This is a genomic window from Verticiella sediminum (assembly GCF_007558815.1).
Classification (GTDB): domain Bacteria; phylum Pseudomonadota; class Gammaproteobacteria; order Burkholderiales; family Burkholderiaceae_B; genus Verticiella; species Verticiella sediminum.
On the sequence record NZ_VLTJ01000020.1, the window covers coordinates 1 to 112221 of the forward strand.

The window sequence follows — 112221 nt, forward strand, 5'->3', positions numbered from 1 at the left end:
GTACTTTCCGTTGAACTGCGTCTCACGCGACACGCGGTCGATTTCGTCCAGGCGCTCGGTGATTTCGTTCTGGATGGATTGCAGATCGGTGTCGGAGTTCGAACCGTTGGCGGCCTGCACGCTCAGTTCGCGGATGCGCTGCAGGTTGGCGTTGATTTCGTTCAGCGAGCCTTCGGTCGTCTGGGCGATCGAGATGCCGTCGTTGGCGTTGCGGGTGGCTTGGGTCAGGCCCTTGACGTTGGCGGTGAAGCGGTTGGCAATCGCCTGACCCGCCGCGTCGTCCTTGGCGCTGTTGATGCGCATGCCCGAGGACAGGCGCTCGATGGCAGTGCCCAACTGCGACTGGGACTTGTTGAGATTGTTCTGCGCGACGAGCGACAGGTAGTTGGTGCTGATGACAGCCATGTAGTGCTCCGTATTTGGATAGGCTTCGCGATTCGGGAGGCCCCTGCCCCCCGCAACGGACTTCCCGCCCGTCGTCTGAGCGGTAAAGGCTCGTTGCAGCTCTTAACGGCGCCCTCAAGGGAAGCTTTAGGGTGTTTTTCTTCAGGGAAGCATCTACCGAGAGTTCGTTGGTTCGACGATCGAGCCGCTCACTCTCTCGTGGGCACGCCGCGGGTTTTCGCCTTGCCTCGTCGCCCCCCTAAAGTTCCACCCCCACCCGCCGTTACCCTTACGACTCTTTGCTGTAAACCACGATTTTTCTGGAGCATTCGATGGCGTCTGTCGGCGGAACCCTGGGCTTGAGCGGCTTGCCGCTCACCGAGCTGCTGGACAATCTGCGCAAGGCGGAAGAGGCGCCGCTGACGGCGCTGGCGAACCGCAAGACGATCGCGGAGGCGCGCATCTCGGCCTACGGGATGATCAGCAGCGCCTTGTCGACGCTGCAGACGGCAGCCAAGGATCTGGGCAAGGGCACGGTGTTCGGCACGATGAAGGCCACGTCGAGCGATACGGCGGCGCTGTCGGCCAAGGTGCCGGCCGGCGAAGGGGCGGTGGCGGGCAAGTACACGATCGCCATCGAGAAGCTCGCGGCCAACCAGAGCCTGGCGAGCGCCGGGCAGGCCAGCCGCCAGGACCCCATCGGCTCGGGCGGCACGATCACCTTCACGCTGGGCGACGGGTCGACCAAGACGGTGACGCTGGCCGATGGCGACACCTCGCTCGAAGCGCTGCGCACGGCGATCAACAAGGCCACGGTGGGCGAAGGCGAGGACGAGAAGCGGCTGGGTATCACGGCGACGCTGCTGAACAACGGCGACGCCGGCAACCCGCACCAGTTGGTGCTCTCGACAGACGACACGGGAACGGCGGCACGGATCACCAAGATCGAAGTGAGCGGCAACGCGGAGTTGGCGCAGATGCTGGATTTCGACGAGGGTGCCGCGACGCCCGGCGAAACGGCGATGCGCCAGGTCGCCGCGGCCCAGGATGCCGCGCTCACCATCAACGGGATCGCCGTCACCAGCGGCAAGAACACACTGGAAGACGCCATCGAAGGCGTCACCCTCAACCTGCTCGCGCCGACCACCGAGGGTGCGCCGCTCACGCTCACGATCGCGCAGGACAATACGGCCGGCAGCACGGCGGTCCAGAGTTTCGTCACCACCTACAACTCGCTGCAGTCGGTGATCCGCCAGTTGACGTCCTACGATGCGCAAACCCAGACCTCGAGCGCGCTCACGGGCGACCGGGTGGCGCGCTCGGTTCAGTCGCAACTGCGCAATGTGCTGGGCGAGGCCATCGAGAATGGCGGGTTCGCGACGCTGGCGCAGATCGGGATCACGACGAACATCACCACGGGCGCGCTGGACATCGACACGACCAAACTCAACCAGATGCTGGCCGAGGATCCTGCCAAGGTGGCGGCGCTCTTCACCGGAGAGAACGGGCTGTCGGCCAAGCTGGATGCCACCATCAAGACGATGCTCGGCACCGACGGGCTGATCGCGAACGCGCAGGAAGGGCTCAAGTCGACCGTCGAGGACATCGGCAAGCAGTACACGCGCATGGAAACGCGCATTGACGACACGATGGCGCGTTATCAAGCGCAGTTCGTCGCGCTGGAAAAGCTCATGTCGCAGATGAACACCACCAGCAGCTACCTGACGCAGCAGCTCGACATGCTGGCCGCGACGGCGAAGAACAGCAGGTAAGCACCCGCCGCGCTGAAACGCGAGGTGTGCCCGGGGAAGAGCCCTTTTTTTGCGGGTTATCCCCGAGTGGGCAAGGGGTAGACTGCCCAAGGATGCAGTACCGCGTGCGCCGAGAGACCGCGCCGCGTGACGATGAGGCCAGGCCGCAACAGCGGCGGGCAACGGTGGTGCGGCTTTGCCCGCGCCCACAGGAACGAGCACGACGATCATGAACGCGCCTTTGTATTCCCGAGGAGGAGCCCGCTCCTATGCCCAGGTGGGCCTGGAGACCGGCGTCAACGCCGCTACGCCGGAAAAGCTCATCACGATGCTGTTCGACGGCGCCCATGTGGCGATCGCGCGGGCGCGCCATGCACTGGAGCAGAAAGACGTGCCGGCGCGGGGCGCGGCGATCGGCAAGGCCGTCGGCATAGTCTCGGACGGGCTGAAGGCGGTGCTGGACCGCGAACGCGGCGGCGAGGTCGCGGCCAATCTGTACGCGCTGTACGACTACATCGAGCGCTGCCTGCTGACGGCCAATCTGCGCGGTGATCGGGCCAAGCTGGACGAGGCCGACCGCCTGCTGGGCGGCATCGCCAGCGCCTGGAAGGAAATGGCGGCGGCAAACGCGCCGGCAAGCTCGACGGCCGCTGCGCCGGCCGGCCCGGGGCAGACTACGCCGACGATCCGGGTCGCATCATGAACACAGAACGCATCGACGACATGTTCCGCCTGTATGCGCAGGCCTCCGACGTCAGCGAGCGGATGCTGGCAAGCGCGCACGAGTCCGACTGGGACGAGGTGCTGCGCCTGGGCGGCCAATACCAGAGCCTTGTCGACGGTATCCGCGCCCTGGGCGACATGGCCGCGCTCGACGATGCGCAGCGTGCGCGCAAGTATGCGCTGCTGCTGCGTCTCATCGAGAACGACGCGCAGATCCGCGATCTCGCCGTGCCCAGCCTGCAGCGCTTGGGCGCCCTCATCAATACGCTGCGTCACCAGCACGTCCTCGGCAAGGCCTATGGTCAAGGCGAGGCCGTGCTGCGGTGAGCGTCAGCGGCCCCTCCCCGCTCGGCACGCTGCTCGCCACCCGGCTGGACGCGGTTCTGGGCACGACACTGGCGCAGCACCCGGTGCTGCTCCAAGGCGTGCGCGGCCATGCGGTCACTCAGGCGACGTCCGCACTGCACCCGCAGGATTCGGTGATCCGGCGCGGCGCAGGCGAGGTGGCGGAGGCCGGCGGCCGATCGCGCTCGCGCGCGGGAGAGGCCGACGCCGCCTTGCGTTCAGGCCGCGACGCGGGCCGCGGCGGCCCTGCGCAAACCGGGCCGGCGCCATCGGCGCGCGCCACGCTCAGTGAGCCTGCGCGCCTGATCCTGGCCCTGCTGGTGAGCCGCCCGCCCATACCGTCAGGTACACGCCCGGCGCTGCCGCTGTGGCCGGGCGCACAGGATGCTTCGGCCACGCGGTTCACGGCCCGCGGCGGCGCCGGCACGCAACCCGGCAGCCAACCCGGCACGCCGGGCGTCGGGTCAAGCCGGGCCCCAGCCGGCACGCCGCTACCCGGCCGGCCGACGGCCCCGGCACCCGGGCAGGCCGCGAACACCGGCGCGCGGGCGCAGCCGTCATCCACGGGTACGCCCATGACCGACCGCACGGGTCAACCCGGCGCCGGCGCCGAAGCGCGCCTCGCGGCAGCCGCGCGCACTGCCGCCACCGGCCAGCCCACGTCCGGCGCCCAGGGCGGCGACGCTGCCGGCCGCGCTGCCGCCTCTTCGTTGACTGCCTCGGCGACGATCGGCGCGTCCAATCCGATGTCCCAGGCGCTTGCGGCCACGCTGGCGCGCGCAGTCGCGAGCAGCGGTGTCTTCTACGAATCGCACTTGGCCAGGCTGGCTTTCGGGCAGATGGGCCTGGACAGTATCTTGCGCGAACCGCAAGCACGGCTTCCGAATCCGCCCACCCCGCCCGCGGCCGCGCCCCACGCTCAGCCCGCCCAGCAAGGCGGCGCCCACAGCCTGAGCCAATGGCTGGGCAGCCCGATGGGCGCTGGTGCCGATGCGCCGGTTGCCGCAGCCCCGCGCAACGAACCCGCGCTGCCGGTGCCCGGCATCCATCCCGAGGCTGCCCCACTGGTGCGGCAGCAGTTGGAAACCCTGGCCAACGGCCAGTTCGCCTGGCAGGGCGAAGCATGGCCGGGCACGCCGATGGATTGGGAGGTCGGCGAGGAACCCCGCCAGCCGGACGACGACGGAACACCGGCCTGGGCGACGCGCTTGCGTTTGCACCTCCCGCATCTGGGGGAAATCGAGGTCAGAATGCGCTTGTCAGGTAACCAAGTGTTGCTTAGACTGGGTGCCGCTGACAGTTCGGCAACCCTGCAGGCTGCGAGCAGCGACCTGCGCGAAAGGATGCTGGAAGCGGGGCTGATCGTGAGCGACCTGGCGTTCGCGTCCCTGGACAAGACGGCGGGGGCATCATGAAGGCCGCGATGGGCCCGTTGCTCCCCGCTGGCCGTGGGTCGCTCGGGTCGCTCGGGTCGCTCGGGTCGCGCGGGGTACGCCGGTGAGCGGCGGGGGGCCCACGTCCGGTCCCGGGCGCCAACCGGAGGCGACGCCGGCCGAGCCCTCGCCGCATCGCCGCCACGCCGTGGCGCTGCGCTACGGCGAGGACGATATGGCGCCCCGGGTGGTGGCCAAGGGTTACGGCGTGCTGGCGGAGACCATCCTGCGCACGGCCCGCGAACACGGGCTGTACGTCCATGAATCGGCAGAGCTGGTCGGCTTGCTCATGCAAGTCGACCTGGACAGCCGCATCCCGCCCGCGCTCTACCAGGCGATCGCTGAACTGCTGGCATGGCTTTACCAGTTGGAAACGAACGGCGGCACACCCCGCCCTCCCTGACTCCTGAACCGACTGAACGAGCGAGCGCGTATGCCCTTCGACCCCGAGTACCTTCTCAGCAATCCCGTCGATATCGGTTCCGCGCTCAGGGAGCTCACCCGCAGCACCGACAGGCTGATGATGACCGCGGCGCCCGAGCCGATCGCGGTGACGGTCTGCTCGGTGCAGGTGCGCACGCGCACCTTCCGTTTCCATCCCTACGCCCCGAAGGAACTCGGGCGCCTGCTCGCGCTCCCGGCATTCAGCTTCGAGGGTTCCGCCTTCGGCGCCCAGATCGCGTTCGAAGCCGGCCCCGCCACGCTCGTCCATCCCGACGAGGACGAGGGCCTGAATGTGCCCGTGCTCGAGTGCGCGTTTCCGGCACAGTTCTACCGGATGCAGCGGCGCCAGCACGTTCGGGTAATGGCGCGCCCGGGTAGCCACGCCGTTTGGCGCTGCGCCAACGGCGGCGAAGTCAAGCTGCGCATCTTCGACGTGTCGCTGGGCGGCGTCGGGCTGCGCAGCCGCCTGGGCCCGGAGGAGCTGCCGCGCGTCGGCACCCGGCTGGAAGGGCTGCAACTGGATTTCCAGGACGGTGGCAGCGTGGTTGCCGACCTGCTGGTCGTTGGCGTGTACGAGGCGACCGAGCACGATTTCACCCACGGCCAGATACGCTACCTGCACATGGGCTGTGCCTTCGCTCAGGAAGACCGCCAGCGCGAGCGCTTCCTGGAGCGCCTGGTGCGCCAACTGGAGACGCGCAACGTCGATTGAGCGAGCGGCAACGGCTCGCAAAAGGCAGCGTTCCTGCCGCAGACGGCTCAGGCAGATTGACGCCCGGGCAAGGGCGACCACGCAGAAGACACCGGCGCTGCAACGGCTTCGCCCCCGCCGGCCCGCCCTTCGGCTGCGCCGGCCGCGGCCGAGTTTCCGTGCGGTGCCGCGATCGGCCCCTGCTCGTCCTGCGCCAGTCCCGGCCCGCGGGCCAGCATCGCCGCCGTGGCTGTGTTGTCGGGCAGCTCGGCCACCGCGTCATCGCCGAGGGTCGGCATGATCTGGTCTTCGTCGAGCGGCTTGCCGAGCAGCCAGCCCTGCACGCTCTGGCAGCGCAGATCCTGCAGCACGCGGAGCTGGGCTTCGGTCTCGACGCCCTCGGCCACCACGTTGTGGCCCAGTTCGTGGCAGAGCTTGATGATGGCGCTGGTGATGGACCGGGCGGCATGGTCGTGCTCGAGATCGCTGATGAACGAGCGGTCGATCTTGATGGTATCGCAGGGCATGTGCTCCAGGTAGCGCAGGCTGGAGTAGCCGGTACCGAAGTCGTCGATGGCGACCTTCAGGCCGAGGCTGCGCAGCTCGCTCAGCCGGGCCATGACCTGGCTCGCGGTGTCGATCATCACGCCTTCGGTCACCTCGAGCTGCAGCCGCTCGGCGGCGAGGCGGGAGAAGCGCAGCGCATCGCGCACGTGATTGATGAGCCGGGCCTGGCGCAGTTGCACCGGCGAGACGTTCACCGACACGCTCCACTCGCGCGGCCAGCGCACGGCGGCCGCGCAGGCAGTGCTCAGCACCCATTGCCCGAGGGGGACGATGGCGCCGCTCGATTCGGCGACGGGGATGAACTGCGCCGGCGAGACCATGCCGCGCGTCGGATGCTTCCAGCGCAGCAGCGCCTCGAAGCCGGTGACGGCGCGCGTGCGCGTATCGAAGATGGGTTGGTACTGCAGGAAGAACTGCCGCTCGGGCGCCTGCAGCGCCGCACGCAGGTCGAGCGCGAGCTGGTCGTTCCCGGCCGAGTCGGCGGTGGCGAAGTAGTGCCACAGATTCTTCTGGCTGCGCGCGCCCTGCAGCCTGGCCTCGGCGCGCAGCATGCGGATCATGAGATAGGAGAACGCCGGCACCACGGCCACCAGCAGCAGGCCGGCCAGGATGAGTTCGGAGTACGGCATGCGCGTCATCCGGGACCCGATGGCATACCAACTGAACCAGACCATCAGCACGCCCAGGCCGTGCGCCAGGCTCCACCAGGCCAGGGTGTTGTTGCCGCGCTTCTGCAGCCACCAGCCCATGAGCATCACCCCGCCGACGGCCTCCATGAGCAGCAGCACCACGAACAGCAGCGTGAAGAAGTCGAACATGGGCGAGGCCGTCGGTACGGTATGGCGGGGCCGTGGGCACGCTAGGGCGGGATCAGCGTGCGGACTGCGCCGCGCGGGCGGCGTTGCCGAGCATGAACACCGCCGACGAACGATCCAGATAGCGGCTGCGATCGCGCAGGCTGGCCGAGGCGACGGACACTTCCTCGACCAGGGCGGCGTTCTGCTGCGTGACCTGGTCCATCTGGAAGATCGCGCTCTTGACCTGATGGATGCCGCTGGCCTGCTCCTGCGCGGAGGCGGCGACTTCGCCGATCAGGCCGGCAACGCGCTCGATCGCGCCGGTGACCTCCTGCATGGTGTCGCCCGCGCGCTGCACCAGCCCGGCGCCGGCGTCGACTTCGGTGACCGAGCTTTCGATGAGCTGCTTGATCTCGCGCGCGGCCTGCGCGCTCTTTTGCGCGAGGCTGCGCACCTCGCCCGCGACCACGGCGAAGCCCCTGCCCTGTTCGCCGGCCCGCGCGGCCTCGACGGCGGCGTTGAGGGCCAGGATGTTGGTCTGGAAGGCAATGCCGTCGATCACGGAAATGATCTCGGTGATCTTGCGCGAACTGGTGGAAATCGCACCCATGCGCTGGACGGCCTGCTGCACCACGTCGCGCCCCTGGGCGGCTTTGGCCGACGCCTGGTGGGCGAACTGGCTCGCCTGGTTGGCGTGGTCGGCGCTGCGCTCGACGCTGCCGGCGAACTGCTCCATGCTGGCCGCGGTTTCTTCGAGCGCGGCGGCCTGCTGGTGCGTGCGCGAGGACAGCTCGGCATTGCCGCGGGCGATGCGATCGGCATCGCGGCTTACCTCCAGCACGCTCGAGCGCATGTCGCCGGCAACGCCGAGCAGGCATTTGCGCACAGTCTCGAGCGCCTGCTCGAGTTGGCCGAACGCCGTATCGCCGCCCTCGGCGGACACGATCAGATTGCCCGCGCTGAGTTGGCGCGCATAGGCCAGCACCTGCCGGGCAGGCTGGGCGCTGCTGTTGCGCAAGCCGATGGCCAGCGCGAGCACCCACAGGCCGCCCAGCGCCCCCAGCCCCGCCATGCCGGTATGCCACCAGCCGGGTACGCTGGCGGCCTGGCCGCCGTAGATCGCCATGGCGAGCACGCCGGCGATGGTGGCCAGCGACACGCCGGCGAACAGGCCCAGGCGCGCACCGAGCGAACGCGCGCGCCAGAAGGCCAGGCGGCGCGCCAGCGCGCGCACGCCGTTGGGCTCGAGCCGGCCCTGGACCAGCCGATGGCTGCGCAGTTCGCCCGCGTTCATGCGCGCGTACAAAGCCTGGGCCTGCTCGATCGCCTGGCGCTCGGGCTTGACGCGCACCGAACCGTAGCCCAGCACCTCGCCGTCGGCGATGATCGGCGAGACGGTCGCGAGCACCCAGTAGTAGCGTCCGTCCTTGCGACGGTTCTTGACCATCCCGACCCAGGTCTCGCCTGTCTTGAGCGTCTCCCAGAGATCGCCGAAGGCCGCGGGCGGCATGTCGGGATGGCGCACGATGTTGTGCGGCGCGCCGAGCAGTTCGTCGTGGGAGAAACCGCTCACGTCGACGAACGCCGGATTGGCGAAGACGATGCGGCCTTGCAGGTCGGTGCGGGAAATCAGGTACTGGTCGTCGCCGACGACGTATTCGCTGTCGATGACGGGTTGGTTGTTGCGCATGGAACCACCTCGGAGCGGCGGGGAATTGTTGTTGTCGTTGTCGTAGGGCGCCGGCGCGCCATGGCCGGCGAAGGCCGCGGGCAAGCAGCAGCCGGCTTCAGACCGGCATGCTGGAGATTTCCTGGTAGGCGGAGACCAGGCGGTTGCGCACCTGGAGGGTGGTCTGGAAGGCGATGCCCGCCTTCTGCATGTCGATCATGACGTCGCTCAACGCGACGCCGGGCTCGCCGAGTTCGAAGGCCTGGGCCTTGGCGTAGGCGGCTTCCTGCGCCTGGCTCACGCGGGCGAGCGAACGTTGCAGCTCATCGGCGAAGCTCGCGGGCGCCGTGGCCTGGCGCGCCGGCGCGCGCGAGCCTGCTGCCTCGGCCAGTTGATGCATCTGCTGGATGACCGAGCCGATCTTGTCCATGAAACCCTCTCTCCTTTCTAGGTGGAGGGATACTAGCCGACACCGAACGTGAGCATACGTGACAAAAGCCCATCAAAACCCGGGCTATTCCGCGCATGCCGCAACGACGCCGGCGGCCATAATCTCGCCGCAAGCTCGATCCAGTGCGTCCTTGGAAGCGCACTGGCCGTTTCGCTCACAACGACAACCGGCCGCATGCCCGATTCGCCCCGCAGCCCCGGCTGCACTGCAACCTTCCTACCGTTGACATGGCTTCCTTGCCGATGAACGCCGGCAGTACGCTCGAGCCGCTGCTCGCGCGGCTGCGCGCGGCGCCGCGCTTTGCGCTGATCGGCATCGCCGCGCTCGTGGTGGCGCTGCTCGTCGCCCTCGCGCTATGGAGCCGATCGCCCGACTACCGCGTGCTGTTCGCCGACCTGTCCGAGCGCGACGGCGGCGCCATCGTCGCAGCCCTCGGCCAGATGAACGTACCCTATCGCTTCGCCGACGGCAGCGCGGCGATCATGGTGCCGGCCGAGCGCGTGCACGAGACCCGGCTCGCGCTGGCCTCCCAGGGGCTGCCGCGCGGCGGCTCGGTGGGCTTCGAGCTGCTCGACCAGGGCAAGTTCGGCGCCAGCCAGTTCACCGAGCAGGTGAATTTTCAGCGTGCGCTCGAGGGCGAGCTTGCGCGCTCCATCGAATCCATCAACGCAGTCGAAAGCGCGCGTGTGCATCTGGCGCTGCCGCGCCAGTCGATGTTCCTGCGCGAACGCCAGCCGCCCACCGCCTCGGTCATGCTGCAGCTCTATCCGGGGCGCACGCTCGACGAATCACAGGTGGCGGCGATCGGCCACTTGGTGAGCGCCAGCGTGCCCGAGCTCAGCGTGTCCAACATCTCGGTGGTGGACCAGTTCGGCCGCCTGCTGTCGCTGCCGGGCAGCGACGGACGCGGCGCCGGCACCGCCGAGTTCCGCCGCGTGCGCGACATCGAACAGAGCTACGTCCAGCGCATCGAGAGCATCCTGACCCCGATCCTGGGCCCGGGCAACGCGCGCGCCCAGGTCACAGCCGAGGTCGACTTCTCGCGCCGCGAAGAGACCGTCGAGGTCTACCGCCCCAACCAGGAGCCGGGCCAGGCCGCCATCCGCAGCCAGCAGACCAGCGAATCGGTGCAGTACGGCAACGCCATGCCGCAAGGCATCCCCGGCGCGCTCACGAACCAGCCGCCGGCCAACCCCGCCGCACCGATCACCAATCCGCAACAGGCGCCGGACGGGCAAGACCCGGCGGGTGCGCAGCCCGGCACAGACAACGCAGCGGGCAACCCGGCCGCTGCCGCCGCGGCAACCCAGCCCGCCATCCCGGGCGACGAGCGCCGCGAAGGCACGACCAACTACGAACTCGACCGCACCATCACCCACCTGCAGCATGCCACCGGCAAGGTGGCCCGCCTGTCCGTGGCGGTGGTCGTCAATCACGTCCCCGATGCAGAAGGCAACCCGCAGCCCATGCCTGCGGAGCGCCTGGACGAACTGCGCGAGCTGGTGCGCCAGGCCATGGGGTACTCGGATGTGCGCGGCGACACGCTCAACCTGATGCAGAGCGCCTTCCTCGGCCCGATCGAGCAGCCCCTGCCCTGGTGGCGCGAGCCGCTCTACCTGGACCTTGCCAAGACGGTCGGCGGCTGGCTGCTCTTCCTGGTCATCGCGCTGTGGCTGTGGCTGGGCGTCGCCCGTCCGGCGATCCGCCGCCAGGCCGCGAGCAACGAGGCCAAGGCCGCCGCGGCCGCGGCCGTCGAGACGCAGCAGAACGACGAAGTCGACGACATGATCGCCGCCGCAACCAAGGCCCGCCAGCAGAGCCGCTACCAGGAGAACCTGGAGACAGCGCGCGAACTCGCCATGAAGGACCCGCGCGCCGTCGCCGCCGTGCTGCGCAGTTGGATGGAGAAGTGATGAGCGCTACCGCCCGGCCGCCCGAAGGTAGCGCGATGCCTCCCACGGGGAGGATGTCGCGCAGCGACAGGAGGGCTCTTTCCAACGCTACCGCCCGGCCGCCCGAAGGTAGCGCGATGCCTCCCATGGGGAGGATGTCGCGCAGCGACAGGAGGGCTCTTTCCAACGCTACCGCCCGGCCGCCCGAAGGTAGCGCGATGCCTCCCACGGGGAGGATGTCGCGCAGCGACAGGAGGATATGCCCGTGAACCAGGACGCTCTGAACCGCAGCGCCATCCTCATGATGACGCTGGGCGAGGACGCCGCGGCCGAGGTGTTCAAGCATCTCTCGGCGCGCGAGGTGCAGCAGATCGGCTCGGCCATGGCCAGCCTCAAGCAGGTCAGCCGCGAGGAAGTCAGCCAGGTACTGGAAGATTTCCGCCAGGAAGCCGACCAGTTCATGGCCGTGACGCTGGGCTCGGACGAGTACATCCGTTCAGTCCTGACCAAGGCGCTGGGCACCGATCGCGCCGCCGGCCTGATCGAGGACATCCTCGAAGCCAACAACTCGGCGAGCGGGGTCGACGCCCTCAACTGGCTGGAACCCGGCATCGTGGCCGAGCTGGTGCGCGACGAGCATCCGCAGATCATCGCCACCATCCTGGTCCACCTGGAGCGCGACCGCGCCGCCGAGGTGCTGACCATGCTCGACGAGCGCCTGTGCAACGACGTGGTCATGCGCATCGCCACCTTCGGCGGCGTGCAGCCCGCGGCGCTGCAGGAACTCACCGAGGTGCTCAACGAGGTGTTCTCGGGCCAGGGCGCCAAGCGCAGCCGCATGGGCGGCGTGCGCACCGCCGCCGAGATCATCAACATGATGAACACCTCGCAGGAAGAGGCCGTGATCGGGTCGCTGCGCGAGCGCGACACCGACCTCGCGCAGAAGATCATCGACGAGATGTTCGTCTTCGAGAACCTGGCCGACGTGGAAGACCGCGGGATCCAGTTGCTGCTCAAGGAAATCGACAACGACGCGCTGATCGTCGCCTTGAAGGGCGCGCCCGAGCCGCTGCGCGAGAAGTTCCTGCGCAACATGTCCAACCGTGCGGCGCAGATGCTGCGCGAGGATCTGGAAGGCATGGGGCCGGTGCGGCTCTCGCAAGTCGAGGGCGAGCAGAAGAAGATCCTGCAGGCCGCGCGCCGCCTGGCCGAGACGGGCCAGATCACGCTGTCTCAGCGCGGCGACGACGCCTATGTCTGAACGTACCGCCAACCTGCCGGTCGCCCGCATCCCGCGCGAGCGCGTGCGGGAATGGCGCCGCTGGCAGACCACCGATCTTGCCGTACCGCAGGCGCCGCGCGCCACGCCCGAGCAGCTCGCGGCCGAGCGCGCACGCCGCGAGGCCGCGCGCCGCGAAAGCGAACTCGACGCCCTGCGCGAGGCCGCGCGCCAGGCCGGCCACGCCGACGGCCATGCCCAGGGTCTGGCGCAAGGGCTCGCCGAGGGCCGTGCGCAGGGCCAGGCCGAAGGCCGCACCACCGCCCTGGCCGCCGTGCGCGAGGAAGAGCAGGCCCGGATGGCCGAGCGGGTCGCCGCGCTCGACACCTTGCTGACGAACTGCGAGCGGGACATCGCCCGCCTTGCCGCCGACACCGCGCCGGCGCTGACCCAGCTCGCGCTGGCCGTCGCCCGGCGCATCGTGGCCGAGGAGCTGCGCGTACGCCCCGAGGCCATCCTGAGCGTGGTCGAGGCCGCACTCCAGGATGCCCCCGCCGACACGCGGGTGCGCATCCACGTCCACCCGGACGACGCCGCGATCCTGCACGCACACATGCAGTCCCGGCTGGACGAGCATGGCTGGCGCGCGGTTCCGGATTCCGCGGTGACGCGCGGCGGCTGCCGTCTGCTCACCAGCTACGGCGAAATCGACGCCAGCTTGCAGACCCGCTGGTCGCACATCGCCGCCGATCTGGGCAGCACCGCGCCATGGACCGCGAGCTGAACCCCCCCGAGGCTGGCGCGGGCAACCGGCTCGCCCAGGGCTGGCTCGCCACGCTGCCCCGCCTGCATGCGAAGCTCGCGCACTGCCCCGTCAGCACGCCCTCGGGCCGCGTCACCCGGGCCACCGGGCTGGTCATCGAGGCCACCGGGCTGCGCCTGCCGGTGGGCGCGGCCTGCCGCATCGAGATCCAGGGCAGCGAGCAGGCGGCCAGCGCCGAGGTGGTGGGCTTCGACGGCCATACCCTCTACCTGATGCCGCAACAGGACACCTCGGGCCTGCGCCCGGGCGCACGCGTGTCTGCCGAGCCGGCCCCGTGCGAACCGGACGACCCGGCCGGCGGACAGGGCCGCCGCCTGCCCGTGGGCGAGGCCCTGCTCGGACGTGTCCTGGACGGCGCCGGCAATCCGCTGGACGGTCTGGGCCCGCTCGTGGGCGCGGAGTATGCCGGCCTGGTCACGCCGCCCGTGAACCCGCTCTCGCGCGCGCCCATCGCCGACGTGCTGGACGTGGGCGTGCGCGCCATCAACGGCCTGCTCACCGTGGGCCGCGGCCAGCGCATGGGGCTATTCGCCGGTTCGGGCGTGGGCAAGAGCATGCTGCTCGGCATGATGGCGCGATACACGCGCGCCGAGGTCATCGTGGTCGGTCTGATCGGCGAACGCGGCCGCGAGGTCAAGGACTTCATCGAGAACATCCTCGGCCCGAGCGGGCTCGCGCGCGCAGTGGTCGTCGCCGCGCCGGCCGATGTGTCGCCGCTGCTGCGCCTGCAGGGCGCGGCCTACGCCACGCGCCTCGCGGAATACTTCCGCGACCAGGGCCGCGACGTGCTGCTCATCATGGATTCGCTCACGCGCTACGCCATGGCGCAGCGCGAGATCGCGCTCGCCATCGGCGAGCCGCCCGCCACCAAGGGCTATCCGCCGTCGGTCTTCGCCAAGCTGCCCATGCTGGTCGAGCGCGCCGGCAACGGCAAGGCGCGCGCGGACGGCCGGTTCGGCTCGATCACCGCCTTCTACACCGTGCTGACCGAAGGCGACGACCAGCAAGACCCGATCGCCGACTCGGCGCGCGCCATTCTCGACGGCCACATCGTGCTTTCGCGCAGCCTGGCCGAGTCCGGCCACTATCCGGCCATCGACATCGAAGCCTCGATCTCGCGCGCGCTCACCGCGCTGATCGAGCCGGCGCAGTTCCAGCAGGTCAGCCGCTTCAAGCAGGCCTTGTCGCGCTATCAGCGCAACCGCGATCTGATCGCGGTCGGCGCCTATGCGGCCGGCAACGATCCGCAGTTGGACGAGGCCATCGCGCTGTACCCGCGGCTCGCCGACTACCTGCAGCAGGACCTCGGCCAGAACGTGGGCTACCCCGAAGCCGTCGCCCACCTGGGCACGCTCTTTCCCAAGATGAAGCATGGCTAAGCCACAACCGCTGGACACCCTGGTCGAACTCGCCACCGAGAAGGTGGATACGGCTGCCCGCGAACTCGGCCTGCTGCAGGGCCGCCGGCAGGAGGCCGAGCGCCAGTTGCGCATGCTCGAGCAATATCTCGCCGACTACCGCACCCGTCTGCAGCAGTCGATCCAGCAGGGGCTCTCGGCCGCGGCCTGGCAGAACTACCAGCGCTTCATCGTCACGCTCGAGGCGGCCATCGGCGAACAGCAGGGCGTGCTCGCGCATGCCGAGGCCCAGCTCGACGATGGCCGGCGCAACTGGCAGCAGCACAAGACCCGCCTGAACGCCTACGACACGCTGCTCGAACGCCGCGAGCAGGCGATCGTCATCCAGACCGGACGCCGGGAACAGCGTGCGACGGATGAAGTCTCGGCTCGCCTCGCGCGCCGGCAGCACATGGAGAAACGCACATGAACATTGCCCACGCCATGGCCCAGCCGGCGGCGCCGGCCGAAGCCGGCACCCCGGCCGAAGCGAAGAGCGGCGACGGCGACGCCTTCGGGCGCCTGCTGCGCGAACAGCGCGGGGCGCAGGCCACCGACAGCAAAGAGGCGGCCCCGGACGCACCCGCGCCGCGCGCCGCCGACGCCGACGTCAGCACCGGCACCGAGAGCACGGACACCGCTGCCGACACGGCAGCACAGGACAGCGACGTTACAGCCACGGCTCACGCCCAGGCGAACGCCGACGCCGCCGAGACGACCGGCGTGCAAGCCTGGATCGCGCTGGCAGCGCGCGCCGCCAGCGACGCCCAGGCGATCGCTGCCGCCCCGCCCTCGTCGGCGCTGGCCGACCAGGTGCGCTCGCTGACGGAACTGAGCCGGGCCTGGTCGATGCGGGGCCTGGCGATTCCGGCACAGCCGGCGGGCCGCGTCGACGGCGGTGCGGCGCACGCCCCGCTCATGCGTGACGCCGAAGCGGCCGGACAAGACATCGCACCGTTTGTGCAGACAAGTACCTGGCGCGCCGCCGGCCAGGCCCGGCCAGGCAGCGAGGCGCCGCCCGCCCCGGCTGCGCGCCGGAGCGCCGACACGACGGCAGCGCCGAACGCGCGCGTCCTTGCCGACCCGGCCGTTCGGCAAGCGGCTGCTGCGCCGCTCGCCAACGCGCCGGCCGGCCGTGCGCCCGCCGCGGGCGCGGCCGTCGCCGCACGCACGGCGCAGCGCACGCCCAACGACGTCGTGCAAGCGGCGCAATCGGGCGCCGCCGACGCGGATGCGCGTGCCACCGTCGCCACCGTCAATGTGCAGGGCAACGGCGCTGCCGCAACCGCCGCCGATGCGCCGGCGCCAGCCGCGCCCCAGGCCGCCTCGGCGTCGCCGGCCGGGATCGCCGGCCTGGCGCCGCCCGTCGCGGCGCCGGCCGCGGCGCGCGCCGATGCTGCGCTGCCTGGCGCCGTCGTCCAGACGACCCTGCCCGCGCCGGTGGGCAGCGCCCAGTTCGCGCCCGCGCTCGGCCAGCAGCTCGTCACGCTCGGCAGCGCCGGCAATGGCGTGCGCCACGCCGAGATGCGGCTCGACCCACCCGAGCTGGGGCCGCTGCGCGTGAGCCTGAGCCTGCAGGGAGACCAGGCGAGCGCCGTCTTCCTGGCGACCCACCCTGCCACGCGCCAGGCCATCGAGGCTGCGCTGCCGCAACTACAGCAGCAGCTCGCCGATGCCGGCATCCAGCTCGGCCAGAGCAGCGTGGGCGACCAGCAGGCCTTCGAGCAGCACGCCCGCCAGGCGCAGGGCGGCACAGGGCCCGACGGCGACACCGACGCGGGCGCAAGCGCCGAGCCGACGGCAACATCGGCCATGGCCGCGCCGCGCGGCCTGGTCGACACCTTTGCCTGAGCGCGCACCGCACGCATGCCGCGGCAATACCGCGAGGTAATGGCAATTCCCCCTGCTGTTCGGGCGGTTTGCCCTCGCGCGCCGCGCCGATAATGCCCACCATCAACGCGTGTATCCGCCGCAGGCGATGCACGCTCAGCACAGTTCGCCTTCGACAATGCCGACACGTTTCACGAACCCGTTTCGCGTCCCCGCTGGCCGACGCGGCGAGCGCCCGGGCCGCCAGCAGGGCAGCCTGGGGCGCCCGTTGCTGGCGCTCGCCGCACTCGCCGTCCTCGGCGCCTCGGCCAGCGCCATCACCTATTTCGTGACCACGCCGCGCACCGCCACCGCCGTTCAAGCGCCGGCCATGGCGGCCATCCCGCTGTTCTATCTGCTCGACCCCTTCACCGTCACGCTCACCCGCGACCACAGCGAGCGCCTGCTGCACGTAGGGCTGACGCTGGAGCTGGCCGACGAGGCCAGCCGCAAGCGCCTGGCCGACTACATGCCGGTGGTCCGCAGCCAGGTCCTGCTGCTCCTGGGCGAGCAGGATGCCGACGCGGTGCAGACGGCCGCGGGCAAGCGCCAGCTCGCCGCCGACGTGCGCACCACGATCAATGCCATCTTCGAAGGCCGCGGCGGCCCCACCGTCAACAACGTGCTCTTCAACGCCTTCGTGGTGCAATAGGCATGGCGACCTACGAGGCGATGCTCTCCCAGCAGGAAGTCGATGCCCTGCTGGCCAACGTCAATGGCGACGAAGGGGCCGGTGCAGGCCAGGCCGAGCGCGAAGGCGACATCCGCCCGTACGATCTGACCTCGCCGGAGCGCATCGTGCGCCGGCGCATGCATGCGCTCGAAGCCATCAACGAGCACTTCGCGCGCAACATGCGCGCAGCCCTGCTGAACTTCATGCGGCGCAGCGCCGACATCACCGTCGGCACCATCAAGGTCCAGAAGTACTCCGACTTCGAGCGCAACCTGCCGGTGCCGAGCAACCTGAACTTGGTGAACATGAAGCCGCTGCGCGGCACGGCGCTGTTCACGTTCGACCCGAACCTGGTGTTCCTGATCATCGACAGCCTGTTCGGCGGCGACGGCCGCTACCACACGCGGGTCGAGGGGCGCGATTTCACGGTCACCGAGCAGCGCATCATCCGCCGTGTGTTGAACCTCACGCTGGACTGCTACGGCAAGGCCTGGAACCCCGTCTATCCGGTCGGCTTCGAGTACCTGCGCGCGGAGATGCACACCAAGTTCGCGAGCGTGACCGGGCCCAACGAAGTGGTCGTGACCACGACGTTTCGCATCGAGTTCGGCGCCACCGGCGGCGAACTCAACATCTGCCTGCCGTATTCGATGATCGAGCCCGTGCGCGACCTGCTCACGCGGCCGCTGCAGCAAAGCTCGCTGGAGGCCGTCGACCAGCGCTGGTCGCAACTGCTGACCGACCAGGTGCGCGGCGCGGATGTGGAACTGGTCGCCGAGTTCACGTGCATCGACACCACCATCGCCGAGTTGCTGAAGCTGCGCGCGGGCGATGTCCTGCCGATCGAGTTGCCGCAACACGTCACCGCGCGCGCCGACGGCGTGCCCGTGATGCAGTGCACCTACGGCGCCTCGCGGGGGCACTATGCCTTGCGCGTCCAGACGCTGGACGGGAACGAGCCCGCCGCGCCCTCTTTCCAGAAACCCGAGCAAGCCAAGCATGACTGACCCGAACAACGACAAGGACGTAGCCGCGTCCAACAGCGCCGAGGACGATTGGGCGAGCGCGCTGGCCGAGCAGACGGCAGCCACGCAGGCGGCGCAGGCGGTATTCCAGCCGCTCGAGCGCACGCCCGCACCCGAGCCCGCGGGCGGCGGCGGCCCGGACATCGACCGCATCATGGACGTGCCGGTGCAGCTCACGGTCGAGCTGGGACGCACGCGCCTGACCATCAAGAACCTGCTGCAGCTACAGCAGGGCAGCGTGGTCGAACTCGACGGCTTGGCCGGCGAACCCATGGACATCTACGTCAACGGCTATCTGATCGCGCAGGGCGAAGTCGTGGTGGTCGAAGAAAGATACGGCATCCGCCTGACCGACATCATCACGCCTTCCGAACGCATCAGCCGCCTCAACCGTCGCTGACTTCCACAGCCCGGGCGCTCCGCCCCGCGTCCCACGCCATGATGTTCTCCCCTTACTTGCGCCGCGCCACGGTGCTGGCCGTCCTCGCCGCCCCGGGGCATGCGGCCGCAGCAGCAGCGACGGCCGCGCCCGATGTCGGCCTGGACCTCACGCGCGCGCTGTTCGCACTGGCCATCGTGCTCGTGCTGCTCTTCGCCTGCGCCTGGGTGGCGCGGCGCAGCGGCTTCGCGCGCCGCGTGAGCAGCGGCATGCCGGTCAAGGTCGTGGGCAGCATGAGCGTGGGCCCGCGCGAGCGCATCCTGATGCTCCAGGTCGACGACACCTGGCTGGTGGTCGGCGTCACGTCGGGCGGCATGCAGACCCTGCACACCTTGCCGGCGCGCCCGGACGCCGTGGCCGAGGCCGGCGCGGCCGACTGGCGCGGCCAGTTGACCCAGGCCATGCGCCGGCGCGGCAGTGCCGCGCGCGGTACGCCGCCCGCCCCGCAGGACACGCCGTGACCCTGCCGCGCTGGGCGCGCCGCGCACCGTTCATCCTGCTGGCGGCATGGGCCCTGGTCCATGGCGCGGCCCACGCGCAGGGCCTGCCTGCGCTGACCGCGCAACCCACGGCGGACGGTGGCCAGATCTATTCGCTGAGCGTGCAGACGCTGCTGCTGCTCACCCTGCTCACCTTCCTGCCGGCCGCGCTGCTGATGATGACCGGGTTCACCCGCATCATCATCGTCCTCGGCCTGCTGCGCAACGCCATGGGCACGGGCGCCTCGCCGCCCAACCAGGTGCTGGTCGGCCTCGCCTTCTTCCTGACGCTGTTCACCATGGGCCCGGTGTTCGACAACGTCTACGAAAACGCCTACCGGCCGCTGGCGGACGGCGACATCTCGTTCGAACAGGCGCTGCAGCAGGGTTCGGTGCCGTTCCGCGAGTTCATGATCCACCAGACGCGCGAGAACGACCTGCGCCTGTTCGCCGACCTGGCGGGCGTGGACGACATGCAGGGGCCGGAGGACGTGCCCTTCCGCATCCTGGTGCCGGCCTTCGTCACCAGCGAGCTGAAGACCGCCTTCCAGATCGGGTTCACCATCTTCATTCCCTTTCTCATCATCGACCTGGTGGTGGCGAGCACGCTGATGGCGCTGGGCATGATGATGGTGCCGCCCGTGACCATCTCGCTGCCGTTCAAGCTCATGCTGTTCGTGCTCGCCGACGGCTGGGCGCTGCTGCTGGGCTCGCTCGCGCGCAGCTTCTACACCTAGGGCCGCGCGCCGGAGACACGCCACGATGACCGCCGAAACCGTGATGTCCATGAGCTATCAGGCCATGAAGATCGCACTCGCCATGGCCGGCCCCGCCTTGCTCGTGATGCTGGCGGTGGGCCTGATCATCAGTATTTTCCAGGCCGCCACCCAGATCAACGAAATGACGCTGTCGTTCATTCCCAAGATCCTGTCCATGGTGCTGGTCCTGGCGCTGACCGGGCCCTGGCTGATCGGCCTGATGGTGGACTACATCCGCCAGTTGTTCGGCTCGATCCCCACCCTGATCGGCTGAGGCCGCGGCGCCCGGCATGATCACGTTCACGCTGGAACAGTGGTATGCCTGGATCAATGGGCTTTTCTGGCCGCTCGCGCGCATCCTGGCGCTCTTCATGGTCGCCCCGCTATTCAGCGAGAACAGTGTGCCGACGCGCGCCCGCCTGGGCCTGGGCATCCTGCTCGGCATCGCCATCGCACCCATGGCGGGCCCGCTGCCGGACGTGCCGCCGGCGTCATGGGCCGGGCTCTGGATACTCGCGCAGCAGATCCTGATCGGCCTGGCGCTCGGCCTGTGCCTGCGCATGGCGCTGGCCGTCGTGCAGACCGCCGGCGAGTTCGTCGGTCTGCAGATGGGGCTGTCCTTCGCCACCTTCTTCGAGCCGGGCACCAATGCCCAGACCTCGGTGCTGTCGCGGCTCTTCTACTGGATCGCCCTGCTGGTCTTCATCGCGCTCGACGGGCACTTGCTGCTGCTGGCCGCGCTGGTGCACACCTTCGAGGTGCTGCCGATCGCCGACGCGCGCCTCGGCGCGGGCGGCCCGGGCGCCTTGATCGACTGGAGCGCCCAGGTCATGACGCTGGGCCTGGTGCTCTCGCTGCCCCTGGTCACGGCCCTGCTCACCATGAACCTCTCGATGGGCATCCTGAACCGCACGGCGCCCCAGCTCTCGGTGTTTGCGGTGGGCTTTCCGCTGTCCCTGCTCGCCGGCCTGGTCATGCTGACGATCGTGCTGCCGCAGACCACGCCGTTCCTGGAACGGCTCTTCGCCGATGCCTACATGGCGTTCGAGCGCATCGTGCTGGGGTTCAGGCCTTGAGGCCGGCGCGGGCTGGCTGGCATGGTGGACACACTCACAAGGCAAGCACCTCGCATCCACCCCGCTCGCGCCCTCGGGTCAACCCCGCTGGAACAGGCTCAGGCCCTGTACCTTCAGATACGCGAGCTGCGCGGCTTCGAGCGCCACGCGCTGCTGCTCGAGCTGCATGCTGGCTGCGCGGTAGTCGACGTCCTCGAGCTTGGAGAGCTGCGACGCATAATTGAGCGTGCGGCTGTCGCCTTCGTTGTCGAGCGCGTCCAGTTCGTTCATGCGGGCGCCGCCCGCGGCGCGCACGGTGAGCACGTTGTCCATGTGGAGCTGGATCTTGCGGTTCGCCGTGGCCAGTGCGTTGCCGAGCCGAGCCGAGAGCTCGGGCGTGCTCTTGCCCTCCTCCAGCGCGCCGATGAGGTCGTCCAGCGTGTTGAAAAGATCGAAGCCGTTCTCGGGGGACAGGTCGCCCAGGCGGTCGAACACGATCTCGTCGCCCGCGACCGGCGTACCCGACAGGGTCACGCGCACGCCGTCGAACTCGAGCATGGCGCCCGGCTCATAGGGCTGGTCGATCAGCTCGCTCCCCGCGGCGTCATGGATCTGCACGCGCATCCCGAGGTCCTCGCCCAGTGCGAAGCTCACCCGATACTGGTCCGAGCCGCCCGCGCCATTGCCGGCGAACTCGACCCTGCCGAAGCTCACGCTGCCTTCGAACTGATCGCCCATGCTGGCGACATAGCCCTGGGTGCCCGGCGAGACGCGGCCGAACACCTTCTGCGCGGTGTCGGCGCTGGACATCACGCGCGTCTGCGTGACCTGGATATTGCGCGAGCCGGCCGGCGCCGGGCTGGCGAGCGCGCCGTGCTCATCGTAAGGCGCCAGGTCGCCCCGGTCGCCGGAGAAGAGGTACTGGCCGCTACCGTCGGTGGCATTGGCCAGCCCGAGCAGGCTTTCGCGGGTCTCGCGCAGCGTATCGGCGAGCGAGCGCAGCTCCGCATCGGAATAGGCGCCGTTGCCGGCTTCGACGATGCGGGTGTAGACGCCCTGCAGCATGGTGGTGACCTCCTGCAGGGTCTGCTCCTGCGCATTCAGGTTCTGCGCGGCGACGGCGCGGTTCTCGGCAAAGCGGGTATTCATGCTGGCGACTTGGGCGACGTTCACCGACTGGGCCGCGGCGAGCGGATCGTCGGCGGGTGTGAGCACCCGCTTGCCGGAGGCGAGCTGCTGCATCGCATGCAGCATCTTCGACTCCTGCTCGACCATGGTGCGCAGACCGATTTGCTGGGACAATAGTGTGCTGACTCTCATTGGGACATTCCTCAGGTACGCAGACCCAACAGGGTATCGAACAGGTTGGTGGCGACCTCGATCAGGCGCGCGCTCGCGTTGTAGTGCTGCACGTAGTAGTCGAGGTTGATGTATTCCTCGTTGAGGTTGACGCCGGAGACGGCCTGCTGCGCCGCGAAGGCCTGCAGCGTGAGCGTGTCCTGCGCCTTGGCGGCGGTCTGCACGGACTGCGCCTTCACGCCCACGTTGTTGACCAACTGCGAATAGGCGCCGGTCACGCTCATGGTGCCGCCGGCGAGGACGTTCTCGTTCTGCAGACGGGCGAGCGCCAGCGCATTCTCGCCGTTGGCCGAGCCGCCATCCGGGCCGGCCGCGGCGATCTGGTCCGGGGTCTCGACGGCGACACCGATGTCGCGCGCGGCCTGCCGCGTGGGCTGGATCAGCCAGCCATTGTCGCCGGACAGGTCGTCCGCATCGGGCAACTCGACCTCGAGGCCGTCGAAGCTCAGCGTATTCCCGTTCGTCTGAGCGTCGACCGCAGCGCCGCCGGGATGGCGGGTGACGCGGAATTCGCCGCTCGCTGCGTCGAACTTGACCTGGTAGTCGTTCAAGGTGAGCGCCGATGCGTCGGTGTAGCTCACGGCCAGGGTGGTCAAGGGATCGGCGTTCGCCGCATTGGAGAATACGACCGGGCTGCCGAGCGAGAAGAAGTCGCCGCCCGGGTTGCCGGCGCTGTCCAGGCCCTGCGCGTGCTGCGCGTTGACCGCCATGGCCAGCCCGAGCGTCATGCGGCCCAGTTCGTTCTGGGTCACGTCGAGCGCTTCGCGGCGAAACTGCAGCAGCCCGCCCAGCGACCCGCCGTCGACGATGCCGTCCGACAGCTCCACCGTGGCGCCGCCGGCCGTCGTATAGGCAAGCACGGTGCGGGTGGGGTCGGCCGCCGAGGCCACGGCCTGCAGCGGGAAGACTTCGTTGCCGCCCAGCAGCACCTGCCCGTTGCCGATCGACAGATTGATCGAATCGCCCTCGTTGACCACCGTGACCCTCACGAGCCCGTTCAGTTCGGAAACCAGTTGGTCGCGCTGGTCGAGCAGGTCGTTGGGCGTGTGATCGCGCCCGTTGGTGGCGTAGGCTTCGGTGATGCGCTGGTTCAGCTCGCCGATGCGCTCGGCGTAGCTGTTGATTTGCCGGGTGGTGGTGGCCAACTGCTCGTTCACGCTGCGCTGCTGCTCGTTGAGGAACTGCTGCGCGCTGTTGATCTGCGTGGCCAGGCTGTTGGCGCGGCCGATCAGCTCCTGCCGGCTGGCCGGATCCGCCGGCGTCGAGGCGACCGCATTCAGGCCCTCGAAGAACCTGCTCAGCGCCGGTGAGATGCCTACCGTGCGGTCGGCGAGCAGGTTGTTGACGTGATCGAGCTGGTTGGCGTAGGTGGAGAGCGCAGCGCCCACGGTAGCCGACGCGTTGACCTGGTTGGTGAGAAAGCTGTCGTGGATGCGGCGCACCGTGTCCACCTGCACGCCGCGGCCGGTGTAGCCCATGTGCGTCCCCTGCCCGCCCGAGGTGGAGATCAGGACCTGCTGACGGCTGTAGCCGACGGTGTTGGCGTTGGCGATGTTGTGGCCGGTGGTGTTCAGGCCCGCCTGCGCCGCATTCAGGCCCGCGCGGCCCAGGTTGAAAAGGTTGCTCATGCACTCGCTTCCGGTTCGCACCGCGTGATGTCGGCACGTCTATGCTGTTTACGGCAGAAACGCCGGCGGATTTAGGGTGGATCGACGCGCCTGTGCGCAACGGCGCGTACCGTGGACGCTGCGCGGGTAAGACGCGGCGCGCCCGGCCAGTCGGGCGCCGCAACACCGCCTGCGCGCAGACGCCGGGCACACGCCCTGGCTCAGGCGGGCATCTGCCGCATCAGGCCGATCAGCTTGTCGGCATAGGCCGGGTCGGTTGCATACCCGGCCGCCTGCACCCGGCGCGCCGCCTCGAACTCGTTGCGCGCTTCGCGCACGCCGCGATAGCGCTCGGATTCGGTGAGCAGCCTGGCGTAGTCGGTCAGGGCTTCCTCGTACGAGCCATAGGCGCGGAACGGCTGGCGCACTTTGCGCGGCACGCCGTCCACGTATTCGGTGGTCATGACGTTGGCGACCTCGCCCTTCCAGCCGCCGGTGGCCTTGATGCCGAACAGGTTGTGGCTGGTGCCGCCGTCGGGCAGCCGGATCTCGCGCTGGCCCCAGCCGGACTCCAGCGCGGCCTGGGCCAGAATCAGGCGCGCCGGCAGCCCGCTGCGCTGGGCGACCTGGCGCGCGGCATCACCGAGCTTGTCGACGAAGGCCGCGACGTGCGCGGGCACGCTGGCGATAGCTCTGGCCCCGCTCGCGGCGAACTCTGCGCCGGTGCGCACCGCATCGAGCACGCGACGCGCCGCGCCGAGCGGCGCGCTGCTCGCGCCGCCCGTGGCGTGGACGCGGTCGGGCGCGGCCAGCGGCGAGAACGCCGCGACGGGCGCCGCATCGGCGCCGCCCTGGCGCTGCATCTGCCGCAGCAGGGCCTTGGCGATCCCGATGCCGGGACTGGCCAGGTGCGTCGCCATCTGCTCGTCGAGCATGCTCTGCATCATGCGCGTCTGCTCGCTGTCGAAGAGGCCGTCCTTGGGCGTGGCCTCGCGCATGCGCTGCATGGCCATTTGCAGGAACAAGGCCTCGAACTGGGTCGCGACTTCCGCGGCGGCAGCATTGGGTGTTTCGCGCGCGCGCCGGCGCATGCCTTCCAGCGACGAGACATCGAAGACGAAACCCGCGGAGCTGGCCGTCATGATCAGATGATCTCCAGTTCGGCGCGCAGCGAACCCGCCGTCTGCATGGCCTGCAGAATGGCCAGCAGGTCCTGGGGCGTGGCGCCCAGCGCATTGAGCGCGTTGACCACCTCGGCGAGCGAGGTGCTGGTGCGCATGCGCTGCAGCGAGCCGCCCTCCTGGCGCACCTCGATGTCGGTGGTGGGCACGACCACGGTCTGGCCGCCGCCGAACGGCGTGGTCGGCTGGCTCACCGCCGCGCCGCGGCTGATCACCACCGAGAGGTTGCCGTGGGCCACGGCCACTTCGTCGATGGTGACGTTGCGGTTCATGACCACCGAACCCGTGCGCGCATTGATGACCACCTTGGCGCCGACCGGCGCCTGCCGCACCGGCAGGTTCTCCAACTGCGACAGGAAGGCCACGCGTGCCCCCGGGTCCTGCGGCGTGCGCACCTGCACCAGGCGGCCGTCGACGGCGCTCGCCGTGCCGTTGCCGAAGCGGGTGTTCACCGCATCCACGACGTTCTGGGTGGTCCCGAAATCCGCGGTGTTGACCTCCAGGTGCACGTAGCCGCCAGGCGCGATCTCGGTCGGCACCGAACGCTCGACGACGGCGCCATTGCTGATGCGGCCGCCGCCCAACTGGTTGATCTGCACGCTGCTGCCGCCCGCCTGGGCGCCCGCGCCGCCCACCACCAGGTTGCCCTGCGCGATGGCGTACACCTGGCCGTCGGCGCCCTTGAGCGGCGTCATGAGCAAGGTACCCCCGCGCAGGCTCTTGGCGTTGCCCATGGACGACACCACGACGTCCAGCGCCTGCCCGGGCCGGGCGAAGGCCGGCAGGGAGGCGGTCACCATCACCGCGGCGACGTTCTTCAACTGCATGTTGGTGCCGGGCGGCACGGTGACGCCGAGCTGCGACAGCATGTTGGTGATGCTCTGCGCGGTGAAGGGTGTCTGGCGGGTCTGGTCGCCGCTGCCGTCCAGGCCGACGACCAGGCCATAGCCGACCAGCGGATTGCTGCGCACGCCCTGAAAGCTCGCCACGTCCTTCAGGCGCTCCGACGGCCCCTGCTGGGCCCGGACGGGCGCGACGGCGAGCGTTGCGCCCAGGAGCAGCGCCAGCACGCCGCGCAGGCAGTGGTGGATGATGCGTGCGGTCATAGCGGCGAGACCACCAGGAAGAAGCGCTGCAGCCAGCCCATGCTCTGGACCTCGTCCATCACGCCCTTGCTGCGGTATTCGATGCGCGCGTCGGCCACCTGGGTGGAGGAGACGGTGTTGTTGCCGAGGATCGATCGCGGATCGACCACGCCGGAGAACCGCACGAACTCGCTGCCGCGGTTGATCGCGATCTGCTTCTCGCCCGCCACCTGCAGGTTGCCGTTGGGCAGCACGCCGATCACCGTGGTGGTGATGGTGCCGCTGAACGTATTGTTGGCATTGGTGCTGCCCGTGCCGGTGGCCGTGTTGGCGCCGCTGAACTCGGCGTCCTGGCCGACCAGGCCGCCGCCGAGCACGCGCGGCACGGTGTCGAAACCCAGCCCCACCGAGCCGCTGCGCGCGGTATTGGTCGACACGTTCTTGGCCGCGTTGGTCCGCTCGTTGAGCACCACCGTCACGATGTCGCCGACGTTGCGCGGCCGGCGATCCTCGAACAGCGGAAAGCTGCCGTAGGCCACGGGCTGGTAGATCGAGCCGTTGGGCACGGCCAGGGCCAGCTCGCGCGCGGGCGGCGGCGCACTCATCGGGCCGAGCACGATGGGCTCCGGAGGCACGATCGCGCAACCGCCCAGCACGGCCAGGCCCAGGGCGATGGCGGCACGCGCGGCGCGCAGGAAACGGGCGTTCATGATGACGGACTCGGCTTGCGCGCTCAGAGCTGGGCCAGGCGCGAGAGCATCTGGTCGGAGGTCTGCACAGCCTTGCTGTTGATCTCGTAGGCGCGCTGGGTCTGGATCATGTTGACGAGCTCCTCGGCCACGTTGACGTTGGAGGTCTCGACCCATTCCTGCATGATCAGGCCGGCGCCGTCCATGCCCGGCGCGAGCAGGTTCGCCGGGCCCGATGCGTCGGTCTCGAGGTAGAGGTTCTCGCCCATGCTCTGCAGGCCGGTCGGGTTGGCGAAAGTGGCGAGCTGCAGTTGGCCGACCTGCACCGAGGTGCCGGCCGCACCGGGCAGCGTCACCGACACCGTGCCGTCGCGGCCGATGGTCATGGTGAGCGCGTTGTCCGGGATGTTGATGGCGGGCTGCACGATATAGCCGCCGGAAGTGACCAGTTGGCCGTCCTGATCGGTGGCGAAGGCGCCGCTGCGCGTATAGGCCAGCGTGCCGTCGGGCAGCTCGACCTGGAAGAAGCCTGCGCCGTTGATCGCCACGTCGCGGCTGTTGCCCGTGTTCTCCAGGCCGCCCTGCAGATGGATGCGTTCGGTGGCGACCGTGCGCACCCCGGTGCCGAGCTGCAGGCCGGTGGGCAGCGTGTTGACGTCGGTGGCGTTGGCGCCCGGCTGGCGCAACGTCTGGTACATGAGGTCCTCGAACACGGCGCGCGAGCGTTTGAAACCGTTGGTGCTGACGTTCGCGAGGTTGTTCGCGATAACGTCCATCTTGGTCTGCTGGGCGTCGAGGCCGGTCTTGGCGATCCAGAGCGAACGGATCATGGCGATTCTCCTGAGGGCGGGCGCTGGGCCCGTGGCCGGCCTTAGCCGGCCGAAAGCAGGCGGTTGGCACGCTCGGCGTTGGTATCCGCGTGCTGCACCACCTTCATCTGCATCTCGAAACGGCGGCCGTTGTCGATCATCGACACCATGGCCTCGATGGGGCTGACGTTGCTGCCTTCGACAGCCCCGCTCACCACCCGCACCAGCGGGTCCGCCGGCACCGGCTGGCCGAGCGGCTGTCCCTGCACGCGGAAATAGCCGTCGCCGCCGCGCACCAGGCTGGCGGGATTGGGATCGGACAGCTTCAACTGGCCGAGGCCGATCAGGCCGACAGGGTCGTCGCCCGCGCCCAGTGCCGTGAGCGTGCCGTCCGTGCCGATCGTGAGGCTGGCGCCTTCCGGCACGACGACCGGCTGATTGTCCACGGACAGGAGCTGGCGCCCGTCGGCCGTCTGCAGGGTGCCGTCCGCACCGATCTGCAGGCCGCCCGCCCGCGTCAGGCCTTCGCTGCCGTCAGGCATCAGCGCCGACAGCCAGCCGCTGCCCTGGATCGCGATGTCGAGCGCGCGTCCGGTCACTTCCATGGGCCCCGGCGTGAAGTCCGCGCCCGGCGTGGCCGCCACCGTGCCCACCCGGGTGGCCAGGCCTGCGCCGATGATGGGCACTGCGCGGTACTGCGTGAGCTGGGCGCGAAAGCCCGGGCTCGACGCGTTCGCCAGGTTGTTGCTGACCGTCGCCTGGTGTTCCAGGGTGCGGGCGGCCCCGCCGCCCGCGGTGAAAACGATGCGGTCCATGGCTTAGCGCATGGCCATCAGCGTCTGCATGATCTGGTCCTGCGTCTTGATGGTCTGCGCGTTGGCCTGGTAGGTGCGCTGCGCGATGATCATGTTGACGAGTTCCTGGCTCATGTCGACGTTGGAGGCCTCCACCGCCTGGCCCTTGATGGTGGCCAGGCCGTTGGTGCCCGGCTGGCCCAGGATGGCCTGGCCCGATTCCGGCGATTCGCTCCAGGCGTTGCCGCCCACCGCCTTGAGCCCCGTGACGTTGTTGAAGTTGGCAAGCACCAGGGTGCCGATGTTCTGCGTCTGGCCGTTGGTGTAGCTCGCGATGACTTCGCCGCCGGCGCCCACCGCGATGCTCGCGAACTCGCCCGAGGCGTAGCCGTTCTGTGTGAAGTTCTGCGTGAAGGCCGAGCCGAACTGCGAGCTGCCGGCGTAGGCTATCTGGATGGCGAGCGGGTCCGCCGGCGCGTCGGCCGTGCCGGGCTGCGCGAAGTTGACGGTATACGCGGTCTGCGAGCCCGGCACCAGCGTTCCGCTGGACGTGAAGCGCAGTTCGGCGAAGTCGGCATTGCCGTCGCCGACCGTCATCGCGTCGTCGTCGAGCATGTATCGCACTTCCCAGATGCTCTCGCCGTTGTCGGCGCCGCGCTTGATGTAGTACTGCGTCAGGGTGTGCCGGTTGCCGAGCGAATCGTAGACCGTCATCGGCACCGAGTTGGTGAAGGTGCTCGGATCGTTCGCATCGAACGGATACACGGCGCCGTCGATGGCCGGCTCGCGCGAGTCCAGGTTGCGCTCGAAGTTCATGGCGGTGGTGGCCTGCGGCGCGATATTGCCCGCGGGCACGATGAGCTGCACCGGGTCCTGCCCCACGCCGCTGATCAGGGTGCCGTCCTCGTTGAGCACGTCGGCGGGGTAACCCGTCAGGCGCATGCCCTGCGCGTTGACGATGTAGTTGTCCTTGTCCTTGGTGAACTGGCCGTTGCGCGAATAGACGATTTCGCCGTTGGTGTTGATCAGGCGAAAGAAACCGTTGTTGCCGTCGATCGCCATGTCGTACTGGTTGCCGGTGATCTCCAGGTTGCCGGTGGTGAAGCGCTGCTGGATCGAGCTCACCTGCACGCCCAGGCCGATGCGCGACGAGGCGTAGATGTCGGCGAAGTTGATGCTGCCCGACTTGTAGCCGACAGTGCTGGCGTTGGCGATGTTGTTGCCGATGACGTCCAGGTTCTGCGAAGCGGCGTTCAGGCCGCTCAATGCTTGTCCGAAGCCCACGGTGGTTCTCCCTTGATCTACAGAACTTTGCGGATATCGAAAAGACCGACGGTTCCCGCGAGGCCGAGGTCGAGCTTGAGGCCGTCGGCGGCGTATGCCACGCTGCCGACCTTGCCGTAGGTGAGCGTGCCCACCGTCACCGCGTTGCCGCTGGCATCGGTGCCCGAGACCACGGCGCGATAGGCGCCGTCCGGCACGTCGGCGCCCACCGAATCCTTGCCGTCCCATTCGACGTTGTAGACCCCGACGGCCTGCGCACCGAGTTCGAACTTGCGCACCACGTTGCCGGCGTTGTCCACGATGCTGACGGTGACGTCCGCGGTCGGGCTGATGACGTCGATGCCGAACGGCGTCGACACCCCGTTGCCGACCGAGATCTTCTCGCCGGGCACGAGCACCTCGCGGCCGACCAGCGCGGTCGCCTGCAGCGACTGCGAGATGTCGATCTGCCCGGAGACGGCGAGCAGGGTGTTGTTGAGCTGGGTGATGCCGTTGACCGTGCTCAACTGCGCGAGCTGCGACGTGACTTCGGCGTTGTCCATGGGGTTGAGCGGGTCCTGGTTCTTGAGCTGCGTGATGAGCAGCGTGAGAAAGCGGTCCTGGATCTCGTTCGATAGCGAATTGGCGCCGGCGCCGCTCTGGGCGAGCGCGGCAGCGGTGGAATTCTGGCTGCTGGATACGGTGGTCATGGCGGATTCACTGGCCGATGGTCAGGGTCTTCTGCATCAGTGCCTTGGCCGTGTTGAGCACTTCGACGTTGGCCTGATAGGAGCGCGAGGCGGCGATCATGTTGACGGTCTCGTCGACCACGTTGACGTTGGGCATGGCCACGTAGCCGTCGGCGTTGGCCAGCGGGTTGCGCGGGTCGAACACCATGCGCAGCGGCGACGGGTCCTGCACCACCTGCGCCACCTCGACGCCGCCGATCTCCCGGCCGTACGCCTGGCCCGCGTAGGGCGTGGTGCGAAACACCACCTGGCGCGCCCGGTAGGGCTGGCCATCGGGGCCGACCGCGCTGTCGGCGTTGGCCAGGTTGCTGGCCGAGACGTTCATGCGCTGCGACTGAGCGGTCATGGCCGAGCCCGCGACCTGGAAGATGCTCATGAGGGACATAGCTTGCTCCGGGGTTACTGCTGCACGGCGGCCAGCATGGACTTGATGCGCGAGGACACCAGCGTGGCCGTGCTCTGGTAGCGCAGGGTGTTGTCGGCGAAGGCGACGCGTTCGGCGTCCATGTCGACCGTGTTGCCGTCCAGCGAAGGCTGCAGCGGCTGGCGATACAGCAACTGCGCACCCGCACTGCCCTGGGCCGCGGCCGGGATGTGTGCTGCCGAGGTCAGGCTGAGCCTGACCTCGGGCAGGCGCGGGACGCTGCCCGTGCCCACGGCCTCGCGCAGCGCGCTCGAGAAGTCGAAATCGCGGGCCTTGTAGCCGGGCGTATCGGCATTGGCGATATTCGCCGACAGCACTTCCTGGCGCTGGGCGCGCAGGGCAATGGCTTGCTGATAGAAGCGAAACGCGTTGTCGAGTCGATCGACCATCGGAAAACTCCCGGCGCCGGCGCGGACACCGTCTGAACGGCGCGCCGCGACGGCGACGCGCGGGCAGCCCGACCGGCGGACGAGCTTTTCCCAGGGCTGCATCTTAGGGGCTCGCGCAAGCCGGCAAAGGAACGAACAAAGCCGCGTTCCCCGCTCAATTCGGGATTTGGCTCGATGGGTCCGGTTCCTACAATGCGGTCATAGCCCGCCCTGCCCCCGCCCCGACCATGCTCCGCACAGCCACCCCGCGCCGCCCGCTCCCGGCCGCTGCCGCCCTCGTCCTGGCAATGGCATCGGCGCCGGCCGCGGCCACGCCCGCCGACACCATCGCCGCAGCGGTGACCGACTACCTCGTTGCGCAAGCCGCCCATCTTCCCGGCGTGCCGCAGGTGCGCGTGGAGGCGGGTAGCGCCGCGCGCCACCCGGCATGCGACGCGCCCGAGGCCTTCCTGCCGCCCGGGACGCGGCTGCGCGCGCGCATGTCGGTGGGCGTGCGCTGCGCCGCGCCGAATGTCTGGACGGCGTACGTGCAGGCCCAGCTCAGCGTGCCCGGCGACGCCTGGGTGGCCGCGCGCCCCATCGACGCGGGCCAGCCCATCACCGCCGAGGACCTCGCGCCGCGCGCCGGCGACCTGCTCGCGCTGCCGGCGACCGCGATCCTGCATCCCGAACAGGCGATCGGCGCAGTCGCCACGCGGCGCATCGCCGCTGGCCGCGAGCTGCGCACCGATGCGCTGCGCAGCGCCGACGCCGTGCTGCGCGGGCAGACCGTGCGTCTGGTCGTGCACGGGGCCGGCTTCACCGCCACCGGCGAAGGCCAGACGCTCGCCGCCGCGGGCCCCGGCATGCCGGTGCAGGTGCGCACCGCCTCCGGCCAGCTCGTGAACGGCATCGTGCGCGATGCGGGCACGGTCGAAGTCCCGCTCTGAAGGTGCCGCTCTGAACCACGCAACTGCCCCTAAAGTTGGCCCGGCGACGGCCGTTAAAGCTCGTGTAACATCGGGCGATGCCGTTCGCGCATGGCCCGCGTGCTGGAGAATGTGTTGAAGATCGCCCCCGTTTCCGCTCCCGCCGCCGAGGCGCCGGACGCCGCCAATACGCTGCGGCGCAAGCCGGCTGCCGCAGATACCGCGGCAGCCGGCGCCACCGTCGCCCTGAGCGCCACCTCGACCGCCCTGGCTCAGGCCGACGGCGACATCGACATGGCGCGCGTCGAAACCATCCGCCAGGCCATCCGCGCCGGCGAACTCACGATCGATCCGGCGCGCATCGCCGACGGGCTGATCGAGAGCGTGCGCGAACTGATCCGCTGAAATGTCTACTGCCCTGAACCACTGCATGGAGCGCGAGCTGGCCGTGCTGCGCGACTTCACCGCCCTGCTCGAAGAAGAGACCGCGGCGCTGTCGACCCGCGCCGAACCCGACGTCCTCGCCCAGCTCGCCGAACGCAAGATGTTCGCGCGCGACGCGCTGGCCAACCTGGCCGCCGAACGCGATGCCGTGCTGGCCGCCATCGGGCTGCCCATCGGGCATGCCGGAACGCAGCAGGCCGCCGACGCGGATGCCGAACTGTATGTGTGCTGGCAGGATCTGCTGGCGGCCGCCGGCCAGGCCCGCGCGCTCAACGAACGCAACGGCATGCTCGTGCGGGCACATCTGCGCAACGCGCAACAAGCCGTGCGCGCCATCCGGGTCGCCACCGGCGCCGATCTCTACGGCGCCGATGGCCGCCAACCCTCCGCCGCCGCCCTCGGCCCTAGGCTGTATTGACCCCTTTCAATCGGCGGCGGGGCAATCCGCCGCCGGCCTGCGCGCCTGGGCTGCGTGCTTCAGGCTGCCTGGAGCCCGTAGGTCTTGCGGTACATCTCCTGCAAATGCTCGCCGACGGTGCACGGCGCATAGCGCGGCGCAGTGCCTTCGGGCACGCTGCCGGGCACGGCTTCGACGCGGGCCATGTAGTCCGGGGTATAGAAGAAGGGGATCGAATAGCGCGGTGCCCCGCCCGATCGCGTGTTGCGCACCCGGTGCGGGTTGGAGTGGTAGCGCCCGTTGGTCCAGCGCGGGATCATGTCGCCCAGGTTGATGACCAGCGAGCCTTCGATGGGTGTGGCCTCGACCCAGGAACCGTCGGGCATCTGTACCTCCAGCCCGCCCCAGGCATCCTGCGCGAGCAGCGTGACGGCGCCCCAGTCGGTGTGCGCGCCGGCACCGAAGGTGCGCTCATCGGCGTCGGCCGGGTGCGCGGGATAGCGGATCATGCGCAGCGTCACCATCGGGTTGCCGTGGGTATGGTCGAAGTAGTCTTCCGGCAGATCCAGCGACAGCGCCATCAACTGCATCAGGCGCTGCGCCAGCGCGCACATCGCTTCGGTGTAGGCCAGACTCTGGCCGCGGACCCAGGGCAGCCCGGCGGGCCACTGGTTCGCGCCATAGGAGTAGTAGCCGCGCTGCACGTACGGGTGCTCGGGCGGGTACTCGATACCGCAATAGAAGCTCTCTTTCACATCGGGTCGCGCATTCGCGTCGAGCGTCTGGCTGCCGATGCATTCATATCCGCGCGCGGCCTTGGAGTGCTTGAGCGCGATGGCCTCCTTGTCGGCCTCCGGCAGGTTGAGCACGGCTTCGGCGACCTCGAATTGCCGCGCGAGCAGCTCCGCGTCGAGGCCGTGATGGATCACGTAGAAGAAGCCCGTGGCCTCGCCGGCCGCACGGATCTGGCGGGCGACCTCGGCGTTGCGCGCGCCGCCCGGCCGGAGCGCATCGGTCAGGTCGATGACGGGAATGGTCATGATTGCGTCCTTTGAATGCGTCTCAGCCTCCGCCCGGCCGCCCGAAGGAGGCTGAAGCCCCCTCGGGGGGCAGCGAACGCAGTGAGCGTGGGGGGGCGTTTCATCTCAACCCCGCAGCATGCGCGCTTCCAGCGGCGGCAGGAAAGCGTCGTTCCAGATGTCGGCCACTCCGAGCCCGGCCTGCAATCCGAAGGCGTCGACCGTCTCGTCGATGGTGGCCTGTACGCGCTCGGGCGTGGCGGCTCCCCAGCCGTGGGCGGCAGTGGCCTGCGTCTGCATGGTGCCGGTGGTGATGAGTTGCAGCCGCTCGGTTTCCAGCGCCTCATTGGCCAGCGGCTCCTTGCGCTTGACCGCTGCGCCGCCAGCGATCGGGTCCGCAATGACGTCGAGCCAGCCACGGGTGGAGGCGGCGATGAAGGCTTTCATGGCGTCGGCCCGGGCCATGGCGGCGGGATTGGCGATGATGCCGTTGCCATAGGACTGCATGCCGTAGTCCGAGTAGCGGTAGACCTGTAGGGTATCCAGGTCGACCCCGCGCGCCTTGAGGTTGAGCAGGCCGGTGAAGTAGAAATAGGCGGCGGCGTCGAAGTCGCCCCGCGCGAAACGCGTATCCCCGGCGCCCGGCTCCATGTTCTCCCAGACCACCCCGCTCGGATCGAAGCCCTGGGCCTTGGCGAACACCGGAAACAGCTTGCGCGAGGCATTGAACGGCTGGCCCAGGATGCGCTTGCCGGCGAAATCGGCCGGGCTGGCGATCGGGCCGCCCTTGCGCACGATCAGTGCATTGGGATTGAGGTCGTACTGCATGGCCACGGCCCGCAGGCCGGCTTCCGGATGCTGGACATTGAATTCGATCATCGAGGCCAGGTCGGCCGAAGCGGCGTCGTAGGCGCCGCCGGCCACCAGGCTGATGGCGGCCGTGGAGCCGTTGCCCGAGTCGATCGTCACATCCAGGCCCGCCTCGTCGTAGTAGCCGCGCTGCTGCGCCAGAAAGTAGCCGGCGCCAGAAGCCTCGAACCTCCAGCCGAGATTGAACTTGAATGGGGTCTTCTTCTGGGCGCGCGCAATGCCGAACGGATAGAGTCCGAACACGGCGGATGCACCCGCAGCTTGCAGGAGATGACGGCGTTTCATGAGGCGGTCCTTGTGAAGGCGGGAGGCAGGGCCGAGCAGGCAATGGGGTGTTGCGAGCGGTGCGCCGTGCAGGCGCCGCGGCAGAGTGGCGGGTCTTGCTTCATCGATGGCTCCCGGCGAATCGCGACAGGTCGCGACGGATCAGATCCGCTCGTCACTGATCGACAAGCGAACTGGGGCATCGAGCAATTTCCGGGCGGCGGGCAGAGAACCCAGTACCGCTGAACGCTTCTACTCTTGCCGAACCTTCATGCAACGACTGTGCCAAACGGCGAGGTGGGCTTGGCGGCTTCGAGAACGCGCAACCCTGGCCCCCCCAGGGGCCTCGTCGCACCCCGCGATGGTGCGGCGGCGGCTGAAAATGGTGCACGGCACGCTCGGACAGGAAGCGTCGCCGGTCCGCGCGCAGGCCGGCCTTTGCACCCGTCGATCAGCCACGCAACAGACTGTCGGCCAGGGCCGCACCAGGGTCCGGTTCGCCATCCAGCGCCAGCGGCACATGCCCGGCGAAGCCCGGCGCCATGCCGAGATAGCGCGAGGAGACGTGAGCGATCCGTGCATGGATCGCCAGGGCCTGGGCCGCGTTGGCGGCCGCGCGCACGCCCACCCGTACCCGCACCGGGCTCTCGGCGCCCAGCGCCTTGAGGCTGGCGTAGACCCAGGCCAGTGTCTGGGCAGGCTCCTGGCGTGCGTGCACCACGATCACGACCTCCCCGGCCGCCGTGACCAGGCCGGGCGCGGCTTGCCAGGATTCCGCCTGCGCCGAGGCCAACAGCAGATCCGGCGGCACGGCACAGGCGCGGCACACGGTCTCGGCCACATCCTCGCCGGGCTCGCGGGCGAGCTGCCACGACACGGGATTCGCGGCCGGCGCATGCAGATAGGCGCGCGAGCGGCCCGCACGCACGAGTGCTGCCGCAAGACCGCGTCGCGCCAAGGCCCCCGCCAGGGCCACCGCCACCACGCCGGAATCCCGGCCCGGCTCCAGCACGGCGACGTGGCGCAGCCGCGTGCCAGCCATGAGACGACGCAGGCCCTCCGCCTGATCGGGCTGCATGAGATGCCCCCCCTGGCTCAGAGCGTGGCGGCGTCGAGCAGCGCGAGCGCGCCGAAGGCCCGCGTGAGCTGCTCGATGCGCGCGCGCCGTCGGGCCGCGCTCGCCCGGCCCGACGGCGCATCGTCGGCCAGCGCCAGCCAGCGTCCCGCCGCTCCCGGACGCCGGCTCAGGCGCGCGGCGGCCAGCCCGAGCTGCGCGCCCGCCAGCATGTGGCGGCACCATGCGCCGGCGGCGGTCTCGGCCTGATCCAACGCCATCTGCACACCGCTGGCGGCCCATGCGCCGGCCTCGCGTCCCGCGTGCGCGGCCTCCAGGCACAGTGCCAGTTCCTGCGCATCGCCCGTCTGCGCCGGCGCCAGCGCGAAGCCGCGCCAGCGGCACTCGCCGGCGTCGTCCACATGGCGCACGGCCAGCAGATGGACGGCATGGCGACGCCCGCGCTGGCCGCGCAGCACCGCAGGAGCCGAACTCACCCAGCGCGTCAGGCCCGTGCCGACGATGCGGCCGGCCGGCCGATGGCCCAGGCCGGCGGCGATGCCCGTCGCATTGCTGCGCACCCCGTCGTGCTCCAGCGGCTGCAGAGCCGTGCAGCCTGCGAGCCAGGACAGCTCCAGCGCCTCCAGGTGTTCCAGGTGCTCGGCCGTCATGCCCTCGAACACGTGCAGCGTGCGGTGCGCCAGCCGGCGCTGCAACCAGGCGGCGCGTTCGCGCGTGGCGTGCACGCCGGCGCTGGCGTGGGCGACCTCGCCCTCCCCTGCATGCGCGGCGAGCACGCCTTGCGCGGTCAGCAGATGGACGGCGGGCGCGGCCAACCAGTCGCCGCGATCCGAGCACAGCAGCGTCGTTGCCACCGTCCGTCCGCCCGGGCTCGCGCGGGGCGCAGACAGCCGGCCATGGAGCGCCAGCAACTGACGCTCGCACAGATCGGGAGCGTGCGCCGCGAGATCGCCCAGCGCCAGGTCGCTGAGGGCCTCGGCGGGTGCATCGTCATGCCACGCCATGCGCCACAGCTCGCGTGCGAGCGCGACGCCGCGCTCGGTCTGCAGCTCGCGCAGCGCGGCATCGCGCAAGCCGGGATTGCGCTCCTCGGGCGCGCTGCCCAGCACCGCCTCCAGGCCGCGCAGGCCCGCTGCGCGCCGCTGCGCCAGGTCGTGCGCGGCGATGCCGGCGTCGACGGGCCCGGTGATCGCGGGCACAGCGCCCTCGGCCATCGGGATCGGCGGCGGCAGCACCGGCGCGAGCGCCTGCCAATCCGCCGGGCTGGGGCAGAACAGCGCTTCGGCGGCCGCGTCGAAGGCCCGCGCGACGAGCACCGACGCCTGTGCGGGGCCGAAGTTCTCCGGCACACGCTGGCCGTCCGACACGTAATGGATGGGCAGCCGGTGCCGCAGCACCACGTCGAGCGCACTGCCCGGCTTGCGCGATTCGTCGAGCTTGGTGAGGATGCAGCCGGTCAGCTCGGCATCCGCGCCGCGGCGGTACGCATGCGCCACTTCGTCCAGGGTGTCGCCATGACTGGCGGCATTGAGCAGCAGCAGCCGACGCACGGGCCGGCCGGCACCGCAGAGCAGCGCTGCCTGTTCGGCAAGCTTGAGATCGCGCTGGCTCATGCCCACCGTATCGATGAGCACGACCCGCTTGTCGCGCAGTTCGTGCAGGGCCTGGCGCAGGCTCTGCGCATCGTTCACGGCCAGGGTCGGCACCCCCAGGATGCGGCCGTAGATGCGCAATTGCTCGTGCGCGCCGATACGGTAGCCGTCGGTGGTCAGCATGGCCACCGCGTCGCGGCCATGGACGAGCACGCAGCGCGCGGCGAGCTTGGCGGTGCTGGTCGTCTTGCCCACGCCGGTCGGGCCGATCAGCGCGAACACCCCGCCCGCGGCCAGCCAGGCCTGCTCGTCGCCGGCAACCGGCAGGCGTGCGGCGAGCTCGCTGCGCGCCCAGGCCACGCCGCCCGCTTCGTCGAGCTCCGCGGGTACGCGGGCCGCCAGCGCCCGGGCGAGCGGGCTGCTGAAGCCCGCGCCCAGCAGATGCCGGAAGACATGCCGGGCGGCCGGCGCAGCGAAGGCGGCGGTGGCGGTGGCACCGGGCCTGGCCTCGGCCGCGCAGGCTTGCGCCGGCGCGCCGGCCGCGGTGCTGCCGTCCGGGATCGCGCGCGCGAGCGGGGGCGCCCCGGGCGGCGCGGTGAACGGCGTGTCGACCGCGTGCGCGGGATCGCCGGCCGATCCCGCCGTCGGCATCTCGACGCGCGCAGGCACGGCATCGTCCACCTCGCGCGCCAGGCCCTCGTCGGCAAGCGCACTCACCTGGCTATACGCTGCCGCCCCGCGCCCGGCCAGCACGGCCGGCGCGGCGCGCAGCTCCCGCGCCTTGGCGGGTGGCGGCGTGGCCGCCTGTGCCCGCCGAAGCGGCTGCGCCTGTTGTGGATGCTGCGCGTGCGGTGAGTGCTGCGCCGGCTCCGCCTGCGTCGCCATGCCGGTCACGGCCGTTTCGCTGACCGCCAGGATCTCGATGCCGCCTTCGACCGCGCGATTGGCGAGGATCATGGCATCGTCGCCCAGACGTTCGCGGACCTGGCGCATGGCGTCGCGCGAGGTCGCGCCGAAGAAGCGCAGCACGCTCATCGGGCCTGGCCTCCGATGATGGCGGTGACGCGGATGTTGCGGTCATCCGGCACCTCGGCGTTGGCGAGCACGCTGAGCTGCGGCAGATGCAGGCGCAGCAGTCGGGCGAGCGACTGGCGCAGCGGCGCGCCGACCATCAGCACGGGCGCATCGCCCGCGCTCTCCTGGTGGCGCACGGCCGCCTCGGCCTCGCGCAGCAGCATGTCCGCCAGGCCCGGCTCCAGCGCGCCGCCGGAGGACATCGCCTGCATCAGCACGCGCTCCAGGTTCACGTCCAGGCCGATCACGCGCATCTCGCCCGTCCCGGGGAACAACTGCTGGGTGATCGCCCGGCCCAGGGCGCGGCGCACCACGGCGAGCAATTCTCCCGCGTCCGGCTGCGCCCCGTTGACCGCCAGGCGCGGCGCATGCTCGGACAGCGCATCGATGATGGCGCGCATGTCGCGGATCGCCACGCCTTCGGCCAGCAGCCCCTGCAGCACCTTCTGCAGCGTGGTCAGGCTGACCGTCTTGGGCACCAGGTCCTCGATGAGCTTGGGCGAATCGCGGCCGATGTGATCGAGCAGCGCCTGGACCTCGGTGCGGCCGAGCAGTTCGGCCGCATAGCGATGCATGAGATGGTTCAGATGCGTCGCGGCCACCGTGCTTGCATCGACCACCGTGTAGCCCGCCATCTGGGCGGCGTCGCGCTGGCCTTCCTCGATCCACACGGCGGGCAGGCCGAAGGCCGGGTCGGTGGTCTGCGTGCCCTCGAGCGGCGTCACCGCGCCGCCCGGGTCGATCGCCAGCCACATGCCGGGCGCGGCCTCGCCCCGGCCGACCTCCACGCCGGAGAGCAGGATGCGGTATTCCGTGGGCTTGAGTTCCAGGTTGTCGCGTATGTGCACCACCGGCGGCAGGAAACCCATGTCCTGCGCGAACTTCTTGCGTAGGCTGCGTATCCGCTGCAGCAGTTCGCCGCCCTGGCCGTGGTCCACCAGCGGGATGAGGCGATAGCCCACCTCCAGCCCGAGCGGGTCGACCAGCGCGACGTCGTCCCACGAGGCTTCCGCGGCGGCCGCGCTCGCCACCTCCTCGGCCACCGCAGGCCGCGCCTGGGCGGTCTGCACCGCCTGCTGCTGCTGACGGCGCAGCATCATCCAGCCGATGCCGCCGAGCACACCGGCGAGCAGCAGGAAAGCCACGTGCGGCATGTTCGGGATGATGCCGATCAGCCCCATCACGCCCGCCGTGATGAAGAGCACGCTCGGGTTGGAGAAGAGCTGGCTGGCCATCTGCTGGCCGATATCCTTGTCGGTCGCCACGCGCGAGACCACGACGCCGGCCGCGGTCGAGATCACCAGCGCCGGGATCTGGGCGACCAGGCCGTCGCCGATCGTGAGCAGGGTGTAGGCGCGGCCAGCGTCGCCCACGCTCAAGCCGTGCTGCATGACGCCCACGACCAGGCCGCCGATGATGGTCACCGCCATGATGATGAGCCCGGCGACGGCGTCGCCGCGCACGAACTTGCTTGCGCCGTCCATCGAGCCGTAGAACTCGGCCTCCTCGCTGATCTGGCGCCGGCGCTGGCGCGCCTCTTCCTCGCCGATCAGGCCGGCGTTCAGGTCGGCGTCGATCGCCATCTGCTTGCCGGGCATGGCGTCCAGGGTGAAGCGCGCGCCCACTTCGGCGATGCGGCCGGCGCCCTTGGTGATGACCATGAAGTTGATGATGATCAGGATCAGGAACACCACGATGCCCACGGCGAAGTTGCCGCCCACCAGGAAGTGGCCGAAGGCTTCGATCACCCGGCCCGCCGCGTCGGGCCCGGTATGCCCGTGCAGCAGGACGACGCGGGTCGAGGCCACGTTCAGCGACAGGCGCAGCAAAGTGGCGAACAGCAGCACCGACGGAAACGCGGCGAAATCCAGCGGCTTCGTGGTGAACATCGCCACCAGCAGCACCATGATCGCGAGCGAGATGTTGAAAGTGAAGAACAAGTCCAGCAGGAACGGCGGCAGGGGCAGCACCATCATGGCGAGGACCATGACGATGAGCAGCGGCCCGGCGATCAGTCGGGCATGCGAAGCGCTGCTCGTGCGCAGCGTGGAGAACAGGGCATTCATGAGGCTGTGGATTGCGGATCGAGCGCGGGCGGAACGGCGATGCCGGACGGACGTCCCGGCTCGATGCCGCCCTGCGCGCGCCAGGTGCGTAGCTGAAAGACCCACGCAAGCACCTCGGCCACCGCCGCATACAGGGCAACGGGGATTTCGGCGTCCAGTTCGACGTGGCGATGCAGCGCGCGCGCGAGCGGCGGCGCGCTGAGCAGGGGAACCCGGTGTTCAGCGGCCAGTTCGCGGATGCGCTGGGCAATGAGGCCGGTGCCCTTGGCGACCACGCGCGGCGCCGAGGCCCGACCTTCCTCGTACTTCAGCGCGACGGCATAGTGCGTGGGGTTGGTCAGCACCACGTCGGCCGTGGGCACGGCGGACATCATGCGCCCGCGCGCCATCTGGCGCTGCTGCTGGCGGATGCGCGCCTTCAGGTGCGGGTCGCCGTCGGACTCCTTGTGCTCCTGCTTGACGTCCTGGCGCGACATGCGCAGCTTCTTCAGGTGGCTCCAAACCTGGTAAGGCGCATCGAACATGGCGATAACCACCAGCGAGGCGATGACGATGGCGCAGCACAGGGCGACCAGGCTCAGCGACTTGGCGAGTGCGGCCGAGGCCGCCACGTGCATGAGCACGAGCATCTCGTCGAGCAGCTTGTAGATCGCGAAGGTGGCCACGCTGCCGACCAGGGCTGCCTTGGTCAGCGCTTTGGCCAGTTCGATCAGCGTGTTCGCGGAGAAGATGCGCGCGAGGCCCTTGACCGGATTCAGGCGGTTCAGGTCCGGCACCAGCGGTTTGCCGACCAGCAGCAGGCCGCCCAAGGCCACCGAGGCGCCGATCGCCACCACGGCCAGGATGCCGAACAGCGGCAGCATGGCCAGCAGGGCCCGCCATGCCACCGTGCCCGCGCCCTGCAGCATGGCGGCCGTGTCGAACGCGACCCGGACGTCGAAATCGAGCGAGCCGCGCAGCACCCCGCGCAGCGCCTCGTACAGGGGGGCGGCGCCCAGGTAGAGCATGCCCACGCCCGAGAGCAGCAGCAGGAACGTGACCAGCTCGCGCGAGCGGGGCGTCTGCCCCTCCTCGCGCGCCTTCTCCAGCCGCCTCTCGGAGGCGGGTTCGGTCTTTTCCAGATCGCTTTCTTCGGCCATTCGAATCCCGTGCGCCCGCCCGAACGCGGCGCACGCGTGTCGCCCAGGCTATCAAGGGTGTACCGACATTCATTCCCCGCGGGAGCGTCCGCCCGGCGCGAGCCGGGCCTTGGCTGTCGATACACCCTCGGGGCGGATTCTAGGCCGGCCCACACGGCGGCGATGGGCCGAACAGATGTTGCGAAAGCGGACTATTCGTCCGATCGCCCCGTCAGAAGCCCAGGCTGGCGAGCAGATCGTCGACCTGGTCCTGGCCGGTGACGACGTCCGGGCCCTGGGGATTGACCTGCGGCCCGTTGAGCAGGCCCTGCGCCTCGCGCTTCTCGGCGGGCACGTTGTCGAGCAGCACCTGGAGCAGTTCGCGCTCGACCGCGCCGATGACGTCCATCATCTTCATGATGACCTGGCCGGTGAGATCCTGGAAATCCTGCGCCATCATGATCTCCATGAGGTGCGACTGCGTCGCGCGCGCGCTCTGCGGCACCTCGCGCAGGAAGCTGCGCGTATCGTCGACCAGCACACGGGCCTCGGGCAGTTCGAGCGGCTGGTCGAACCACTGCTGCCAGCGCGCGTCGAGCCCGTCGGCATCCGCCGAGAGTTTGTCCTGGATGGGCTGCGCGGCCTCCGTGGCGTTCAGCACCCGGTGGGCGGCCTGCTCGGTCATGTTGGCGACGTAGCGCAGACGGTCGCGCGCATCGGGAATGGCTTCGGCCGCCTCCTGAATCGCGCGGTCCAGGCCGAGCTCGCGCATGCTGTCGCGCAGCATGCGTGTGAGTTGGCCGATCCGCAGGATCAGGTCGTCGTTGTCCGCGAGTGCGGTCTGGCTGTTGATCTGGCTCATGGATTCCTCGCGCGTGACGTTACTGAGCAGCAGCGAGCTTCTCGAAGATCTTGTTGAGCTTTTCTTCGAGCGTCGCGGCGGTGAACGGTTTGACCACATAGCCGCTCGCGCCGGCTTGCGCCGCGGCGACGATGTTGTCCTTCTTGGCTTCGGCGGTGACCATCAGCACGGGCAGCTTGGCCAGGGCGGGATCGGCGCGGATCTGCTTGAGCATGGCGAGCCCGTCGAGGTTCGGCATGTTCCAGTCGGACACGACGAAATCGAAATTGCTGCCGCGCAGCTTGTCGAGCGCCATCTGGCCGTCCTCGGCCTCGTCGACGTTCTCGAATCCGAGTTCCTTCAGCAGGTTGCGCACGATGCGCCGCATGGTGGGAAAGTCGTCGACGACCAGAATCTTGATGCTCTTGTTGACCATGAGGGTGACTCCATGACGAAAGGCAGGGGCGGTCCGCCCTGCCCTGTGATTCTCTGTGAAGGCGCGCAGCTCAGATGCGCATTGCGCGCTCGCCGAAGCTGGCCAGGTTCGCGAGCATACGCTCGCTCATGCGCTCGAGCGGGACGATCTCGTCGACGCCGCCGGTGGCGATGGCCTCGCGCGGCATGCCGAACACCACGCAGCTCTCTTCGTCCTGGGCGAGCGTGCGCGCGCCGGCGCGATGCATGGCGAGCATGCCCGCTGCGCCGTCCTTGCCCATGCCGGTGAGGATGATGCCGATCGCGTTCGCGCCGGCAAGGCTGGCGGCGGAATCGAACAGCACGTCCACCGAAGGCCGGTGCCGGTTCACGGGCGGCGCCTGGTCCAGCTCGACGACGTAGTTCGCGCCGCTGCGCGCGAGCCGCATGTGATGGTCGCCCGGCGCGATGTACGCATGGCCGGGCAGCACCCGTTCGCCATGCGCGGCTTCGGCCACCGTGATCGCGCAGAGCTGGTTCAGGCGTTGCGCGAAGGAGCGCGTGAAGCCCGCGGGCATGTGCTGGGTGATGAGGATGCCCGGACTGTCCGGCGGCAGCGGCGTCAGCAAGGTGCGGATGGCCTCGGTGCCGCCGGTGGACGCGCCCACGACGACCAGCTTCTCGGAGCTCGCGAACGGCCGCTTCAGAATGCCTGCGGGAATCGCCGGCGCGGCCGAGCGCGTCTGCAGGCGCGCACGCGAGGCCGCGCGGATCTTTTCGGCGATCTGGTTGGCGTACTCGAGCATGCCGTCGCGTATGCCCAACTGCGGCTTGGCCACGAAATCGACCGCGCCCAGTTCGAGCGCGCGCAGCGTGACTTCCGAACCGCTGCGCGTGAGCGAGGAGACCATCACCACCGGCATCGGCCGCAGCCGCATCAGCTTCTCGAGGAAGTCGAGCCCGTCCATGCGCGGCATCTCGACGTCCAGGGTCAGCACGTCGGGGTTGTGCCGCTTGATCAATTCGCGCGCGACCAGGGGATCGGGTGCCGTCGCCACCACCTGCATGTCGGGCTGGCTGTTGATGATCTCCGTCATGAGCCCGCGGATCAACGCGGAATCATCCACGCAAAGAACGGAAATCCTGGTCGCGACGGACATCAACGCCCCTCCTTGTCGGGCATGGGTGTGAAAAGTTCGAGGCCGGATTTGTGAAAGAGCTCGACCTGGGGCTTGGGCATCAGCGCGGGCATGCGCTCGCGCAACGCCTGCTCGCGGCAGGCGACCACCAGATCGCTGCGCTGCGAGTTCATGCGCTTGAGCAGCACCTTGCCCGTTCGCGGCAGGTAGTTCACGCGCCGCGCATGATCGCCGCACAGATCCTGCGCGACCACCGGAATCTGCTCGGTGGCGAGGTAGTCCAGGACGAAGGCCGCGTTGCGCTCGCCGATGTTCATCTGCCGCATGCGCTCGATCACCGCGCCGCCGCCGAAGACCTTGGCCTCGAGCCGTTCGCGGCGCGCGCCCATCTTGAGCAACTCGTTGACGAGGAGCTCCATGGCGAAGGCGCCATAGCGCAGCGACTGCCCGGCATTGCCGCCGTCGTCCGTGCCGGGCAGCATGAAGTGGTTCATGCCGCCGACGCTGGCCACCGGGTCGGCGATACACGCCGCCACGCAGGAGCCCAGGACCGTGGCCAGCACGATGTCTTCGCCGGTGACGTAGTACTCGTTGGGCAGAAGCTTGACGACATCGCAGCCGAAGCGGCTGTCGTAGTGGCGATGGGTGGCCAGGCCCTTTGCGTGCGCCAGCATGGAAGGCCTCATACGCGCTGATAGACCGTCTGCCCGCGCAGCACGAAGGCCTGCGTGACGTAAGTCAGGTTCTCCGAGTGCCCCGCGAACAGCAGGCCGCCCGGCTCGACCCACGGCTCCATGCGCGCGAGGATGCGCGCCTGCGTGGGCTTGTCGAAATAGATCATCACATTGCGGCAGAACACCGCGTCGAAGCGACAGGGCAGCGCCCACCGCTCGTCGAGCAGGTTGACGCGCTCGAACTCGACCAGGGCGGCAACCTCGGGCTTGACGCGGACCATGCCGGCCCGTGGCCCGGTGCCCTTCAGGAAGAAGCGCTGCAGGCGCGCGGCCTCCATCTTGGCCACCCGCTCGGCGCTGTAGACGCCGGCGCGCGCGGTATCCAGCACCTGGGTGTCGATATCGGAGGCGTAGACGCGCGAGCGCGCCGCATGCGGCCCGAGGGCTTCGAGCAGCGTGATGGCGATCGAATAGGGTTCTTCACCCGTCGACGCCGCAGCGCACCACACATTGACCGGCCGCCCCAGGCCGCGCACGAACTCGGCCAGCACCGGAAAGTGATGCGGCTCGCGAAAGAAGGCCGTGAGATTGGTCGTGAGCGCGTTGACGAAAGCCTCCCACTCGGGGTGGACGGCCGACGCCTCCAGCCCGTCCAGGTACTCGGTGAAGCTGTGCATCGACAGACTGCGCAGCCGGCGCGACAGCCGGCTGTAGACCATCTCGCGCTTGTGCGCGCCCAGGGCGATGCCGGCGCGCTCGCGGATCAGGTGGCGCACGCGGGCGAAATCGGCGTCCGTGAACACGAAGTTCCGGTCGATCCGCGACGGCATACCCGGCAGATTCATCGTCGCTGTGCGCGCACCCGTCATGCCCTCGTCACCCCGCCAGTGCCGGCGCGGCGCCCGCCGGCGCCGCCAGCGAGGGCGACTCACCGTCCTCCTCGCCGGCATAGGCATGGCCCAGGCGGTCATGCTCGGCACCATGCGCAGCCGATTGCTGGGCGCCGATGTCGATCACCTCGTTCTGGTCGACCTTGAAGGTGGCCACCGCGGCGAGCAGCCGGCCCGCCTGCTGCTCCAGGGAAACGGCAGCCGCCGCGGCCTCTTCGACCAGCGCGGCGTTCTGCTGCGTGACATCGTCCATCTGGGAGACGGCGCGGTTGACCTGCTCGATACCGTTGGACTGCTCGTCCGACGCGGCCGAGATCTCGGCCATGATGTCGGTCACCCGTTGCACGGCGGTCACCACGTCCTGCATGGTACTGCCCGCCCGGGCCACCAATCCGGTGCCCTTGTCGACCTCGAGCACCGATGCCTGGATGAGCTCCTTGATTTCCTTGGCCGCCTGCGCGCTGCGCTGGGCCAGGTTGCGCACTTCGCTCGCCACCACCGCGAAGCCCTTGCCCTGTTCGCCGGCCCGCGCGGCTTCCACGGCCGCGTTCAGGGCCAGGATGTTGGTCTGGAAGGCGATGCTGTCGATCACCGAGATGATCTCGGTGACCTTCTTGGAACTGTCCGAGATGCTGGACATGGTGCTCACCACCTGCCCGACCACCTCGCCGCCCTGCACCGCGGTGCTGGACGCGCTCGCCGCGAGCTTGTTCGCCTGGCGCGCGTTGTCCGCGTTCTGGCGCACGGTGGAGGCCAGCTCCTCCATGCTCGCGGCGGTTTCCTCGAGCGAAGCGGCCTGCTGCTCGGTGCGCGAGGAGAGGTCCGCATTGCCGGCGGAGATCTCGCGCGAGCCCAGGTTGATCTCCTCGACGCCCTGGCGCACCGCCAGCACCGTGCGCGCGAGCCCTTGCTGCATGCGCGCGAGCGCCGCGTAGAGCGCGCCGATCTCGTTGCCGCTCATGCTGTCGATGCGCTGGGTCAGGTCGCCGCCCGCGATACGCTCGAAGCGGCGGCCGACGTCCTGCAGCGGACGCACCACCACCCGGCGCAGGAAGACCCAGCTACCGATGGCCAGCAGCAGCGCAAGCAGACCGGCGCCCGCCACCGTGCTCAACGCGATGTCACGGCCGCGTTCGGCGGCGGCGAGCGTTCGTGCGCGAGACTCGTCGATGTAGCTCACGAACTGCGCGATCGATTTCACGAAGGCCTCGCCGCGCGGCGTGCCGTACTCGTTGTTGATCATGTAGAAGCTCGCGAAGTCGCCGCCGGCGAGCGCGTCCACCAGCGTATCGACGCCGTCGTCGATGTAGCCCCGATAGGCGCGCAGCACGCCCATGTACAGGGGCCGGCCGACCTCGTCCTCGAGCGGGTGGGCCTGGAACTCGGCGAACACCTTCTTCGCGGCCTGGACCTGCTCCTTGGCGGTGTCGACCTGCGTGCTCGCGTACGACAGGTTGCCCTCCTGGAATTCGCGCGCCGCCGACAGCAGGCTCACGCGGGAGGTGAGCAGCAGGCTATTGATCTGGTTCGCGTCGCTCGCGCGATTCTGGGCGTTGTCGGCGTGCTGCATCCGCTCGAAGCTGTCCTGCAGGAAGTACACGCTCATGGCGCCCAGGGCGACGATGAGCAGGAAGAACGCCGTCATGACGAGCATCAGGGATGCGCTGACGGATAGGCTGCGTTTGCGTTTCATGGGGAATCGGATCTCCTGGGTGGATCAGGTCATGTCGCGGTGTTGAACGAGCGGGCTCAAAACGACTCCCAATCGTCATCGGCCACGGGCGCGCGCTTCGGTGCATTCGGCTTGGCGGGTTGTCGGGCCGTGCGCGCCGCCTTGGGCGGCGCCCCGGCCGGCAGTTCCACCGGAACGGCGGCGCCCGTCCCGGCCCCCGCGCCGGCAAGCTGGGGCAAGGCGGCCGACGCCGCTGCCTGCTTGGCGCGCGTGGAGACGGCCGTCGCAAGCCCGGCGAGGCGGCCGCGCGCAGCGTCCGCCGTGCCCTGGGACTCCGTGCGGCGAGCGGGAGCCCGCGCCGCGCCATCGTTCAGGCGGAACGCGGCGACCGCGTCGCTCAGCGTGCGCGCCTGCTCCTCCAGCGAGGCGGCGGCTGCCGCCGCCTGCTCCACCAGCGCAGCGTTGTGCTGCGTCATTTCATCCATTTCGGCGACCGAACGGTTCACGCTCTCGATGCCGCTCGACTGCTCCACCGACGCGGCGGAGATCTCGCCGATGAGGTCGCTCACGCGCTGCACCGAACTCACGATGTCGTCCATCGTGGCGCCGGCCTTCTCGACCTGGGTCGAACCGGCCGCGACCTTGTGGGTCGACTCGGCGATCAGCGCCTTGATTTCCTTGGCCGCGCTGGCGCTGCGCTGCGCCAGGCTGCGCACCTCGCCCGCCACGACGGCGAAGCCCTTGCCCTGCTCACCGGCCCGGGCCGCCTCGACCGCGGCATTCAGCGCGAGGATGTTGGTCTGGAAAGCGATGCTGTCGATCACGCCGACGATCTCTTCGATCTTGCGCGAGCTGCCCGCGATGTCGCGCATGGTGTCGACCACGTCGCCCACGGCCTCGCCGCCCGAGACCGCCACGCCGGAGGCGCCGCTCGCGAGCTGGGTCGCCTGGCGCGCGTTGTCGGCATTCTGGCGCACGGCGCTGGCCAGTTGCTCCATGCTGGAAGCCGCGGCCTGCAGCGAACTCGCCTGCTGCTCGGTGCGGCTGGACAGGTCCAGGTTGCCCATGGCGATCTCGCGGGCGCCGACGTTGATCTCCTCCACGCCGCGCCGCACCGCACCGACGGTGCGCGCGAGGTCGTCCTGCATGTGCTTGATGGAGACGAGCAGCGCGCCGAACTCGTTGTTCGACTCGACCGCGATCACGCCCGTCAGATCGCCCTTGGCGATCCGGTCGCAATGCGCGCCGGCCTCGCGCAGCGGACGCATCACCATGCGCTGCAGGGCCGAACGCATGGCCAGAATCACGATCAGCGTGAAGATCAGCGCCCCCACGATCATCACACGCACGATGGCGTACTGCCGCTCGGAGGCGCTCATCAGCGCCTCGATGCGGCTGTCGGCATAGCTGTTGAAGGCCTCGCGCGCCCTGACGAGCTGGTCCGAGGTCCGGGTGAGGCTCGCGGAAGCGTTGGCGACGCCGGCGGCGTTGCCCGCGGAGGCCGCCTGATCGAGCGCGCGCAGGTTACCGTGGTAGGCGTCGAAGGCCTGCAGGGTGGCGGCCAGCAGGCGCGCGCCTTCCGGTTCCAGTTCGGTCTCGCGCGCCAGCGCGGCGTGCCCGGCGGCGGACTGCAGCATGCCGGCGGCGCGCGAGGCATCCTGGCGCGAAGCGGCATCGAGCGAGCCCCCCGTGTTCAGGCTGGTCGCGAGCGCGATCAGCCCGGTGCTCGCCCGCGCGGAGACCAGGTAGGCCTCGTCCAGCTCGGCCTTGGCCTCGGCGCTGAGCGTGTGGACTTCCTCCAGCGTGCGGCTGGCGTCGTACAAACCGAGCCAGCCGATCGCGCCGCCGCCCAGCAGCATGGCGCCCAGCAGCCCGAGCACCGCCATCAACAGCGTGCTGACCTTCATGTTCTTCAACATCGTCGCGTTCCGGAACGAAGCGTGCGCTGATCAGGCCGCAGCGCGTTCGACCAGCGCCATTTCGTCGCTGGTCATGAGTTTCTCGATATCCACCAGGATGAGCATGCGGCCATCCACCGTGCCCAGGCCGCTGAGGTACTCGGTGGACAGCATCGAGCCGAACTCGGGCGCCGGGGAGATCTCGCCGGCCCGCAGCATCAGCACGTCCGAGACGCCGTCGACCACGATCCCGACCACGCGGCCGGCCAGGTTGAGGATGATCACCACGGTCTGCTGGTTGTATTCGACCGAGGCCATGCGGAACTTGATGCGCAGGTCGACGATGGGCACGATTACCCCGCGCAGGTTGGTCACACCCTTGATGAAGGCCGGCACGTTGGCGATGCGGGTGAGCGCGTCGGCGTCGTAGCCGCGGATCTCCTGCACCTTGAGAATGTCGATGCCGTATTCCTCCGTACCCAGCGCGAAGACGAGGAACTCCTTGCCCTCGCCGTCGGCGGTCTGCTTGACTTGGTTGTCCATGGTGTTTCCTTCAGTTGAGCAGGCCGTCGGGTTGGCCCAGGCGTTCGCGGTTGGCGCGTGCCAGGGCGAAGGCGTCGACAATCAGGGCCACGCTGCCGTCGCCCAGGATGGTCGCCGCCGAAATGCCCGGCACTTTGCGGTAATTGGATTCCAGGCTCTTGACGACGACCTGGTGCTGGCCGACGAGCTGATCGACGAGCAGCGCGAAGCGGCGGTCCTCGGCCTGCATGATCACGGCGATCGCCTGCACCGGGTCGGTCTGCGCGCCCTCGATACTGAAGATGCGATGCAGTTCGACGAGCGGCAGGTATTCGCCCCGCACGTAGAGCACGCGCTCGTCGCCGGCCACGGTATGGATGTTTTCGAGCTTGGGCTGCAGCGACTCGGTCACATGGTTCAGCGGCAGGATGAAGACCTCGTCGCCGCTGCGCACCGACATGCCGTCGAGGATGGCCAGGGTGAGCGGCAGCACGATGCGGGTGGTCGTGCCGCGCCCGGCCTGCGACGACAGGTAGACCTGCCCGCCCATGCTCTGGATGTTGCGCTTGACCACGTCCATGCCCACGCCGCGGCCGGACACGTCGGTGATTTCGGCGGCAGTGGAGAAGCCGGGCGCGAAGATGAGCTGCCAGACCTCGTCGTCGCTGGCCGTCTCGCTGATCGGAATGCCCTGCTTCTGCGCCTTCGCCAGGATGCGCTCGCGGTTCAGGCCCGCGCCGTCGTCGGCCACTTCGATCACGATGTTGCCGCCGCTGTGCTGCGCGGACAGCACCAGCTCCCCCTTGGCGGGCTTGCCGGCGGCGACGCGCTGCTCGGGCAGCTCGATGCCGTGGTCCAGGCTGTTGCGCACGAGGTGCGTGAGCGGATCGATGATGCGTTCGATGAGGCTCTTGTCCAGCTCGGTGGCGCGGCCCACGGTGACCAGCTCGATCTGCTTGCCCAGCTTGCCGGCCAGATCGCGCACGACGCGCGGAAAGCGGCTGAATACGTAGTCCATCGGCATCATGCGGATGGACATCACGGACTCCTGCAGGTCGCGCGCGTTGCGTTCGAGCTGCTCCATGCCGTTGAGCAGACGGTCGTGCAGGACCGGATCGAGGGTGGAGGCGGTCTGCGCCAGCATGGCCTGCGTGATGACCAGCTCGCCGACCAGGTTGATCACCTGATCGACCTTCTCGACAGCGACGCGGATCGACCCCGCCTCCTTCTCGACCGCGGCGGCGCGGCGCGCGTCGGCTCCCGGCGCTGTGTTCGCCGCGGCGGGCTCGCGCGCGGGCGCGGCGCCGGGCGCGGCGCCGGGCACGGCTTCGGGCAGCGACGCGGCTGGCGCCGGCGCTGCGGCGGGCGCGGGTGCGGCGGCAGGTGCAGGTGCGGCGGGTGCGGCGCGATCCGCGACCTTGACCTCGATCTGGTCCACGTCGATCACGAAGCAGCACACCGCAATGATGTCGTCGGCCGTGCACGTCGTGCCCAGCCAGACCGTGACGTCCTCGCCCTGCTCGACCTGGCCCAGGATCTCGCCGAGGTTGCCGAGTTCTTCGATCAGGCCCCGGCGGTCCTTGGCCGCCACGCGGGACAGGCGGACTTCCAGGGTGGGAGTGCCGGCGGCGGGCGCAGCGGCGGCGGGCGCGGCCGCCTCGGCCATCGCAGCCGGCTCGGGCCGAGGCGCAGGCGCGACCGGAGCCGCAGCAGCCGGAGGAGCCGCCGCGCGCCCCGTGCCCTGCTCGAGTGCGAGCTGCTTGAGCACGGCGCAGATGCGCGCATAGGTTTCGGGCGCGGGTTCCGCGTCGGCACGGTAGGTTTCGAGTTGCCCGTTCAGCACATCCTTGGTTTCCAGAAAGATGTCAATCATGTCCGCGCGCAACGGCATCTCGCCGCGCCGGATGGCGTCGAGCAGGTTCTCGAGCAAGTGGGTGGTCTCGGTCAGCGCCACGAAGCCGAACGTGGCGGCGCCGCCCTTGATCGAGTGCGCCGCGCGGAACACCGCGTTGAGCTGCTCGGCGTCCGGGCTGGCCGGATCGAGCCCGAGCAGGGACTGCTCCATGTCGGCGAGCAGTTCCTCGGCCTCCTCGAAGAAGGTCTGGTAGAACTGCTTGAGGTCCAGGCCGCTCATGGCCGTCCTCCCGTACGCAGCGCTTGCGGGCGAGACGGCATGTCGATGGACGAAAACGCCAAGCTAGGCACTCCAGGCATCATGGGGACTCATAAGGAGAGAGACGTTCAGGTTCAATTGAGCAGGGTCGCGGCCACCTGGGCGATGACTTCGCCGTGCACGGGCTTGCCCAGCCAGCCGGTGGCGCCGGCCGTGCGGGCGGCCTGCTTGGCCCGCTCGTCGATCTCGGTCGTGAGGACCAGGATGGGCACCTTGGCGTACTGCGGGCGCGCGCGCAGCTCGCGGATGAGCTCGATGCCATCCATCTCCGGCATGTTGAGGTCGGTGATGACCAGGTGCACCTGCCGATGCGCGATGGCCGCGAGCGCGTCGCGGCCGTTGCAGGACGCCAGGACAGGCCAGCCTGCGTCGACCAGCGCCGCCGTCACCATGCGTCTCACGGTGATGGAGTCGTCCACCACCAGAACGGTCTGTTCCATGTCGTTGTGCGGTCCTATTCCGAAATGCCCCCGTCCGGCGGATCGCCCGCGATGCCAGCCTGCGCCTGGCTGGCCGACATCGCCTGGATGTCCGCCGCCGAGGCGTTCTCGCGCTCGATCCGCAGTTCGGTGGCCCGATTCAACACCACCAGGCTGATGCGCCGGTTCACTGCCGCGTAGGGATCGTCCTTGGCCAGAGGCTGGGTGGAGGAGAGCCCCATCATGCGCAGGACCTTCTCCTCGTGCATGCCGCCGGCGACGAGCTCGCGGCGCGATGCGTTGGCGCGGTCGGCCGACAGCTCCCAGTTGCTGTAGCCGCGCTCGCCCTGCGAATACTGCATGGCATCGGTATGCCCGGCGAGACTGACGCGATTGGGCAGCTCGTTCAGCATGGGGCCGATCTCGCGCAGGATGGCGCGCATGTAGGGCGCGATCTGCGCGCTTCCGGTGGCGAACATCGGACGGTTCTGGTCGTCGACGATCTGCACGCGCAGACCCTCGCTGGTCATGTCGACCAGCAACTGCGGCCGATACTGGCGCAGCACCGGATTGCGCTCGATCGCCGCCTCCAGGCGCGCGCGCAGATTCTCCAGGCGGGCGCGGTCGCGCCTTTCCGTCTCGGACTGCTGCCGGGTCTGCGGCGATGGATCAGCCCGCCGCACGATGCCTTCGGACACCCGGGGATCGCCCCCGCTGAGCGGAATCACGGAATCGCGCGGATGCGCCGGGATGGGGCTGTCGCTGGCGCTGCGATCGGGCCCGCCCGCCATGGCCACGCCCAGCGGTGTACGGAAATACTCGGCGATGCCTTCACGGCCTTGCGGCGAGGTGATCATGATGAGCCACATCACGAGGAAGAACGCCATCATCGCCGTCACGAAGTCGGCGTAGGCGATCTTCCAGCTCCCGCCGTAGTGCGGCCGGTACCGGTTCGCCTTGCGTCTGACCACGACGCGCGGGGTGTCGGAAGGGCTCATCGCAGTGCTCCGTCAGCGCCCTTTGACCGTCCGCACGTGCTCATCCAGCTCCATGAAGGAGGGCCGCTCCGTGGAGTACAGCACCTTGCGGCCGAACTCGACGGCGAGCTGCGGCGGGTAGCCGTTGAGATTGGCGAGCAGCGTGGTCTTGATGCACTCGAAGATCTTGACGGACTCGGCGTTGCGGCGGTCGGTGCGCGAGGCGAGCGGGGAGACGAAGCCGTAGGCGAGCAGGATGCCGAGGAAGGTTCCCACCATCGCCTTGGAAATGAGATCGCCGAGGATGGCCGGCGGCTGGTCGATCGCGGAGAGCGCGTGCACGACGCCCAGCACGGCGGCCACGATCCCGAAGGCCGGCAAGGCGTCGGCCACGGTGCGCAAGGCGGTGGCGGGCACGTCGGCCTCGTGCTGATACGTCTCGATCTCGCTGTCCATGAGCGTCTCGATCTCGAAGGCGCTCATGTTGCCGCTCACCATCAGGCGCAGGTAGTCGGTGATGAACTCGACCAGGACGGCGTCGGCGAGGATGCGCGGATAGGCCGAGAAGATGGCGCTCGACGCCGGATCTTCGACATGGCTCTCCAGCGCCATCATGCCCTCGCGCCGCGCCTTGGTCAGCAGCACGTAGAGCAGCGCCATCAGCTCCATGTAGAGCGTCTTGTCGTAGCGCGCGCCGCGGAACAGCCGCGGCATCATCTTGGCGGTGGCGCGCAGCGACTTGCCGTTGTTGGCGGCGATGAACGAGCCCACGGCCGCACCGCCGATGATGAGCACCTCGACCGGCTGGTACAGCGCGCCCAGGTGGCCGCCGACCAGCACGAAACCGCCGAACACGGAGCCGAAGACCAGGATGAAGCCGAGAACGATCAGCATGCGGCCCCTCGCAGCATCGAAAGGCCGCTCGACGAGCCGGACTCAGTGCGCATGGCGCACCTCCGCGGCGGGCTGGCGCACCCGGGGCTGCCTGGCGAAACTCTGCAGCGCGCGCTCGGAGCATGCCCGGGGCGGCGGCCGGCAGATGGCGCAGACGAAATCGGCATCGGGCTCGTAGGCGCGCGCGACGAAGTGCCCGCCGCAGCGGCCGCAGCGCGAGAGCTGCAGCATGCCGCCATCGAAGAAGCGCACCAGGATCCAGGCGCGCGTGAAGCTGAGCAGGGGTTCCTGGCCGGGCTCGACGTGTTCGAGGTAGACGCGATAGGCGCCCATGAGCGCGCGCACGCCGCGCACCTCGCCCTGTGTGTTCAGGAAGCGGTAGACGTTATAGAACAGCGAGGCGTGGATGTTGGGCAGCCACGTCATGAACCAGTCGACGGAGAAAGGCAGCATGCCCTTGGGCGGCGAGACGCCCTTGATCTCCTTGTAGAGACGCACGAGCCGCTCGCGGCTGAGGCCGGTCTCGGCCTCCAGCATCTGCAGGCGCGCGCCCAGACCGATCAACTCGATCGCCAGTTGGATCTCGCTGGCTTCCCGCATGACGCTTTTGGTGGCCATCGTGTCCGCCCCGCTCAGCCGATCTGCTCGACCGGCTGGCTCGCCAGCAGCAGGGTCGTGTGGGCCTGCTGCAGCACGCCCCCGAGGGCGTCCTCGCTGACGGCGGTCAGCAGCGACCCCTCGTCGAACCGAAACTGGCACAGCAGCGAGCTCGAGCTCGCCAGACGCACCGTCTGCGACAGCGTCAGGCGCCGCATGATCTCGCCCACCTCGCTGCTGAAGCCCAGGCGAAAGGTTGCCGTGGCGAAATCCTCGTTCAGCATGCGCTGCGCAAGAAGGAGATAGGACAGATTGACTTCGCGTATCTCCGCCAACAGGTTGCCGCTACTGCTGCTCATACCGCTCTCCAGACCCTGACAGGCTCAAGACGTTACTGAATGTGAAAACCCCGGCCATGGCGCGATGCCGCCGCGGCCGAAGAGCATTTCGCCACATTTGACATATTATGCAACGTTTATACGACATAATATGTCACAGAAAAGTGGAATGCAGTAGGATTTTCAAGTAAATTTATTTCAAATTAGCGCAAAGAATAACATTTCCACTATCAAATTTGGCTTGACTTGCATCAAGGAAATCCCGGACCTCGATCTGTTACACACATATGCAACGGAATGTACTATAGACAAGTCCAGGGTAAACACCTATCTCTGTGAAACGTTTGAACAACACTAGGAAAGTATCCGTGTTCAAGCGTTACTCGACCAGGCCGATTTGACACAATCCGTCCCATACCCGACGGGTCCCGGGTGTGAATGCAGACATGGCTTACGATTACTACATGCCGCCACAGGGCACCGTCACGGCCCGCGCCATCCCCGAGGATGGGGCGGTGAGCCCGTCGCCCCCGCCCGCCGCGGCGGGTCGCGGTACGCTCGACGCCTACGGCCGCGCGCACCGCGACGCCATGGTGGCGCGTCACGCGCCCCTGGTGCGCCGTCTGGCGCTGCGCCTGGCGTCCCGTCTGCCGGCCAGCGTGTCGCTCGACGACCTGGTCCAGGCCGGCATGATGGGCCTGCTCGACGCGGTCACGCGCTATCGCGAAGTCCCCACGGCGCAGTTCGAGACCTATGCGACACAACGCATACGCGGCGCCATGCTGGATGAGCTGCGCAGCACCGACTGGGCGCCGCGCGGGGTGCGCGAACGCGCGCGGCGCATCGAGAACGCCATTCACCGCACGGCGCAGGCGCTCGGGCGGGAACCCTCCGAAGCGGAGGTCGCGGCCGCACTCGATGTCAGCCTGCGCGAGTACCAGGCCATGCTGCAGGAAGCGCACGGCGCGCAGTTGATATATGCCGACGAGCTGGGCAGCGGTCTGGACGCCCTGCCCGGCGGTGCTCATGCCGAGGACGCGGCCGACGCGAGCGCGCAGGATCCGCTCCAGGCCCTGCTCGGCCAGGAGCAGCGCGCCGCCCTCGTCCAGGCCATCGACGCACTGCCCGAGCGCGAGAAGCTGCTGCTCAGCCTGAGCTACGAACAGGGCTTGAACCTGAAGGAAATCGGTCTGGTGCTCAACGTCGGCGAAGCGCGCGTCTGCCAGTTGCGTTCGCAGGCGATCGCGCGGCTGCGCGCACGCCTGGCGCGCGGTTGAGTGTCGGCCGTGCAGATGCCCGCGCCCCCTGCGCCCCGGCCTGCGCCGGCGCACGGCGCGCGCCGTGCGCGCACCCTGGCCACGATGCTGGCCGCCACCGTGATTCTGCTGTCGGGCGCGAGCATCCTGCTGTATCAGCAGGCCGTCCGGCACTCCCGGCTGGCCGACTACCAGCGCACGGTGGAACGACTGTTCGAGGCCAGCCTGAGCCTGACGAACGTCGAGACCGTGGGTTGGCAGGACAGCGACGATGACGCGCCATGGGCGCAGGCCCAGCGCGCGCTGGACGCAGCCGGCGCCGCGATGGTGCATGGCCCGGCGCGCTGGGCGCCCGAACTGGCGGCCACCGCCGAGGACCTGCGCCGCGCTGCGCTGGCCTCCGGCCCCCTGCCGAGCCGGCGCGGGCTCGAAGCGCTCGAACGCGCCGCCAGCGCCCTGCGCGCCGTGGCGCCGGCCCGGGACGGCGTGGCCGGCGACCTGGGCCGTGCCGCGCTGCTGCTCGGCGTGCTGTGGACATTCGCCGGTGTGGCCGTCATGGTGCTGGGCGGGCGCGGCCATGGCGAGATCGCCACGCACGACACCGTGCCCTACGCGGACGAACTGGATGTCCGTCTGACCCAGCGCCTGCTGCTCGAGCTGCCCTGGGGCGGCGGGGCCTGTGGCGCGATCGTGATGCGCCTGGACAATCTGCAGGCGATCAGCGATGTCCACGGCCACGCCGCCGCCTGCGCCGTGGTCGAGGCCATCGGTGCGGCCTTGCAGCGCAGCGTGCGCCATGGCGACGTGCTGGCGCGCGCCAGCGCGGACGCCTTCCTGATCGTGCTGCCCGACGCCGCGCCCCAGGTGCTGGACGGTGCCGCGGCCCGCCTGCGCAGCGTGGCGCAAAGCGCCGCGCAGGCGCTGGAAACCGTCCGCGCCCAGCCAGTGCAGATCAGCACGGCGAGCGCCAGCGGGCTGGCCGACGAGCCGCTGGAATCCCTGATCGCGCGCACGCGCGCCCAATTGCACGCCGCCGCGGGCGAGTCACTCCCGGCGGCGGAAACTCCAGAGCAAGGCGAGCAGTCCGCCCACAGCCACCAGCAGGCCGAGCAGGGCAAAGACCGGCATGCCCAGCCAGCGCGGCCCCAGATTCAGGAGCAGCGGGCCTAGCGCCAGCACGAAGGCCGCGACGACGATGGCCAGCGCGAGCCGGGTCGCCGTCCGTTCGAGCGAACGTCCCAGCTCGGCGAGATTCGCGATCTCCACGCGGGCGCCGAACTGACCGTGCTTGATGCGGTACATCGCCAAACGCGCGACCTGCGGCACATCCAGCGCCAGGCCCTGCAACTCGCCCAGCATCCCGCGCGCCTGCCGGCGCAGCGTGCGCGCCGAGTAGCGTTCGGCGAGCTCGCGCTGCACCATCGGCCGGGCCACGCGCACCACGTCGAACGCCGGATCGAGCTCGCGCAATACGCCGTCGGCGGTGATCAGCGCCTTGAACAGCAGTGCGAGATCGGGCGGCAGGGCGAGCCCGGTCTCGCGCGCCATGGCCATGAAGTCGCGCAGCGTCGCCTCCAACTGCAGCGGGCCGCCCGCATGGCGCGCCACGAAGGCCTGCGCCGCCACGTCGATCTCGCCCCAGTCGAACTGCGTGGCCCCCGACCATTCCAGCAGCGTGCTCGCGACGTCGTCGGAGCGGCCTTCGATGATGGCCCGCAACATGACCAGCAACTGCTCGCGCCGGCGCGGCGACAGTCGTCCGACCAGGCCGAAGTCGATGAACGCCACGCGATCGCCCGTCATCGCGAGCAGATTGCCTGGATGCGGGTCGGCATGAAAGAAGCCGTCGTGCAGAACGGTCTTCAGGAACGCGCGGGCGCCGCGGTCCGCCAGCAGCGGCCCGTCCAGGCGCTGCGCCGCCAGCCCGGCATGATCGGTCGGCTCCACGCCCTCGATGAACGACTGGACCAGCACCCGCTCGCTGGTCCATTCCCAGAACACGCGCGGCACCACGACCCCAGGCATGCCGGCGAGCGCGGCACGCATGCGCTCGCAGGCCTGGCCCTCGCGGGTGAAGTCGAGTTCGTCCGCCATCGCCGAGGCAAGGTAGCGCACGATGTCCTGCGGCCGATAGGTGCGCAGCGACTCCTGGTTCTCGATCAGGGCCGCCAGATGGCCGAGCAGGCGCAGATCGGCCTGCATCGTCGGACGCAGCCCCGGGCGCTGGATCTTCACCACCACGTCCTCGCCGGAATGCAGGCGGGCGCGGTAGACCTGGGCGATCGAGGCCGCGGCCAGCGGCGTCGCATCGAACTGCGCGAAAGCGCTGGCCACCGGCACCCCCAGATCGTGCTCGAAGGCCTCGCTCAGCACCGGCCAGGGCAGGACGCTGGCATGGCTGTGCAGCTTGCCCAGTTCCTCGGTCCAGTGCGGCGGCAACAGGTCCGAGCGCGTGGCGAGGATCTGGCCGAGCTTGATGAACGTGGGGCCGAGTTCCTCGATGGCCAGGCGCAGGCGATGCGGCACGGACAGCGACGCCACCCCGGCCTCGGCTTCAGTCTGGCCGCCGCCGGCGGGCTCGCGCAACAACGGCTTCAGACCGAGCCGCACCGCCACATCCTGCACGCCGTAGCGCACCAACACCGCCACGATGGCGCGTATGCGCGCATGATCGCGCAAGGCCACCCAGGTAGTCTCCAGCATGCGTGTCTTTCCGTGCGAGATTCAGCGCCGGGCCGGCCTGGCCGGCGCTCCCATCCATTGTAGAGCCGCCGGTCTGCCGGCAGATCGCGGCGACGCGCCGGGGCCTTGCCCTGCACGCGATCCGGTGGATCTGCCGGCTGCCGACGCGCACGTGGCGCAGCAGGCCCCGCCGGCCCCGGGCAGGGCTAGAATCACACCGACCTTTCGAAGATCGGGTACGGCCGCGCCGTGCCCGCAACAGGAGACGCCGGTGGTCAGCACAACACCCCAGACTACGCCCATTCCCGATCCGCACCCCATCGACCCCTTGCTGCAGGCGCCCAGCGGCACCCTGGGCGAGCTGCTGGCCTGGCACGCCGGCCGCAACCCGGACGGCATCGCGCTGCGCGACGGCGAGCGCACGCTGACGCTGGCCGAACTGCACGCCCTGTGCGGCCGGCTGCGCGCGCGCCTCGCGGGCTGCGGCCTGGCGGCGGGCGATCTGATCGCCGTCTGCGCCCTCAACGGCATCGAGTACGCGGCGCTGTTCGTGGCCGCCACCAGCAGCGGCATCGGCGTGGTGCCGCTGCCGCCCAGCGCGGAAGCCGCGACGCTCGAGGCGATGCTGACCGACAGCCGGCCCAGCCTGCTCTTCGTCGACCGCGCCGGGTCGCACGCCGCCGGCCCGGCATGGCCCAGCGTCGCCCTGGAGGACGGCGCGCCCGGGCAGCCCTGGAGCGATTGGCTGGCCGGCCCGCTGGGCGAGCCCGCCGCCGGCCACCCGGACGAAGCGCGCATCTTCAACGTGATCTATTCCTCCGGAACGACCGGTACGCCCAAGGGGATCGTGCACACCCATGCGATGCGCTGGCGCCAGATCTCGACCGCCGCCCAGTGGACGTACCGCCCGGGCTGCGTGGTGCTGGTGTCGACGCCGCTGTATTCCAACACGACCCTGGTGAGCTTCCTGCCCGCGGTGGCGAGCGGCGGCACGGTCATTCTCATGAAGAAATTCGATACCCAGGGCTTTCTCGACCTGTCCGAGCGGCATCGGGTCACGCATGCCATGCTGGTGCCCGTGCAGTACCGCCGTCTGATGGCCGAGCCCGGCTTCGATGCGCGCGACCTCTCGAGCTACGTGATGAAGTTCTGCACCAGCGCCCCGTTCGCCCCGGCGCTCAAGGCCGAGGTGCTGCGCCGATGGCCGGGCGGGCTCACCGAGTTCTACGGCATGACCGAGGGCGGCGGCAGTTGCGTGCTGCGCGCGCACGAACACCCGGACAAGCTGCACACGGTGGGCCAGCCCATGCCCGGACACGACATCCGCGTGATCGACCCGCAGACGGGCGCGGAGCTGCCCGCAGGCGAGGTGGGCGAGATTGTCGGCACATCCATGACCATCATGCGCGGCTACCTGAATTCGCCCGAGAAGACCGAGGCCGCGCTGTGGATCTCGCCCGAGGGCGAGCGCTTCGTGCGCACGGGCGATGCCGGCCGTTTCGATGCCGACGGTTTTCTCACGCTGATGGACCGCTTCAAGGACATGATCATCTCGGGCGGCTTCAATATCTACCCGAGCGACATCGAGGCCGTGCTCGCCACCCATCCCGACGTGGAGGAGTGCGCGGTGTACGGCGTGCCCTCCGACGCCTGGGGGGAATCGCCGGCGGCCGTGGTCGTGCCGCGCGGCGGGGCGGCGGCGGACCCCTCGACCCTGCTCGACTGGGTCAACGAGCGGGTCGGCAAGACCCAGCGCCTGGTGGCACTGGCCGCGCTCGACAGCCTGCCGCGCAATCACCTGGGCAAGATCGACAAGCGCGCCCTGCGCGCGCGCCACGGCACGCCTGCGTGACCGGTTGGCCGCGACGGTGGCCGGGCACGCGCCACGACACACCGTCCAGCCGCCGAAAGGGCGCGGCTTTTCGGTACCAATTTTATTGACTTGGTACCGAGGCCGACTTAACCTGTCTCTCATGCCGACACGGCGCCCGAGCCCAGGGCGCCGGCGCATTCCAGGAGACGACACATGCCCGAGGCCACGCCGTTGCGCACTGGCGCGACGATGGGAGCACTGTATCTGGCCGCCCTGCGCAGCGCGCCGCCGCAGCGGCTGGCGCTGGTGGCCGACGAAGGCAACTGGCGCTATGGCGAACTGCTCGAGAGCTGCCTGCGCACGGCGGCCCTGCTGCGCGAGCGCGGCCTGCGGCACCAGGACACCATCGCGTTTCTCATGGGCAACCGCGCGGCGGCGCTGCCCGCGCTGATCGCGGCCCAGTTGCTCGGTTTGCGCAGCCTCTCGCTGCACCCCATGGCCTCGGAGGACGACCACGCCTTCGTGCTCGCCGACGCGGGCGCCGCCACGCTGGTCGTGGACGCGACGCGCTACGCCGGGCGCGCCGAGGCGCTGCGCGAGCGCGTCGGGCTGGCCCGCGTACTGCCGCTCGAAGACGGCGCCTGCGGCCAAGGCATGCAGACTGCCAGCGCCCGGTTCGCACCCGCCGCGCTGCATGTCGAAGGCGACGCCGGCGACGTCACCAAGCTGTCGTACTCGGGCGGCACCACCGGACGCTCCAAGGGCATGCTGCATACGCACCGCACGCCCGTCACCATGGTCACCCAGATGCTCGCCACCTACGAGTGGCCGCAGGAGGTGCGCTATCTCGTGAGCACGCCGATCTCGCACGCGTCCGGCGCACTGCTGCTGCCCACGCTGCTGCGCGGCGGCACGGTGTACCTCGCCGAAAAGTTCAGCCCGACGGATTTCGCGCGCCGCGTACGCGAACACCGCATCAACTTCACTTTCCTGGTGCCGACGCAGATCTACGGCCTGCTCGACGACCCCGCGGTGCAGCCCGCCGATCTCGCCAGCCTGGAACTCGCGCTCTACGGCGCATCGCCGATCGCGCCCGCCCGCCTGCGCGAAGCCCTCGAACGCTTCGGCCCGGTGTTCGGCCAGTTGTACGGTCAGGCCGAAGCGCCGATGACCATCAGCTACCTGCGCAAGAGCGATCACGATCTCGCGCATCCGGAACGGCTCGCCTCGTGCGGGCGACCCGTCATCGGCAACCAGGTGTGCCTGCTCGATGCCGGAATGCGCGAAGTCGGCGTCGGCGAGGTCGGCGAACTGTGCGTGCGCAGCCCGCTCGTCATGGAGGGCTACCTCAACCGGCCCGAGGAGAACGCCAAGGTGTTCGCGGGCGACTGGCTGCATACCGGCGACATGGCGCGCCAGGACGCCGATGGCTATCTCTACATCGTCGACCGCGCCAAGGATATGATCATTTCCGGCGGCTTCAACGTCTATCCGAGCGAGATCGAGAACTGCCTGGCCCAGCACCCCGACGTGGCCATGTCCGCCGTGATCGGCGTGCCGCATCCGAAGTGGGGCGAGGCCGTGACGGCGATCGTGGTCGCCAAGCCCGGCCGCACGCTCGCCAGCGAGGAAGTTGTCGCCTGGGTGCTCGAACGCAAGGGTGCGGTCAATACACCCAAGGCGGTCGTGTTCGCCGCCGAGCTGCCGCTCACCGCGCTCGGCAAGATCGACCGCAAGACGCTGCGTGCAAGCCACTGGGCGGGCAGCGAACGGCAAGTCAGCTAGACATGCTTGCCGAGGAGACCCCCATGATTCGCGAGCGGGACGAAGGGGCCCTGCATGCTCGGCAACGAAGCCCTACGGCCTGCGCAGCAGGCCGTGCAGGATGATTTCGTAGAACTCGGCAAAGGCATCGCCCAGGCGCAGGCCGGTGTCTTCGAGCAAGTCCCTGTTGCGCAGGCGAAAGGCCGCACCGATCAAGGCTTCGGACAACACGCGCGGATGATGCGGCGCCAGCACGCCCGCGCGCATGCCGTCCTCCAGCAGGGCCTCCAGCCCGCGCATGCGCTGCACCTGGTATTCGTCGAACACCCGCCGCCCTTCCGGTATTTCGTCCAGATCCTTGAAGGCCGCGGGGTTCAGCCCCGACGTGTTCAGCGTGGCGGTGAGGTAGACGGCAATCGCCTGGGCCGGATCGGCCTCGCGCTGCGCGGCGGCATGGCCCTTGGCCAGCTTCTCGGCAAACACCTCGCGACAGACGCCGACGAACAATGCTTCCTTGGTCGGCGCAAGCTCGTACAGGCGGCGGCGCGAACAGCGCAGCCGGGCGGCAATCTCGGCGATGGTCAGGCTGCAGATGCCGCAGGAACACAACAGCGCGGTCAGTTCTCGATGGAAATCCTGCTGGGTACGTCGTTTCGACATGAAGGGAACTCAATGGCCGTCCGGCGGCCCGTCGGAGAACCGCATCTTACGACGACCGACGCCTACAACCGGGCATACATCTCCCCGGACGCATCGTCGCGAAACTCGTGTCCGCCCGAGTAGGCGGTGAGCCTGCGACCGTCCGTGAAACGATAGAAGACGCAAGGCCCGCCGCAGACATCGTTGGCCTCCTCGTCGATGACGGTGACTTCCTCCACGCGATGCGGATTGCCGTCACGATCGACGACCTGGAAACGGTCCGTCACGCTGTGCATGCTGTTGTCGTCGAGCATGGATGACTCCTCACACGAACCCGATACCATGCTAGCGCAGAGCTGCCGGGTTCGCTGGTGCGTGCCGTTGCATCTTGCATCCGGGCGTGTCCGTTGTTGACGCAAACGGGAAACTCCGTTTCAATTCAATAATACAAATAAAAACGATTCCCATAACCAGTCTTTTGGCTATCTCCCGTGATTCACTGATGTCCGTTTCCTTCCTGTTGTCACCCAACCGACCTTTCCGCCTCAACAAGACCGCCATTGCAGCCGCCTGCGCCAGCGCCGCCCTGCCCCTGCACGCGCAGACCGCGGACATGCCCAGGGCCACCCTGGACACCATCGTGGTCACGGCCTCGGGCTTCGAGCAGAACGTCACCGACGCGCCGGCCTCGATCTCCGTCATCCCGCGCGAGAAGCTCGAAAAAGGCAATTACAAAGACCTGCACGACGCGCTGCGCGACGTACCCGGCGTCATCCTGACGCCGTCCGACAACAACGCGCGCGACATCAGCCTGCGCGGCATGGGCGCGAACTACACGCTGATCCTGGTCGACGGCCGCCGCACGAGCACGCGCGAGACGCAGACCAACGGCAGCACGGGCACCGACCAGAGCTGGATCCCGCCGCTCGAGGCCATCGAACGCATCGAGGTCGTGCGCGGCCCGATGTCCTCGCTGTACGGCTCGGACGCCATCGGCGGCGTGATCAACATCATCACCCGCAAGGTGGCCACGGAATGGCACGGCTCGGCGCGCGTGGATACCACGCTCCAGCAGCACTCGCGCTCGGGCGACCAGCATCAGGGCAACTTCTACCTGAGCGGCCCGATCAAGCAGGATCTGCTCGGCCTGTCGCTCACGGGCGTGTACAGCCACCGTGAGGAGGACCGCGTCTACCAGGGCTACAACGGCTATACCAACCGCGGCCTGACCGCCAAGCTCGCCCTCACGCCCAACAGCGACCATGACATCGTGCTGGAAGCCGGCGGCTCCCGACAGGAGTTCGACTCGCGCCCGGGCCGCACGCTGGAAGAAGGCGAAGCCGACTCGTTCCGCAAGTTCAAGCGCCAGTCCGCCTCGCTCGCGCACACCGGGCGCTGGAGCTTCGGCCTGTCGGACACCTACCTGCAGCGCGAGAAGACCGAGAACATCGCGCGCGACATGACGATCACGAACACCACGTTCAGCAGCAGCCTGACCTCGCCGCTGTTCGACAACCACATGGCCACCGCCGGCGTGTTCTACCTGCGCGAGCAACTGGAGGACTCCACCACCAACACCATCTCCGACCTCTCCAACGTCGACCGCTGGCAGTACGCGCTCTACGCCGAGGACGAATGGCAGTTGACCGACAGCTTCGCGCTGACCGGCGGCATCCGCTTCGACAAGAACGAGGTCGCCGGCACGCACTGGTCGCCGCGCCTGTACGGCGTGTGGCACCTGATGCCGCGCTGGACGGTCAAGGGCGGCGTGTCCACGGGCTTCCGTGCGCCCTCGCTGCGCCAGACCATCCCCGACTGGGGCGCGGTCAGCCGCGGCGGCAACATGTACGGCAACCCCGACCTGCAGCCCGAAAAGTCGCTCAGCAAGGAGATCGGCGTCGTGTACGAGGGCGACGGCGGCATGCAGGCCGGCGTCACGCTCTTCGACAACAAGTTCGAGGACAAGATCACCCGGGTGCCCTGCCCCGAGTGCGGCCCGCCGAACAACTGGGGACGCCTGCCCACCACCTACGTCAACGTGGACGATGCGATCACCCGCGGCGTCGAGGCGTCGCTGTCCACGCCGATCACACGCACGCTGTCGGCGACCAGCAGCTACACCTATACCTATTCCAAGCAGAAGAGCGGGGAGTACGCCGGCTCGCCGCTCAACCAGTTGCCCAAGCACATGTTCAACCTGGGCCTGGACTGGACCATCGACGCGCGCACCGAAGCGTGGACGCGCCTGAGCTTTCGCGGCAAGGAGAGCGACCCGACGCAAGGCGCCTCGTCCGGCTCGTCGATCGCCCCCTCGGTCACGCTGGTGGACCTGGGCGGCTCGTACAAGCTGAATACCGCGACCACCCTGTATGCCGGCGTCTACAACGTCTTCGACAAGGACGTCTTCTATGACGACTACGGCTACGTCGAGGACGGCCGCCGCTTCTGGCTGGGCATGAACGTCAAGTTCTGACCCGGCCCCGGGGCGCCGCCCTCGCCCGCGCGGGCGTGAGCGGCCCCACCCACGACGCCCCCGCGGCCATGCCGTCGGGGGCGTCGTCGTTCATGCACGCCCGCGGCGCAAACGGGCGCATCACCCCCACGCCGCGCATTGCTAGAATCGCGCCCGCGATCTCTCCCCTCGCGCATTCCCCACACCGCAATCTCCCACCATGCAATCACCCTCCTCCGCACCCAAAGGGCTGAGCCCGCTGCCGGCGCTGATCTTCAGTTCGCGCTGGCTCCAACTGCCGCTGTACCTCGGCCTGATCGTCGCCCAGGGGGTATACGTGCTCCTGTTCCTGAAGGAACTGTGGCACCTCATCACCCACGCCACCAGCTTCGGCGAACTCGAGATCATGCTGATCGTGCTCGGCCTGATCGACGTCGTGATGATCTCCAACCTGCTCGTCATGGTCATCGTCGGCGGCTACGAGACCTTCGTCTCGCGGCTGCGGCTCGAGGGCCATCCGGACAGCCCGGAATGGCTCAGCCACGTCAACGCCAGTGTGCTCAAGGTCAAGCTCGCCATGGCGATCATCGGCATCTCGTCGATCCACCTGCTGCGCACCTTCATCGAGGCCGGCTCGGTCGGCGCGGCCAATTCGCGCTTCACCGAGGAAGGCGTGATGTGGCAGACCATCATCCATGTGGTGTTCATCCTGTCGGCCGTCGGCATCGCCTACGTCGACAAGCTGAGCTCGCAGGCCATGGCGCAGCACGGGCGCGCGGGTCATCACTGACGCCTGAACGCCGCCGGCAACCGGATCGGCTCCGCGCTGGGCCAGCGCAGCGCGAAGATCAGGCTCCATGGTCACGAAGGTGACCAGAAGCCGAGATCCAGCAGTTCCGGTTGCATCTTCCTGCCGTCCGGTTCTTGCCTGCGCACGTTGAATGCCATAACGTATGCAATAATAAATGCATTATCGCAACAACCGGCAGCGAGACGCACATGCGGATAGGCGTAGACATAGGCGGCACTTTCACGGACCTGGTAGCGGTAGGAGCGTCCGGGGAAATCGTGACATGCAAGACCTCATCCACTCCGGACGACCCCAGCGTGGGCGTACTGGAAGGGCTGGCGCTGCTGGCCGAGAGACTGGGCACGCACCTGACGGCGCTCTTGGCAGACACGCAGCGGTTGATCCATGGCACGACGGTGGCCACCAACTGTCTGGCCGAACGCAGCGGCGCTCACGTGGGCCTGATCACCACCCGCGGCTTTCGCGACGTGCTGGAAATGCGCGAGGGAACCAAGGAGAAGCGCTACGACCTTCGCTCGCCGTTTCCGCAGCCCCTGATCGTGCGGCCCGACCGGCGCGAAGTGGCCGAACGCATCCTCTGGGACGGCAAGGTGGACTCCCGGCTGGACGAAGACGGCGCGCTGGAGCAGATCCGCTGGCTGCGCCGACGCGGCGTGCAGGCGGTGGTAGTGGGTTTTCTGCATTCCCACGTCAACCCGGTGCACGAGCAGCGTGTGCGCGAGCTGATCGAGGCAGAAGGCTGGGACGTCTATACCGTGCTGTCGCACGAGATACTGCGCGGCGAAGGCGAGTACGACCGCTTTTCCACCGCGGCGGTCAACGCCTACGTCGGACCCCGGCTGAGCGCCTACCTGCGGCGGCTGGAGCGCCGCCTGCGCGAAGCCGGCGCGACGTTCCCGCTGATGATCATGCAATCCACCGGTGGCCTGCTGCCGGTCGGCGAGTCCGCGCGCTACGCGGTGGGCTGCATCACCAGCGGCCCGGCCGGCGGCGCCATAGCAAGCGCACTGTTCGCCCGCCTGGGCGAACTGGCCCAGGTCGTGGCCTACGACACCGGGGGCACCACCACCGACATCTCGGTGATCGAAGCCGGCAGCCCCGCCGAGCGTCGCCAGACTGCGCTGCGCGACGTGAAGATCGCGGTGCCGTCGATCGACATCCAGGTGGTGCCGCTGGGCGGTGGCAGCATCGCGCGCCTGGACGCCGGCGGCATCCTGACCCTGGGGCCGGACAGCGCGGGCGCGGCCCCCGGCCCCGCCTGCTACGGCCGCGGGGGCACCCGCGCAACCTTGACCGACGCGAACCTGACGCTGGGCTACCTGGCGGCGGACACCTTTCTGGGAGGGCGCATGGCGCTGCGCCCCGACCTCGCCGAACGCGCCATCCGCGAAGCCGTGGCCGAGCCGCTGGGCCTGAGCGTGGAACGCGCCAGCCTGGCGATCCACGCGCTGGCCTCCAGCCGCATCGCGCAGGCCGTGCGCGCCGCCACCCTGCGCCGGGGCATGGACCCGCGCGAGCTGGCCCTGCTCTCGTTCGGCGGCGCGGGCGGCGTGCACACCGTGCAGGTGGCGCGCGAGCTGGCCGTGGCGCAGGCGGTGGTGCCGCGCGAAGCCTCGGTGTTCTCGGCACTGGGCTTTCTGTCGGCCGACGTACGCCTGGACGGACAACGCGCCTTCGGCAGACTGCTGACGCAGACCCGGGCCGGCGACCTCGAAACCGTCTTCACCGAGTTGGAAACCCAGTTGCGCCGCCGCATGCGCGACTGCGGATTCGACGACGACAGCATACGTATCGCGCGCTACCTGGACTGCCGTTATCGCAGGCAGATTTCCACCATCGAGGTGGCGGTGCCGGACGATCTTCCCGCGGCCGATATCCGCGGCTGGCTGGTCGCGCCGTTCGAGGCTCGCTATCGCCAGTACTACGGCCACGTCCACGAGAACGAACCGCCCTTCATCGAACTGTGCCGAATGTGCGCGTTCGGGCGGGTGACGCGGGGCGACGGCGTGCGCCCCTCGGACGCAGGCGCCGCGGCGCAGCCGCGGCCGGCGGCGTTCGCCAGCCGACGGCGCATCTATGTCGACGGATGGATCGACGTCCCTACCTTCTGGTTCGACGAGCTGCGCGCAGGGGACACCGTGTCCGGCCCGGCACTGGTGGAATCGCCGACCACCACGGTCGTACTGCCGGCCGGCAGCCGCGGCCGCATCGACCCCTTCGGCAGTCTGTGCATCCAGGAGGAGACCGCGCCATGACCCGCCCCATCGACCCGCTGACACTGTCCGTCGTACGCCACAAGCTGCTCGCCGTGGCCGAGGAAGTCGTCGACGTCATGACCCAGACCAGTTTCTCGCCGATCCTGAACCAGTCGCGCGACTTCTCCGCCGCGGTGCTGGACGGCGCCGGCAGCCTGGTGGCGCAGGCCGAGCGCGTGCCCATCCACATGGGCGCGCTGCCGTTCGCCGTGCAGGCCATGATGGCGGCCTTCGCCGACGACCTGCGCGAAGGCGATGTGCTGATCGCGAACGACCCCTATTGGGGAGGCAGCCACCTGCCCGACGTCACGCTGGCCGCGCCGGTGTTCGTGGACGGCCGGCCACGCCTGTGGATCGCCAACCGTTCCCACCAGGGCGACATCGGCGGCATCTCGCCCGGCGGCTACAGCCCGTCCGCGCGCGAGATCTGGCACGAAGGCCTGCGCCTGCCGCCGATGAAATTCGCCACCGCGCAGGGTGTGCGCGAAGACCTGCTGCGCATGATCTGCGCGAATTCGCGCACGCCCGCGGACATGCGCGGCGACCTCATGGCGCAGCTCAGCTCGGTGCGCCGCGGCGTACAGCGCGCCGCCGCCCTGTACGCGCATTACGGCGCGCAGACCATGGACGAGGCCTGCGCCGCCGTCCTGGACGCCGGCGAGACCGCCATGCGGCGCGAAATCGCGCAATGGCGCCCCGGCGAGTACAGGGGCGTGGCCCTGCTCGACCCGCAGGCCGGACTGGAGGAACCCCTGCCGGTCAAGGTGCGCATCATGATCGGCGCGGACTGCGCGACGGTGGACTTCGGCGAATGCGCCGACCAGCTCGCCTCGTTCATCAACAGCCCCCTCGCCAACACCAAGGCGGCAGTCAACGTGGCTTTCATGTACCTCAGCAGCGGCGAGAACGCGCAGAACGACGGCAGCGCCCGTGCCATCCAGGTGCTGACACGGCCGGGCAGCTTCGTGCACCCGCTCGAACCGGCCGCCGTCACGGCGTGCACGACCCTCACCGCCAGCGCCATCATCGAAGCGGTGATGAACGGCCTGGCGCAGGCTGCTCCGGCACGCGTGGTCGCCGGCTTCGCACGGCGCTTCCGGCTGGCCATCGGCGGCACCGACCGCGGCGGCAGCCGCTACATCTGGCACACCTTCGCCAACCGCGGCGGCGCAGGCGCGCACGCGGCGGCCGACGGCTGGTCCAACCTGGGCGTGATTCACAACCCGGGCGGCAGCCCTGCTCCCAGTGTGGAGCGCACCGAGGCCGCGTACCCGTTCCACATCGAGGCTTTCAGCCTGCGTACCGATTCCGGCGGCGCCGGCGCCAGCCGCGGCGGGCTGGGCGGAATCTACCGGCTGCGCTACCAGGGCAGCGGACCGGCATCGATCACGCCCACCGGGGACGGTGCCGAGACCGCACCCGCCGGGCTGGCCGGTGGGGAGCCCGGCGCGGCCAACGATTACCTGATCGAGCGCGGCGGCGAGGTCTTCCGCCTGGGCGCCCGGGATGCCGGCCTGACCCTGGAGCCGGGCGACTGCGTGGTCTGCCAGTCTGCGGGCGGCGGCGGCTACGGGGACCCGGGCCACCGCGACCCGGCCGCCGTACGACGCGACGTCGAATACGGCTACGTTTCGCGCGAAGCGGCGGCACGCTGGTATCCTCATGTCCGATTGGAGAGCGGCCATGACTGACATCGCGCCGGGCGCGGACCGACCGCTTGCACGGCCCAACGTGTTCGAGATCGACCTGGCCGCGGTCGCGAGTTGCACGCGCGCCATCCGCGACCTGATCGGCCCGCGCGTGCATTTCACCGCAACGCTGAAGGCCAACGCCTACGGCTACGGGGTGCTGCCGGTGGCGCGCACCGTGCTGCGGGCCAGTGCCGACGCGCTCGCGCTCGCCAACCTGGAAGATGCGGTCGCGCTGCGCGAAGCCGGTATCCGCGAGCCCATCCTGGTCTATGCCGGCGTCCTGCCGGACACCGCCTGCGCGGCCGCGCTGCGCGATCACGATCTCACCGCCACGCTGCACAGCGAGGAATCGCGGCGCGCCCATGCCGCGCTGGCCGGGCCGCCGTTGAAGGTCGCGGTCAAGGTGGACATCGGCCCGGAACGCATCGGTGTTCCGGCCTCGACCGCCGCCGGGTTCATCCAGCGCGTTGCCGGCGATCCCCGTTTCCGGCTGGAAGCGGTCAACGCGCACCCCAACCTGCCCGCCGACGCCGACCCCGAGGCGCTGGCCTGGCAGTACCGCCGGTTCCTGCACGTACGCGACGCCGTCGCCCGCCTCGGCGTGAACGTGCCCAGGTGGGTGCTGGCCAGTTCCAGAGTGCTGCGCCTGACCGGCACCGCGATGGCGTTGAACGCGGTGGACCCGGGCGATGCGTTGTTCTCGCCGCTGCACAGCGCGGACGACACCGCGCCCAGCCCTTTCCATCGCCTGAGCAGCCGGCTGATCCAGGTGCGCACGGTCGAACGCGACGCCTACCTGGCCGATGCGAACTTTGCGATGCGCCCCGGCATGCGCGTCGGGATTTTCCCGCTGGGCTACAGCGACGGCATGCGGGCGCTGCACGCCGGCTGCGTGCTGGTCAACGGCCGCCGCGTACCGCTGGCCGGCCCGCCGGCGCTGGAGTACACGCGGGTGGACCTGACGCAGGCGCCCGGCGCGATGGTCGGCGACGAGGTCGTCGTCGTCGGCGCGCAGGGCGGCGAGCGTATTTCGCCGGCCGAGGCCGTGCGCCACCAGGGAGCCGCACGCGTCGCCGATCTCGCCATGCAGGTGGGTCCGGGCGTGGTGCGCCGTTACCTGCCCGACGCTGCGCAAGCGCCGGACTGAGCGGCGGGACCGCTCACTGCACCGACAGGCCCAGCGTGCGGATCTGCACGCCCCACTGTTCGTATTCGGCCTTGACCAGTCCGGCGGCCTGCTCCAGCGTCAGATTGCCGGTGACCTCGTTGCCGGCGTTGACGAGGCGTTCGCGCGCGGCCTGGTCGGCGGCCACCGCGTTCAGCGCGCGGTTCAGCACCTGCAGGGTTTCCGCGGGCGTGCCGGCCGGCGCGTACATCCCCTGCCACAGTGCGGCGGACACGCCTTTGTATCCCTGCTCGGCCACCGTGGGCACATCGGGAAGCGCCGGCGTGCGATGCTCGCTCAGGGCCGCGATGGGCACCACCTTGCCCGATTTGATGTGCGGCGCAGCGGTCGGCACGGTCAGCGCGGCCATGGGGATCTGCCCGCCCAGCAGGTCATTGGTGACGGGGGCGCCGCCCTTGTAGGGCACGTGTACCAGTTCGATACCCAGGGACTGGCGCAGCATTTCCATCGCCAGATGACCCAGCGTGCCGGTGCCGGACGAGCCGTAGATGGGTGCCTGCTTCGCCGCCAACGCCACCAGGTCGGTCAGTGTGGCCAGTTGCGCCGAAGGATGCGCGACCAGCACGTTCTGCATCACCGTGATCTGCCCCACCGTCTCAAAGTCGTCGACAGGGTTGGAGCCGGCGCGGTCGAACAGCCAGGCGTTCACCAGCATGGCGCCCGAGTCGGTGAACAACAGCGTGTAGCCGTCGGGGGCGGCGTGGGCGACGGCGTCGATGCCCAGCTTGCCGCCGGCGCCGCCCCGGTTCTCCACCGCGATCGTCTGGCCGAGGTTGCGCGACATACCGTCGGCCACGATCCGGGCCACATTGTCCGTCGAGCCGCCGGCGGCGTACGGCACGATCATCCGGATGGGGCGTTCCGGATACGACGCCGCCGCGGCCGGCCCGGCCGCGAAGGCGCACAGGCAGGCGAGAACGACGGCACGGCGGACTGCGGATGGCTTGCTACGCGTCTGGCGCATGGGATTTCTCCGGTTAATAAATTCAACATCGTATGCAATAATACATGCGAAGATCCAGGCCTCAAGATGGTGGTTACGTTTTTATTGCGCTGAATGGACAGTGTTAGGCATGCAATAATGCATGGATTCTTTAGCGTGCCGACCGATGACAGCATTGCCCCGCCCCAAAGCCCTGCCAGCGCGCAAGCCGGCCTCCGGCCCTAAGCTCGTGGAGATCGCCTACCAGGAGATCAAGCGCCGCATCCTGGACAACGAGTTCGCCCCGAACTACCAGATCACCGAGAGCCAGCTCGCCGAACTGCTGGGCGTGAGCCGCACGCCGGTCCACGAAGCGCTGATCAGGCTGGAGAAGGAACGGCTGGTCGAGAACATCCCGCGCCACGGCATGCGCGTGCTGCCCGTGTCGGCGCGCGACATGCTGGAGATCTACCAGGTCCTGACGGCGCTGGAGGCCGAAGCGGTGTTGCTGATTGCCGAGCGCCCGGCCACCGAACGCGGCACGGCGCAATTGCGCCAGCTCATCGACGCCATGGATGCCGCGCTCACCGCACAGGATATCCGTCGCTGGGCCGAGGCCGACGGCCGGCTGCACCGCGCCCTGTTCGAACTCTGCGGCAATACCCGCCTGATGGAAGCCGGCCTCGCATTCCGCGAGCAGGTGGACCGCGCCCGCCTGCTGACCCTGCCGTTGCGCCCCCTGCCTCAGGGCTCGAACGCGGCGCACCGCGAGCTGGTGGAACGGCTCGAACGCGGCGACGCCGAAGCGGCCTTCGCGTGTCACCGCCGCCACCGCGCGCGCGTGACGGCCGAACTCACGGAGATCCTGGGACGGTTCCAGTGGATGGGGCTGTAAGGCTAGCTGCAGCGCCCTGCTCCCGACTGCGCTTTTGGATGTCGCCAAGGCCCGCGGCATCGCGCAGATGGCCAGAAATGCCAGCACAGGGCGACAGAGCCTCTGCCTCTACAAGGCCCTCACCCCGGTCGGTGAGTGCGTATCGGCCCAGGTCGGGAACACCCGGGTGGTGCGAGGGAGGGGACTCGAACCCCTACACCTGTTACGGCGTCAGGACCTAAACCTGGTGCGTCTACCAATTTCGCCACCCTCGCACGCCCGCGCATTGCGCGCGGGGAATCCAAGATTGTAGCCGACCGCAAGCGAAATGCGCGCACGGCGCTACAATCCGGCCTACCATGAATCCACGCCTCGACGCCCTCCATCCCTATCCGTTCGAAAAGCTGCGCGCGATGATGGCCGGCGCCGTGGCGCCGGACGGTCTGCGCCCGATCAGCCTGTCGATCGGAGAGCCCAAGCACCCGACGCCTGCCTTCATCCGCGAGGCGCTCGCCGCCAACCTCGACGGGCTGGCGAGCTACCCCGCGACCAAGGGCAGCCAGGCCCTGCGCGAGACCATCGCGGCCTGGCTGGCGCGCCGCTACGGGATTCCCGCGCCCGACGCCAACACCCAGGTGCTGCCGGTGCTGGGCTCGCGCGAGGCCCTGTTCGCCTTCGCCCAGACGGTGATCGACCCGGCCGGCGGTTCGGCGGTGCTCTGCCCCAATCCGTTCTACCAGATCTACGAGGGCGCGGCCCTGCTCGCCGGCGCCGAGCCGGTCTACGTGAACGCCGACCCCGCGCGCAACTTCGGCTGCGACTGGGACAGCGTGCCCGAGGCCACCTGGGCGCGCACCACGCTGCTCTTCGTCTGCTCGCCCGGCAACCCGGCCGGCAACGTGATGGACCTGGAGGAATGGCGCCGGCTGTTCGCGCTGTCGGCCAGGCACGGCTTCGTGATCGCGTCCGACGAGTGCTATTCCGAGATCTACCTGGACGAGGCCGAGCCGCCCCTGGGCGCGCTGCAGGCCGCACGCGCGCTGGGCCTGGACGATTACCGCAATCTGGTGGTGTTCTCCAGCCTGTCCAAGCGCAGCAACGTGCCGGGGCTGCGCTCCGGGTTCGTCGCCGGCGATGCGACGCTCCTCGCGCGCTTTCTGCTCTATCGCACCTATCACGGCAGCGCCATGAGCGACGTGGTGACGGCCGCCAGCATCGCCGCCTGGAACGACGAGGCGCACGTCATCGAGAACCGCCGGCTGTATCGCGCGAAGTTCGACGCCGTGGTGCCGCTCCTGCAGGGGGTGCTCGACGTGCAGCGTCCGCAGGCCTCGTTCTATCTCTGGGCCGGCACGCCGGGCGACGACGCTGCCTTCACGCGCGGGTTGTACGAACAAACCGGCGTGACGGTGCTGCCGGGCAGCTATCTCGCCCGCGACACGGCTGCCGGCAACCCCGGCGCGGGTCGCATCCGCATTGCGCTGGTCGCCACCGTGGCCGACTGCGTCGAGGGCGCCGAGCGCGTCGCCGGCTACGTGCGCGGCCTCGAGCGCTGACGCGCGGACGCGCCCGCGCGCCGCCTTTCCACCCTTTTCCACTCCCGCATCCACTATGAGCCAAGACCTTCAGAACACCATCGAACAAGCCTGGGAAGACCGCGCCGATCTGTCGCCGTCGGCCGCGCCGGCCGCCGTGCGCGAAGCCGTCGCCCACGTCATCGACGCCCTGGACGCCGGCACGCTGCGCGTGGCCGAGAAGGCCGGTGAAGACTGGACGGTGCACCAGTGGGTGAAGAAGGCCGTGCTGCTCTCGTTTCGCCTGCACGACAACGAAGTCATGGGCCAGGCGCCGCTGCAGTTCTTCGACAAGGTGCCCGTGAAGTTCAGCGGTTTCGACGACGCCGCGTTCCGCGCCGGCGGCTACCGCGTGGTGCCGCCCGCCGTCGCGCGCCGCGGCTCCTACATCGCCAAGAACGTGGTGCTGATGCCCTCCTACGTGAACATCGGCGCCTACGTGGACGAAGGCACCATGGTCGACACCTGGGCCACCGTCGGTTCGTGCGCGCAGATCGGCAAGAACGTGCACCTGTCGGGCGGCGTGGGCATCGGCGGCGTGCTCGAACCGCTGCAGGCCAACCCGACCATCATCGAGGACAACTGCTTCATCGGCGCGCGTTCGGAAGTCGTCGAAGGCGTCATCGTCGAGCGCGACTCGGTGCTCGCCATGGGCGTATTCCTCAGCCAGAGCACCAAGATCTACGACCGCACCACCGGCGAAGTCATCTACGGCCGCATCCCCTCCGGTTCGGTGGTGGTGCCGGGCAGCCTGCCCGCCGCCGACGGCAGCCACAGCCTGGCCTGCGCCGTGATCGTCAAGCGCGTCGACGCGCAGACCCGCGCCAAGACCAGCATCAACGACCTGCTGCGAGCCTGATCTCCCATGAGTGAAGTCCTCTGCCTGGTCCAGGACCTGATCCGCCGGCCGTCCGTCACCCCCGACGATGCCGGCTGCCAGGACCTGCTGGCCGAGCGCCTGCGCGCCGTCGGCTTCGCCTGCGAGACCCTGGCCAGCGGCGGCGTCACCAATCTGTGGGCGCGGCGCGGCAGCACCGGCCCGCTGCTGGTGTTCGCCGGCCACACCGACGTGGTGCCCACCGGCCCGCTCGAGCGCTGGCGCTTTCCGCCGTTCGAGCCCACCGTGGCCGACGGCCGGCTGTACGGCCGCGGCGCCGCCGACATGAAATCCTCGATCGCGGCCTTCGTGGTCGCCGCCGAGGAATTCGTCGCCGCCCACTCGCAGCACGCCGGCTCGATCGGCCTGCTCATCACCTCGGACGAGGAAGGCCCGGCCACCGACGGCACGGTCAAGGTGGTCGAGGCGCTGGCCGCCCGCGGCGAACGCCTGGACTACTGCATCGTCGGCGAGCCGACCTCGGTCGACACCCTGGGCGACACGCTCAAGAACGGCCGGCGCGGCTCGTTGTCGGGCTGCCTGACGGTCCAGGGCATCCAGGGCCATGTGGCCTATCCGCACCTCGCGCGCAACCCGGTGCACGAGGTGGCGCCGGCCATTGCCGAGCTTGCCACGCATCGCTGGGACGAGGGCAACGAATACTTCCCGCCCACCACCTTCCAGATCTCGAACTTTCACGCGGGCACCGGCGCGACCAACGTCGTGCCGGGCACGGCGCAGATCGACTTCAATTTCCGCTACTCCACCGCCAGCACGCCCGAGGGCCTGAAGGCCGCGGTATGCGCCGTCCTCGACAGGCACGGGGTGCAGTACACGATCGACTGGAAGCTCAACGGCGAGCCCTTCCTCACGCCCAAGGGCGCGCTGTCCGATGCCCTGGTCGACGCCATCGACGCCGAGCTGAGCGTGAGGGCCGTGCTCTCGACTACCGGCGGCACGTCGGATGGGCGCTTCATCGCCAGGATCAGCCGCGAGGTGGTGGAGTTCGGTCCGCTCAACGCCACCATCCACCAGCTCGACGAGAACATCCCCGTGGACACGCTCGAACCGTTGAAGAACGTCTATCGGCGCACCCTGGAGCGCCTGCTGCTCGCCCGGACGTCATGAACAACCCCCTGCAGCGCTACGGCAACCTGGTCACGGTGCGCGACTGGCTGCGCTATGCGGTCTCGCGCTTCAACCGCGCCGGGCTCTTCTTCGGCCACGGCACGGACAACGCCTACGACGAAGCCGCCTACCTCATCCTGCACACGCTGCACCTGCCGCCCGACCTGCTCGACCCGTTCCTGGACGCGCGGCTGCTCGACAGCGAACGCGAAGCGGTGCGCCATGTCATCGAACGGCGCGTGACCGAGCGCGTGCCCGCCGCCTACCTCACCGGCGAGGCCTGGCTGCGCGGGCGCCGCTTCGAGGTGGACAGCCACGTCCTGGTGCCGCGCTCGCCGATCGCCGAACTCCTGGACGAGGGGCTGTCGCCCTGGGTCGAGGCGCCCGAGACGGTCATGCGGGTGATGGACATGTGCACGGGCTCGGGCTGCCTGGCGATCATCGCCGCGCAGGCGTTTGCGCACGCCGTGGTCGACGCCGTGGACGTGTCCGAGCCTGCGCTCGCGGTGGCAAAACGCAACGTCGCGGCCTATGGCCTGCAGGACCGCGTGCGCCTGCTGCGCAGCGACCTCTTCGCCGACCTGCCGGTGGACCCGGTCGATGTCATCGTCTGCAACCCGCCCTACGTGAACGCAGCCTCCATGGCGGCGCTGCCCGCCGAATACCGCGCCGAGCCCGAGCTCGCGCTGGCCGGCGGAGAGGACGGCATGCAGCTCGTGCACCGCATCCTGGAGAGCGCGCCCGATTTTCTCAACCCGGGCGGCCTGCTGCTGCTGGAGATCGGCCACGAGCGCCCCCATTTCGAGGCGGCGTTCCCGACGCTCGAGCCGATGTGGCTGGACAGCGAGGCGACACAGGACAACATCCTGCTGCTCACCCGCGAACAACTGCTCGACGGCCGCGACTGACCGCCAGGCCATAGCGCCTGGGACGCCAACCTGCTCAACCCTGGAGCCGTCTTGATACGCGCCACCGACATCACCCTGCGCCGCGGCACCAAAGTGCTGCTGGACCATGCCGAATTCGTCGTCCACCCGGGCGAGCGCGTCGGCATCGTGGGCAAGAACGGCGCAGGCAAGACGACGCTCTTCGCCCTGCTCACGGGCACCCTCGATGCCGACGGCGGCGACCTGTCGATCCCCGCAAGCTGGCGTATCGCCGCCATCGCCCAGGAGGTGGCGGAAACGGACCGCCCGGCGCGCGAGTTCGTCATCGACGGCGACACCCATCTGCGCACCCTGCAGACCGAGCGCGCCGCGCTGGACGTCCAGGGGCCGGGCGGCGACGCCACGGCCCACGGCACGCGCCTGGCCGAACTGGAGGCGGCGCTGGCCGACGCCGGCGCCTGGAGCGCGCAGTCGCGCGCGGAGCAGTTGCTGGCCGGCCTGGGTTTTGCCCCCGACGAGTGGATGCGCCCGGTCGGCGAGTTCTCGGGCGGCTGGCGCATGCGCCTGAATCTCGCGCGCGCGCTGATGGCGCCCTCGGACCTGCTCCTGCTCGACGAGCCCACCAACCACCTGGACCTGGACGCCATGCTCTGGCTCGAGCGCTGGCTCGCGGCCTACCAGGGCACGGTGATCCTGATCTCGCACGACACCGAGTTCCTCGACGCGGTGGCGCGCACCATCCTGCACTTCGATCACGGCAAGCTCGTGCGCTACAAGGGCGGCTACCAGGATTTCCTGGTGCAGCGCGCCGAGCGCATCCGCCAGACGCAGCTCGCCATCGCCCGCCAGGAGAAGCAGGCGGCCCACCTGCAGAGCTTCATCGACCGCTTCAAGGCCAAGGCCACCAAGGCCAAGCAGGCGCAGAGCCGGGTCAAGGCGCTCGCCCGCATGGAGCAGCTCGCGCCGCTGCGGCTGGAGTCGGGCATCGACATCCGCATCCCCTCGCCCAGCCACACCCCGGACCCGCTGCTCACCATGCGCGGGGTGGCCGCCGGCTACGCCGCCGACAGCGCCATCCTGACGAACATCGAGCTGATGGTGCGCGCCGGCAGCCGCATCGGCATCCTGGGCGCCAACGGTGCGGGCAAGTCGACGCTGGTGAAGACCATCGCCGGCGAACTCGCGCCGCTCGCCGGCGAGATGACGGCCTCGCGCGGGCTGCAAGTGGGCTACTTCGCGCAGCACCAGCTCGACATGCTGGACCTGCAGGCGAGCCCCCTGCTCCACCTCGCCCGCCTGGCGCCCGACGCGCGCGAACAGGAGCTGCGCAACTACCTGGGCGGCTTCGGCATCGCGGGCGACGCGGCCACCGCGCCGGTGGCGCCGATGTCGGGCGGTGAAAAAGCGCGCCTGGCCCTGGCATTGATCGTCTGGCAGAAGCCCAATCTGCTGCTGCTCGACGAACCCAGCAACCACCTGGACGTCGACACCCGCGAAGCCCTGACCGAGGCGCTCGCCGCCTTCGAGGGCAGCATGCTGCTGGTCTCGCACGACCGCCATCTGCTGCGCACCACGGTCGACGAATTCTGGATCGTGGCCGACGGCCGGGTCGCCCCTTTCGAGGGCGATCTCGAGGACTACCGCGACTGGCTGACCGGGCGCGGCCGCGCCCAGGGCGTCGGGGGCGGCACCCCGGCCGCGGGCGGTGCGGCGGCCGATCCCGCCGCCGAGCCCGACCGCAAGACCCAGCGCCGTCTGCAGGCCGAGGCCCGGCAGCGCCTGTCCGCTGTGCGCAAGCCCCTCGAGCAGAAGCTCAAGCGCGCCGAGACCGAGATGGAGCGCATGAACGGGCGCAAGGCCGAGCTCGACGCGTTGATCGCCGATGCCGGCCTCTACGACGAGGCGCGCCGCGACGAGCGCATCCGGGTGCTGGCCGAGCACGGCGAGCTGACCAAGCGGCTGGACGACATCGAGGAAGCCTGGCTCGCCCTGCAGGAAGAACTGGAACGGCTCGAAGCCGAGCATGGCGAAGCCTGACGCGCCGCCGCCGGGAACTCAGCGCGCCGGGTCGGTGAGCGCGCGCGTGATCGCCATGATGAAAGCGAGCTGGGATTCGCGCGCCGCCTGGTCGGTGCCGCGAAACGGCGTGCTCGCCGTCACGCCGATGACATAGCCCGGCATCTCGAAAAAGCACCGGCGATCCAGCAGTTGCTGCTCGCCCTTGCCTGGCGCCTGGCGGCGGGTCACGGCCGCGCAGGCGAGCGAGAGCCTGCCGGCCTGCAGGATCGCGGTGCGCGCCAGGCTGGTGGTGTAGCCCTCGCCGAGCAGATGGGTGCCCCGGCGCAGGTTGTCGACCGTGGCGTCGAGCATGGCGATCTGGGCGCGCACAGTGGCGCCCAGGTTGGCGCTGCCCTCGGCCTGCTGGCTCACCGGCAGCACGAACACGGCGCCCCTGGCGGCAAGGCCGAGCGGCAGGTTCTCGTCCGCCGCCTCGTCGGCCAACGGCGAGCCCGCGACGCCATACTGGGCGGTCAGCCGCTTGTCCTCCCGGTTCAGGCGCGCGCCGGGCTGGCGCTGCATGCCCACCACCCGCTCCGGCAGGCGGGCGTCGAGATCGCGCAGGGAAAGTCCGGTAAGCGCAGGCGGCACCACGCCCGGCGCGGCGGCAGGGGCAGCACCGCTGGACAGCAACAGGGCCAGGCAGAACAGGAAGCGACGCATGGGCAAGCAGCAGAAACGCGGCCATTGTAAAGAAACGGCGGCGGCCGTTTGCACGACCGCCGCCGTTCTACCCAGGGTCAACCGGGTAGGCGCCGCGATGCCTCAGGCATGCCTGGGCGTGCGATGCTGCGTGCCTTGACGCGGCGTCAGGCGGCGGTTCAGGCGCAGCGCGAGCAGCGTGCAGGCCGCGCCGGACAGCAGATAGACGCTGACCGCTGCCAGGCCGAAGTGGATCGACAGGCCCAGCGCAACCAGGGGCGCGAAGGCGGCGCCGATCAGCCAGGCGAAATCCGTCGTCATGGCCGCGCCCGTGTAGCGGAAGCGGCGGGTGAAGTTGGCGGTCACCGCGCCAGACGCCTGGCCGTAGGACAGGCCGAGCAGGATGAAGCCCACCAGGATGAAGGCGTTCTGCGCCGCCGGTTCGCCGTTGAGCAGCGCCGGCGTGACCAGGGCGAACACCGCGATCAGCGCGGCCAGCAGGCCGAGCGTGGTACGCCGCCCGATGCGGTCGGCCAGGACCCCGGACGCCAGCGTGGCCAGAATGCCGACCAGGGCGCCCACTACCTGCACCACCAGCACGTTGGTGACAGGCTGGGAGGCGTTGACCGCCACCCACGACAGCGGGAAGATGGTGACCAGGTGAAACAGCGCATAGCTGGCCAGCGCGGCGAAGGCGCCGATGAAAAGGTTGTAGCCCTGGGCCCTGAAGACCTCGGTGGGACGGATGGGCTCGAGCTCGCCCTCTTCCAGCAAGCGCGTGTACTCGTGCGTGATGACCAGGCGCAGGCGCGCGAACAGCGCGACCACGTTGATGGCGAACGCAACGAAGAACGGGTAGCGCCAGCCGAAGGCGAGGAAATCCTCCTCGGGCAGGCTGAGCTTGAGGTAGAGGAACAGCGCGCTGGCGATCAGAAAGCCGATGGGCGCGCCGAGCTGGCCGAGCATCGCATACCAGCCGCGGCGATGCGAGGGCGCGTTCAGGTTGAGCAGCGAGGGCAGCCCGTCCCAGGAACCGCCGAAGGCGATGCCCTGCAGAATCCGGAACACGACCAGCATGGCGATCGCGATCGGCCCGACGTTGTCGTAGGGCGGCAGGAAGGCAATGCCGCAAGTGGCCGTGCCGAGCACCAGCAGGGCGATGGTGAGCTTGGTGCCGCGGCCCCAGCGGCGCTGGATGGCCATGAACAACGCGGTGCCGAACGGCCGCGCGAGGAAGGCCAGGGCGAAGATCGCGAATGCCCAGAGCGTGCCCTCGACCCGGTTCTCGAAGGGAAAGAACAGCGACGGGAAGACGAGGACACAGGCAATGCCGAAGACGAAGAAATCGAAATACTCGGAAGCCCTGCCGATGACGACCCCGACGGCGATTTCGCCCGGGGCGACTTTGGAGTGATCGGCATGGATACGCCGACCTTCGCGTTCGAGCTCGAACGAACCTGCCGGAACATCAGTGTGAGCGCTGGTGGCCATGGATGCAGCCCCCCCTTGTAACGTGAACACCATATTGGAACGACGCACGAACAGTATGCGTGTCCTGACGCATAGCAGCATCCGTGCCTACCCCTATAGGACAAAATGCCCACTTCCGGTTAATTTACTTTTTGGCGTAGATTCAGGCCCGTCTCTAAGGTCCTGCGTCTCATCCCGGCAATGCCATCCATCAAGCGCCTCTGCAGATTTTTCCTCCTCGGCCCCGTACTCGCCCTGTTCGCGGGTTGCAACATGGTCGTGATGTCCCCTTCGGGCGACATTGCCATGCAGCAACGGGATCTCATCATCTGGTCGGTGATACTGATGCTCATCATCATTGTCCCGGTCATTTTCCTCACGCTGCTGTTCGCATGGCGCTACCGCGCCTCGGCCAACCGGTCCGACTACGACCCCGAGTGGCACCACTCCACGGTGCTCGAACTGATCATCTGGTCGGCCCCGCTGCTCATCATCATCGCCCTGGGCGCCATGACCTGGGTGAGCACGCACCGGCTCGACCCCTACCGCCCGATCGAGCGCATCGCGCCCGACCGTCCGGTCGCCGCGGACGTCCAGCCGCTGGAAGTCCAGGTCGTGGCGATGAACTGGAAGTGGCTGTTCCTGTACCCGGAACAAGGCATCGCCACCGTCAATGAGCTGGCGGCCCCGGTCGATCGCCCGATCCAGTTCAAGATCACGTCCGACGCCATCATGAACTCGTTCTTCATCCCCGCGCTGGCCGGCCAGGTCTACGCCATGTCGGGCATGCAGACGCAGTTGCACGCGGTGATCAACCAGGAAGGCGTCTACGAAGGCTTCTCCGGCAACTACAGCGGGGCCGGCTTCTCGCACATGCGCTTCAACTTCCGCGGCATGAGCGAGTCCGACTTCGATCGCTGGGTGGAATCCGTGCGCGGCAACGACGATGCGATGACCCGCGAGTCCTATCTCGTGCTGTCGCAGCCCAGCGCCCGCGACAGCGTGCGCTACTTCGGCCAGCTCCAGGAAGGCCTGTTCGACGCCGTCGTGAACCGCTGCGTCGAGCCCAACCGCATGTGCATGCGCGACATGATGGCCATCGATGCCCAGGGCGGCATGGGCATCCCCGGCCTGGACAACCTGACCTGGCTCGACGCCGACACCATGGCCCGCCTGGGTATCGAGAACATTCCGCTGCGTGCCTACGTGGGCGGCATGTGCACCGCCGCCGACGTCGGCTTCGGCCTGCCCCAGGTCTCGGCCAGCGCCGCTGCCGCCGCGAGCCCGGTCACCCCGATTCCCGCACGCTTGTAACTCCGCCAAGACGCCCGAAACCCCTTTCTGGCGCCCTTGGCGCCCGTACCCACGATGTCCGATCAATCAACCTTGAGTCAGTGGTTCCTGGGACGCCTGTCCTGGGACATCTTCCCATTCACCCACGACCCCGTCCTGCTGGTCACGTTCATCGGCGTGGTCATCGGCGGGGTCGCCCTGCTGGGCGCCCTCACCTATTTCAAGGCGTGGGGCTACCTGTGGCGCGAATGGTTCACCAGCATCGATCACAAGAAGATCGGGATCATGTACATGATCCTCGGCTTCGTCATGCTGCTGCGCGGCTTTGCCGACGCGCTGATGATGCGGATGCAGCAGGCGATCGCCTTCGGCGACAACCTGGGCTATCTGCCGCCGCACCACTACGACCAGATCTTCACCGCCCACGGCGTGATCATGATCTTCTTCGTGGCGATGCCGTTCATCACCGGTCTGATGAACTACGTCGTGCCGCTGCAGATCGGCGCGCGCGACGTGGCGTTCCCGTTCCTGAACAACTTCAGCTTCTGGATGACCACCGCCGGCGCCGTGCTGGTGATGCTCTCGCTGTTCGTCGGCGAATTCGCCAAGACGGGTTGGCTGGCCTATCCGCCGCTCTCCGGGATACTGCACAGTCCGGACGTGGGGATGGACTACTACCTGTGGGCACTGCAGATCGCGGGGGTCGGCACCACGCTCTCGGGGATCAACCTGATCGTGACCATCATCAAGATGCGCGCGCCGGGCATGAACCTCATGAAGATGCCGATCTTCACCTGGACCTCGCTGTGCGCCAACGTGCTGATCGTGGCCTCGTTCCCGATCCTCACGGCCACGCTCGCGCTGCTCACGCTCGACCGCTACCTGGGGACGAACTTCTTCACGAACGACCTCGGCGGCAACCAGATGATGTACGTCAACCTCATCTGGATCTGGGGCCACCCCGAGGTGTACATCCTGATCCTGCCGCTGTTCGGCGTGTTCTCGGAAGTCGTCGCCACGTTCTGCCGCAAGCGCCTGTTCGGCTACGCCTCGATGGTGTACGCCACGGTCGTGATCACCATCCTGTCCTACCTGGTCTGGCTGCACCACTTCTTCACGATGGGCGCCGGCGCGAGCGTGAACGCCTTCTTCGGCATCACGACGATGATCATCTCGATACCGACGGGCGCGAAGATCTTCAACTGGCTGTTCACCATGTACCGCGGGCGCATCCGTTTCGAAGTGCCCATGATGTGGACGGTCGGCTTCATGGTCACCTTCGTGATCGGCGGCATGACGGGCGTGATGCTGGCCGTCCCGCCGGCCGACTTCGTGCTGCACAACAGCCTGTTCCTGATCGCCCACTTCCACAACGTCATCATCGGCGGCGTGGTGTTCGGCGTGATGGCGGCCGTCAGCTACTGGTTCCCGAAGGCCTTCGGCTACAAGCTCGATCCGTTCTGGGGCAAGTGCTCGTTCTGGTTCTGGCTGGTCGGCTTCTACGTCGCCTTCATGCCGCTGTACGTGCTCGGCCTGATGGGCGTGACGCGCCGCATGAGCCACTTCGACGATCCTTCGCTGCAGATCTGGTTCCAGATCGCCGCGGTCGGCGCGGTGCTGGTCGCCCTGGGCATCGCGAGCACCCTGATCCAGTTCGTGGTCTCGTTCCTGAAGCGCGACCAACTGCGCGACCTCACCGGCGACCCCTGGGACGGCCGCACGCTGGAATGGGCCACGTCCTCGCCCCCGCCCGCCTACAACTTCGCGTTCACGCCGGTGATCCACGACAGCGACGCCTGGTGGCAGATGAAGCAGAAGGGCTACGAGCGTCCGGCCGACGGCTTCCTGCCGATCCACATGCCGAGGAACACCTCGGCCGGCGTGATCCTCTCGGTGATCGCCACGCTGATGGGTTTCGGTCTGATCTGGCACGTCTGGGCGCTGGTGGTCGTCGCGTTCGTGGCCCTGATCGCCTACGCGATCTACCACACCTTCAACTACGACCGCGATTACCACATCCCGGCCGACGAGGTTGCCCGTACGGAAGAAGAACGCACCCGAGTGCTTGCCAATGTCTAACACTACCGCCCTGCACGCCGGCGCCGCCTCGACGCCGGCCGAAAAGCTCACTTTCTTCCTGAAGAAGGACCACCATCCCCAGAACGGGACGCTGATCGGCTTCTGGCTCTACCTGATGAGCGATCTGCTCATCTTCGCCTCGCTGTTCGCCGTGTACGCCGTGGTCGGCCGCAACTACGCGGCCGGCCCGTCGGGCGCCGACCTGTTCGACCTGAACCTGATCGCCTTCGCCACGGCCGTGCTGCTGGTGTCCTCGATCACCTACGGCATGGCGGTGATCGCCATGCAGAAGCGCAACCTGGCCCAGGTCCAGCTCTGGCTCGGCATCACCGGCCTGCTCGGCCTGGCGTTCCTGGCGGTGGAACTCTACGAATTCCACCACCTGGTGCACATCGGCGCCGGCCCGCAGCGCAGCGCCTTCCTGTCGTCGTTCTTCACGCTGGTCGGCACCCACGGCCTGCACGTGACCTTCGGCGTGATCTGGCTCGTGACCCTGATGTTCCAGTTGAAGAAGCACGGCCTGGGCGTCGCCAACCGCCGCCGCGTGATGTGCCTGTCGATGTTCTGGCACTTTCTGGACGTGGTCTGGATCGGCGTTTTCACCTTCGTTTACCTGATGGGAGTGCTGCAATGAGCGCGCACGACATGTCTCACCACGGCCACGGCGATCATCACCACGAGGAAGACGACGGCTCGGGCCACAGCACGGTCAGGGGCTACATGATCGGCTTCATCCTGTCGGTCGTGCTGACGGTCATTCCGTTCTGGCTGGTGATGGGCGACGTACTGGGCGACGCGAGCAAGACCGCCTACGTCATCCTGGGCTTCGCCGCCGTGCAGGTCGTGGTCCACATGATCTACTTCCTGCACATGAACTCGCAGTCCGAAGGCGGCTGGACCATGCTCGCCTTCATCTTCACACTGCTGATCCTCGTGATCGTGATGGTCGGTTCGCTGTGGGTGATGCACCACCTCGACACGAACATGATGCCCTCGCACGACATGACGGAGATGATGCGTCGTTGATGCGGAATCGTCAGCAAGACAGCGCGGGCCGCGGGCCCGCGCCAGCGGCCGGCGCGCCGCCCTCCCAGGGCGGTCGCCGGCCGCATTCACGTTGGGTGCTCGCGCTGGTCGCACTGGTCGGTCTGGGGCTGTTCACCGGCTTCGTCGCGCTGGGCAACTGGCAGATCGAGCGCCGCGCCTGGAAGCTCGACCTGATCGAGCGGGTCGAGCAGCGCGCGCATGCGGCGCCCGTCGCGCCGCCGGCGCGCGCACGCTGGGCCGCTGTCGGCGCCGACAGCGACGAGTACCGCCGCGTGCGCGTCGCGGGCGTGTTCGACCATGCGCGCGAGACCTACACCCAGGCCACCACCGAGCTCGGCGCAGGCTTCTGGGTACTCACACCCCTGCGCCAGGCCGATGGCAGCACCGTGCTCGTCAATCGGGGCTTCGTGCTGCCCAACCGGCGCGAGCAGGCCACGCGGGCGGACAACCTTCCCGAAGGGGAAGTCACCGTCACCGGGCTGCTGCGCATCAGCGAGCCGGGCGGCGGTTTTCTGCGCAGCAATGCTCCGCAGGAGGACCGCTGGCACTCGCGCGACGTGGCGGCCATCGCGGCCGCGCGCGGGCTGTCCGACGTCGCGCCCTACTTCATCGATGCCGAGGCCGCCACGCCGCGCCAGCCCGGCGTCGTCGCCGAGCCCCAGACCTGGCCCGTGCCCGGCCTGACCGTCGTCAGTTTCAAGAACAGCCACATGGTGTACGCGCTGACCTGGTACGGCCTGGCTCTCATGGTGGTGATCGCGGCGGCCTTCGTCGTACGCGAGGAACGCCGCCGGCGCACGCGCTGAGTCCGCACCCGGCGGCGCCCGGGTCGCGGCGCAGCCGGCGCGCGCGTGCTGCGCCGCCCGGGCTTCCGAAGCCCGGACTGTGGCCTGTCAACAGGCCCTGGCTGGGCAGGCCTCGGCGAGAACGGCGATAATGCCAAGTTGTCCCGGAGACATCCCCGATGGCCACGCCTTTCACGGACGCCCAGTCGAGCCGCGCATCGGCCGCGCGCGACAGCACGGGCCGCAAGAACATGTACCAGCTCGTGCAGCTACGCTGGATCGCCGTGCTGGGCCAGGTCGCGACCATCTGCGTGGTGCAGTTCGGCTTCGGCATCCACCTGCCGGCCAACGCGATGCTCGTCGTTCTCGCCTGGCTGGCCGCCTTCAACGCGGTCACGCTGCTGCGCCTGCGCAGCCGCCGCGAGGTCAGCAATGCCGAGCTGCTGCTCGCGCTGCTCATCGACGTTGCGGCGCTCACGGCGGTGCTCTACCTGAGCGGCGGCGCGAGCAACCCCTTCGTCTTCCTGTACCTGCTGCAAGTGATTCTGGCGGCGGTCCTGCTGCGCGCGTGGTCGACCTGGGTGCTGGTGGCGGTGACGGCGCTGTGCTTCGCCTGGCTGGCCATCGCCGCCGAGCCGCTGGAGCTGCCGCTCGCCCTGGACCAGGGGCTCGCCAGCCCCTACATCCTGGGCATGTGGATCTGCTTCATCCTGAACGCGGTGCTGCTGGTGGTCTTCGTGACGCGCATCAGCGCCAACCTGCGCGCGCGCGATGCGCGCCTCGCCGACCTGCGCGAGCGCGCCGCCGAGGAGGAGCACGTCGTGCGCCTGGGCCTGCTGGCCTCGGGCGCCGCGCACGAGCTGGGCACGCCGCTCGCCACCCTCGCCGTGATCCTGGGCGACTGGCGCCACCTGCCGGCCTTCGGCGATCCCGAGCTGCGCCAGGACCTGGACGAAATGCAGACCCAGGTGCAGCGCTGCAAGTCCATCCTGCAGAGCATCCTGCTCTCCGCCGGCGAGACCCGGGGCGAGGCGCCCGCCGCCACCACGGTGCATACCTTTCTCGACGAGGTCGTCGGCGAATGGCGCAGTACGCGCCACACTGACACGCTCGACTACGACAACGATTTCGGCCCCGACCTGAGCATCGTGTCGGACACGGCCCTGAAGCAAGTCATCCACAACGTGCTCGACAATGCCCTGGAAGCCTCGCCGGCCCGGCAGCGCCTGCTCGTCAAGCGCGCCGGCGACGCGCTGGTGCTGACCGTCATGGACGAGGGCCCCGGCTTTACGCCCGACATGCTTAAGCAGGTGGGCAAGCCCTACCAATCGACCAAGGGCACGCCGGGACGCGGCCTGGGCCTGTTTCTGGTCCTGAACGTCGCACGCACGCTGGGCGGCGGGCTGACGGTCAGCAATCACGCCGAAGGCGGCGCCCGCGTGCAGCTCTGGCTGCCGCTGACCGCCTTGCGGCTGGAGAAGAACGAAGATGTCGAATCCGAAACCGCCTGATCCCAGCGCCCCCGAGACCGCGGCGAGCGAGCGCACCCTGCTCATCGTCGAGGACGACGCCGCCTTCGCGCGCACGCTCGCCCGCTCCTTCGAGCGGCGCGGCTATCGCGTGCTGAGCGCCAACGGCCTGGAAGCCGTCGAGGAGGTGCTGCGCGAGCACCATCCGGGCTACGCCGTGGTCGACCTCAAGCTCAAGGGCGAAGCCTCGGGGCTGGCCTGCGTGCAGACGCTGCACGCTCACGATGCGCAGATGCAGATCGTGGTACTCACCGGCTTTGCCAGCATCGCCACCGCCGTCGAGGCGATCAAGCTCGGCGCGCGCCACTACCTCGCCAAGCCGTCGAACACCGACGACATCGAAGCGGCCTTCGACCGTGTCGCCGGCAACGCCGAAGTCCCCATGACCGCGCGCACCACGTCCATCAAGACGCTGGAGTGGGAACGCATCCACGAAACCCTGGCCGCCACCGGATTCAACATCTCGGAAACCGCGCGCCGGCTCGGCATGCACCGGCGCACGCTGGCGCGCAAGTTGGGCAAGCAACAGGTGAAGTGACGGCCCCCTCCGCCCGCTGCGCGGGCACCTCCCCCCATGGGGGAGGCGGCGCGCGCCCTTCGGGCGGCCGGGCGGGCGCGCGCTAGACCCCGCGCTAAGGGGTGAAGCGGCAAGTTTGGGGGGCTGGAAGGGGTTGCCCCCTCCGCCTGCTGGGCGCGCGCTGGACCCCGCGCTAAAAGGGGTGAGGCGGCAAGTTTGGGGGGGCTGGAGGGGGTTGCGTCCTCCGCCTGCTGGGCGGGCACGCGCTGGACGCCGCGCTAAGAGATGACGGGGCAAGTTTGCGGGTTGCCGGGGCACTCGCTCCCCATTGGGGAGCGGCACGCGGGCCATTTCAAACCGGACCGAGGCCTCCTAACCCAGGGCCTTGGCCTGCTGCAACGCATCGATGGTGCTATCGCGAAGACCCCAGGCAGCGAGAATGTCGGGTGCGGCCTCGGCGCTGGCCTCGCGCGGTGCGCGCGGTGCATCGGGTTCGGTGCGGCTAAAGCGCGGGGCCGGGGCCGGGTGGATCATGCCCTCGACCTCGACGAAGGTGTTGCGGGCGACGTTGTGCGGGTGGCGGGGCGCCTCGTCCCAGTCGAGCACGGGCGCGAAGCACGCGTCCGAGCCTTCCAGCACCTCGCACCACTGGTCGCGCGTGCGCGTGCGGAAGATCCCGGCGAGCTTGGCCTTGAGTTCGGGCCAGGCCTGCTGGTCCATCTGCGCGCGAAAGGCCTCGTCCTCGATGCCGCAAAGCGCCAGCAGGCGGGCATAGAACTTCGCCTCGATCGCGCCCACGGCCACGTGCTTGCCGTCCGCGCATTCGTAGGTGTCGTAGAAATGCGCGCCGCCGTCGAGCATGTTGTCGCCGCGCCGGTTGTTCCAGGCGCCGCCCGCGTGCATGCCGTACATCATGGCCGAGAGCAGCGCAGCGCCGTCGGTCATCGCCGCATCCACGACCTGGCCCTTGCCCGAGCTGCGCGCTTCGTACAGCGCGGCGGCGATACCGAACGCCAGCATCATGGCACCGCCCCCGAAATCGCCCACATAATTGAGCGGCACGGTGGGGTTGGCGCCGGGACGGCCGATGGCATGCAAGGCGCCGGTGATGGCGATGTAGTTGATGTCGTGGCCGGCCGCGTGCGCGAGCGGGCCGTGCTGCCCCCAGCCGGTCATGCGCCCGTAGACCAATGCGGGACGCCGCTCCAGGCAGGGCACCGGCCCCAGGCCCAGGCGCTCCATGACGCCGGGCCGGAAACCCTCGATGAGCACGTCCGCGCCCGCCACCATGTCGAGCACCGCGGCGGTGGCCCCCGGCGCGGCCAGATCCATCGCCACGACATCGCGGCTGCGCACCAGGATGTCGGTGGCGCGCGCCCTGGCGGTTCCGGGGCGCTCGATGCGCAGCACCTGCGCGCCCATGTCCGCCAGCATCATCGCGCAGAAGGGGCCCGGGCCGATGCCCGCCATTTCGATCACTTTCACGCCCTTGAGCGGACCTGCCATACCTGTCTCCTCATGGCCCTGCGGCCCTGGTGTTCGATGAAAAAGCGACGGCGGGCGCAGGCCCGCCGCACATGCCCGCCCGGCCCTGCGTCAGAGCCGTTCGACGATGGTCACGTTGGCCATGCCGCCGCCCTCGCACATGGTCTGCAGGCCATAGCGCCCCTTGCGCTGATGCAGCGCGTGCACGAGCGTGGTCATGAGCTTGGTGCCGGAAGCGCCCAGCGGATGTCCGAGCGCGATGGCGCCGCCGTTGACGTTCAGCCGTGCCGGGTCGGCGCCGGTGGCCTGCAGCCAGGCCAGGGGTACGGACGCGAAGGCCTCGTTGACCTCGAACAGATCGATGTCGGCGATCGACATGCCGGCTTTGCGCAGCGCGCGCTCCGTGGCCGGCAGCGGAGCTTCGAGCATGATGACCGGATCGTGGCCGAACATCGACATGTGGTGGATGCGCGCCAGCGGCTCGACGCCCAGGGCGCGCAGCCCCTTCTCGTTGACCACCATGACGCCGGAGGCGCCGTCGCAGATCTGGCTGGCGCTGGCCGCGCTCAGGCGCCCGCCGTCCTCCTGGATCAGCTTGACGCTGGCGATGCCTTCCAGGGTGGCGTCGGCGCGGATGCCTTCGTCGCGAGTGTGCATCTCGCCGCCGGCCTCACCGCCGGCCAGGCGTACCTCCAGCGGCAGGATCTCGCGCTCGAAGCGGCCTGCGTCCGCGGCCGCCGCCGCCCGCTTGTGGCTCTGCAGCGCGTAGGCGTCGAGCTGCTCGCGCGACAGCTCGTACTTCCTGGCCATCATCTCGGCGCCGACGAACTGGCTGAAGGATTCGACCTCGGGATAGTTGGCCTGCAGTTGCGGGCTCATGTAGCGGCCCAGCCCGGCCTTGGCGGCGAGAATGCCCGGGGTGCCCATGGGCACGCGGGTCATGCTCTCGACGCCCGCGGCGATGACCACGTCCATCGAGCCGGACATGACGGCCTGGGCGGCGAAGTGCAGCGCCTGCTGCGACGAGCCGCACTGGCGGTCGACGGACGTGCCGGGCACCGACTCGGGCAGCGAAGAGGCCAGCACGGCGTTGCGCGCCACGTTGCCGGACTGCTCGCCGGCCTGGCCGACGCAGCCCATGATGACGTCTTCGATCAAGGCCGGATCGGCGTTGGTGCGGGCGACCAGCGCATCGAGCACGCGTGCGCCCAGGTCGACCGGATGCCAGCCGGACAGCCGGCCGCCCCTGCGGCCGCCGGCGGTGCGCACGGCGGCGACGATATACGCTTCGGACATGTCTACTCCTCGTTTTGGCGCAGGGCCCGGGAGGATGCTGGGCACCGGCGCGGTTATGGCCCCGGGGCAGCACCGGCGCGGCCGTCCTGCCCCGGGGGGATATCGTCGTCGATGATAGCCGAGGCGCCGGCGCGCGGACATGGCGGCAGCGCTCGGGCGCTTGGCGCAAACGCTCGGCGCGCGCCGGGTCGGTGGAAGTGATGGTCGGGGCAGACACCGATGACATCACCAAGGACGTCATCCCGGTGTGGCAGGCCATCCGCGTGCCCGCCATCCTGGTGGTCTCGCGTCCAGCCTGACCTAGGCCCGCTGCAAGGAATGCAGCACCTTGCGCGTGACCAGGGGCCGGCCCTCGAGCTGATCCTCGATGTGCTCGCGCAGCAGCCGGCGCAGCGCGGGCTCGGCGGCGGGATCGGCGAAATCCGGCGTGGGCATGTCCAGGCCGTAGCCGATCTCGCGCAGCAGTATCCATTCGAAGCGGCGCAGCGCTCCGGCCGCGCGCGCGCCCGAGGCCAGTTCGGTCAGGGCGGCGTCGTAGGCAGCGTAGAGGTTCTCGTGCGCGTCCTCGCGCGGCAAGAGGCGCAGCAACAGCTCGTTCATGTACCAGGCCGACATCATGGCCGGGCCGCTGTAGCGGCGCAAAGGAGCGATCCACTCGGCGCGCACCAGCGTCTTGACGTCTCCCGCGCCGCTCCAGGAGAGCGCCAGCGGCTGGAAACTGCAGAGCACGGGGCGCAGCGCCGAATGCGGGCGCTTGGCGCCCTTCGCGACCAGGGCGATGCGCCCGTGCCGCCGCGAATACACGTCCAGCACCAGCGAGGTTTCGCGCCACGCCGTGCTGTGCAGCAGGAAGCCGAGCTCGTCCGTGGCGCGCGCGCTGCTGCGGCTACGCGCCGTCATACCCCAGCTCGCGCAGGGCGCTCACGCTGTCCGACCACCCCTTGCGCACCTTGACGTAGACCTCCAGGTGCACCGGGCTGTCGAGCAGCTTGGCGATATCCTGGCGCGCCTCGGTGGCGATGCGCTTCATGTGCTCGCCGCCCTTGCCGAGAAGGATGGGCTTGTGCGATTCGCGCTCGACCAGCACGCAGGCATTGATGGCCGTCTGCCGCGGCCCTTCCTCCCACTGCTCGATCACCACGGTGCAGGCATAGGGCAGCTCGTCGCCGACCAGGCGAAAGATCTTCTCGCGGATCAGCTCGGCGGCGATGAAGCGCACCGGACGATCGGTGAGCGTGTCCTCGTCGAACATCGGCTCGCCCTCGGGCAGGCCGGCGGCGATCTCGTCGAGCAGGTGGTCGAGCTGCTTGTCCTTGGCGGCACTGACCGGCACCACCGCGTCGAAGCTGTGCTGCTTGACGATCTTCTCGACGAAGGCAAAGAGCTCGTCGCGGCGCTTGAGCAGGTCGATCTTGTTGACCGCCAGCACGTGCCGCGCGCCTTTGGGCAGCAACGGCAGCAGTTCGGCGTCGCCCGGGGTCCACTTGCCGGCCTGGACTACCATCACCACCACGTCCACGTCGGAGACGGCCTGGGTGACGACGCGGTTCATCATGCGGTTCATGGTGCCGCCGTGGCGCATCTGAAAGCCCGGCGTGTCGACGAACACGAACTGGGCCCCGGGACGCGTGAGCACGCCATGGATGCGGTGGCGGGTAGTCTGCGCCTTGCGCGAGACGATGCTGATCTTGCTGCCGATCAGGGCGTTGAGCAGGGTCGACTTGCCGACGTTGGGGCGGCCGACGATGGCGACCAGGCCGCAGCGGCCGGGCGCCGCGTCGGCCGGCGGCGTGCCGGTGGAATCGGAATCGGTGCTCATCGGGGATTTTCCTTGGTTGGGGCGACGCGCGCGGCAGCCGACGCCTCGGCGGCGCCGGCCTCCTGCGCGACGGCGACAGGCAGCGAGAGCTGGGGCGACTTGCGGGCGCGGCCGCGCCGCGGCTGCGCCAGCTCCACACGCTGCACGGCCTCCAGGGCGCTGCGGGCGGCCTCCTGTTCGGCGGCGCGCCGGCTCCCGCCCACGCCGCGCACGACGATCTCGAGCTTGGGAATGGCGCACTCCACCTCGAACTCCTGGCTGTGCGCCGCGCCGTGCGTGGCGACCACGGTGTATTGCGGCAGGGGGATGCGGCGCCCCTGCAGGTGTTCCTGCAGCAAGGTCTTGGCGTCCTTGCCCAGGGTTTTAGGGTCCACGCCGGCCAGCAGCGGCTGGTACAGGCGGCGGATGACGCGACAGGCCTCGTCGAAGCCGCCGTCGAGGTAGACCGCGCCGAACACGGCCTCGAGCGCGTCGGCGAGGATGGACGGGCGGCGAAAGCCGCCGCTCTTCAACTCGCCCTCGCCCAGGCGCAGGAAGGACGACAGGTCCAGGCGCTGGGCGATGTCGGCGAGCGAAGCCTGCTTGACGAGATTGGCGCGCAGCCGGGACAGGTCGCCTTCGTCCAGCCGCAGGTAGCGCTCGTAGAGCTGGGCGGCGACCGCGCAATTGAGCACGCTGTCGCCCAGGAACTCCAGCCGTTCGTTGTGCCGGCTGCTGTGGCTGCGGTGCGTCAGGGCCTGCTCGAGCAGGCCGATGTCGGCAAAGCGGTAGTCCAGGCGGGCTTCGAGCTCGGCGGGCTTCATGCGGCCTCCGCTCGAGCCCGATCGCGCCGGACTCGTGCGCCTGTCATCGGACACCTCCGATACGGCTCAGATCGCTGAAATTCATCCAGATGAAAAACGCCTTGCCCACGACGTTCTTGTCAGGGACGAAGCCCCAGTACCGGCTGTCGGCGCTGTTGTCGCGGTTGTCGCCCATGACGAAGTAGTGCCCTTCGGGCACGGTACAGCGCATGCCGCCCGGCTGGTAGCTGCATCGATTGTGATACGGAAACGCCACGTTGGGGTAGATTTCCGAACCGCCCGGCTGGGCATCGAGCAGGATGCGGTGCGAAACGTCGCCCAGTTGCTCGGAGAACTCGGCGCTGTAGGAGGCGCGGTCGGGCTCGAAATAATCGCCCATGCGCTCGCGCGGCACCGGCTTGCCGTTCACGGAGAGTTCTTTGTTGACGTAGGCGATTTCGTCGCCGGGCAGGCCGACCACGCGCTTGATGAAATCGACGTCCGGCTCGGGCGGGTAGCGGAACACCATGATGTCGCCGCGCTGGGGCTCGCCGATGCCGATGACCTTGGTATCGACCACCGGCAGGCGGATGCCGTAGGTGAACTTGTTGACGAGGATCAGATCGCCCGACTGCAGGGTGGGCAGCATGGACCCCGAGGGAATTCGGAACGGCTCGACCACGAACGAGCGCAGCACGAAGACGAAGAGGATCACCGGAAAGAAGCTGACCGAGTACTCCACCCACCAGGGAGCCTTGCCGGCCTCGGCGAGCGTGCGCTCGCGATGCTGGCTGACCGCCGCCTGCCCCTCGACCCGGGCCAGGTGCGGCGCCCGGTCGCGGTCGAACTCCGCCGCGGCATCCGCGACACGGCGCTGGCGCGCGGGCCGCAGCCAGGCCACATCCATCATCCACACGACGCCGGTGAGCACCAGCAGCACGAACAGGATCAGTGCGAAGTTCCAGCTCATTATTTGTCTTCTACCTGCAAAATGGCGAGGAAGGCTTCCTGCGGGATCTCGACGCTGCCGACCTGCTTCATGCGCTTCTTGCCAGCCTTCTGCTTCTCGAGCAGCTTCTTCTTGCGGCTGATGTCGCCGCCGTAGCACTTGGCGAGCACGTTCTTGCGCAAGGCCTTCACGTTCTCGCGCGCGATCACCTCGGCGCCGATGGCCGCCTGGATCGCCACGTCGTACATCTGGCGCGGGATCAGCCCGCGCATGCGCGTGACCACGTCGCGGGCGCGATGGCGCGCGTTGGCGCGGTGCACGATCACCGACAGCGCATCCACCCGATCACCGTTGATGAGCAGGTCGACCTTCACCACGTCGGCGCTGCGGTATTCCTTGAACTCGTAGTCCATGGACGCGTAGCCGCGCGAGACCGACTTCAGGCGATCGAAGAAGTCGAGCACGATCTCGGCCAGCGGGATCTCGTAGGTGAGGTGCACCTGCCGGCCGTGGTAGGTCATGTTGGTCTGGACGCCACGCTTGTTGGTGCACAGCGTGATGACCGGGCCGACGTATTCCTGCGGCATGAACAGCGTGACCGTGACGACCGGCTCGCGGATGTCGGCGATCTTGCCCACTTCGGGCATCTTGGACGGGCTGTCGACCATGATGACGCTGCCATCGCGCATCTCGACCTCGTAGACCACCGACGGCGCGGTGGTGATGAGGTCCATGTCGAACTCGCGCTCCAGGCGCTCCTGGACGATCTCCAGGTGCAGCATGCCGAGAAAGCCGCAGCGAAAGCCGAAGCCCAGCGCCTGCGAGACCTCGGGCTCGAACAGCAGCGCGGCGTCGTTGAGCTTGAGCTTCTCCAGCGAGTCGCGCAGTTGGTCGTACTCGCTGGACTCCACCGGGTAGAGCCCGGCGAACACCTGCGGCTTGACTTCCTTGAAGCCGGGCAGCGCCGCGGGCGCCGGCTTGCCGGCGAGCGTGATGGTGTCGCCCACCTTGGCGTGCGCGAGTTCCTTGATGCCGGCGATGATGAAGCCCACCTGGCCGGCCGACAGCGAATCGCGCGGTTGCGAGCGCGGAGTGAACACGCCGATCTGTTCGCACAGATGGGTGGCGCCCGCGGCCATGAGATGAATCTTGTCCTTGGGCTTCAAGGTGCCGTTGACCACGCGCACCAGCATGACCACGCCCACGTAGTTGTCGAACCAGGAATCGATCACCAGCGCCTGCAGCGGCGCGGTGGGATCGCCCTTGGGCGGCGGGATGCGCGCGACCACCGCCTCCAGGATGTCGTCGATGCCCATGCCGGTCTTGGCGCTGGCCGGGATGGCCTCGCTCGCGTCGATGCCGATGACTTCCTCGATCTCGGTGCGCGCGTTGTCGGGATCGGCCTGCGGCAGGTCCATCTTGTTCAGTACCGGCACCACCTCGACGCCCAGCTCGATGGCGGTATAGCAATTGGCCACGGTCTGCGCCTCGACGCCCTGCGAGGCGTCGACCACCAGGAGCGCGCCTTCGCAGGCCGACAGGGAGCGGCTGACTTCATACGAGAAGTCCACGTGTCCCGGGGTGTCGATGAGATTGAGGTGGTAGATCTGGCCGTCCTTGGCCACGTATTGCAGCGAGGCCGTCTGGGCCTTGATGGTGATGCCGCGCTCGCGCTCGAGATCCATGGAATCGAGCACCTGGGCTTCCATCTCGCGATCGGACAGGCCGCCGCAACGCTGGATCAGGCGATCCGCCAGGGTCGACTTGCCGTGATCGATGTGGGCGATGATGGAAAAATTGCGGATATGCTGCATGGGCGGTCAAATGACGAAAAAACCGCCGCGCCATGTCCGGGCTGCCGCTCCGCGAACGGATGCTGCAGTCTCGGGACGGCCCGGCGACGACACAAAGCCCCGGAGGCGGAGCCTTCGAGCTTGCCACCCCGAGGTGGCGTTCCTGCCTGTGGGCGGCCCTACGGTAAAACCATGGCCCTCCGGGCTGCGGCTTCGGCTGGCTCCCCGCAAGGGGCGTTGGCCTCGGGGCGGGCCCGGGCAAGAAAACAGGCGGGTATTGCGCGTGCCAGGCACGCTGGGCCGGCGCCGCGACCCCGGGACCTGGGTTCGTTCGCACAGCGCCTGGCGGGCTTTCCGAAAAAAAGCCCGCCAGGCGCTGTGCTGTGCCCAAAGCCGTCTTCGGGCACAGCCGGCTATTCTACCGCGCCGGGCGTACGGGAACCCACTGTGTCACGTCGCCGCGACGCACGAGCAGCACATGCGTACGGCTGGACTCGAGCTTGCCCACCAGCTCGTTGAACTGCTTGGCGTTGCTGACGTCGGTGTTGTTCACGCCGAGGATCACGTCGCCCGCAGCAATGCCCGCGCTCGCGGCCGCACCTTCGGCACGCTCCACGCGCACCCCGCCCTGCACGCGCAGTTCGTTGCGCTGGGCGTTGGTGAGGTCGGTCACGGCCAGGCCCAGGGCGTTGGTGGCTTGCTCCGGCGCGCCGGATTCCTTGCTGGCGCCCGCCGGCGGGGTGTCGGGCTCCATGCGATCGACTTCGATCTTCAGGTCGACCGTCTTGCCCTTGCGCCACACCTGGATGCTGGCGGCCGTGCCGGGCTTGGTGTTGCCCACCATGCGCGGCAGGTCGGACACGCGGCGCACGTCCTGGCCGTTGAACTTGAGCACCACGTCGCCGGCTTCGATGCCGGCGCGATCAGCGGGGCCGCCGCGCTCGACGCCGCTCACCAGCGCACCCTGGGCACGCTCCAGGCCGAGCGCGCGGCCAACCTCTTCGCTCACCTCGCCGACCTGCACGCCGATGCGCCCGCGCACCACCTGGCCGGTCTCGCGCAGTTGCTGCACCACGCGCATCGCCTCGTCGATGGGAATGGCGAGCGAGATGCCCATGAAGCCGCCGCTGCGCGAGACGATCTGCGAGTTGATGCCGACCACCTGGCCATTCAGGTTGACCAGCGGACCGCCGGAGTTGCCGGGGTTGACCGCTACGTCGGTCTGGATGAAGGGCAGATAGTCGCCGGTGTCGCGCCCGATCGCGCTGACGATGCCGGCGGTGACGGTCGAGTCCAGGCCGAACGGCGAACCGAATGCCAGTACCCATTCGCCCTTGCGCAGGGCCTTGGGTTCGCCGACGTTCAGCACCGGCGCGTCCTTGGTGTCGACCTTGATGAGCGCCACGTCGGTGCGCTGGTCCGAGCCGATGACTTCGGCCTTGAACTCGCGTCCGTCGGTCAGCGTGACCACGATGCCGTCGGCGCCGTCGACCACGTGGTGGTTGGTCAGGATGTAGCCGTCCTGGGAGATGAAGAAGCCCGAACCGACGCCGCGCGGCACGGAGCGCTCCTCGCCGCCACCGCCGGGAGGCGTCTGCGGCGGCGTGCCGGGCGGCACGTTGCGCCCGGGCGGCGCGAAATCGGGACCGAAGAACCAGCGGAACAGTTCATAGGGATCGCTGCCCCCGCCGGGGCCGCGGCCGGCGACGCGGATCGACGCCGTGGTCCGGATGTTCACCACGCCCGGGTCGACCTTCTCGACCACGGACGTGAAATCCGGCCCGACGACGGGCTGCGCCAGCACGGGTGACGCCACGGCCAGGGAAGCGCCGAGCAGCACGGCGCCACATGCTCGGCGCATCAACCGCATGAACATCAATGACATGATTCAACTCCAGCGTTGAAAGCAAGATGAGACGCCCCACGCCACGCCCGCACCCGCGGGCTGCGCCAGCCCTCTTGCGAAAGTCGGGAGCCTGCTCGCGCAAGCTGCGCTGCCCCCGCAAAGGGCGAACTCCTGCCTCGGGGCGGCTCGAGAACACGGCGACAGGAGACAGCGACCCGGCTGCGAAGGGCGGGCCCATCCTTGCGGAATGGGGACGCGGCCGCCCTGCGTCAAGTCGCTCATTGGATGAATTCGATAGCGTTCGCAATGCCCTGGACCGTGGCCAGCGGCACTTCGCCGATCACGGTCAACCAGAAATCGTCCAGTTGCCGACAATATACGCTCGTCGCGCCATACTCCGTCGGGCCCGGCGTGCGGGAGTCCGCCCCGCGGCGGTTCTCGATGAACACCGAGATCGCGGCGATACCGTCGGAGAGCAGCATCTGGCGCACGTGCTTGTCGTGCTTGAGCGTGCGCTCCATCTGGCTGAGGGGCACGAAGCCCTGCGGCGCCGGGATGCGCCAGCCCGCGGCGAGCAGATCGACCGGGTCGCCGGGCTGCACCTCGCGCCAGGCCGAGATGTCGTGCCTGGGCTCGACCAGGGCCGGGTCCACGTCCTTGCCGATGCGAACCTCCGAGAAGGCCACCTGCTCGAGCACCGCGCCGCTCGCGTCCACCGTCTGCGCCTTCAGCAGCAGGCCGCTCGCCTCGTCGACGCACAGCTCGTAGCCCCAGCGGGCGTCGTCGCGCGGCTGCACATGCAGCACGCGGCAGGCCCGCCCGGCCACCCGGCCGGTCTCGTCCTCGAGGGTGATCGCATAGTGCTGGGCCAGGGTCCGGGCCTCGCCATGGAAGAACACCGGGAAATGTTCGGTCTCGCGCTTTTCCACCAGCACCATGCGCAGCTCCGGATAGATGCTGCGCACCTCGTCGTTCAGGCGCAGGAACTCACGGTGAGGGCGCCCGTCGAGCGTCTCGACACGCTGGCGCTCGCCTTGCTTGTCGACCACGTGGGCCACCTGCGAGGAGGCCATCACGGCGCCCTGCTGGTAGGTGAAGACGCCGGCGTAATCCAGGGCATGGGCAGCGCGCTTCATGTGTTCCATGAGTTCGACGCCACGCGGATCGGACTCGGCAGCCTGGACGGATACATGTACACAGCAGGCCGCGAGCAGGAGCGCCAGAGCGCTGCGCCACGCGCGGTTCGGCAACCGATATCGTAGAGTCAATGCCATCTAGCCTCCGCCCGGCCGCCCGAAGGAGGCTGAAGCCCCCCGGGGGGCAGCGAACGTAGTGAGGAGCGTGGGGGTCGTGTCAGCCTCCGCCCGGCCGCCCGAAGGAGGCTGAAGCCCCCCCGGGGGGCAGCGAACGGTAGTGAGCGTGGGGGTCGTTTCATCCTAGCGTTGGGCCACGTCCAGGCTGGCCTGCGTCCCCATGCCGCCCATGCCCGCCAGCAGCCGGTGGGCATCGAAGTAGTCGGCCAGTTGCGGCGTCAGGGTGCCGCTGGCGGATGCGGTCGCCGTACGCGTGGCGGACTGGCCGGCGCTGGCCTGCAGCACACCTGTCGTGGGCGCGATATAGGGCTGCGCGACCCAGGTCACGACGGCCACGGCGGCCGCCAGCGCGGCGCCCGGCACGACGTAGCGCAGGCCATGGCGGCGCGCCGGCCGCGGCTGCGGCGCCACGATCGCAGGCTCGTCGGCCAGCGCGCGCGACATGCGCTCGGCGAAACCGCCGGACGGGTGCGCCAGCCCCTCGGAGCGCATGACGTCGCCGATCAGGTGGAAGGTATCCCAGTCGCGGGCCAATCCGGGGTGGCCACGCAGGCTCGCGGGCATCTCGTCTTCGCCGTCCATGAAGGCGGACAACGCGAGCAATGCCGCTTCGGCTCGATCCTCGGTGGCATCGTCGCGCATACGCACTGCGTTCATGACGTTACTCCTCACATTTCAGCCCGCTATGACCGGGCCGAGACGAAGTGGTTCAATGGGTGCCGGGCGCGGTGGGGCTACCATCGTTTGTCGTCCGGAGTATCCAGCAAAGGGCGCAAGCGCCCCGCGATGGCTTCGCGCGCGCGAAAGATCCGCGAGCGCACCGTGCCGATCGGACACCCCATGGTCTGAGCGATCTCGTCATAGCTCAGGCCCTCGATCTCGCGCAGCACGATGGCCGTGCGCAACTCTTCCGGCAAGGCATCGATCGCCTGATTGACGGTCTCGGCGATCTCGCGGCTGGCGAAGGCGGCCTCAGGGGTGTGGATATCGCTTAGGTTGTCGGTCTCGTCAAAAGTTTCGCCCTCCTCGGACTCGTACTGTTGACTGCCCGAAGGCCGCCGCCGGCTGGCCACCAGATAGTTCTTGGCGGTGTTCACGGCAATGCGATAGAGCCAGGTGTAAAAGGCGCTCTCGCCCCGGAACTGCGGCAGCGCGCGATAGGCCTTGATGAAGGCCTCCTGCGCCACGTCCTCGACCTCGACCGGATCGCGGATGAGGCGCGAGAGCAGGCGCATGATCTTGCGCTGGTACTTGAGGACGAGCAACTCGAAGGCCTGCTTGTCGCCCCGCTGTACACGCTCGACCAGGGCGGCGTCGGCGTCGCGTTCGCTCACGGCGCCCGCCTCCCTGGATGCGGCGCAGCGCTGGCGCACCAGCGCGCCGCGATCTGCAGGCGGCGCCAGGTATCGGCGTCATAGCCCGGCCGCCAGAGCGTCACGCGCACGCGCCGCGCATGGCGCGCACGCGCGCTGCGCGAGTGAACCGGGCCGCCCACGCTCAACCAGGCGCGCGCCGGCCCGAAATCCAGCCGATCGGGGCGGATCGAGAGCCAGCCGCCGCCGGGCTGCTGCAGGTGCCAGACGCCGGAAGCTTCCACGCGGACCCGGCGTGCGCGCCATGGCCAGGCACGGCGCACGGCGACGGCCGCGATACCGGGAAAGGAGAACGCTGCTGCGCCTGCGGGCTGGGTCAAGTTACACCCGGCGAACCAGCATCGAACCGTTGGTACCGCCAAAGCCGAACGAATTGGAGAGCGCGCAGTCGATCTGCATGGGCCGCGCCTCGTTGGCGCAGTAGTCCAGGTCGCACTCCGCATCCTGGTTGAAGATGTTGATGGTGGGCGGCGAGATCTGGTGATGCACGGCCAGCGTGGTGAACACCGCCTCGATGCCCCCCGCCGCGCCCAGCAGGTGGCCGGTCATGGACTTGGTGGAGTTCACGACGAGCTTGCGCGCGTGGTCGCCGAAGGCCAGCTTGAGCGCCTCGGTCTCGTTCTTGTCGCCCAGCGGCGTGGACGTGCCGTGCGCGTTCACGTACTGCACGTCTTCGGGATTGATGCCGGCGTTGGCGAGCGCATTCAGCATGCCGCGGCGCGGGCCGTCGCGATCCGGCGCGGTGATGTGATGCGCATCGGCGCTCATGCCGTAACCGGAGAACTCGCCGTAGATGCGCGCGCCGCGCGCCTTGGCGTGCTCGTATTCCTCGAGCACCAGCACCCCGGCGCCCTCGCCCAGCACGAAGCCGTCGCGATCCTTGTCCCAGGGGCGCGAGGCCGTGGTCGGATCGTCGTTGCGCGTGGACAGCGCCCGGGCCGCGGCAAAGCCGCCGATGCCCAGCGGCGACACCGTGGACTCGGCGCCGCCGGCGAGCATGACATCGGCGTCGCCGTACTCGATCAGCCGGGCCGCGTCGCCGATGCAATGCAGCCCGGTGGTGCAGGCCGAGACCACCGAATAGTTCGGGCCCTTCATGCCGTACAGGATCGAGAGCTGACCGGAGATCATGTTGATCAGCGAACCGGGCACGAAGAAGGGCGAGATGCGGCGCGGGCCGCGAGCCATCAGCTCGGCGTGGGTTTCCTCGATGCGCGGCAGGCCGCCGATGCCGGAGCCGACCACCACGCCGATGCGGGTGGCGTTCTCCTCGGTGACCTCCAGGCCGCTGTCGCGCCAGGCCTGCGCGCCGGCCGCGATGCCGTAATGGATGAAGGTGTCCATCTGCCGCGCTTCCTTGGCAGGGATGTAGGCACCGATGTCGAAATCGCGGACTTCGCCCGCGATGTGACAGTTGAAGGGGGTCGCGTCGAAACGGGTGATCGTGCCGATACCCGAGCGCCCGTTGACGATGTTGTCCCAGGCCGTCTTGATGTCGTTGCCAACGGGGGAGACGATCCCAAGGCCAGTGATCACGACACGTCGCTTCACAGAACACTCCTCGCGAGGGCTGCGGCCCCTGCGTAAATTCTTATCAAAACCCCGGGCCAACGCAGACAGGCGGCATGAGACTCCCCGCGCCGCCTGGCTGCGTCCGCATTCACGCCGGAGCGCCCGCCGCCTTGACGGCCGGCAAAGCACCAGACCCGGACCTCGAACCCCTTGGGGGAGCGTCCCGGCGCTGCGCGTGGCGCCCCCGACTGCTGCGTGGCGGTACCGGCGGCTTGCGCCACCGGGCCGGATCTGACGGGCAGGCGCGCCGCCTGCCGTGTGGTTTTACTTCTTGAGGTTGGCGCTGATGTAGTTCAGCACGAGCTGCACCGTGGTGAGCTTCTCGGCCTCTTCGTCGGGGATCTCGGTCTCGAACTCGTCTTCGAGGGCCATGACGAGTTCCACCATGTCGAGCGAATCGGCACCCAGGTCGTCAACGAAAGAAGATTCGTTCTTCACTTCGGCTTCATTGACGCCGAGTTGTTCAGCGACGATTTTCTTTACGCGCTGTTCGATGCTTTCCATGCAGATCTCCAAAGGTCAAATCTTGCGAATTATAGCCAAGTGCCGCAGGCTGCAGCAGCGGGCTGTGGTGGCACATTGCCGTTCTTTGCACGCTTTCCGCCTGCCGCGCCCGGATCGGCGCGGCAGGCGGGTGATTCAATTCATGTACATGCCGCCGTTGACATGCAGCGTGGCGCCGGTCACGTAGCCCGCGCCGGCAGAGCACAGGTAGGCGACGGCGTGCGCGATGTCCTCGGGCGCGCCGAGGCGGCCCAGGGGAATCTGGCTCATCAGCGCGTCGGTCTGGCCTTCGCCCAGCGCTCGTGTCATGTCGGTGTCGATGAAACCGGGTGCGATGCAATTGACTGTGATGTTGCGGCTGCCCAGTTCGCGCGCCAGGGCGCGCGTCATGCCGGCGACGCCCGCCTTGGCCGCCGCGTAGTTCGCCTGGCCCGCGTTGCCGCTGGCCCCCACCACCGAGGTGATATTGACGATCCGGCCCCAGCGCGCCTTCATCATGCCCTTCATGACGGCGCGCGACAAGCGAAACACGGCGGTGAGGTTGGTGTCGATGACCGCGCCCCAGTCGTCGTCCTTCATGCGCATCGCCAGCGTATCGCGGGTGATGCCGGCGTTGTTGACGAGGATCGCCGGGCCGCCGGCTTCGGATTTGCCGATCTCGGCGATCAGCGCGTCGACGGCGCCCGCGTCGGTGACATCGAGCACCACACCGCGCCCGCCATGCGGCGCGAGCGCTTCGGTGACGGTCCGGGCGCCCGCTTCACTGGTGGCCGTACCGACAACCAGCGCGCCGCGGGCGGCGAGTTCCAGTGCGATGGCGCGGCCGATGCCGCGCGTGGCGCCGGTGACGAGGGCAGTCTTGCCTTGCAGTTCCATGATTGTCCTTCGCTGCGGTTCAGGCGAGCGCGGCCAGAGCCGCGTCCAGCGAGGCCGGATCGGTGATGGCGAGCGCGGTGAGATCGCCGTCGATGCGCTTGACCAGGCCGGTCAGCACCTTGCCCGGGCCGCATTCGACGATATGGGTGACGCCCTGGGCCTTCATGGCCTGGACGGTCTCGACCCAGCGCACCGGATGCCAGGCCTGGCGCACCAGCGCATCGCGCACCTGGACGGGATCGCCTGGGGCTGCGACGTCGACGTTGTTGATGACGGGCACCTTCGGCGCCTGCAGCGCGGCCTCGGCCAGCGCCGTGGCCAGCACGTCGGCCGCGGGGCGCAGCAGGCTGCTGTGAAACGGCGCCGAGACCGGCAACGGCAGCGCGCGCTTGGCGCCGGCGGCCTTGGCCGCCTGGCAGGCGCGCTCGACGGCCGCCTTGTGCCCGGCGATCACGACCTGGGCCGGCGCATTGAAGTTGACGGCTTCGACCACCTCGCCCTGGGCCGATTCGGCGCAGACCCGGCGCACCGTGTCGTCGTCCAGGCCGAGGACCGCGGCCATGCCGCCCTGCCCCACCGGTACCGCCGACTGCATGGCGTCGGCGCGGATGCGCACCAGGCGCACACCGTCCTCGAGCGACAGCGCGCCGGCGGCAACCAGGGCGGTGTATTCGCCCAGGCTGTGGCCGGCCATGATGTCGGGCGTGCGCCCGCCCGCGGCCTGCCAGGCTGCGTAGACGGCGGCGCCCACGGTCAGCATGACCGGCTGGGTGTTGGTGGTGAGGTTCAGGTCTTCGGCCGGACCCTTGGCGATCAGGCCCGCGATGTCCTGACCCAGCGCCTGCCCGGCGCGCGCCAGCACATCGGCCACGGCGGCGTTGCCGGCGAAGGCATCGAGCATACCTGCCGACTGCGACCCCTGGCCGGGAAAGACGAAAGCAACTTTCATGGAGATCCCCGATGGCGCGCGCTGGCCTGCCGCGCCACCCCCGACGGCGTGACGCGGCGGCTACGCGTCGATGTTATAGACGGGCCAGCACGCTGCCCCAGGTGAAACCGCCGCCCACGCCCTGCATGAGCACGAGCTGGCCGGGCTGGACGCGCCCGTCGCGGCGGGCGGCGTCGAACGCCAGCGGCACGCTGGCCGCCGAGGTGTTGGCGTGCTGGTCGACGGTGACGACGACGTTCTCGGCGGGCAGCGCGAGCTTGCGCGCGAGCGCATTGATGATGCGCACGTTGGCCTGGTGCGGCACGGCCCAGCGGATGTCTTCCAGCGCCACGCCGGCAGTCGCGCAGGCCTCGCGGGCCGACTGCGCGAGCACGTTGACGGCGAGCTTGAACACCGCCTGGCCATCCATGCGCAGGAACGGGTCGCCGGTCACCTCGCCGTAGGCCACATTGCCCGCCGCGCACAGGATCCTGGTTTGCGAACCGTCGGCGTGCAGGTTCGCGGCGAGCACGCCGGGCGCCTGCGGACCCTCGTCCGCGCTCGCCTTGAGCACGACCGCGCCGGCGCCATCGCCGAACAGCACGCAGGTGCCGCGATCGTTCCAGTCGAGAATGCGGGAAAAGACTTCGGCGCCGATCACCAGCGCGCAGCGTGCGCGGCCGGCGGCGATCAGCGCGTCGGCGGTGGTGAGCGCGTACACGAAGCCGCTGCACACGGCCTGCACGTCGAACGCGGCGCCGCCGGCGATGCCCAGTTGCGACTGCACCAGGCAGGCCGTGCTCGGAAAGACGTAGTCGGGCGTGGACGTGGCGACGATGATGAGATCGACCTCATCGGCCGCGACGCCGGCATCGCGCAGGGCGCTGCGCGCGGCCTCGGTCGCCAGCATGCTGGTGGTGACGCCGCGCTCGGCCAGATGGCGCTGGCGGATGCCGGTGCGCTCGACGATCCATTCGTTGGAAGTCTCGACGCCGCGCTCGGCCAGTTCGGCCGCGAGCATGTCGTTGGTCACAATGCGCGGCGGCAGAAAGCTGCCGCTGCCGGCGATCACGGATCGGGTCATTGCCGAGTCTCCTCTGCGCGTTTCGTGAGTTGGGCCACGGCCAGCGCAGTCCGTTCCTGCAGCCCGCCCGCCACGGCGTCGTAGGCGCGCTGCAGCGCCCAGCCGAACGCATAGGCGTCGGCCGAGCCATGGCTCTTGACCACCACGCCGCGCAGCCCGAGCAGCGCCGCGCCATTGTAGCGGCGCGAATCGACCTGCTCGCGAAAGCGGTTGAGCACCGGCGTGGCGAGCACGCCGGCCGCCATGGTGAGCGGCGTGCGACGGAATTCCTGGCGGATCATGGTCGAGATCATCCGTGCCAGACCTTCGGTGGCCTTCAACACGACGTTGCCGACGAAGCCGTCGCAGACGACCACGTCGACCGTGTCCTGGAAGATCTCGTTGCCTTCGACGTTGCCATGGAAGTTGAGCGTGCTGGCGCGCAGCATCTCCGCGGCTTCCTTGACGACGTCGTTGCCCTTGATGACTTCTTCGCCGACGTTGAGCAGGCCCACGCGCGGACGCTCGACCTGCTCCACCGCCGACACCAGGGCCGAGCCCATGATCGCGAACTGGAGCAGGTGCTCGGCCGTGCAATCCACGTTGGCGCCCAGGTCGAGCACCGTGGTGGCCCCGCCATGCCCGTTGGGGATGGAGGCGGTGAGCGCCGGGCGGTCGATACCGTCCAGCATCTTGAGCACATAGCGCGTAATGGCCATCCAGGCGCCGGTGTTGCCGGCCGACAGGCAGGCGTCCGCCTGCCCTTCCTTGACCAGGGTGGCCGCCACGCGCATGGACGAGTCCTTCTTGCGGCGCAAGGCGACCTCGACCGGGTCGTCCATCTCGACGACTTCGGAGGCGGGCACGATGCTCACGCGCCCGCGCACGTCGGCAGGCGCCGAGGCGAGCTGCGCCTCGATGCCGTCAGGCCGGCCGACCAGCAGCAGCCTGACGCCCGGTTGACGCTCGCAGAACGCCACGGCGGCGGGAACGGTCACGGGCAAGCCGTGATCGCCCCCCATGCAATCAATCGCAATACGGATCATGTCCGCGAGCGCAGCCGGTGCCGCCGGGATTATTCGTCGTTCTTGGTCTTGAGGACCTTGCGGCCACGGTAGAAACCGTTGGGCGAGATGTGGTGACGCAGGTGCAGCTCACCGGTGGTCGGTTCGACGGCGGTGGGCGGGTTGGTGAGGAAATCGTGCGAACGGTGCATGCCGCGCTTGGAGGGCGATTTCTTGTTTTGCTGAACAGCCATGATGACTCCTGGAAAACGGCGCGCATTTTACGCGATGCAGGCCGCAATGGTTAAACGACAACAAACCCGGATCACTCCGGCTTGAGCTTGCCCTTGAGGCCAGCCAGACCGGCGAACGGATGCGGCTTCTCTTCTTCCACCGCTTCCTCTCCGGCTTCCTTGGTGAGCGGCCCGGACGGACACACGTCGTGCCGCGCAATGTAGGGCAGCTCCAGGATGATTTCATCCTCGACCTGTGCCAACACGTCGAAACGCCCCGTGCCGAGCACTTTGTCATACTCGTCCTGCAGGGCCGCGTCGGCCTGGGCGTCGTCGACCTCGAGTTCGGCTTCCGAGCGCACCAACTGCAGAACCGCCTCGCCGCTGAGCGGCCAAGCGAAAACTTCCAGACAACGCTGGCAGATCACCTGGGGCGCAGCCTGCACCTCCAGACACAGCAGCGCCTGCCCGTGCGGGCCGGTTTCCCCCCGCAGCGTCCAATGGGCCAGCCCGTCCTGCGACGGCAGGTCCTCGGCCAGCCGCGCGAACGAGGCGAGCGGCGTCTCGCCGCTCAGGACCGCGCCACGCCGGGAAACATCGAACGCATCGATGTAGCGCGGCGCGGACTTGGCGCCGCGCGCTGCGGCGCCACTGGCCTGCGGCACGCTTGCGTCGGCAGCACCATCGCGCTTGGAATCGACCATGATATGCCTGGATGAATGGGCCGCGCCCGCCTGCGCCCCGCCTTGAACGAACCCGTCGCAGCGAGAACGCTACTCGGCGCACCATCGGGATCGGGGTCGGCACCGGACAACACCTGCCAGGCCGCCCGGCAAAGCCGGCGCAGGGACAAGTAAGGAACCGATACCCGCGGGACCGACACCCGCCGGCCACCGAAGCAGCCGGCGCACCGCCGTGCGCACCGAGACCGGGAGCAAAGAGCCGAAGGGCCAACAGGGCCAGAACGAGGCACTCAGCGACAGGCTAGCAGCGCCCGGCGAGAAAGCCTATCCCTAGTCCCTGCCTTTTTTACCCTTCCGGCTTTTACCGTTCCGGATGACGACGCCTTCGCGGTGCCTCACCCTCTGTTGCCTCACCCCGACTACCGAGCCACCGGCCTGAACGCCCTTGACCCCAAAACCAAAAGCGTAAAATGATAGCCCGAAAGCGAATCCAACGTCAAAGTTTCTTCACCGACGCCGACTCACCCGCCCCAGCTCCCATGCCCGATTCCACGCCCCGCCTCATCCTCGGCTCGACCTCGCGCTATCGGCGCGAGCTGCTCGAGCGCCTGCGCCTGCCGTTCGAGGTCGTCGCGCCACTGGTCGACGAAACACCGCTGCCGGGCGAGGCGCCGGCCGATCTGGCCATGCGCCTGGCCGTGGCCAAGGCGCGCGCCGTCGCAGCCCAGCACCCGGATGCCGTGGTGATCGGCTCGGACCAGGTCGCGCTGTGCGAGGGCACGGTGCTCGGCAAGCCCGGCAGCTTCGAGCGCGCGCTCGAGCAACTGCGCCTGATGAGCGGGCGCGAGGTGGTATTCCACTCGGCCCTGGCCGTAGTGCGCGGCGAGCGCGTCAGCTCCGAGGACGTCATGACGCACTGCCGCGTGCGCGAGCTCGACGAGGCCAGCCTCGTCGCCTACCTGCGCGCCGAGACGCCGTACGACACCGCCGGCAGCGCCAAGGCCGAGGCGCTGGGCATTGCGCTGATGGCAAGCATACGCAGCGACGACCCGACCGCCCTGATCGGCCTGCCGCTGATCGCGCTGACGCGCATGCTGGTCGATGCCGGCATCGACCCGCTGCGCTCGGCGGCGCCGCGCGAGGGCGCCGCATGACGGGCCCGCGACAGGCGCCCGGCACCCGGACCGACACCACCTGCGCGCCAGGCACCGCGGGCCTGGGCCGCCTGCACCTGATCCCGGTCGGGCTGGGCGACGCGCCGGTTGCCCGCTGGCTGCCGCCGGAGGCCCAGGCGGCCGCGGCCGGCCTTTCCATCTACATCGCGGAAAACGCCAAGGCCGCGCGGGCCTTCCTGAAGCAGATCGGCACCGAGCGCCCGCTGCAGGAAATCACCGTCCACGCCCAGGACGCCGACACCCCGGTCGCCGACATCCGGCAATGGCTGGCGCCCTTGCGGCAGGGCCGGGACATCGGCCTAGTGTCCGACGCCGGCTGCCCCGCGGTGGCGGACCCCGGCGCCCGGGTGGTCGCGGCCGCCCACGCCATGGGCGCCGAGATCCAGCCCTGGGTGGGCCCCTCGTCCATCCTGCTCGGCCTCATGGCCAGCGGCCTGGACGGCCAGCGCTTCGCCTTCCACGGCTACGCCCCCGTGCAGGAAGGCGAGCGCGCCCGCCAGATCAAGGCCTGGGAACAGCACTCGATGCGCCACAAGCAGACCCAGCTTTTCATCGAGACTCCCTACCGCAACCGCGCCATGTTCGACACGCTGCTGCAGACGCTGCGCGGCGACACTCGCCTGTGCGTCGCGCGCGCACTCACCACCGAGCAGCAATGGGTGCGCACGCGCACCATTGCCGAATGGAAGCAGCACCCGGCGCCCGCGCTGGACAAGCAGCCGACGCTGTTCCTGTTCCTGGGGTAGAGGCCACCCTCCGGCCACTGACGTGGCCACCTCCCTTGAAGGGAGGCTGCGCGCGCCCTCCGGGCGGCCGCGCGGGCGCGCGCTTACCCCCGCATTGAATTGCGCTGGTGCTTGATGCGAGGGGCCGAAGGGATTGATCAGCACCCGCACAGGATCGATGGGCTGCGCAGGTGGTGAGCGCCCATGTGGAGAGGATGCCTGGGCAGGCCGGGCGTCCTTTCCACTCAGTCGGAGAACGCCGGTTTGACGCGCGGGGTCAGCCAGTCGGCCATTTCGGCGACGCTGTGGACCAGGGCGGTGGGCGCACAGGCCTGCAGTTCGGCGAGCGGGTGGGCGCCGTAGCTCACACCCAGGCCATGGACGCCGGCGTTGGCGGCCATGGTCAGGTCGTGCGAGGTGTCGCCGATCATCAGGGTGCTCTGCGGCGCGACGCCCAGTTCGTCCATCAGCTCGAGCAGCATGGCCGGGTGGGGCTTGGAATGCGTTTCGTCGGCACACCGCGTGGCGTCGAAGCGGCGCAGCAGCCCGGTGGCCTCCAGCGCCCGGTTCAAACCCTGGCGGCTTTTGCCGGTGGCCACCGCGATGTAGCTGCCTGCGGCCGCCAGGCGTTCCAGGAGGCTTTCCACCCCCTCGAAAAGCCGCAGCTCCGGATCGCGGGTGAGATAGTGGTACCGGTAGCGTTCGGCAAATGACCGCCACTGCTCGGGCTTCAGATCCGGCACGGCGGTGCGCAGCGCATCGGCCAGGCCGAGCCCGATCACCCAGCTCGCCGCTTCGTCCGGCGGCACGGGCAGGGACATGTCGCGGCAGGCGCCCTGGATGGCGGCCACGATGGCCGGCGTCGAATCCATCAGCGTGCCGTCCCAGTCGAACACGACGAGCGAGTAGTTCATGCGGAATCCTTGTCGGTGGCGCGCGCCGGCGGCACGCGCGCTGCGCCCTGGCGCAACTGGACGAGTGTGTCGGCGCAGGCCGGCGGCAGCGGCGCCTCGAGCGCGAGCGGCTCGCCGCTCAGGGGGTGGGCCAGCGCCAGCGAATGCGC

At 69.1% G+C, this 112221-nt stretch carries 107 protein-coding genes, 1 tRNA gene and 3 pseudogenes (1 of these 111 only partly in view); 47 read left to right on the plus strand and 64 right to left on the minus strand.

Annotation, left to right across the window (positions count from 1 at the left end; genetic code table 11):
- A partial coding sequence (locus FOZ76_RS09625; protein ID WP_484444107.1) for a flagellin N-terminal helical domain-containing protein occupies positions 1-405 on the minus strand: 405 nt, incomplete at its 3' end.
- Positions 406-716: 311 nt separating this feature from the next.
- On the opposite strand from FOZ76_RS09625, the gene fliD reads away from it, so the two are divergent.
- The 6 genes from fliD to FOZ76_RS09655 all read left to right on the plus strand — a co-directional run bounded on the left by fliD (position 717) and on the right by FOZ76_RS09655 (position 5792).
- Positions 717-2156: a flagellar filament capping protein FliD gene (gene fliD / locus FOZ76_RS09630; protein WP_143947942.1), complete on the plus strand. Its 1440-nt coding sequence runs from the start codon at positions 717-719 to the stop codon at positions 2154-2156.
- Between the two features lie 208 nt (positions 2157-2364).
- On the plus strand, positions 2365-2838 hold the full coding sequence (gene fliS, locus FOZ76_RS09635) for a flagellar export chaperone FliS (RefSeq protein WP_211366174.1): 474 nt from the start codon (positions 2365-2367) through the stop codon (positions 2836-2838).
- The gene (locus FOZ76_RS09640; protein WP_246129393.1) at positions 2835-3185 is read left to right on the plus strand and encodes a flagellar protein FliT; all 351 of its coding nucleotides are present in this window, start codon (positions 2835-2837) and stop codon (positions 3183-3185) included. Before fliS ends, FOZ76_RS09640 begins: the two co-directional genes overlap by 4 nt.
- On the plus strand, positions 3182-4618 hold the full coding sequence (gene fliK / locus FOZ76_RS09645) for a flagellar hook-length control protein FliK (protein ID WP_143947943.1): 1437 nt from the start codon (positions 3182-3184) through the stop codon (positions 4616-4618). Before FOZ76_RS09640 ends, fliK begins: the two co-directional genes overlap by 4 nt.
- 166 nt (positions 4619-4784) lie before the next feature.
- The gene (locus tag FOZ76_RS09650) at positions 4785-5039 is read left to right on the plus strand and encodes an EscU/YscU/HrcU family type III secretion system export apparatus switch protein (protein WP_281282975.1); all 255 of its coding nucleotides are present in this window, start codon (positions 4785-4787) and stop codon (positions 5037-5039) included.
- 30 nt (positions 5040-5069) lie between these two features.
- Positions 5070-5792 carry a PilZ domain-containing protein gene (locus FOZ76_RS09655; protein ID WP_143947944.1) on the plus strand — a complete coding sequence of 241 codons (723 nt, stop codon included), beginning with the start codon at positions 5070-5072 and terminating at the stop codon, positions 5790-5792.
- A 47-nt stretch (positions 5793-5839) separates the two neighbouring features.
- Here FOZ76_RS09655 and FOZ76_RS09660 read toward each other — a convergent pair whose 3' ends face one another.
- From FOZ76_RS09660 to fliE, 3 genes are all read right to left on the minus strand, one after another.
- Positions 5840-7156 carry a putative bifunctional diguanylate cyclase/phosphodiesterase gene (locus FOZ76_RS09660; protein WP_143947945.1) on the minus strand — a complete coding sequence of 439 codons (1317 nt, stop codon included), beginning with the start codon at positions 7154-7156 and terminating at the stop codon, positions 5840-5842.
- A gap of 52 nt (positions 7157-7208) precedes the next feature.
- Positions 7209-8825 (minus strand): methyl-accepting chemotaxis protein, encoded by a 1617-nt coding sequence (locus FOZ76_RS09665; RefSeq protein WP_143947946.1) that lies wholly within the window; start codon positions 8823-8825, stop codon positions 7209-7211.
- Positions 8826-8922: 97 nt separating this feature from the next.
- Entirely contained in the window at positions 8923-9234 is a 312-nt protein-coding gene (fliE, locus tag FOZ76_RS09670) for a flagellar hook-basal body complex protein FliE (RefSeq protein ID WP_143947947.1), read from the minus strand.
- 263 nt (positions 9235-9497) lie between these two features.
- Here fliE and fliF point away from each other — a divergent pair, with 263 nt between their 5' ends.
- The 13 genes from fliF to fliR all read left to right on the plus strand — a co-directional run bounded on the left by fliF (position 9498) and on the right by fliR (position 20905).
- The gene (gene fliF / locus FOZ76_RS09675) at positions 9498-11168 is read left to right on the plus strand and encodes a flagellar basal-body MS-ring/collar protein FliF (protein ID WP_246129394.1); all 1671 of its coding nucleotides are present in this window, start codon (positions 9498-9500) and stop codon (positions 11166-11168) included.
- Positions 11169-11406: 238 nt separating this feature from the next.
- Entirely contained in the window at positions 11407-12408 is a 1002-nt protein-coding gene (gene fliG, locus FOZ76_RS09680) for a flagellar motor switch protein FliG (RefSeq protein ID WP_143947949.1), read from the plus strand.
- Positions 12401-13150 carry a flagellar assembly protein FliH gene (locus FOZ76_RS09685; protein WP_143947950.1) on the plus strand — a complete coding sequence of 250 codons (750 nt, stop codon included), beginning with the start codon at positions 12401-12403 and terminating at the stop codon, positions 13148-13150. Before fliG ends, FOZ76_RS09685 begins: the two co-directional genes overlap by 8 nt.
- Positions 13135-14568, plus strand: coding sequence for a flagellar protein export ATPase FliI (gene fliI, locus FOZ76_RS09690; protein ID WP_143947951.1), 1434 nt, complete (start codon positions 13135-13137; stop codon positions 14566-14568). Before FOZ76_RS09685 ends, fliI begins: the two co-directional genes overlap by 16 nt.
- The gene (gene fliJ, locus FOZ76_RS09695) at positions 14561-15016 is read left to right on the plus strand and encodes a flagellar export protein FliJ (protein ID WP_143947952.1); all 456 of its coding nucleotides are present in this window, start codon (positions 14561-14563) and stop codon (positions 15014-15016) included. Before fliI ends, fliJ begins: the two co-directional genes overlap by 8 nt.
- Positions 15013-16437, plus strand: coding sequence for a flagellar hook-length control protein FliK (locus FOZ76_RS09700; protein WP_143947953.1), 1425 nt, complete (start codon positions 15013-15015; stop codon positions 16435-16437). Before fliJ ends, FOZ76_RS09700 begins: the two co-directional genes overlap by 4 nt.
- Before the next feature lie 157 nt (positions 16438-16594).
- The gene (locus FOZ76_RS09705) at positions 16595-17107 is read left to right on the plus strand and encodes a flagellar basal body-associated FliL family protein (protein WP_170235374.1); all 513 of its coding nucleotides are present in this window, start codon (positions 16595-16597) and stop codon (positions 17105-17107) included.
- Positions 17108-17109: 2 nt separating this feature from the next.
- Positions 17110-18135, plus strand: coding sequence for a flagellar motor switch protein FliM (fliM, locus tag FOZ76_RS09710; RefSeq protein WP_143947955.1), 1026 nt, complete (start codon positions 17110-17112; stop codon positions 18133-18135).
- Positions 18128-18553 (plus strand): flagellar motor switch protein FliN, encoded by a 426-nt coding sequence (gene fliN / locus FOZ76_RS09715; protein ID WP_143947956.1) that lies wholly within the window; start codon positions 18128-18130, stop codon positions 18551-18553. Before fliM ends, fliN begins: the two co-directional genes overlap by 8 nt.
- Before the next feature lie 38 nt (positions 18554-18591).
- On the plus strand, positions 18592-19053 hold the full coding sequence (fliO, locus tag FOZ76_RS09720; RefSeq protein ID WP_143947957.1) for a flagellar biosynthetic protein FliO: 462 nt from the start codon (positions 18592-18594) through the stop codon (positions 19051-19053).
- 32 nt (positions 19054-19085) lie between these two features.
- A complete protein-coding gene (gene fliP / locus FOZ76_RS09725; RefSeq protein ID WP_246129418.1) occupies positions 19086-19808 on the plus strand; it encodes a flagellar type III secretion system pore protein FliP in 723 nt (240 codons plus the stop codon).
- 25 nt (positions 19809-19833) lie between these two features.
- Positions 19834-20103, plus strand: a complete 270-nt coding sequence (fliQ, locus tag FOZ76_RS09730; RefSeq protein ID WP_143947959.1) for a flagellar biosynthesis protein FliQ — start codon at positions 19834-19836, stop codon at positions 20101-20103.
- Positions 20104-20119: 16 nt separating this feature from the next.
- Positions 20120-20905 (plus strand): flagellar biosynthetic protein FliR, encoded by a 786-nt coding sequence (fliR, locus tag FOZ76_RS09735; protein ID WP_143947960.1) that lies wholly within the window; start codon positions 20120-20122, stop codon positions 20903-20905.
- A gap of 78 nt (positions 20906-20983) precedes the next feature.
- Here the strand turns inward: fliR and flgL are convergent, their stop codons facing one another.
- The 11 genes from flgL to flgB all read right to left on the minus strand — a co-directional run bounded on the left by flgL (position 20984) and on the right by flgB (position 31233).
- On the minus strand, positions 20984-22204 hold the full coding sequence (gene flgL / locus FOZ76_RS09740; protein WP_143947961.1) for a flagellar hook-associated protein FlgL: 1221 nt from the start codon (positions 22202-22204) through the stop codon (positions 20984-20986).
- An 11-nt stretch (positions 22205-22215) separates the two neighbouring features.
- Positions 22216-23871 carry a flagellar hook-associated protein FlgK gene (gene flgK, locus FOZ76_RS09745; RefSeq protein ID WP_143947962.1) on the minus strand — a complete coding sequence of 552 codons (1656 nt, stop codon included), beginning with the start codon at positions 23869-23871 and terminating at the stop codon, positions 22216-22218.
- Positions 23872-24071: 200 nt separating this feature from the next.
- Positions 24072-24992: a flagellar assembly peptidoglycan hydrolase FlgJ gene (flgJ, locus tag FOZ76_RS09750; RefSeq protein ID WP_143947963.1), complete on the minus strand. Its 921-nt coding sequence runs from the start codon at positions 24990-24992 to the stop codon at positions 24072-24074.
- A 2-nt stretch (positions 24993-24994) separates the two neighbouring features.
- Positions 24995-26137, minus strand: coding sequence for a flagellar basal body P-ring protein FlgI (locus FOZ76_RS09755; RefSeq protein WP_143947964.1), 1143 nt, complete (start codon positions 26135-26137; stop codon positions 24995-24997).
- A complete protein-coding gene (locus FOZ76_RS09760; RefSeq protein WP_143947965.1) occupies positions 26134-26826 on the minus strand; it encodes a flagellar basal body L-ring protein FlgH in 693 nt (230 codons plus the stop codon). Before FOZ76_RS09760 ends, FOZ76_RS09755 begins: the two co-directional genes overlap by 4 nt.
- A 23-nt stretch (positions 26827-26849) precedes the next feature.
- Positions 26850-27635: a flagellar basal-body rod protein FlgG gene (flgG, locus tag FOZ76_RS09765; protein WP_143947966.1), complete on the minus strand. Its 786-nt coding sequence runs from the start codon at positions 27633-27635 to the stop codon at positions 26850-26852.
- Between the two features lie 41 nt (positions 27636-27676).
- Entirely contained in the window at positions 27677-28429 is a 753-nt protein-coding gene (locus tag FOZ76_RS09770; RefSeq protein WP_143947967.1) for a flagellar basal body rod protein FlgF, read from the minus strand.
- Positions 28430-28432: 3 nt separating this feature from the next.
- Positions 28433-29692 (minus strand): flagellar hook protein FlgE, encoded by a 1260-nt coding sequence (gene flgE / locus FOZ76_RS09775; protein ID WP_143947968.1) that lies wholly within the window; start codon positions 29690-29692, stop codon positions 28433-28435.
- A gap of 17 nt (positions 29693-29709) precedes the next feature.
- Positions 29710-30381 (minus strand): flagellar hook capping FlgD N-terminal domain-containing protein, encoded by a 672-nt coding sequence (locus tag FOZ76_RS09780; RefSeq protein WP_143947969.1) that lies wholly within the window; start codon positions 30379-30381, stop codon positions 29710-29712.
- Positions 30382-30388: 7 nt separating this feature from the next.
- A complete protein-coding gene (gene flgC, locus FOZ76_RS09785; RefSeq protein ID WP_143947970.1) occupies positions 30389-30805 on the minus strand; it encodes a flagellar basal body rod protein FlgC in 417 nt (138 codons plus the stop codon).
- A gap of 14 nt (positions 30806-30819) precedes the next feature.
- Positions 30820-31233, minus strand: coding sequence for a flagellar basal body rod protein FlgB (gene flgB / locus FOZ76_RS09790; RefSeq protein ID WP_143947971.1), 414 nt, complete (start codon positions 31231-31233; stop codon positions 30820-30822).
- A 227-nt stretch (positions 31234-31460) separates the two neighbouring features.
- Here flgB and flgA point away from each other — a divergent pair, with 227 nt between their 5' ends.
- From flgA to FOZ76_RS09805, 3 genes are all read left to right on the plus strand, one after another.
- Positions 31461-32162 (plus strand): flagellar basal body P-ring formation chaperone FlgA, encoded by a 702-nt coding sequence (flgA, locus tag FOZ76_RS09795; protein WP_143947972.1) that lies wholly within the window; start codon positions 31461-31463, stop codon positions 32160-32162.
- Between the two features lie 114 nt (positions 32163-32276).
- Positions 32277-32546, plus strand: coding sequence for a flagellar biosynthesis anti-sigma factor FlgM (flgM, locus tag FOZ76_RS09800; RefSeq protein WP_143947973.1), 270 nt, complete (start codon positions 32277-32279; stop codon positions 32544-32546).
- 1 nt (position 32547) lies between these two features.
- Entirely contained in the window at positions 32548-33003 is a 456-nt protein-coding gene (locus tag FOZ76_RS09805; protein ID WP_143947974.1) for a flagella synthesis protein FlgN, read from the plus strand.
- Between the two features lie 59 nt (positions 33004-33062).
- Here FOZ76_RS09805 and FOZ76_RS09810 read toward each other — a convergent pair whose 3' ends face one another.
- From FOZ76_RS09810 to flhD, 20 genes are all read right to left on the minus strand, one after another.
- Positions 33063-34022, minus strand: coding sequence for an isopenicillin N synthase family dioxygenase (locus tag FOZ76_RS09810; RefSeq protein WP_143947975.1), 960 nt, complete (start codon positions 34020-34022; stop codon positions 33063-33065).
- Between the two features lie 105 nt (positions 34023-34127).
- Positions 34128-35156 (minus strand): ABC transporter substrate-binding protein, encoded by a 1029-nt coding sequence (locus FOZ76_RS09815; protein WP_143947976.1) that lies wholly within the window; start codon positions 35154-35156, stop codon positions 34128-34130.
- Between the two features lie 430 nt (positions 35157-35586).
- A complete protein-coding gene (locus tag FOZ76_RS09820; protein ID WP_143947977.1) occupies positions 35587-36213 on the minus strand; it encodes a hypothetical protein in 627 nt (208 codons plus the stop codon).
- Positions 36214-36230: 17 nt separating this feature from the next.
- Positions 36231-38837, minus strand: coding sequence for a flagellar biosynthesis GTPase FlhF (gene flhF, locus FOZ76_RS09825; protein WP_143947978.1), 2607 nt, complete (start codon positions 38835-38837; stop codon positions 36231-36233).
- Positions 38834-40942: a flagellar biosynthesis protein FlhA gene (gene flhA, locus FOZ76_RS09830; RefSeq protein WP_143947979.1), complete on the minus strand. Its 2109-nt coding sequence runs from the start codon at positions 40940-40942 to the stop codon at positions 38834-38836. Before flhA ends, flhF begins: the two co-directional genes overlap by 4 nt.
- Entirely contained in the window at positions 40939-42081 is a 1143-nt protein-coding gene (gene flhB, locus FOZ76_RS09835; protein WP_143947980.1) for a flagellar biosynthesis protein FlhB, read from the minus strand. Before flhB ends, flhA begins: the two co-directional genes overlap by 4 nt.
- A gap of 211 nt (positions 42082-42292) precedes the next feature.
- On the minus strand, positions 42293-42922 hold the full coding sequence (gene cheZ, locus FOZ76_RS09840; protein WP_170235375.1) for a protein phosphatase CheZ: 630 nt from the start codon (positions 42920-42922) through the stop codon (positions 42293-42295).
- A gap of 19 nt (positions 42923-42941) precedes the next feature.
- Positions 42942-43337 (minus strand): chemotaxis response regulator CheY, encoded by a 396-nt coding sequence (gene cheY / locus FOZ76_RS09845; RefSeq protein ID WP_143947981.1) that lies wholly within the window; start codon positions 43335-43337, stop codon positions 42942-42944.
- A gap of 70 nt (positions 43338-43407) precedes the next feature.
- Positions 43408-44475, minus strand: coding sequence for a protein-glutamate methylesterase/protein-glutamine glutaminase (locus FOZ76_RS09850; protein WP_143947982.1), 1068 nt, complete (start codon positions 44473-44475; stop codon positions 43408-43410).
- Positions 44475-45128, minus strand: coding sequence for a chemoreceptor glutamine deamidase CheD (gene cheD, locus FOZ76_RS09855; RefSeq protein WP_143947983.1), 654 nt, complete (start codon positions 45126-45128; stop codon positions 44475-44477). The genes FOZ76_RS09850 and cheD overlap by 1 nt, the downstream gene beginning before the upstream one ends.
- 8 nt (positions 45129-45136) lie before the next feature.
- Positions 45137-45973 (minus strand): CheR family methyltransferase, encoded by an 837-nt coding sequence (locus FOZ76_RS09860; protein WP_143947984.1) that lies wholly within the window; start codon positions 45971-45973, stop codon positions 45137-45139.
- Positions 45974-46004: 31 nt separating this feature from the next.
- The gene (locus tag FOZ76_RS09865; RefSeq protein WP_143947985.1) at positions 46005-47711 is read right to left on the minus strand and encodes a methyl-accepting chemotaxis protein; all 1707 of its coding nucleotides are present in this window, start codon (positions 47709-47711) and stop codon (positions 46005-46007) included.
- A 56-nt stretch (positions 47712-47767) separates the two neighbouring features.
- Positions 47768-49609, minus strand: a complete 1842-nt coding sequence (locus tag FOZ76_RS28160) for a methyl-accepting chemotaxis protein (RefSeq protein WP_143947986.1) — start codon at positions 49607-49609, stop codon at positions 47768-47770.
- A gap of 30 nt (positions 49610-49639) precedes the next feature.
- Positions 49640-50131 (minus strand): chemotaxis protein CheW, encoded by a 492-nt coding sequence (locus tag FOZ76_RS09875; RefSeq protein WP_143947987.1) that lies wholly within the window; start codon positions 50129-50131, stop codon positions 49640-49642.
- Between the two features lie 10 nt (positions 50132-50141).
- Positions 50142-52244 carry a chemotaxis protein CheA gene (gene cheA / locus FOZ76_RS09880; protein WP_143947988.1) on the minus strand — a complete coding sequence of 701 codons (2103 nt, stop codon included), beginning with the start codon at positions 52242-52244 and terminating at the stop codon, positions 50142-50144.
- A 113-nt stretch (positions 52245-52357) separates the two neighbouring features.
- Positions 52358-52723 carry a response regulator gene (locus FOZ76_RS09885; protein ID WP_143947989.1) on the minus strand — a complete coding sequence of 122 codons (366 nt, stop codon included), beginning with the start codon at positions 52721-52723 and terminating at the stop codon, positions 52358-52360.
- 14 nt (positions 52724-52737) lie between these two features.
- Positions 52738-53700: a flagellar motor protein MotB gene (gene motB, locus FOZ76_RS09890; protein WP_143947990.1), complete on the minus strand. Its 963-nt coding sequence runs from the start codon at positions 53698-53700 to the stop codon at positions 52738-52740.
- A gap of 12 nt (positions 53701-53712) precedes the next feature.
- Positions 53713-54573: a flagellar motor stator protein MotA gene (gene motA / locus FOZ76_RS09895; RefSeq protein ID WP_143947991.1), complete on the minus strand. Its 861-nt coding sequence runs from the start codon at positions 54571-54573 to the stop codon at positions 53713-53715.
- A gap of 42 nt (positions 54574-54615) precedes the next feature.
- Positions 54616-55191 (minus strand): flagellar transcriptional regulator FlhC, encoded by a 576-nt coding sequence (gene flhC / locus FOZ76_RS09900; RefSeq protein WP_143947992.1) that lies wholly within the window; start codon positions 55189-55191, stop codon positions 54616-54618.
- 14 nt (positions 55192-55205) lie between these two features.
- On the minus strand, positions 55206-55529 hold the full coding sequence (flhD, locus tag FOZ76_RS09905) for a flagellar transcriptional regulator FlhD (protein WP_143947993.1): 324 nt from the start codon (positions 55527-55529) through the stop codon (positions 55206-55208).
- A 569-nt stretch (positions 55530-56098) separates the two neighbouring features.
- Here flhD and FOZ76_RS09910 point away from each other — a divergent pair.
- Both FOZ76_RS09910 and FOZ76_RS28165 read left to right on the plus strand, forming a co-directional pair.
- On the plus strand, positions 56099-56785 hold the full coding sequence (locus FOZ76_RS09910; RefSeq protein ID WP_246129420.1) for an RNA polymerase sigma factor FliA: 687 nt from the start codon (positions 56099-56101) through the stop codon (positions 56783-56785).
- A 672-nt stretch (positions 56786-57457) separates the two neighbouring features.
- A pseudogene (locus tag FOZ76_RS28165) lies at positions 57458-57781 on the plus strand (diguanylate cyclase domain-containing protein); the annotation flags it as partial.
- A gap of 27 nt (positions 57782-57808) precedes the next feature.
- On the opposite strand, the gene FOZ76_RS09920 reads toward FOZ76_RS28165, so the two are convergent.
- Positions 57809-59467: an ABC1 kinase family protein gene (locus tag FOZ76_RS09920; protein WP_143947995.1), complete on the minus strand. Its 1659-nt coding sequence runs from the start codon at positions 59465-59467 to the stop codon at positions 57809-57811.
- Positions 59468-59717: 250 nt separating this feature from the next.
- On the opposite strand from FOZ76_RS09920, the gene FOZ76_RS09925 reads away from it, so the two are divergent.
- Positions 59718-61298 (plus strand): class I adenylate-forming enzyme family protein, encoded by a 1581-nt coding sequence (locus FOZ76_RS09925; RefSeq protein WP_246129395.1) that lies wholly within the window; start codon positions 59718-59720, stop codon positions 61296-61298.
- Between the two features lie 174 nt (positions 61299-61472).
- On the plus strand, positions 61473-63044 hold the full coding sequence (locus FOZ76_RS09930) for an AMP-binding protein (RefSeq protein ID WP_143947997.1): 1572 nt from the start codon (positions 61473-61475) through the stop codon (positions 63042-63044).
- Positions 63045-63116: 72 nt separating this feature from the next.
- On the opposite strand, the gene FOZ76_RS09935 is transcribed toward FOZ76_RS09930, so the two are convergent.
- Both FOZ76_RS09935 and FOZ76_RS09940 read right to left on the minus strand, forming a co-directional pair.
- A complete protein-coding gene (locus FOZ76_RS09935) occupies positions 63117-63683 on the minus strand; it encodes a TetR/AcrR family transcriptional regulator (RefSeq protein WP_143947998.1) in 567 nt (188 codons plus the stop codon).
- Between the two features lie 62 nt (positions 63684-63745).
- The gene (locus FOZ76_RS09940; RefSeq protein ID WP_143947999.1) at positions 63746-63976 is read right to left on the minus strand and encodes a hypothetical protein; all 231 of its coding nucleotides are present in this window, start codon (positions 63974-63976) and stop codon (positions 63746-63748) included.
- Between the two features lie 188 nt (positions 63977-64164).
- Here FOZ76_RS09940 and FOZ76_RS09945 point away from each other — a divergent pair, with 188 nt between their 5' ends.
- The 5 genes from FOZ76_RS09945 to alr all read left to right on the plus strand — a co-directional run bounded on the left by FOZ76_RS09945 (position 64165) and on the right by alr (position 72018).
- On the plus strand, positions 64165-66135 hold the full coding sequence (locus FOZ76_RS09945; protein ID WP_143948000.1) for a ligand-gated channel protein: 1971 nt from the start codon (positions 64165-64167) through the stop codon (positions 66133-66135).
- 199 nt (positions 66136-66334) lie between these two features.
- Positions 66335-66904, plus strand: coding sequence for a TIGR00645 family protein (locus tag FOZ76_RS09950; RefSeq protein ID WP_143948001.1), 570 nt, complete (start codon positions 66335-66337; stop codon positions 66902-66904).
- A 209-nt stretch (positions 66905-67113) separates the two neighbouring features.
- Positions 67114-69180, plus strand: a complete 2067-nt coding sequence (locus FOZ76_RS09955; RefSeq protein WP_143948002.1) for a hydantoinase/oxoprolinase family protein — start codon at positions 67114-67116, stop codon at positions 69178-69180.
- Positions 69177-70871, plus strand: a complete 1695-nt coding sequence (locus tag FOZ76_RS09960) for a hydantoinase B/oxoprolinase family protein (RefSeq protein ID WP_170235376.1) — start codon at positions 69177-69179, stop codon at positions 70869-70871. The genes FOZ76_RS09955 and FOZ76_RS09960 overlap by 4 nt, the downstream gene beginning before the upstream one ends.
- On the plus strand, positions 70864-72018 hold the full coding sequence (gene alr, locus FOZ76_RS09965) for an alanine racemase (RefSeq protein ID WP_170235377.1): 1155 nt from the start codon (positions 70864-70866) through the stop codon (positions 72016-72018). The genes FOZ76_RS09960 and alr overlap by 8 nt, the downstream gene beginning before the upstream one ends.
- Before the next feature lie 13 nt (positions 72019-72031).
- On the opposite strand, the gene FOZ76_RS09970 is transcribed toward alr, so the two are convergent.
- A complete protein-coding gene (locus FOZ76_RS09970; RefSeq protein ID WP_143948006.1) occupies positions 72032-73021 on the minus strand; it encodes a Bug family tripartite tricarboxylate transporter substrate binding protein in 990 nt (329 codons plus the stop codon).
- A 145-nt stretch (positions 73022-73166) separates the two neighbouring features.
- Between FOZ76_RS09970 and FOZ76_RS09975 the strand changes: the two genes are divergently transcribed.
- On the plus strand, positions 73167-73874 hold the full coding sequence (locus FOZ76_RS09975) for a GntR family transcriptional regulator (protein WP_143948008.1): 708 nt from the start codon (positions 73167-73169) through the stop codon (positions 73872-73874).
- Between the two features lie 16 nt (positions 73875-73890).
- Positions 73891-73989, plus strand: a pseudogene (locus FOZ76_RS28425) (hypothetical protein); the annotation flags it as partial.
- A 52-nt stretch (positions 73990-74041) separates the two neighbouring features.
- On the opposite strand, the gene FOZ76_RS09985 reads toward FOZ76_RS28425, so the two are convergent.
- Positions 74042-74128, minus strand: a tRNA-Leu gene (locus FOZ76_RS09985).
- Between the two features lie 84 nt (positions 74129-74212).
- On the opposite strand from FOZ76_RS09985, the gene dapC reads away from it, so the two are divergent.
- Genes dapC through FOZ76_RS10010 form a run of 5 tightly spaced genes read left to right on the plus strand, consistent with a single transcriptional unit; the run spans position 74213 to position 80356 of the window.
- Positions 74213-75409 carry a succinyldiaminopimelate transaminase gene (gene dapC, locus FOZ76_RS09990; RefSeq protein WP_143948009.1) on the plus strand — a complete coding sequence of 399 codons (1197 nt, stop codon included), beginning with the start codon at positions 74213-74215 and terminating at the stop codon, positions 75407-75409.
- A 55-nt stretch (positions 75410-75464) separates the two neighbouring features.
- Positions 75465-76286, plus strand: coding sequence for a 2,3,4,5-tetrahydropyridine-2,6-dicarboxylate N-succinyltransferase (gene dapD / locus FOZ76_RS09995; RefSeq protein ID WP_143948010.1), 822 nt, complete (start codon positions 75465-75467; stop codon positions 76284-76286).
- Between the two features lie 6 nt (positions 76287-76292).
- Positions 76293-77432, plus strand: a complete 1140-nt coding sequence (gene dapE, locus FOZ76_RS10000; RefSeq protein ID WP_143948012.1) for a succinyl-diaminopimelate desuccinylase — start codon at positions 76293-76295, stop codon at positions 77430-77432.
- A complete protein-coding gene (prmB, locus tag FOZ76_RS10005; protein ID WP_143948014.1) occupies positions 77429-78340 on the plus strand; it encodes a 50S ribosomal protein L3 N(5)-glutamine methyltransferase in 912 nt (303 codons plus the stop codon). Before dapE ends, prmB begins: the two co-directional genes overlap by 4 nt.
- A 51-nt stretch (positions 78341-78391) precedes the next feature.
- A complete protein-coding gene (locus FOZ76_RS10010; RefSeq protein WP_143948015.1) occupies positions 78392-80356 on the plus strand; it encodes an ATP-binding cassette domain-containing protein in 1965 nt (654 codons plus the stop codon).
- An 18-nt stretch (positions 80357-80374) separates the two neighbouring features.
- Here FOZ76_RS10010 and FOZ76_RS10015 read toward each other — a convergent pair whose 3' ends face one another.
- On the minus strand, positions 80375-81040 hold the full coding sequence (locus tag FOZ76_RS10015; RefSeq protein ID WP_143948017.1) for a hypothetical protein: 666 nt from the start codon (positions 81038-81040) through the stop codon (positions 80375-80377).
- Positions 81041-81142: 102 nt separating this feature from the next.
- The gene (locus FOZ76_RS10020) at positions 81143-82510 is read right to left on the minus strand and encodes an MFS transporter (RefSeq protein WP_143948018.1); all 1368 of its coding nucleotides are present in this window, start codon (positions 82508-82510) and stop codon (positions 81143-81145) included.
- A 180-nt stretch (positions 82511-82690) separates the two neighbouring features.
- On the opposite strand from FOZ76_RS10020, the gene cyoA reads away from it, so the two are divergent.
- The 7 genes from cyoA (at position 82691) to FOZ76_RS10055 (ending at position 89760) form a co-directional block, all read left to right on the plus strand.
- Positions 82691-83803 carry a ubiquinol oxidase subunit II gene (gene cyoA / locus FOZ76_RS10025; protein WP_143948020.1) on the plus strand — a complete coding sequence of 371 codons (1113 nt, stop codon included), beginning with the start codon at positions 82691-82693 and terminating at the stop codon, positions 83801-83803.
- Between the two features lie 54 nt (positions 83804-83857).
- Complete coding sequence (gene cyoB, locus FOZ76_RS10030) at positions 83858-85861, plus strand: cytochrome o ubiquinol oxidase subunit I (RefSeq protein WP_143948022.1); 2004 nt, start codon at positions 83858-83860, stop codon at positions 85859-85861.
- Positions 85854-86495 carry a cytochrome o ubiquinol oxidase subunit III gene (gene cyoC, locus FOZ76_RS10035; protein ID WP_143948023.1) on the plus strand — a complete coding sequence of 214 codons (642 nt, stop codon included), beginning with the start codon at positions 85854-85856 and terminating at the stop codon, positions 86493-86495. Before cyoB ends, cyoC begins: the two co-directional genes overlap by 8 nt.
- Positions 86492-86887 carry a cytochrome o ubiquinol oxidase subunit IV gene (gene cyoD / locus FOZ76_RS10040; RefSeq protein ID WP_143948025.1) on the plus strand — a complete coding sequence of 132 codons (396 nt, stop codon included), beginning with the start codon at positions 86492-86494 and terminating at the stop codon, positions 86885-86887. The genes cyoC and cyoD overlap by 4 nt, the downstream gene beginning before the upstream one ends.
- Positions 86884-87714, plus strand: a complete 831-nt coding sequence (locus FOZ76_RS10045) for an SURF1 family protein (RefSeq protein WP_425473259.1) — start codon at positions 86884-86886, stop codon at positions 87712-87714. Before cyoD ends, FOZ76_RS10045 begins: the two co-directional genes overlap by 4 nt.
- A 158-nt stretch (positions 87715-87872) precedes the next feature.
- Complete coding sequence (locus FOZ76_RS10050) at positions 87873-89204, plus strand: ATP-binding protein (protein ID WP_143948028.1); 1332 nt, start codon at positions 87873-87875, stop codon at positions 89202-89204.
- Positions 89182-89760, plus strand: a complete 579-nt coding sequence (locus tag FOZ76_RS10055) for a response regulator transcription factor (RefSeq protein WP_143948030.1) — start codon at positions 89182-89184, stop codon at positions 89758-89760. Before FOZ76_RS10050 ends, FOZ76_RS10055 begins: the two co-directional genes overlap by 23 nt.
- 351 nt (positions 89761-90111) lie before the next feature.
- On the opposite strand, the gene FOZ76_RS10060 is transcribed toward FOZ76_RS10055, so the two are convergent.
- The 20 genes and pseudogenes from FOZ76_RS10060 to FOZ76_RS10155 form a co-directional block, all read right to left on the minus strand.
- Positions 90112-91245 (minus strand): CaiB/BaiF CoA transferase family protein, encoded by a 1134-nt coding sequence (locus tag FOZ76_RS10060; protein ID WP_143948032.1) that lies wholly within the window; start codon positions 91243-91245, stop codon positions 90112-90114.
- 90 nt (positions 91246-91335) lie between these two features.
- A complete protein-coding gene (locus tag FOZ76_RS10065) occupies positions 91336-92520 on the minus strand; it encodes an acetyl-CoA C-acetyltransferase (RefSeq protein ID WP_143948034.1) in 1185 nt (394 codons plus the stop codon).
- A gap of 300 nt (positions 92521-92820) precedes the next feature.
- Positions 92821-93420, minus strand: coding sequence for a DNA repair protein RecO (gene recO / locus FOZ76_RS10070; RefSeq protein ID WP_143948036.1), 600 nt, complete (start codon positions 93418-93420; stop codon positions 92821-92823).
- Entirely contained in the window at positions 93407-94339 is a 933-nt protein-coding gene (era, locus tag FOZ76_RS10075; protein ID WP_143948038.1) for a GTPase Era, read from the minus strand. Before era ends, recO begins: the two co-directional genes overlap by 14 nt.
- Positions 94336-95142, minus strand: coding sequence for a ribonuclease III (rnc, locus tag FOZ76_RS10080; RefSeq protein ID WP_143948040.1), 807 nt, complete (start codon positions 95140-95142; stop codon positions 94336-94338). The genes era and rnc overlap by 4 nt, the downstream gene beginning before the upstream one ends.
- Before the next feature lie 43 nt (positions 95143-95185).
- A pseudogene (gene lepB / locus FOZ76_RS10085) lies at positions 95186-95875 on the minus strand (signal peptidase I); the annotation flags it as partial.
- Positions 95876-96090: 215 nt separating this feature from the next.
- Positions 96091-97884: a translation elongation factor 4 gene (gene lepA / locus FOZ76_RS10090; protein WP_143948044.1), complete on the minus strand. Its 1794-nt coding sequence runs from the start codon at positions 97882-97884 to the stop codon at positions 96091-96093.
- 397 nt (positions 97885-98281) lie between these two features.
- Positions 98282-99751: a Do family serine endopeptidase gene (locus FOZ76_RS10095; protein WP_425473262.1), complete on the minus strand. Its 1470-nt coding sequence runs from the start codon at positions 99749-99751 to the stop codon at positions 98282-98284.
- A 236-nt stretch (positions 99752-99987) separates the two neighbouring features.
- Positions 99988-100983: a MucB/RseB C-terminal domain-containing protein gene (locus tag FOZ76_RS10100; RefSeq protein ID WP_143948047.1), complete on the minus strand. Its 996-nt coding sequence runs from the start codon at positions 100981-100983 to the stop codon at positions 99988-99990.
- 162 nt (positions 100984-101145) lie between these two features.
- Positions 101146-101679 (minus strand): sigma-E factor negative regulatory protein, encoded by a 534-nt coding sequence (locus FOZ76_RS10105; protein ID WP_246129397.1) that lies wholly within the window; start codon positions 101677-101679, stop codon positions 101146-101148.
- 77 nt (positions 101680-101756) lie between these two features.
- Positions 101757-102356 (minus strand): RNA polymerase sigma factor RpoE, encoded by a 600-nt coding sequence (rpoE, locus tag FOZ76_RS10110; RefSeq protein WP_143948049.1) that lies wholly within the window; start codon positions 102354-102356, stop codon positions 101757-101759.
- Complete coding sequence (locus FOZ76_RS10115) at positions 102353-102715, minus strand: hypothetical protein (protein ID WP_143948051.1); 363 nt, start codon at positions 102713-102715, stop codon at positions 102353-102355. The genes rpoE and FOZ76_RS10115 overlap by 4 nt, the downstream gene beginning before the upstream one ends.
- A gap of 1 nt (position 102716) precedes the next feature.
- Positions 102717-103946 (minus strand): beta-ketoacyl-ACP synthase II, encoded by a 1230-nt coding sequence (gene fabF, locus FOZ76_RS10120; RefSeq protein ID WP_143948052.1) that lies wholly within the window; start codon positions 103944-103946, stop codon positions 102717-102719.
- 285 nt (positions 103947-104231) lie between these two features.
- Positions 104232-104471, minus strand: coding sequence for an acyl carrier protein (gene acpP / locus FOZ76_RS10125; protein ID WP_143948054.1), 240 nt, complete (start codon positions 104469-104471; stop codon positions 104232-104234).
- 135 nt (positions 104472-104606) lie between these two features.
- Positions 104607-105347 (minus strand): 3-oxoacyl-ACP reductase FabG, encoded by a 741-nt coding sequence (gene fabG / locus FOZ76_RS10130; protein WP_143948055.1) that lies wholly within the window; start codon positions 105345-105347, stop codon positions 104607-104609.
- 19 nt (positions 105348-105366) lie between these two features.
- Positions 105367-106296 carry an ACP S-malonyltransferase gene (gene fabD / locus FOZ76_RS10135; protein WP_143948057.1) on the minus strand — a complete coding sequence of 310 codons (930 nt, stop codon included), beginning with the start codon at positions 106294-106296 and terminating at the stop codon, positions 105367-105369.
- Between the two features lie 73 nt (positions 106297-106369).
- Positions 106370-107359: a beta-ketoacyl-ACP synthase III gene (locus FOZ76_RS10140; protein WP_143948059.1), complete on the minus strand. Its 990-nt coding sequence runs from the start codon at positions 107357-107359 to the stop codon at positions 106370-106372.
- Positions 107356-108384, minus strand: coding sequence for a phosphate acyltransferase PlsX (plsX, locus tag FOZ76_RS10145; RefSeq protein ID WP_143948061.1), 1029 nt, complete (start codon positions 108382-108384; stop codon positions 107356-107358). The genes FOZ76_RS10140 and plsX overlap by 4 nt, the downstream gene beginning before the upstream one ends.
- Before the next feature lie 29 nt (positions 108385-108413).
- The gene (gene rpmF / locus FOZ76_RS10150) at positions 108414-108596 is read right to left on the minus strand and encodes a 50S ribosomal protein L32 (RefSeq protein ID WP_143948063.1); all 183 of its coding nucleotides are present in this window, start codon (positions 108594-108596) and stop codon (positions 108414-108416) included.
- A 71-nt stretch (positions 108597-108667) separates the two neighbouring features.
- Entirely contained in the window at positions 108668-109279 is a 612-nt protein-coding gene (locus tag FOZ76_RS10155) for a YceD family protein (RefSeq protein ID WP_143948064.1), read from the minus strand.
- Between the two features lie 518 nt (positions 109280-109797).
- On the opposite strand from FOZ76_RS10155, the gene FOZ76_RS10160 reads away from it, so the two are divergent.
- Entirely contained in the window at positions 109798-110412 is a 615-nt protein-coding gene (locus FOZ76_RS10160) for a Maf family nucleotide pyrophosphatase (RefSeq protein WP_143948066.1), read from the plus strand.
- Positions 110409-111179, plus strand: a complete 771-nt coding sequence (locus tag FOZ76_RS10165) for an SAM-dependent methyltransferase (RefSeq protein WP_143948067.1) — start codon at positions 110409-110411, stop codon at positions 111177-111179. The genes FOZ76_RS10160 and FOZ76_RS10165 overlap by 4 nt, the downstream gene beginning before the upstream one ends.
- Before the next feature lie 224 nt (positions 111180-111403).
- Here FOZ76_RS10165 and FOZ76_RS10170 read toward each other — a convergent pair whose 3' ends face one another.
- Positions 111404-112072, minus strand: coding sequence for an HAD-IA family hydrolase (locus tag FOZ76_RS10170; RefSeq protein ID WP_143948069.1), 669 nt, complete (start codon positions 112070-112072; stop codon positions 111404-111406).
- Positions 112069-112221: the end of an RluA family pseudouridine synthase gene (locus FOZ76_RS10175; protein WP_246129398.1), read on the minus strand. The gene runs 840 nt beyond the window's last position; 153 of the gene's 993 nt are visible here — the last part of the coding sequence; its start codon lies beyond the right edge, outside the window — the gene reads right to left on this strand; the stop codon is at positions 112069-112071. The genes FOZ76_RS10170 and FOZ76_RS10175 overlap by 4 nt, the downstream gene beginning before the upstream one ends.

What these genes read in the sequence shown, in the direction of transcription:
- fliD (WP_143947942.1), top strand. Translation starts at nt 717, where the DNA reads ATGGCGTCTGTCGGCGGAACCCTGGGCTTGAGCGGCTTGCCGCTCACC.
- fliS (WP_211366174.1), top strand. Translation starts at nt 2,365, where the DNA reads ATGAACGCGCCTTTGTATTCCCGAGGAGGAGCCCGCTCCTATGCCCAG.
- FOZ76_RS09640 (WP_246129393.1), top strand. Translation starts at nt 2,835, where the DNA reads ATGAACACAGAACGCATCGACGACATGTTCCGCCTGTATGCGCAGGCC.
- FOZ76_RS09655 (WP_143947944.1), top strand. Translation starts at nt 5,070, where the DNA reads ATGCCCTTCGACCCCGAGTACCTTCTCAGCAATCCCGTCGATATCGGT.
- FOZ76_RS09660 (WP_143947945.1), bottom strand. Translation starts at nt 7,156, where the DNA reads ATGTTCGACTTCTTCACGCTGCTGTTCGTGGTGCTGCTGCTCATGGAG.
- FOZ76_RS09665 (WP_143947946.1), bottom strand. Translation starts at nt 8,825, where the DNA reads ATGCGCAACAACCAACCCGTCATCGACAGCGAATACGTCGTCGGCGAC.
- fliE (WP_143947947.1), bottom strand. Translation starts at nt 9,234, where the DNA reads ATGGACAAGATCGGCTCGGTCATCCAGCAGATGCATCAACTGGCCGAG.
- fliF (WP_246129394.1), top strand. Translation starts at nt 9,498, where the DNA reads ATGAACGCCGGCAGTACGCTCGAGCCGCTGCTCGCGCGGCTGCGCGCG.
- fliG (WP_143947949.1), top strand. Translation starts at nt 11,407, where the DNA reads ATGCCCGTGAACCAGGACGCTCTGAACCGCAGCGCCATCCTCATGATG.
- FOZ76_RS09685 (WP_143947950.1), top strand. Translation starts at nt 12,401, where the DNA reads ATGTCTGAACGTACCGCCAACCTGCCGGTCGCCCGCATCCCGCGCGAG.
- fliI (WP_143947951.1), top strand. Translation starts at nt 13,135, where the DNA reads ATGGACCGCGAGCTGAACCCCCCCGAGGCTGGCGCGGGCAACCGGCTC.
- fliJ (WP_143947952.1), top strand. Translation starts at nt 14,561, where the DNA reads ATGGCTAAGCCACAACCGCTGGACACCCTGGTCGAACTCGCCACCGAG.
- FOZ76_RS09700 (WP_143947953.1), top strand. Translation starts at nt 15,013, where the DNA reads ATGAACATTGCCCACGCCATGGCCCAGCCGGCGGCGCCGGCCGAAGCC.
- FOZ76_RS09705 (WP_170235374.1), top strand. Translation starts at nt 16,595, where the DNA reads ATGCCGACACGTTTCACGAACCCGTTTCGCGTCCCCGCTGGCCGACGC.
- fliM (WP_143947955.1), top strand. Translation starts at nt 17,110, where the DNA reads ATGGCGACCTACGAGGCGATGCTCTCCCAGCAGGAAGTCGATGCCCTG.
- fliN (WP_143947956.1), top strand. Translation starts at nt 18,128, where the DNA reads ATGACTGACCCGAACAACGACAAGGACGTAGCCGCGTCCAACAGCGCC.
- fliO (WP_143947957.1), top strand. Translation starts at nt 18,592, where the DNA reads ATGATGTTCTCCCCTTACTTGCGCCGCGCCACGGTGCTGGCCGTCCTC.
- fliQ (WP_143947959.1), top strand. Translation starts at nt 19,834, where the DNA reads ATGACCGCCGAAACCGTGATGTCCATGAGCTATCAGGCCATGAAGATC.
- fliR (WP_143947960.1), top strand. Translation starts at nt 20,120, where the DNA reads ATGATCACGTTCACGCTGGAACAGTGGTATGCCTGGATCAATGGGCTT.
- flgL (WP_143947961.1), bottom strand. Translation starts at nt 22,204, where the DNA reads ATGAGAGTCAGCACACTATTGTCCCAGCAAATCGGTCTGCGCACCATG.
- flgK (WP_143947962.1), bottom strand. Translation starts at nt 23,871, where the DNA reads ATGAGCAACCTTTTCAACCTGGGCCGCGCGGGCCTGAATGCGGCGCAG.
- flgJ (WP_143947963.1), bottom strand. Translation starts at nt 24,992, where the DNA reads ATGACGGCCAGCTCCGCGGGTTTCGTCTTCGATGTCTCGTCGCTGGAA.
- FOZ76_RS09755 (WP_143947964.1), bottom strand. Translation starts at nt 26,137, where the DNA reads ATGACCGCACGCATCATCCACCACTGCCTGCGCGGCGTGCTGGCGCTG.
- FOZ76_RS09760 (WP_143947965.1), bottom strand. Translation starts at nt 26,826, where the DNA reads ATGAACGCCCGTTTCCTGCGCGCCGCGCGTGCCGCCATCGCCCTGGGC.
- flgG (WP_143947966.1), bottom strand. Translation starts at nt 27,635, where the DNA reads ATGATCCGTTCGCTCTGGATCGCCAAGACCGGCCTCGACGCCCAGCAG.
- FOZ76_RS09770 (WP_143947967.1), bottom strand. Translation starts at nt 28,429, where the DNA reads ATGGACCGCATCGTTTTCACCGCGGGCGGCGGGGCCGCCCGCACCCTG.
- FOZ76_RS09780 (WP_143947969.1), bottom strand. Translation starts at nt 30,381, where the DNA reads ATGACCACCGTATCCAGCAGCCAGAATTCCACCGCTGCCGCGCTCGCC.
- flgC (WP_143947970.1), bottom strand. Translation starts at nt 30,805, where the DNA reads ATGTCCCTCATGAGCATCTTCCAGGTCGCGGGCTCGGCCATGACCGCT.
- flgB (WP_143947971.1), bottom strand. Translation starts at nt 31,233, where the DNA reads ATGGTCGATCGACTCGACAACGCGTTTCGCTTCTATCAGCAAGCCATT.
- flgA (WP_143947972.1), top strand. Translation starts at nt 31,461, where the DNA reads ATGCTCCGCACAGCCACCCCGCGCCGCCCGCTCCCGGCCGCTGCCGCC.
- FOZ76_RS09805 (WP_143947974.1), top strand. Translation starts at nt 32,548, where the DNA reads ATGTCTACTGCCCTGAACCACTGCATGGAGCGCGAGCTGGCCGTGCTG.
- FOZ76_RS09810 (WP_143947975.1), bottom strand. Translation starts at nt 34,022, where the DNA reads ATGACCATTCCCGTCATCGACCTGACCGATGCGCTCCGGCCGGGCGGC.
- FOZ76_RS09815 (WP_143947976.1), bottom strand. Translation starts at nt 35,156, where the DNA reads ATGAAACGCCGTCATCTCCTGCAAGCTGCGGGTGCATCCGCCGTGTTC.
- FOZ76_RS09820 (WP_143947977.1), bottom strand. Translation starts at nt 36,213, where the DNA reads ATGCAGCCCGATCAGGCGGAGGGCCTGCGTCGTCTCATGGCTGGCACG.
- flhF (WP_143947978.1), bottom strand. Translation starts at nt 38,837, where the DNA reads ATGAGCGTGCTGCGCTTCTTCGGCGCGACCTCGCGCGACGCCATGCGC.
- flhA (WP_143947979.1), bottom strand. Translation starts at nt 40,942, where the DNA reads ATGAATGCCCTGTTCTCCACGCTGCGCACGAGCAGCGCTTCGCATGCC.
- flhB (WP_143947980.1), bottom strand. Translation starts at nt 42,081, where the DNA reads ATGGCCGAAGAAAGCGATCTGGAAAAGACCGAACCCGCCTCCGAGAGG.
- cheZ (WP_170235375.1), bottom strand. Translation starts at nt 42,922, where the DNA reads ATGAGCCAGATCAACAGCCAGACCGCACTCGCGGACAACGACGACCTG.
- cheY (WP_143947981.1), bottom strand. Translation starts at nt 43,337, where the DNA reads ATGGTCAACAAGAGCATCAAGATTCTGGTCGTCGACGACTTTCCCACC.
- FOZ76_RS09850 (WP_143947982.1), bottom strand. Translation starts at nt 44,475, where the DNA reads ATGTCCGTCGCGACCAGGATTTCCGTTCTTTGCGTGGATGATTCCGCG.
- cheD (WP_143947983.1), bottom strand. Translation starts at nt 45,128, where the DNA reads ATGCTGGCGCACGCAAAGGGCCTGGCCACCCATCGCCACTACGACAGC.
- FOZ76_RS09860 (WP_143947984.1), bottom strand. Translation starts at nt 45,973, where the DNA reads ATGAATCTGCCGGGTATGCCGTCGCGGATCGACCGGAACTTCGTGTTC.
- FOZ76_RS09865 (WP_143947985.1), bottom strand. Translation starts at nt 47,711, where the DNA reads ATGAAACGCAAACGCAGCCTATCCGTCAGCGCATCCCTGATGCTCGTC.
- FOZ76_RS28160 (WP_143947986.1), bottom strand. Translation starts at nt 49,609, where the DNA reads ATGTTGAAGAACATGAAGGTCAGCACGCTGTTGATGGCGGTGCTCGGG.
- FOZ76_RS09875 (WP_143947987.1), bottom strand. Translation starts at nt 50,131, where the DNA reads ATGGACAACCAAGTCAAGCAGACCGCCGACGGCGAGGGCAAGGAGTTC.
- cheA (WP_143947988.1), bottom strand. Translation starts at nt 52,244, where the DNA reads ATGAGCGGCCTGGACCTCAAGCAGTTCTACCAGACCTTCTTCGAGGAG.
- FOZ76_RS09885 (WP_143947989.1), bottom strand. Translation starts at nt 52,723, where the DNA reads ATGGAACAGACCGTTCTGGTGGTGGACGACTCCATCACCGTGAGACGC.
- motB (WP_143947990.1), bottom strand. Translation starts at nt 53,700, where the DNA reads ATGAGCCCTTCCGACACCCCGCGCGTCGTGGTCAGACGCAAGGCGAAC.
- motA (WP_143947991.1), bottom strand. Translation starts at nt 54,573, where the DNA reads ATGCTGATCGTTCTCGGCTTCATCCTGGTCTTCGGCTCCGTGTTCGGC.
- flhC (WP_143947992.1), bottom strand. Translation starts at nt 55,191, where the DNA reads ATGGCCACCAAAAGCGTCATGCGGGAAGCCAGCGAGATCCAACTGGCG.
- flhD (WP_143947993.1), bottom strand. Translation starts at nt 55,529, where the DNA reads ATGAGCAGCAGTAGCGGCAACCTGTTGGCGGAGATACGCGAAGTCAAT.
- FOZ76_RS09910 (WP_246129420.1), top strand. Translation starts at nt 56,099, where the DNA reads ATGGTGGCGCGTCACGCGCCCCTGGTGCGCCGTCTGGCGCTGCGCCTG.
- FOZ76_RS09920 (WP_143947995.1), bottom strand. Translation starts at nt 59,467, where the DNA reads ATGCTGGAGACTACCTGGGTGGCCTTGCGCGATCATGCGCGCATACGC.
- FOZ76_RS09930 (WP_143947997.1), top strand. Translation starts at nt 61,473, where the DNA reads ATGCCCGAGGCCACGCCGTTGCGCACTGGCGCGACGATGGGAGCACTG.
- FOZ76_RS09935 (WP_143947998.1), bottom strand. Translation starts at nt 63,683, where the DNA reads ATGTCGAAACGACGTACCCAGCAGGATTTCCATCGAGAACTGACCGCG.
- FOZ76_RS09940 (WP_143947999.1), bottom strand. Translation starts at nt 63,976, where the DNA reads ATGCTCGACGACAACAGCATGCACAGCGTGACGGACCGTTTCCAGGTC.
- FOZ76_RS09945 (WP_143948000.1), top strand. Translation starts at nt 64,165, where the DNA reads ATGTCCGTTTCCTTCCTGTTGTCACCCAACCGACCTTTCCGCCTCAAC.
- FOZ76_RS09950 (WP_143948001.1), top strand. Translation starts at nt 66,335, where the DNA reads ATGCAATCACCCTCCTCCGCACCCAAAGGGCTGAGCCCGCTGCCGGCG.
- FOZ76_RS09955 (WP_143948002.1), top strand. Translation starts at nt 67,114, where the DNA reads ATGCGGATAGGCGTAGACATAGGCGGCACTTTCACGGACCTGGTAGCG.
- FOZ76_RS09960 (WP_170235376.1), top strand. Translation starts at nt 69,177, where the DNA reads ATGACCCGCCCCATCGACCCGCTGACACTGTCCGTCGTACGCCACAAG.
- alr (WP_170235377.1), top strand. Translation starts at nt 70,864, where the DNA reads ATGACTGACATCGCGCCGGGCGCGGACCGACCGCTTGCACGGCCCAAC.
- FOZ76_RS09970 (WP_143948006.1), bottom strand. Translation starts at nt 73,021, where the DNA reads ATGCGCCAGACGCGTAGCAAGCCATCCGCAGTCCGCCGTGCCGTCGTT.
- FOZ76_RS09975 (WP_143948008.1), top strand. Translation starts at nt 73,167, where the DNA reads ATGACAGCATTGCCCCGCCCCAAAGCCCTGCCAGCGCGCAAGCCGGCC.
- dapC (WP_143948009.1), top strand. Translation starts at nt 74,213, where the DNA reads ATGAATCCACGCCTCGACGCCCTCCATCCCTATCCGTTCGAAAAGCTG.
- dapD (WP_143948010.1), top strand. Translation starts at nt 75,465, where the DNA reads ATGAGCCAAGACCTTCAGAACACCATCGAACAAGCCTGGGAAGACCGC.
- dapE (WP_143948012.1), top strand. Translation starts at nt 76,293, where the DNA reads ATGAGTGAAGTCCTCTGCCTGGTCCAGGACCTGATCCGCCGGCCGTCC.
- prmB (WP_143948014.1), top strand. Translation starts at nt 77,429, where the DNA reads ATGAACAACCCCCTGCAGCGCTACGGCAACCTGGTCACGGTGCGCGAC.
- FOZ76_RS10015 (WP_143948017.1), bottom strand. Translation starts at nt 81,040, where the DNA reads ATGCGTCGCTTCCTGTTCTGCCTGGCCCTGTTGCTGTCCAGCGGTGCT.
- FOZ76_RS10020 (WP_143948018.1), bottom strand. Translation starts at nt 82,510, where the DNA reads ATGGCCACCAGCGCTCACACTGATGTTCCGGCAGGTTCGTTCGAGCTC.
- cyoA (WP_143948020.1), top strand. Translation starts at nt 82,691, where the DNA reads ATGCCATCCATCAAGCGCCTCTGCAGATTTTTCCTCCTCGGCCCCGTA.
- cyoB (WP_143948022.1), top strand. Translation starts at nt 83,858, where the DNA reads ATGTCCGATCAATCAACCTTGAGTCAGTGGTTCCTGGGACGCCTGTCC.
- cyoC (WP_143948023.1), top strand. Translation starts at nt 85,854, where the DNA reads ATGTCTAACACTACCGCCCTGCACGCCGGCGCCGCCTCGACGCCGGCC.
- cyoD (WP_143948025.1), top strand. Translation starts at nt 86,492, where the DNA reads ATGAGCGCGCACGACATGTCTCACCACGGCCACGGCGATCATCACCAC.
- FOZ76_RS10050 (WP_143948028.1), top strand. Translation starts at nt 87,873, where the DNA reads ATGGCCACGCCTTTCACGGACGCCCAGTCGAGCCGCGCATCGGCCGCG.
- FOZ76_RS10055 (WP_143948030.1), top strand. Translation starts at nt 89,182, where the DNA reads ATGTCGAATCCGAAACCGCCTGATCCCAGCGCCCCCGAGACCGCGGCG.
- FOZ76_RS10060 (WP_143948032.1), bottom strand. Translation starts at nt 91,245, where the DNA reads ATGGCAGGTCCGCTCAAGGGCGTGAAAGTGATCGAAATGGCGGGCATC.
- FOZ76_RS10065 (WP_143948034.1), bottom strand. Translation starts at nt 92,520, where the DNA reads ATGTCCGAAGCGTATATCGTCGCCGCCGTGCGCACCGCCGGCGGCCGC.
- recO (WP_143948036.1), bottom strand. Translation starts at nt 93,420, where the DNA reads ATGACGGCGCGTAGCCGCAGCAGCGCGCGCGCCACGGACGAGCTCGGC.
- era (WP_143948038.1), bottom strand. Translation starts at nt 94,339, where the DNA reads ATGAGCACCGATTCCGATTCCACCGGCACGCCGCCGGCCGACGCGGCG.
- rnc (WP_143948040.1), bottom strand. Translation starts at nt 95,142, where the DNA reads ATGAAGCCCGCCGAGCTCGAAGCCCGCCTGGACTACCGCTTTGCCGAC.
- lepA (WP_143948044.1), bottom strand. Translation starts at nt 97,884, where the DNA reads ATGCAGCATATCCGCAATTTTTCCATCATCGCCCACATCGATCACGGC.
- FOZ76_RS10100 (WP_143948047.1), bottom strand. Translation starts at nt 100,983, where the DNA reads ATGGCATTGACTCTACGATATCGGTTGCCGAACCGCGCGTGGCGCAGC.
- FOZ76_RS10105 (WP_246129397.1), bottom strand. Translation starts at nt 101,679, where the DNA reads ATGAACGCAGTGCGTATGCGCGACGATGCCACCGAGGATCGAGCCGAA.
- acpP (WP_143948054.1), bottom strand. Translation starts at nt 104,471, where the DNA reads ATGGAAAGCATCGAACAGCGCGTAAAGAAAATCGTCGCTGAACAACTC.
- fabG (WP_143948055.1), bottom strand. Translation starts at nt 105,347, where the DNA reads ATGGAACTGCAAGGCAAGACTGCCCTCGTCACCGGCGCCACGCGCGGC.
- fabD (WP_143948057.1), bottom strand. Translation starts at nt 106,296, where the DNA reads ATGAAAGTTGCTTTCGTCTTTCCCGGCCAGGGGTCGCAGTCGGCAGGT.
- FOZ76_RS10140 (WP_143948059.1), bottom strand. Translation starts at nt 107,359, where the DNA reads ATGACCCGATCCGTGATCGCCGGCAGCGGCAGCTTTCTGCCGCCGCGC.
- plsX (WP_143948061.1), bottom strand. Translation starts at nt 108,384, where the DNA reads ATGATCCGTATTGCGATTGATTGCATGGGGGGCGATCACGGCTTGCCC.
- rpmF (WP_143948063.1), bottom strand. Translation starts at nt 108,596, where the DNA reads ATGGCTGTTCAGCAAAACAAGAAATCGCCCTCCAAGCGCGGCATGCAC.
- FOZ76_RS10155 (WP_143948064.1), bottom strand. Translation starts at nt 109,279, where the DNA reads ATGGTCGATTCCAAGCGCGATGGTGCTGCCGACGCAAGCGTGCCGCAG.
- FOZ76_RS10160 (WP_143948066.1), top strand. Translation starts at nt 109,798, where the DNA reads ATGCCCGATTCCACGCCCCGCCTCATCCTCGGCTCGACCTCGCGCTAT.
- FOZ76_RS10165 (WP_143948067.1), top strand. Translation starts at nt 110,409, where the DNA reads ATGACGGGCCCGCGACAGGCGCCCGGCACCCGGACCGACACCACCTGC.
- FOZ76_RS10170 (WP_143948069.1), bottom strand. Translation starts at nt 112,072, where the DNA reads ATGAACTACTCGCTCGTCGTGTTCGACTGGGACGGCACGCTGATGGAT.